The sequence below is a fragment of the Flectobacillus sp. BAB-3569 genome (assembly GCF_002270355.1).
Classification (GTDB): domain Bacteria; phylum Bacteroidota; class Bacteroidia; order Cytophagales; family Spirosomataceae; genus Flectobacillus; species Flectobacillus roseus.
Genome location: NZ_NJFZ01000003.1, coordinates 57672 through 173014, shown reverse-complemented (window position 1 = coordinate 173014; position 115343 = coordinate 57672). Strand labels below are relative to the sequence as shown.

Below are 115343 nucleotides of genomic sequence, written 5' to 3'. Positions count from 1 at the left end.
GACTTGCTATTTGTGCTTCTGGTGTAAGTAATGAGGCTAATGTTGTGAATGCTAGTACAACAGACTATGCTTCTATGGACGTATTGTTAGCTATCGCTCTTGGTTCTTGTAATAGCTATATTGAAGTAACTTCCCCTACAACGGTACCTGCGGGTTCTGAAGCTGGTTTTGTTGTTTCAGATGGAAACTCTTTAATAAATCTAAGTTTGTTAAGCGCCGTTACCATTGAAACTTATAATGGCACTATCAAACAAGAAAGCATTTCTGGTGGTAGTAGCTTAGTGAAACTTGGTCTATTAGGAAATACAAATACGTATGAGTTGGGTTTCAAAACGACAAAAGCATTCAATAAAATCAGAATCGTATCAACCAGCGGTTTAGTTTCTGTATTAGGTTCTTTGAGAGTTCACTATGCTTATTCAAAACTAGATTCAGATAACGACGGTGTATCAGACTGTTTAGATAAATGTGCTGGTGGAAATGACCTTATGGATACAGATGGTGACGGTATTCCTGATAGTTGTGATGCAAACACAATCAATGTAGCTGTTTCAAAAACAAGTAGCAACAATGGAGCTCCAGTGCCACAAGGTACTCAAGTTACTTACACAATCAAAGCAACAAGAGCAAGCGGATCTGCAGCTGCAACTGGCTTGGAAATTACAGATTTACTTCCAACAGGTGTAACTTATGTTTCTCACTCAGCAGAATCAGGAACAACTTATGATCAAACGACTGGTAAATGGTATATTGGTAGTTTACTAGGTGGCGATAAATTGGTAGCTACACTCACTATTACCGTAACAGCAGTTGCAGAGGGTGTTATCTTTAACACAGCAACTATCACAGCAAAAGATGGTAATACCAACAGCGGTAAAGAGTCTGAAACGGTTTGTATCAGTGTACCTGTAAAACTTTGTTCTAATGAATCGTTAACATTAACGGCACCAACTACTCTTACTTCTTATCAATGGAAAAAAGACGGTGTTGTTATCCCTGGAGCTACTACCAATACACTCACTGTGACTGAAGCTGGTAGCTATACCCTAGATGGAACACTTACAGGTAACTGTCCTACAGGAAACTGTTGTCCTATTATTGTAGAACTTCTTCCAATTCCTGTTTTGGCAGTAACGCCACAACCTGCTAATGGAAATTGTACAGGCTCAACGATTACTTTGGGTGTAACAGGTACTAACACTGCTACTTATGCATGGGCTGGTCCAAACGGATTTACTTCGACGTCAGCTAACCCAACTGTAACAACATCTGCAACATCAATCCACGCTGGTGTATATACCATTACAGGTACATCATCATTGGGTTGTACAGCAACAGCTACAGTTCAGGTAAATGTTAACCCTGTTCCAACAGCAACAGCTAACGCTCCACTTCAAGTTTGTTTGAATGGTACAGCTAATCTTTCTGTAAGCAGTAACCCTGCTGGTGCTAGCTACTCATGGTCAGGTCCTGCAGGATTTACCTCTACAGCAGCAAATCCAACAATTGCATCTGTAACAAGTGCAAATATTGGTACATATTCAGTAAACGTAACTGATATTAATGGTTGTACAGCAACAGCTACCACATCTATTAGCCTATACACTGCTCCTGTAATTACCATTACTCCAACAGCATTGGCTGTCTGTGAGCAATCGCCTATTACTTTGACAGCTTCGGGTGCATCGACTTACTCTTGGACAGGTCCGAACGGATTTACCTCTACTTCGGCAAACCCAACTGTAACAGCAAGTGCTTCGATGACACAACATGCAGGTGTCTATACTGTAACAGGTGTTAGTGGAGATAATTGTAGTGCGACAGCTACTGTAAACGTAATGGTGAATCCTAAACCAATGGTTACTGCAACTACAGTTGTAGCGGTTAACTGTTCGGGTGTACCACTTACTTTAAGTGCAACAACAGACGGAACAAGTCCTACCTATTCTTGGACAGGGCCAAACAGCTTTACTTCGACAGCAGCAAGTCCAGTAGTTTCTGCTAATGCAACAGCTGATATGAGCGGAACTTATACAGTAACAGTAACGGATAGTAAAGGTTGTATTGGTACAGCTTCAGTTGCTGTAACAGTTAACCCTGCTCCTACTACAACAATCACAGGTGGTCCAACTATCACAGTATGTTCTGAGACACCAATTGCCTTTACTTTAAGTGGAAAGCAATCAGGCGAAACTTACGCTTGGTCTGGACCAAACAGCTTTACTTCGACAGTAGCAGAACCAACAGTAACTGCTTCAGCAACTGCTGCTAACCAAGGTGTTTATACTGTAGTAGTAACTAATACATTAGGCTGTAGCCAAACAGCAACAGTTAGTGTAACTGTAAATGCAACTCCTGCAGGTGCTACTTCTACAGCAGAGGTTTGTGCAGGTGGTTCAGTAACATTGACTGCAACAGGCGGTTCGACATACTCATGGGATACTGGTGAAACAACAGCTTCAATCTCTGTTTCTCCAATGTTGTCTACTACGTATCGTGTGACTAAGTCATCAGCTCAAGGATGTTCTATTGTAGATGTATTTAACGTAACAGTAAAAGCAGCTCCAACATTGGCAGGTGCAGTATCTATCTGTAGCGACGCAGGTACGCCAGCAACATCAACAGATGATACTTATACGTTCACATTGAACCCATCGGGGGGTAGTGGTACTACTTATACTGTTTCTGGTTCAGGAATTACAACGGCAACGGCTAACTACGGAGCTCCGTCAAGTCCATTCGGTCCATTCTTAATCAGTGGTGGTGCTAAAACTATTACAATTACTGATGCAAATGGATGTTCGTTGAACAACGTGACTATCACGCCTCCAGCGACATGTTCATCTTGTCCTCAGGTTTGTGTGCCGATTACAATTACAAAAGTGAGATAATATAAATCTTATTTTGCGAGATAAATACAAAAGGGAGCCTGCATTGGGCTCCCTTTTTGTTGTTTGAATAGATAGGGAAGTATGAGTGCTGATTTGTGAGTGATGAGTTTTGAGTGTATTTTTTGATTACTAATATTTTATCTCATTAATTACTTCAACTGAATTTTGCACGACTATGTAAAATACTTTACTAGTTCAAGACTTAGTCTTGGACTTATTTTTTATACAGTTTATAAACTGAAGCGAAAGATAGTCCGAGACTAAGTCTCAAACTAGGCAATAACGCACTTATATTTTGTACGATTACTTAGGTGAAAGTAAATTATGCCATAAACAAAAAGTGTAAAAGTACTTATTTTCCAAAGTCCGATCATGCAAAAAACGGTATGAATAGGCATGGAGAAAACACAAAATGACACATCACTCTCAGGTTATCTGATAGCTACAATTTCAATAAAATAATGAATGGGAGCAATACCTTATAAAGAGAACATTAGAGAAGAAATAAAAAGCAAAAGGGAGTCAAGTCTCGAATTGTAGTAAGGTCAAAAAAACATTCAATACCGTGCAATTAAACCGCCTAATTACTGCTTATTAGAATGCGTCATGAGCAAATGACTAATTACCATTAATACTATCAATCCAAGTAACTTCCCTCCCGTGCCTATATAGATACCTAAACTTACGAAAGAAATTACAATTTGGATTCAGCTTAAGTACTAGAATTTATGGTAAAAAGGACACCTTGAGTGCACCTTTAATTGTATTTTCTACGAATACCCGCTATTATTTTCTTTTACACAGAAAAAACCTCAATTATATAATTTTTATATTTTATGCCCAACTAACGGGCATTCTGAAAATCTATTCAGTTTTGACATGAAAATTTTATTATGTTTTTCTCTTGACTTGACTTTGTGGAAAAAAAATCGTTTATTGCGAAAAATGAGTTTTTTACCATTTTTTACCTAAAAAGCCATAAACTTCAAAGACAATCAAATTATGGAAAAGTCTATCAATGTTTCATCGGAAGTAGGAACGCTAAAGAGGTTATTGATTCATAGCCCAGACAGTGGATTAGGGAAGGTTATTCCTTCAAAAGCTCAAGATTGGCTCTTTGAAGACATAGTGCATCTGGATACGATGCGAAAAGATGAATATGATTTCTACGTAAAAATACTACTTTACTTCCTCGACCCAGCCAAAATCAAAGGTCGATTACAAGAAATCGATGCCGATACCTCCCGAGAATTCTTCAAACCAGAAAGTCCTCATTATTTCAAATCAGATAAAGTAATAGAAGTACAAAGACTTTTAGCAGAAGTCTTAGACAACTCTATTATAAGGACGCGACTTGTAGCTGCCGTTTGTGCGGTTGAACATTGTTCGTTTGCCATTCAAAACACGCTATTGAATTACCCTTCTACAGAATTAGCCAAAACGCTTATCTCAGGCATGACGCCAGAAAAAGAAATGCTTTTTGCGCCTATTCCCAACTTTATCTTTACTCGTGATATTGGGATTACCATCAATAATCATTTATTGCTTAATAAACCAGCCAAAATCGCTCGTACACGTGAGGCTTTGTTGATGCAATACGTTTTCTTCAATCACCAAATTTTTGAAGAAATACGCAGCAATATCATCGAAATACCCGACAACGAACATCAGTTCTTAATGCCCGACGATCAAAAGTCTGATACCATCGCTACACTCGAAGGTGGCGACGTCATGATGGTGGCGCCTAACCACTTATTGATCGGTATTTCGGAAAGAACAACCGTGTATGCTGCCAAACAAGTCATTGAAGCTCTTTTTGAAAAAGATATAGTTGAGAAAATCACCTTGGTAAAAATTCCGAAAAAGCGTGATTATATGCACATCGATACGGTATTTACCCAAGTCAAAAGAAATATTTGGGTACTGCTCGGCTCTCTTGGAAAACAAGCCAAACAAGAAAACGAGATATTCGTAAAAGCTGGTCTAATCAAGGCCAAGGTAAAAGATGAATTGCGTATCATTCAATTCCGCAAGGACGCCAAAGAACCTCGAGTAATTGATTATTTGGAAGATTTATTAACAGAAATTTCTGTGAACGATTTAGGATGCATGCCTCTTGATGTACAATTTGTGTATTCAGGAAATAATGAATTTCCGTACGGTGATCGTGAGCAGTGGACAGATTCTTGTAATTTGTTGGCGCTCAAAGAAGGCGTCGTAATCGGATACGATAGAAACGATAAGACGCTCGAAGCTTTTAAAGCATTAGGCTTTGAAGCCATCAAGGCGGCTGATTTGATTCAAGAATTTGAGAGTGGTCGCAAGTCACCAGAAAATATGCAAAATACCTTTATCCTACTCCCATCAGCAGAATTATCTCGTGCTCGTGGTGGCTCACACTGTATGTCGATGCCAATTCTAAGAGAAGGATTTTAGGTTTTGGCTATCAGCAATGAGCAATAAGCTATCGGAGATTGCTAAAGAAGTAGTAGAAACATCTTTCCTGAATGCCGATAGCTCATTGCCGAAAGCCCGATAGATAATCTTTTTTACATGATAACGGCTACACTATTAACAAATAACTATTTTTCAACAAACAAAACGGTTCAAACTATGCGTTCTCAAACAACTTCAAATATCTTGATGATTCGTCCTGTGCGATTTGGCTTTAATGAACAAACAGCAGAGTCGAATGCCTTTCAGGATAAAGCTTTTGGTCAACAAACCCAAGAAACAGCGCAAACTCAAGCCTTGCAAGAATTTGATGAAATGGTGGCTCGCCTCCGCAAACATGGTGTTAATGTCATTGTGGTAGATGATACGCCAGAGCCGCATACTCCCGATTCTATTTTTCCTAACAACTGGATTTCTTTCCATTATAACGGCACAGTTATCGAATATCCTATGCAGGCTCCTAACCGTCGCTTGGAAAGGCGTCAGGATATTATTGGTCTATTAGAAAAAGATTTTTATATCAATCGAAGAATAGACTTATCTACATTTGAGGAAAAAGGTGAGTTTTTGGAGGGTACAGGCTCTATGGTACTCGACCGTAAATTTAAAATTGCGTATGCTTGTATTTCACCACGAACCTACGAAACTGTACTCAATGAGTTCAGTATTCAGATGAATTACGAAATCGTAAAATTCACGGCAGTAGATGGTGCTGGCAAACAAATCTACCATACTAATGTCTTGATGTGCGTGGGAGATATGTTTGCGGTGATTTGTTTGGACGCTATTCCTGATTTGGACGAACGTCTGAAGGTACGTAACTCGCTCGAAAGCAGCGGAAAACAAGTGATAGAAATCACACTCGACCAAATGAATCAATTTGCAGGCAATATGCTTGAAATTCGTAGCGAAAAAGGAGACCGATATTTAGTAATGTCAGATGCTGCGTATTACTCGCTTACTCAAGCACAAACCAAGATTCTTGGGGATTATTGTACTATTTTACACTTCGATTTAAGCATGATTGAGGGTAACGGAGGTGGTTCGGCGCGTTGTATGATGGCCGAGGTTCATTTACCAATGAAATAGATTTTCGGAACTTTTCGATTACTTTTGTAGTTCAAAAGTCATAACAACTTGTTTTTCCTAAAATAGATATAGCATCATGGTAACAGTAACAGATATAGCAGCAGAAAAAATCAAAGAATTACGTGATAAAGAAGGTTTAAGCAACAACTACAATGTACGCGTGGCCGTACAAGGGGGTGGTTGCTCAGGCTTGATGTACGACCTAGACTTTGCTTCTGAACCACAGGCCAATGATATGGTATTTGAGGATAAAGGAGTAAAAATCATGATTGACAAAAAATCAATTCTTTATCTTGCTGGCACAGAATTAGATTTTTCTGACGGTTTGAATGGCAAAGGTTTTCAGTTCAAAAACCCTAACGCAACTCGTACTTGTGGTTGCGGTGAAAGTTTTGCAGTATAATATTTAGTGAATTGTGATTGAGCGAATGAGTGATTATTTTTAGTATAATCTTCATTTGTAGAACACAACACTTTGCATCTAAAGCTGATTTTAGCATCAAAAAGGGTCGAAAATTTATTTTTCGACCCTTTTTTGATGAAGCTATTTCAGCTCTTTCGTAAGGGGTGAATAAATTCACCCGCTAAGTGGAATAGTCAGTCTAGAACTAAATCTTGGTTAAACTTTCATCCTATTCTCTCTGATTACGGTACAAAATTGTAGTTCATAGTTCAAGACTTAGTCTTGGACTTACTTTTTTAACAGTTTTAAACTGTTTTCATAAAATTCAGTGAACTACCTCAAAAACTTGAAGGTCACTTACTCATATTGTCAAGTAATCGGCTATTCTCTGTCACAACAAACACGATGTTCTTGAGAGTATCTATCTGCCTATATCTTTTAGTTCTTCGTTTTTCAGGACAAATGCCACTAAACTAGGGCATCGAAAATCCGACAAAAAATCCTATGATGCTCAACGCAGGTAAAGTAAATACCCACTTGGCTGCTGAATAATGACCATGTTTAAATAACCACCAAGCCGCTATAATTGAAATTAAAGCTAGAATTGGAAAAGCCACAATTGAGAAAAAAGTCACCCAGCGCCCCTTCGTTGCGCCAGCATCAAACAAAAAAGGGCTCATCATAATCGGGAAAAATGACCCTACAATCAATATTCCATAAAGAATACTGAGAATCCAAAGAATGGTTTTAGTGGTATCTGCATTCATGATTTCATAGTTTAGTTAAGATGAATAGGAACAAATACAGGAAACCTATTTTTAGACACAAAACCTTACTTGTTTTTCGGATATCGGATGTTGGATTTCGGAGGTATAACGTACATTTTAAAATCCAAGTTAGGGCTGTACTAAGAATTTCATTTTACTCAAAAGTATTCTTATCATTATCCTGTAGCGGTAACCGCAAGGGTTGCCGCTACAGCAATTTTTATCAACACAAAATAGACCCTTAGGTACATTCCGAAATCAAAAATCCGCAATCGAACTATTGTTTAATCATTTTTAGCACCTGATTGCGTTGTGCATCTTGGATATGAATCAAATACAAGCCTTCTTTTAGATCAGCGATGGATATATCCGTATTGGTATCCTCTATTTTTCCTTGTTTTACCATTTTTCCGTAAAAATCGTACATTTCGTAATGCGTATCTCCTTTTCTGAAAGTTGGAACCGACAAGCGTACCATGTTTGTAGCTGGATTTGGGAATAATTTTACAGCCATAGCCTCCTCTTCGATTCCTGTAATAACTAAAGAAGAAGGTACTTTCCAAGGAACAATATCGGCTTCAGGTTTTGGGAATGGTTTTGTTGAAAAGATATGAAATTCTCCAGGCTCTAGGAACAAAGGCAAATCCAAATCTCCCACATCGATGCTACTCCCCGTAAAATAGTCATACCATTTACCTGTAGATGGGAATAGACGAGTCATACCTTTTGCCTGAATATCAAAATTACCCACTACCAAAACTGTATTATCGCTTGAACGAAGCGTTACTTTTTTCTGCATACCTGTCAAGTCAATACTAAAATCTGTTGTTTTAAATATCGCTTGAGATGTTTTCAATTGTACCATAGCAGCATAGGCTTTGTATAATTTCAAGCGACGGGCATCGGTTAAATACTCCCATTTTAGAGGTTTTTGTCCTGTACGACCGTTAAAATCAATATTTACATCGTATCCTAACTCACCAAATTGCCAAATCATTTTTGGACCTGGAACCGCCATGAATACCGCCACATTTGCTTTTTCACGTTCTAGGGCTGTCGCTAAATCTCTAGTTGAGTAAGAGTTAGCCGTTTTTCCATTCTGTACGGCATCATAAATCAAACGCTCTTCGTCATGGCTTTCCATGTAACTTACCACGCCCGGAGTAGTCATACCTCTCGACTGATAAGAGAGTCTTGTTAAATCAACCGACTCGCCTTTCATCATACCTCTAAAATCATAGTTATGATTTCCCCAAACCATCATTCCCATATTGGTGAAGGTTCTTTCTTCTAAATCCTCAGAAAAAAGCTCTAAAATCACGAAAGCAGAGGCGTCTACTTTACGAATATTATCATAATATCCCTTCCAAATATCTACTCTGGATTGATCATAAAGTCTAAATTGTGCATCGTTGGAGGTCTGCTTTTGGGTAAAACCCTTCGCCAAATCAAATCTAAAACCATCAATTTTATACTCCTGCAACCAAAAAGCATTCGCACGATTCACGTATGCTTTAGTAGCCACACTTTCATGATTAAAGTCAAAAAATACGCCAAATGGATGTCTATCGGTTTGGTTAAACATCGGAGAATCTGCCGAAGGTTTTGAACCATCCCAATACATTTTCACATAAGGAAACTCATAATCTGCTTGATTGAAAACCATATCCATGAGTACCGCAATACCCAATTCATGGCATTTGTCAATGAAGCGCTTCAAATCATCTTTTGTTCCATACGCCTTATCTGGTGCAAAATAGAAAATTGGATTATATCCCCATGAATCATTTCCTGTAAATTCCTGTACAGGCATTAACTCAATGGCATTTACACCAAGTTTTTTGAGATATGATAATGTATCTATAACTGCTTGATAGTTTTTGTTAGCTACAAAATCTCTTACATGTAATTCATACACGACTAAATCTTCTTTAGCGGGACGTTTGAAAGTAGTATTTTTCCAAGCATAAGCCGTTTGTCCTGTTTGAAACACCGAAGCAATGGTTTTTACTGTCGATGGTAAAGTTTTCAAATTAGGATAGGTCGTCGACGGGATATATTGGTCGTTGTTAGGGTCTAGAATTTTTTCAGCGTAAGGGTCTGCCACAGCCAAAGTGCCATTGATCAAATACTGAAAAGCATATTCTTTCCCTTTTTCGATACCATCCAACTGTATCCAATAGCGTTCGGCAGAGGTATTTCTTTTCAACAAATAGTTATTATTGGTTTCCCAACTATTAAAATCTCCTATCACATGAACGAAGTCTTTATTGGGTGCATATAGCACTAAACCAACGCTTGTTTCAGACAAATAGTTGATGCCATCTTTCCATCCCGCAGGAACTTCGGCGGTGGTAATTTGAGGTGGCACCAACACTGCCAATTGTGCGGTTGCAGTACCTAATTTTGCTTTTGCCTGAACTTTCATCGTAATAGTGGAAGATTTATCATTGATTAATTTAGCCAACGAATTATAAGGTATTGTGGTTGCAAAGGTATCGGTACTATCGGTCGAAAAATTAAGAATTGTATTCGTAATTAAGGTCGACCCAACACTGATTTCAGCAGAATAAAGGGCTTTTGCAGAAGATTTCAAACTAATAGCTAAATCTTGTCCTGACTTTAAAACTACCGAACTCTCGGTAGGTGACAAAAATGCGAGGCTAAAAGCGGCATCATACATCGTCACAAAAAAGTCTTCGGTTTGAGCTGTTCCGTTGCCGTTTTTCAACAAAACACCTAATCGCTTGATAGACTTGCTCGTAGGTACATTATAAAATGTTCGAGGGGTTATTTTGATACTCCAAACATCATTGCCTAATGAGGTCATTTTTCCGTTGGTAAACGGTTCGGCAAAGTTACTCTGCCCCGTCGGAACGTACTCAAAGGCATTGCCTGTGGCAGTAGTCCCAGCTCCAGACCAAAGATATACATCGGAGGTTTTTCCTAACAATCCTTTCGTACGAGAATCTTTGGATTGTTTTAGGTCAAAAATAAGGGTTACTTCTTTATCGCCTGTCGGCAGAAGAGGGTCAGTTGTTACAGCCTGACCAATAATAGGATAGCAACTCACCCAAATCAGGGCGAGCAGAAGAGATAATTTTTTCATAAAATGTTTATAAACTTGGTTAATGGAAGTACGAAGATAGAGGCTTTCTTAGTTAAGTACAATAAAATACAAAGCAAAGACAGATTTTCCGTACTAACTCAAGTCTAAGACTTGGGTTAGCTATTTCTCAAGTTTAAACTTGACTATTCAAAAACATAATATTTCGAAATTCTGCTGTTGATATGAAGTCTGAAAACTATATAAAAAAACTGGTTCAAGTCAAAGACTTGAACCAGTTAGGACTATGAACTTGAAAGAGTAAAACTACAATCTTACGCTTTCAATCATATAAGAAATTTCTTCTACAGCTGCTTCGTCCGAACCTTCAAAACCAATCAATTTGTAACGGATGTTTCCTTTTCCATCAATGATAAATTTCGTTGGAATACCTACGATACCAAACTTGTCCACCACCTTGGTATTTTTATCGTCAAGCAATACTGAGAATGTATATTTATTATCCGTAATAAATGCTTGAACTGCTTTTTTAGGCTCAGGAATACGTTCCCAAGTATCTATAAACAAAAAGCGCACGTTTGGATCAGATTTGTACTTGTCTAAAGCTTTTTGCATCGCAGGAAATGACTTTTTGCATGGTCCACACCAAGTAGCCCAGAAATCCAAAATAACCACTTTGCCTTTTAGCTCAGCTAATGACACCTTATTTCCATCCAAATCAACCAATGAAAAGGCTGGAGCTGGTTGAGAAATCAATTCTTTTGCCAATTTTGCTTGAATACTTTTTTTCATGTCGGTATGCAATGAACTCAAGTATTTTTCAAAACCATCACTTTTTCCATTGGTCTGAATATAAGCCTCCTTTATCGCCACAGCCACCTCATTGCTACCTTTACCTGTCTTCACGAGTTCAGCCAACATAGGTAATGCTTCTTTACCTTTGCCTGTTCCCGTCAAAATAAGAGCATAAATCTCGTTGGTTTGGTTTACCTTATTTCCTTCAAGATTGCTACGAAGTTCGTTGATGTATTTCAGTGCTTCATCATACTTTTTGATTTTATAAAGTAGACCTGCATAGTTTTGCAAGTAGTAATAGTAGTCATTTTTAGCATTAGGATTTGGATTGTTTTCCAAAGAAGCCTTAGCGTTCTGTAATCCTTCAAAAGCTAGTTTTTCAGCAGTTACGAAATCGCCTTTTTGCAAAAACATTTGCGAATTAGAAGTCTGAGCAACCCCTCTATAGGATTGTGTTTTTATTTTGGACAACCACAACGCATTATTTACGGCATCGCCTGCTTTGGCATAGGTAGAGGCTATCTCAGAACGTGCATAGTCGTAAACAATATCCGCTTTTTCGGCAGGTTCAGGAAACTTTTTAAGGAATGTTTTATAAGCTTCCAATTTAGCTTTTACTTCTTGTGGCGCCTGAATAACCAAGTTGTATGCCGCGTTTAACGCTGCTTTTCCAGTTGGGAATTTCTGAACAGCCAATTTGTTAATGGAATCAGCTAGAGAACTTTGTTTGATAGAATACGCCACACGAATGGCAAAGGTAAAATCTTTTTCTTCGGAAGATTTTAGTAAACGAGCAATTTCCGTATCTACTTTCTTGAGCTCAATGGCATCGCCAGTATCAGCAATTTTTCGGTAAACTTTGAGGAGACTATCTTCTTTTGAAAGAGGCTTTTGCGTCTGAGCCAAGCCCACAAGGGAGATACTAAGCAAAAAGCTTAGTGCAAATAGTTTTTTGAACATAATAAATGAAATAAGTTTGAGATAAAGAAAAATGGAACTCGTAAAGATAAGGAGATTTTCTCCTCTATATGTGAAGTACACGAAGTATTGATTCACACCTAGTCCTAAAATTCTTTTTTTGAAGATCAGATATTTAGGTTTAGTAAAGGTTTCTCGAATGTATCGAGTGAGTGATTAGGTAAGAAATTATTTTCCATCAGTTGAGACGCAATGATTGCATCTAAAGCCAAGTAAAATCTAGTATGGTAATATCAAAAAAGCGGTCGAACCATATGTTTTCGAYTTCGACCGCTTTTTTGATAAAAATTTGGAGAATAATCATTACCCCAATATTCGAGATGACTTTTCTTTGATGATTACTCAATAAACTTCTATGGTTTGGGCAAATTAAAATTTAAGTTTTGTGTTTTAGGCAACAGGCATAAGGCAAAGAGTGTTAAAATGTTTTTTTATAACCACAGCCATGCTTTTTTACAAGGCCCACCGCCGAAAGCTGATACCTGAAAGCCTAATCTTAAATTTTATTTTACCCACTAACTCATTACTCATTTATTCCCAAATCTAGCTTTTGCCCAAGTTTTTCTTTCTTCTTCTGAAAAATATGTCCAAACCAAAATACGGCTTATTTTCTGACCATGTGACATTTCGATAATGTGATAATTGGTAACATCTGTTTTGTCGAGGGCTTTGTACAAACTTTTTAGATTATCTTTTTTCGAAACTAAAGAAGAAAACCAAAGACAGTTTTTTGCAAAAACTTTACTTTCTTGAATCATTTGCCAAATAAACTTTAGTTCACCACCATCACACCAAAGCTCACGACTTTGTCCACCAAAATTGAGTGAAGCATTTTGCACTTTTTTACCCGTAAGATTCTGTTGTTTACGAATAGAACTCGCAGAAGCCTCTTCAGCAGAGGCATGAAAAGGAGGATTACAAATCACCAAATCGAATAATTCTTGCATACGAATAATACCTTCCAGAATCTGATCGGGGCGATTTTGTAAACGAACATCCACGTTATTTTTGAGATTCTGATTAGTAATAACAATATTTTGAGCCGACTTCATGGCTGTTTTATCGACCTCCGAACCAACAAAACGCCATCCGTACTCAGCATGGCCAATGATAGGATAAACGCAATTAGCTCCTACCCCAACATCAAGAATTTTGATATCCTTACCCATAGGAATTTGACCATTGTTGGCTTCAGCTAATAAATCGGCGGTGTAATGCAAATAGTCTGCACGGCCTGGAATAGGCGGACAAAGATAATGTAAGGGAATATCCCAATAATCAATTTTGTAAAAAGCTTTCAAAATGGCTTTATTCAACAACTTTACCGCAGCAGGATTGGCAAAGTCGATGGTTTGACTCCCATATTGATTGATAAATACAAAAGGTTTTAACTCTGGTGACACCTTCATAAGTGCCTCCATATCATATCTTTCTTGATGTTTATTTCTTGAATGAAGCATGTGTTGTATTTGGTAATTTAATGGCTGAGTGAGTGGTAAATGGCTGAATGATGAATGGTGAATTATATGGCCTTTTCACTCATTACAATTCCTTAAATCACAACTCACAAAATTTCTTGAGGGCATCGTACACGATATGCACAGGTAAACCCATAACAGTAAAATAAGAACCTTCGATGCGAGGAATACCGACCATGCCTACAAAATCTTGTACACCATAGCTTCCAGCCTTGTCGAAAGGTTTGCAATTTTCAATATAATAATCAATTTCAGCGTCCGTTAATTCTCTGAAAAATACCTCTGTCGTGTCGCTGTAACTTTCGATTGAATCTTTTGTCATTACACATACACCTGTAATTACTTGGTGTTTGCGTCCCGAAAGCTTTTGTAACATCCACTTAGCCTCGGCTTTGTCTTGTGGTTTATTCAAAATCAAACCATCGACTACCACAATTGTGTCGGCAGTTAATATAATTTGGTTGTCGATTTCTTGCTGAAATGCCAAAGCTTTCTTTTTTGCCAAAAATACAGGAACTTCAGGCGCAGGCATCGTATCAGGGAAATCCTCATCTGTTGGTTTTACCTTGACACTAAATTCAAAGCCCGCATCTTTAAGCAATTGTTGTCGACGTGGCGAATTTGACGCTAAAACAAGTGGATAATTTAATGTTAGCATTCTGAGAGTTTTCGTATTTTTGTTTAGATATGATATGCAAATTTCTACAAAATAAGCCAATTATACCCACAAAACCTTGTAGGAACATGAGCCTGAGTGAAATTGTCGCACTGGTTTCAATGACCTTTTGGCTATTATTTGCGCCAATATCTGCTCAGGCCCAACAAAAAGATTCTATTCAAGCCTTCATTCCTGAAGATTATCAGGTAAAAAAGAACAAAGAGGATAGTCTACTTTATTCTAATTTGAAAAAAAGATTTTCAAAAAATCGCGTGCTCAACGAAATTTATCATGCGCTCTTCAAGGATGTATACAATCAAAACTCAGCAGGTCAGGAGGTTGTAAAAATTGAGGAAAATCCTTTTCAAGAGTTTGAGGGCAGAGTTGTTCGTAAAATTTATGTCAAAACTCTTCGAGTATTTGGCGAAAGTGTCAATGATACCGCTCGCAAAGCGCAAGGATTTGAAAAGTTTTTTAGCGCACTACACACCAATACTAGAGAAAGTATTATCCGAAAATCCTTCCTATTATTTCATACTGGCGATATCATCGATGCCGACCGACTTCGTGACAACGAGCGTGTAATGCGTAACAGTACCATATTACACGATGCTCGGATTTTGGTAATACCCGATGAGCAATATCCCAACTTGGTCGACTTGTTGGTAATCACACAAGATATTTGGTCATTGATTCCTGATGTCAATTTTGGAGGTTTTGACCGTTATGATTTGAGTATCAATCAAGTAAACTTTCGAGGACTGGGACATTCGTGGCGAAATACTTTTTATATCAACCAAAAAGAATCACCCAAACTCGAATATGCCACCACCTATACCATTCCATATATTGGTCGTTCCTTTATTACAGGACAATTGGATTTGTCTTTTCGCAGACAAACCAATCGCTATGCCTTGCGTTTTTTCAGACCATTTCTAACGCCTGAAATGAAAATGGCAGGAGGTTTTGAAATGAGTCATGACCGAGATTTGCGAGTTACCACGAGAGGATATGATGCTCGAACACTCATGCAAAATGACACCTTACCTTTGTATTTCCCAACGGTAAAGAATTATGTAGATTTTTGGTTAGCTCGTTCTTACAAACTCCCTTTTTTAAGTCCAGAAAATCAAGCTCGTACCCGCTTTATTGTTGGACTAAGATTTACCAGTATCAATTACACCCAACGTCCCATTGTCACAGCAGATACCAACCAGCTTTTTCGCAACCAAGAACAATATTTAGTCGGCATTGGCTTTTCGAATAGACGCTACAAACGGGATTTTTTAATTTATGGTTTCGGGATAACAGAAGACGTACCCTATGGGTATTTAGCGACATTTGTGGCAGGAAAAGAATATTCGGATGCCTTTGGTAATCGCTTTTATTCGGGGATCAAACTGGCAAGAGGACAATATCTCAATAATTCTGGCTATCTATATGCCTTACTCAATGCGGGTGCTTATACCAATGGCACGGCAGGAGTAAGTATCGAATCTAATTATTTTTCAAGATTATATACACTTCCAAAAGCCAAATTACGCCATTTTATCAATCTCAAATATGCGTTTGGTGTGCAGCGCTACACAGGAGAATATCTCAATATCAATGGTGAAAATGGAATTTTGGGCATCAACAGCGATCAACTTTGGGGTAATAAAAAACTTGCTCTGGGTTATCAAGCGGTTTGGTTCTCAAAGGTCAATTTTGTGGGATTTCGCTTAGCGCCATTTTTTCAATTAGATATGGCTTTTGTTACCCCTAGAAATCAATTTTTATTTACCAAATATCCCTACACTGGGATAGGTTTGGGAATAAGACTGCGAAACGAGAACCTAACGTTCAATACTTTTCAACTCAAATTTACCTATTTCCCCAACTTGCCTAACATAGGAGTACTCAATGCTTCTTTTAGTGATACATACAATTATCGCCTCAAAGACTTTGATATTTCGGCACCAGAAATCGTGCCCTTCCGATAATTGAGTATATTTGCAATCAATTAACCACCTCCTTTGAATACTTCTCTTAACTTGATGTAAAGCTCTGGCTTCTTGCAGAAAGATTACCATTTATAATTGTACAAAAATCCACGTTAATGGACATTTTCGGAAGAGTATTCGCTACTCTTGTTAATACTTTGCATCATTATAATCTTCTCAAAGCTAGGTCCGTACACATTAAATTTAAAATTATGTCTATTGAAAAAGATATTAAGCAAAAATCTTTTGCAAATCCTTACCAAAAACTAACCGTAAACATGATGTTTACCAATAACTGGTTAGTGTCGGAATTTAGTCAAATTATAAAACCCTATTCGCTGAGCGAACAACAATATAGCGTTCTAAAAATTTTACAGCTCTCTTATCCTACCCCACTCTGTATCAATACGATTATCGAAAATATGAGAGACCAAATGTCTAATGTTTCGAGATTGGTAGATAAACTTGAGCAGAAAGGTTTTGTCGAAAGAAGAAAATCGCCTACTGACAAACGGGTTGTAGAAGTACTTATTACAGAAGAAGGCTTGGACGTAACCAATGAACTCAATGATCTAATTGAGGTTTGGGAATCACAAAGCATTCAAATGAGTCAAACAGAACTTGAACAATTGGAAACCCTACTTCAAAAACTCCAAGAAGATGCTTCATTGGCAACTAAAAGGTATGTGAGTGGCGAATGAAACTGAGTTACCTTGAATGATTTGGTGCCATTTTTAGGAAAATCTATCACGAAAACCTCTATATTTTATTTAATCAGAAAAAAATACACAAATTAACTTATTGATTTTCAGACTACTAATTAACATTAACAAAAAATTAACATTTTAATGTATTGACATCAAATGTTTTTACATTAAATTTGCACTATCAAATTATGAGTATCGAACAAGACATACAGCAAAAAGCATTCAAATCACCTTATACCAAGGCCGTTGTGAATATTATGTATACCAACAACTGGCTTTGTTCATTACAAAGTGATTTATTGAAACGTTACGATGTAACGTTGCAGCAATATAATGTTTTGAGAATTCTGAGAGGACAGCATCCAAATCCTATTACGGTATGTGGTATCATTGAGCGTATGCTCGATAAAATGTCAAATGCCTCAAGATTAGTTGATAAGCTTATTCTGAAAGATTTAGTAATCCGTAAAGAGTGTCCACATGACCGTCGTCAGGTAGATGTTATCATCACAGACAAAGGTTTGGACTTGTTAGCAGAATTAGACAATCAACAATCTGAATGGGAAGCAGCACTTCATAAGCTAACGCCAGAAGAAGCGCTTACATTAAGTCATCTTTTAGACAAACTCAGAGGCTCAGCTGAATAATCGGTATTTTCTGAATTGTATTAAACTCCTTATTATTAATATTCACTAAAATTATTTTTCAATCAAATGAAAGCAATTAAATTCATCGCAAGTTTATTTGTATCTGCAACGGTATTGAGTACAGCTATCGCTGGTAACGCTCCTAAAAAAGCTGCTGAAGGTTTGGCAGTAGATACTAAAGGTTCTAAAATCCACTGGTTGGCTAAAAAAGTAACTGGTCAGCACGAAGGATTTATCAGCATCAGCAACGGATCTCTTTCTGTAGCTAAAGGTAAAGTAACTGGTGGTACTTTCACAATCGATATGAAATCTATCGTTTGTACTGATATCACTGACGCTGGTTACAATCAAAAATTCATCAGCCACATCACTACAGGTGATTTCTTCGAAGTAGAAAAATTCCCAACTGCTACTTTCAAAATCACTAAAGTTGCTGGTTCAAACATCACTGGTGATTTGACTTTGCACGGTATCACAAAATCTATCACTTTCCCTGCTACAATTACTTCTGCTGCTGGTAAAGTAACTGCAACTGCTAAAATCCCAGTTGACCGTACAGACTTCAACATCAAATATGGTTCTAAGAAATTCTTCGAATCTATCGGTGACAAAGCTATCGACGATGTATTCAACTTGGACGTAACTTTGGTAGCTGGTAAATAATCCACCCAAAGCTCTCCGAATTCTATATAAAAAAGCCCTACAAATGATTGTAGGGCTTTTTTTGTGGTTTTTATTCTTTCTTAATTATTATATTATTCGTTTCTTCTTTGATTCTTTTAACTTTTTCAAAAATTCCTAATTAGTATGCTTGCATAATAATTTTATTTATCCCAAATTGCTTTATAATAGAATTTTACTTTCAAAAAATATAGTAAAATAAAGTCAAGAAGGAGACATAAAATATAGCATAAGGTATTTTAATCACCTGTTTTGCTTTTAAATCTTTAAACTAAAATAGCTATGTTTAACCAACCAATGCTAAGAGACGGAGCCTTACAAGGTAAGACCATTGTAGTGACAGGAGGAGGTACTGGACTAGGAAAATCTATGTCGAAATACTTTCTAGAATTAGGAGCAAATGTAGTTATTGCCTCCCGCAAACTCCCTGTATTGGAAGCCACAGCCAAAGAATTAGAAGAACTTACGGGTGGCAAAATCCTTCCAGTTGCTTGTGATGCGCGTAACTACGACGAGGTAGAAAATGTACTCAAAACAGCAATTGAGCACTTTGGTAGTGTGGAAGGCTTGGTCAATAATGCCGCAGGAAATTTTATTAGTCCAACCGAACGACTTACGCACAAAGCCTTTGATGTGGTAGTAGACATTGTGTTGAAGGGCACTTATAACTTTAGCTTGGCATTTGGTAAATATTGGATAGAAAACAACATTAAAGGAACTGTCATGAGTATTGTGACAACTTATTCTTGGACTGGTTCTGGTTATGTTGTTCCATCAGCGACAGCCAAAGCAGGTGTGTTAGCATTGACACGTTCCTTGGCGGTTGAATGGGGCTACAAATATGGTATCCGATTCAATGCCATCGCTCCAGGTCCGTTTCCAACAGAGGGGGCATGGGAAAGACTATTTCCTGCCGAAGCTATGGGACATGACCTTGCTAAAAAGTTTGACCCAGCAAGCCGTATTCCTCTCAAACGAGTGGGCGATCATCAAGAATTAGCTAATTTGGCGGCATTTCTGATGTCTGATTTCTCGTCATATATCAATGGCGAAGTTATTACGATTGATGGAGGTGAGTGGCTGATGGGCGCAGGTGAATTTTCGGCCTTGAACGAAGTACCAGACGAAAAATGGGATATGATTGCTCGTGCTGTGAGAGGCAAAAAATAAGATTAAAGTAAAAAGAATTATGAGTTAGGACTTTCTAACTATTGCGGATTTGGGATTTCTGATTGCGGAAAAATAGAAGCACATACTTCCAAAATCAGAAATCCCAAATAAATAGTTTTTCTAATCCTTTGTACACTACAAATTCATTACTCAAAAATCCAACCACTTACTTCATTATCAACACTTTGCTAAATATAATTTGATTATTGGGTAATTGTAATTTCAAAAAATAAGCACCATTTTGAAGCGTTTCAGGAAACTCTACCCAATATTCTTCCCCTACTCTATTCGATTTAATATCAATAATTTCTTGTCCATTACTGGAAAATACTTGTAGTTGCTTCACCTCATTTACTCCCTGAATCGTGAGAAAAGTACTGGCAGGATTCGGAAAGATTTTTACCGATACACTAGGGTTCTCGACACCCAAAACTTGTGAATAATCAATCACCAACTTTGTATCAGTGTACACAACCGACCCATCGGCAAGTGTCAGTTTTAATCTGTAATAAGCAAATACTTCTTTCGGTCGAATCACAGACCATTTTCCCTCTAAAGTGCTATTGGCATTTTCGATGTACACATCTGTAAAATTCTGCTGATTATTACTGTATTGAACCGTGATTTTGGTAGGTGCATAAGCTTCGACATACGACCAACTCAAATGCAACGAATCTGTCTTTTCAACCAATGTAAATTGATTTAAAGGAGTCCAGCTACCTGACAAAGTAAACGTATTGGAAAGTGTACTTTGCAAAAAAGGTGCTTCAGAAACAATTCTGAGACGATACACCTCAAGAGGTGACACATTCTGAATATTGATAGTCACAGGGCTATTGGTTCCTTGTCCAACCTGTGCTACAAATTTTCCATCTTTATCCAATAGTTCTACTCGATAGGTCTTATTCTGACTAGTACTTCCCTGAAAATAAACCGCAAAATTTCGTCCGAATGGTAGATGTGTTGGTAATAATCGAGGCACTAAAGTGGCTTGAGGTTGATATGGAACAGCCTTTTTGAAAAAAGTTGTATCCATCGTGCGCATCCATGCTGTAGCAGCTAGTGTTAATCCCTGAATACCATTTTTGATATTTTCTAAATGCCCGTGAGCAATAGGTCTAGGATTTTGAATAGTATCTGTTTCGGGTCCAGCAAAAGTATTAGGTACATTTTTAAGAATTGCATTCTGTCCTTTAATAACCAAATCTGCCCATTCATTACGGCTCGAAACTGTTGAGCGGGCAATTGACCAAGGCATATTATAGCCAAAAGCTTGACGAGATTTTTCAATTACATTCTTTACATTAGATTCATAATTTTGTGCAGAAGTCTGATTATGAGAAGCATCTGATTCACCTTGCATCCACAAAACGGCTCGAAGCCCAGTATGAGAAGCCAAATATTGTAAGGTATTTTTAAAATTAGCATAAGGCTGCTGGTTTGGCCAATTTTTGTTGACATACTGATTAAAAGCCAATTCTCCATTTGCTGACTTACTCCAGTTTTCGGAAGTAGCAGCAGCCCAACCACAGTTTAATAAAAAAACAGGAACTTGATATTTCTGAACGATTTTGTCTGCCAACTCACCCCACAACCATGCCGACTCTCCCGATGGATACATATTGGTATTGGCTAAAGCCCTTTCCATTTTGTGCATCACCATGGGCGTGTTGGGAGCAATTGTGAGGTTATCTTTCTCATCCAAATATTTATTCAAATCGTTAATCACAATTACTTTTTCTGAAGCATCCTTAGAACCCAAACCCTGCACGCCCATAGCGTTAGACTGCCCCGCAATCACGAATACCTCTCCCACTCCGATCTGCTCGATAATCTTTTCGTCGATAATCGTATTATTGACCCAAGCACGTACATACAAGTCATAAAAACCTGCATTTACTTTTACTTTTCCAGAAAATTCATGATTCAAAACATTAGTGGCAAGGATATTCCAGCCTTTGGCAGGCTTACCTATTTCGACTAATTGATACTCGATTTTAGTAGCAGCAGCATTGGTATATCCTGTAATCACCAAATCGGCTTGGTTAGATAAATTCCGTTGTAAAATCAAACGATTGATAGGATGCAAAATAGTCATTTGTCCCCAAACATAACAGGGAAATAGTAACAATAGCAAGAAAATCCACAATCTGGAGGTCTTCATGGAGCAAGGAATTTGTTTAAATACGTGGCCTATAATTCAGAAGATTCAAGGATTTGTTCGAATGAACGATGTGTGGAAGTGAAATACGGCTATGAAATATAAAATAGCTTTAGGCAAAATAGCTAAGATTGCCTAAAGCTTGTAATAGATACTACAATTTGGGTGTCAAACCTAGTTTACGTCCCTCTTCAATAATAAATGGCATTCCTGACTCCATCGTATTTTCGATTTGCCCTTCGATAATAGCTTCTCGAACAGCAATTTTGATAATACCAACTTCTTTTGAAGGGGTTAGCCCGAAAGTTTCCATAATGATTTCGCCAGTAATAACAGGTTGAAAATTACGCAGTCTATCGCTTTCCTCCACCTCTTTGAGTTTCACTTCAACTATGTCAAAATTACGAAGGTAGCGCTTTACTTTTTCTCCATTTTTAGAAGTAATATCTGCGCGACATAAAATCATGAGTCCTTCCAAATTTTCACCTGCTTCAAAAAGTAACCTCCTCAACGCAGAGTCAGTGATGGTTTCTTTGGATAAAGCAATGGGGCGTAAATGCAAACGAACCAAGTTTTTTACATAACGCATTTTCTCGTTGAGAGGCAATCGCATATTCGTAAAAATTGGCTTTACCATTTTGGCGCCCAACTCCTCATGCCCATGAAAAGTCCATCCTTTTTTCTTATCAAAACGCTTGGTGGCAGGCTTGGCAATATCATGCAAAATAGCCGCCCAGCGAGTCCACAAGTCGTCAGATTTTTTGGCAACATTGTCCAGTACTTGTAAGGTATGGTAAAAATTATCTTTATGCCCTTTACCCTCCTCTGTTTCTACTCCTTTTAATAGACAGAACTCAGGGAAGATCAGTTGCAACAAACCGCAAGAATCTAATAATTTAAACCCATAAGAAGGTACTTTCGAAAGAATAATCTTATTCAATTCTTCGGTAATACGTTCTTTCGAAATAATCGAAATACGATCTTTCATCGACAACAAAGCATCGAAAGTATCAGGGTGAATGTCGAAGTTTAATTGCGTTGCAAAACGAACCGCACGCATCATTCTCAAAGGATCATCAGAGAAAGTAATGCCTGGCTCGAGTGGTGTTTTAACAATTTTTCTTCTCAAGTCAGAAACACCATCAAATGGATCTAACAATTGTCCAAAATCACTCTTGTTCAAGGATATAGCCATCGCATTGATGGTAAAATCTCTACGATTTTGATCGTCTTCCAAAGTTCCATCCTCCACAATTGGTTTGCGGGAATCGCTACGATATGACTCTTTTCTTGCTCCTACAAACTCGACTTCCCAATCATCAATACGAATCATTGCCGTTCCAAAATTTTTGAATACAGACAAGTACGTATCTTCACGTCCAGAATTTTTGGCTACTAATTCAGCCAATTCTATTCCCGAACCAACGCACACAATATCAATGTCTTTGGAAGGACGATTTAAAATTAAATCACGAACAAATCCACCAACCACAAAGGCTCGAACATTCAGCTGTTGTGCCGAATCCGCTACTAATTGGAAAATGGGGTTATTATTTAAAGTTTCTGTAAAATTCATACAATTGTTTTGTAAAAGACTCTGAAGCTATAGCTCCCTTCTTTTCATTCTCTGATGACAATTGAACAAAGTATTCGCTTTGAGTCAATGGTCTGTTGGGCTTTAGTCCTGTATAAAGGATTTGAGACTATTGCAGATTTGGGGTTTCTGATCTCGGAAATAAAGTAAAATACCTTTGTTTTTTACAAAATATAGCAACTTACACTTCCGAAATCCAACATCCGATATCAGCAATAAATAGTTTTTATAATCCTTCGTACTCGACTAATTGGGGTTTACCATTTCTTAAACTCAATACAAGTATGGTAAACGGGCAATCGTGAAATATTGCTATTTTCTAATAAACTCAAACTCTCCGTACATCCCAATTTTAACAATCTGAGAAGGTTGGGCGTTTAGGTTTTCACCTTTAGGATTTTTAAGAATATAATCTACATTGTCGATAATTGACTGGTCAATGTCTGAAAACTGTGTTGGACTTGGTTGTCCTGAAATGTTCGCCGAAGTAGAGACAATCGCTCTTTCCATACGATGCACCAAACCTTTACAGAATTCATCCTTTACCAAACGAATAGCAACACTGCCATCTGGACCCATCAAGTTTGGCGCTAAGTTTTTACCTTTAGGATAAATGACTGTTAAGGGTTTTTCAGCAAACTCAACCAAATTCCAAGCAATTTCGGGTACTTCAACTAGATATTCTGAAAGCTGTTCGATTTTTGAAATAAGCACGATAAATGCCTTATTTGCAGGACGATGCTTAATTGACAAAATTTTCTCTACAGCTTTTTCGTTACGTGCATCGCAACCTAATCCCCAGATTGTATCAGATGGGTAAAGCAAAGTATCACCTTTCTTCAAATGTGTCAATGCCTCTCTATATAATTCTACCATTGTTTTAAATATTAGTCTTAGCAAAGAAACTATTGCTATTCGCACAAAGTATTTTCTGGAAAACGGTGTTCCAAAACTTTTGTTTTTTCAATTTTCACGCAAAGATACAACATTCTATCCTTCTTCGAGGATTTTCATAAAAGGATACCCTATATCATTTTTGACTAGTTGGGCTAGATTGTTGTGGCGCATAGGCCATTTTACGAATATAAAGTACTTCCGACCCCATAGCATTGTCACTTCTGGCAGGTACTTGACGTGTTCCCCAAATCAAAAAATACTTATCGTACCAAGCTGCCACTTCGGCCTCTTCGTCGATACGACGGTTTTCAATATCTGACTTTATTTCAAACAATTCTTTGTCTGAAGAACCTTTTCCATTGTGTAGATTTTGAAGATTCAATTTTCCTTTCTCCAAATAGGTCGTTATCCAATCGCCTTTGTACTGAGACACTTGTACTTGCTCCACCAAACCACTCCCTTCAAGAGAACCTAATGAAACGGCATCGTCCCAAAGTACTTTCCCATCCTTTGTAAACTCGCAAACAATGGCGTGCGTATAACGATAACGTCCTGCTCTAGCTCGCATACGTTGAGCTTGGGCAATACTTATGGGAGCATAATTGTACATTCCTAGGGTATTGTTATTGTTTGGAGAATAATAATAGACCTCTGCCAATACCAATGCGCCTTTTTCTGTTTTAATCAAATCATGTACTTGTAACAAATAACTAAAGTTGGTTTCCTTGCCCTCTGTCTTCTTCTTCGCTATTTTTTCTTTTAGTTTTTGCTGACGTTTGGGAGATAAGTATCCAAAAAAATTACTCAACTCAGAAAAATCAATCATGGTCGTTCCTGTTTGCTCGCCATTTTCAAAATGAGTCAGATACAAGCCTCTCGAATAATTACTGCAATTGGTAGAAAAGTTGCCTACCAAAATTGTTTCTTGCTCTGATACAGGGAGGAGCCTTCCGCTGACAAAATTGACATTTTTCTGATCTTCTAAAGGCACATGATTGGTTCTCAGCAAATCACCCATATATGAATAAGATAGTAAAGACATACTGCAAATGCCTTTCCTTCTTTCATTGATGATCACGTTGACTTCGTTACGTATTTCATCAATCTCCAAAGAATTAATCGTTACATTTTTGTCGTATATTCCTGATAAAACTTTTGTAGTAGCGTTAAAAAAAGCAAATGATATAACTACTGGTTTGTCAAAATAAGTACCTGCAAAATAGGCTGAGTTTCCTAAAACTTTAAAATGACTAATGGTTCGCAGGCCTACTAATTTTCCTTTAAATTCATCTATTTCGCCCAAACTCAAGTTGACACGCGTAATGACAAAATCATCGGCCTCTGCCTCGGCAAATAGAAAATACATATAGTCGGCATTTGAATAGGTCAACAGGTTTTCCATTCTTACAGGTGGTATATACTTTGTATTCCACAGCTCTCTGAGCGTAGAATCTATTCTGTAAAACTCCCATTGACTATTTCTACCAAATATTTCAGCATTATCAAGAACCACCAATGCGCCTCTTTCTTTCAGCGGAATTACCGACCAGTCCTTCGTTTTGCCATATTCTTTGATATACTCTACATCATTCACCTTATCCAATTGAGCCCAAACTGAAAAGTTCACCAAACAACAAAGCATACAAAGAAGCCCAAGGCCAATACGCCAGAAATTATTCCTAACAATAGGAAAAACCCGAAAGGAAGAGATGAAGATAGTAAGGTGTTTTTTCATAGTATCGATAAAAGGTTTTTGCTAGAATTAAACGGACAATTAGTTCTGTTTTAATGGAAAACAAACATTATATCAGATTGTTATCTTTCTGTATCTCTTTTACAATTTACACATTTCAAAGGTTCTGAAAAAGAAAAAGCATAGAGGTTTTCTTTTTCAGATATGGTTATCGAAGGGATTTTGGCTAATTTTGCACTTCGGTAGAAGGGACACTTCGTCAAATACGATTTTTTGCCATATTTAATGGTCTTCACTTTCTTCCTTTTAGTAAACACTGGAAAATTTTCCTAGCGCAATGAATATCGAAAAAATACTCCAAGACAGTATTCAAGCTGCCCTTTTGGCCGAGTTTGAAGTTTCCGAACCAACTATAGCCCTTCAGCCTACTCGTAAGGATTTTGAAGGATTTTACACATTTGTGGTTTTTCCCTATGTCAAAGCTCTTCGCAAGTCTCCTGTAGAAATTGGAAATGCCATCGGAAATTACTTGGTCAACAATACTACTGTTGTTAGTACCTTCAATGTAGTACAAGGCTTTTTGAATATTTCTATTGCCGATACTGCTTGGAAGGATACTTTCAATCACCTTAGAAGTGATGCTTCGTTTGGTCAGCTCGCTGCCAAAAACGAAACTGTTATGGTAGAATATTCTTCTCCCAACACCAACAAGCCTCTTCACTTAGGTCACCTTCGTAACAACTTTTTGGGATACTCTGTAGCTCAAATCTTGGATGCCAACGGCTACGATGTAATCAAGGCCAACCTTGTAAACGACCGTGGTATCCATATTTGTAAGTCGATGTTGGCTTACCAAAAATTTGGTCAAAACGAAACACCTGCTTCAGCTAGCCTAAAAGGCGACCACTTGGTGGGTAAATATTATGTAGAGTTTGACAAACACTATAAAGTAGAAGTAGAAGCCCTAAAAGCCGAAGGTATATCGGAAGACGATGCCAAAAAACAAGCGCCATTGATGAAAGAAGCGCAAGAAATGCTTTTGAAATGGGAACAAGGCGACGAAGAAGTAGTAGCTCTTTGGCAAAAAATGAATGATTGGGTTTTTGATGGCTTCAATCAAACATACCTAACCATGGGTGTAAGCTTTGACAAAATCTACAAAGAATCTAATACTTATCTTTTAGGAAAAGAGACCGTTGAGGAAGGTTTAGCTTCAGGAGTTTTCTTCCAGAAAGAAGATGGCTCGGTATGGATTGACCTTGCAGATGAAGGACTTGACCAAAAATTAGTACTTCGTAAAGATGGTACTTCGGTATATATCACCCAAGATATGGGCACAGCCGATTTGAAATACAAAGATTTCGGTATGTCAAAATCACTTTATGTGGTAGGTAACGAGCAAGATTATCACTTTGAGGTATTGTTCAAAATTTTGAAAAAATTAGGTCGTCCTTACGCTGAAGGTTGCTACCACTTGAGTTATGGTATGGTTGACTTACCTTCAGGAAAAATGAAATCAAGAGAAGGCACTGTAGTAGATGCCGACGACTTGATGCAAGAAATGAAGGATACCGCTCGTGAGCGTACCAACGAATTAGGTAAAATCGACGGATTTACTCCTGAAGAAGCAGAAGAACTATACAGTACTTTGGCAATGGGTGCCTTGAAATATTTCTTATTGAAAGTGGACCCAAAGAAACGTATGCTTTTCAATCCAGCCGAATCTATTGACTTCCAAGGAAATACGGGACCATTCATTCAATACACGCACGCACGTATTTGTTCGATTTTGAAAAAAGCAGAAGGTCAAAATATCAATATCGAAGAAGCAAGTGCATACACTAGTTTGCATGAAGTAGAGCGTGAAATCATTTTTGCATTGAGCGAATATCCAAGAAAAGTTGCCGATGCAGGACGTGAATATTCACCAGCCTTAATTGCACAATATGTGTATGACTTGGCAAAATCATATAACCGTCTATTTGCTGAATTGAGCATTTTTAGTGCTGAAAGTCCAGAAGCGATGCAGTTCAGAGTACAGCTTTCAAAAGCAGTTGGCGAAACAATTAAGAAGGCTATGGCGTTATTAGGTATAAAAGTACCAACAAGAATGTAATCCGTTTGTCGAATATTCAGACTTTAACCTGTTTTTCGCTTGATTGGATTGGCAATATTGGATAACTTTCAGCTTTAGTATTTATGAAAAAGCCCTTGTTTATCATCCTTTTAACAATCGTAACTGTCATGATTCTTAAACTTTTGAAAGTAGGAAGCTTGCTAGGAGCATTAGCACTTCCTTTTACCAAAAACTCTATCGAAAACAGACCTGTGATCACTGAATTTGCAGCTAAAAAAACGCTTTATGATTTCAAGATGAAATCATTAGAAGGCAAAGACGTAAATCTTGCAGACTATAAGGGTAAAAAAGTGATTATCCTAAATACTGCTTCAAAATGTGGCTTTACTCCACAATACGCTGACTGGGAAGCTTTTTATCAAGCCAACAAAGCGAAAGTAGTAGTATTAGGTTTTCCAGCGAATGAATTTGGTGGACAAGAGCCTGGTTCAAATAGTGAAATTGCATCTTTCTGTCAAAAAAACTACGGTGTTTCATTCCCAATGTTTGAAAAAGTTGTAGTAAAAGGCGAAGGCAAATGTGATTTGTACAAATGGCTTACTACAAAAGAATTGAATGGTTGGAACGACAAAGAACCAAGTTGGAACTTCTGTAAATATTTGATTAACGAAAAAGGAGAGTTAACAAACTTTTTTGCTTCAGGCGTAAAACCAAATAGCAAAGAATTCCAAGATGCGTTGAACAAGTAATCATGAATCTTTTTTGATAACTTAAAATACGCTTTAGGCAGTAAGCCGTAGGCATTAGGCAAAAATTATATTCATGATTTTGTTAGAAATACTTTTTGCTTACGGCATATAGCTTAATGCCTATTGCAGGTAAAATTAATTTTATTTTACCCGCTAACTTATTTCAAGTAAAAACATCTAAATACCGAATGTACAGGTTATTTTTGTAGCTGTATATTCGGTATTTTTCTTGGATAAAGGTTTGTCGTCTAGCGTGTGGCTAGCGATACTTTTCCACTTCTTTTCGTTTTATTTTATACTTTAAAGGCTTTTATATAACACATGAAAAATTGGATTTTGGCGGCTCGTCCTCGTACATTGCCTTTGGCACTTGCCAGTATTTTAATGGGAAGCTTCTTGGCGGCAGGTCATGATGCTTTTTCTTGGAAAATCTTTTGGTTGGCAGTGCTTACGACCACTTTTTTGCAAGTTCTTTCCAACTTTGCTAATGATTATGGAGATACAGTAAGTGGCGTAGATAGCGTAGAAAGAACAGTAGCAACCCGTGCTGTACAAACGGGGGCTATTACTCGAGAGCAAATGACCAGAGCGATGATTATCATGTCTGTATTGTCCTTGGCATCAGGTTCACTATTGATTTATGAAGGGCTCAAAGACACCGATATGCAAACGATTTTGGGCTTCTTTGGACTTGGTATCTTATCGATTATTGCAGCGATTACCTACACTGTTGGCAAACGACCATACGGATATATGGGCTTAGGAGATATTTCGGTATTGATATTTTTTGGATGGGTTGGCGTATTAGGAACTTACTTTTTATATACTCACAACTTTGATTGGTTAAACTTTCTACCAGCAAGTTCATGTGGCTTATTTGCGGTTGGCGTACTGAATATCAATAATATCCGAGATATAGAATCGGATACGAAAACAGGAAAAAATTCAATCCCAGTGAGATTAGGAAAGGAAAAGGCGGTTATTTATCACTGGTTACTGTTAATTGTAGGATTTTTGTGTGCAGTAATTTATACACTTTTAAATGAATCGGGCAACAACTGGATTCATTGGTTGTTTGTTGTTACACTTCCCTTATTGATTAAAATTGGTCGTGGGATTTCTCAAGGACAAACACCTGCTCAAATCGACCCATTTTTGAAAAGAATGGCTTTGACCACACTTCTATTTGTCCTTACGTTTGGCCTAAGCCAAATCCTATAATAACATTTTGGGGCTAGAGTATAGAGCATTCATACTGTACTCTGGCTTTTTTTAATTGGTACCTGCCACACGCATATCTGTTGAAATTTTGTCGAACAAGCTTTTGTGAGGCATAATAAATACCTCCACACGGCGATTCATGCGTTGTCCGTCTACAATATCATTACTTGCTACAGGATTTCGTTTTCCATACCATAAGGCTTTGAGTCGATTAGGAGCTACACCGCTCAATACCAGCCAATTGGCCACTTGAGCTACTCTTTTCAAAGACAAACGATCATTGTAAGCATCGGTACCATTAGCATCGGTATAGCTTTCCATAATGACCGACGTGTGAGGATACGACAATAACACACGCGAAAGGCTGGCCATATTCATTTTGCCAAACTCAGAAGGGATATCAGAGTTGCCGATAAAATAAGAATCGGTATCAAAGCGTATGTGAATAAGTTTGGTGTCAACACGAGTCACAGGGCTTACCTTGACTTGCTTTCGGAGGTCGACCAATTGCTTATCAAAATACTGAGCCACTCTTTCGTCTGCTGTTAACGAAGGTTCCAATCTATCGCTCACTGCCCGACTACGAGTAGTTGACGACTGTTGGACTGTCTGCCACCTCTCATCGGTATAGATACGATTTTTATTGATTACTCGACAACCATCCAAGCTTACAGTTGTCCCAAGCATAAGCCCAAGCAATATCTTTTTTCTACTCTTTGGAAAGGCAAATTTCATGACAGTTTATCTTTTATCTTTTGGCTGTAAGGTATTTTTTCAGTAATTTGGCTGAAACTTTGGCAATTACAAAGTTATAAAACAAATCTAAAGGTTAATCTATCTATTTACTTCATTTTTGATAGTTAACCTATCACTAAAACTTATTTTTTCAAATTTAACCCTATGAAAAAGAGTTTTTATTCTGCTCTGCTGTCTATATCTCTGCTTAGTTTTACTGGATATTCACAACAAACCCCTGCGCCCACACAAACTTTTCAAGAGTTGATGGACTTAGGTGTAGTTCAGAGTCGTCAGGGCAACTATCCACTAGCTCAAAATTACTTCACACAAGCTATCCAGCTTCAACCAGATAATGCTGTTGCTTATTATAGCCGTGGTGTTACAAAGTCTAACCTTAAGGATAACCGTGGTGCTATCAATGATTTTGACAAAGCTATCGAATTAAATCCAAGATATTCGGATGCTTACATCGGTCGTGGAACTAGTAAAGCAAGACAAGAAGACCATAAAGGCGCTCTACAAGACTACAACCGTGGTATTGACCTGAACCCTGTTGACGCAAATGCTTACTTTAGCCGTGGTTACAGCAAATCAAAATTAGAAAACTACAAAGGTGCGCTTTCTGACTACAACAAATCTTTGGATTTAACTCCAGATAATGCCTTGGGTTATGCTGCACGTGGCGTAGTTAAGCAAAAACTAGAAGATTACAAAGGTAGTTTAGAAGATTTTTCAAAAGCAATTGAATTAAGTCCAAAACGCCCTTCTTCTTATTCTGGTCGTGCTTACAGTAAAATGAAAATGGCTGACTACAAAGGCGCCATTGCCGATTATGGTAAAGCACTAGAAATCAGCCCAGAAGATGCTGAATCTTTGTACTATCGTGGTTATTGCAAAAGCCAAACAGAGGACTTTGCAGGCGCACAAATAGACTTTGACCGTGCCTTAAGCCAAGACCCAGAAAATGCTCCCGCTTATTATGGTCGTGGTTTTGCCAAAAATAAGCTTGGTCGTACCAAAGAAGCTATTGATGATTTCAATAAAGCAATTGCTATTGGCAACATCGAAGCGAAAAAGGTTCTTTACGCAGGTCCTATTACCAAACAAGTTTTGGATGAACTACGTAGTGGTGTAAGCGAGCGATTGAAAATGGCAGAAATGACTGCTGAGCGTTCAGAAGTATATTATAACCGTGGTTTATCAAAAGCAAAAATTGGCGATACCAAATCTGCTATTGAAGACTACAACAAAGCTATCGCTCTTAATCCAACTTTTGCTGAAGCATACTTTACAAGAGGAATGGTAAAATCTCAAATTGGCGACCAGCGTGGTGCTATTCAAGATTGTACAAATGCCCTTAAGTTGAATTCTAAATATGCTGAAGCATACTATGTTCGTGGTATTATTCGTCATGCATTGGGTGATACTGACGGATGTAATGACTTGAGTAAAGCTGGCGAATTGGGCTACACTGCGGCGTATGCGGTAATTCGTGACTATTGTAACTAGTATAAATCTGCTATAGATAAAAAAAACCTGCCTCATCAGCAGGTTTTTTTTATTCCTTATTCAAATCGTAAGTGTTTCACAGATTCACCTGACATAGCAAGTTCTTCGAGAGAATCAATTCCAATTTGAAGATGCTTTTCTACATAATTAGCCGTGATTTTCTTATCACTTTCTTCTGTTTTTACACCGTCTGGTGTCATTGGGTTATCCGAAACCAACAATAATGCCCCATGAGGAATTTTGTTGGCAAAACCTACCGTAAAGATAGTGGCAGTTTCCATGTCGATACCCATCGCACGAATGTCTGTCAAATATTGCTTGAATTGCTCATCATGTTCCCAAACACGGCGGTTAGTTGTATATACCAAGCCAGTCCAATAATCTAGCTCATGTTTTTTAATCATGGAAGAAACAGCTCTTTGCAAACGGAAAGAAGGAAGTGCAGGAACTTCTTTTGGCATGTACTCATCTGAAGTACCTTCTCCTCTTACAGCAGCAATAGGCAAAATCAAATCACCAAGTCCAAGATTCTTTTTCAAACCTCCACATTTTCCTAAAAATAATACTGCTTTAGGAGAGATAGCAGTCAAAATATCCATTACAGTTGCAGCCATTGGCGAACCCATACCAAAATTGATAATGGTAATATTGTTGGCTGTGGCAGTTTGCATAGGTCTGTCGATACCATTAATTGGTACATCAAACTGCTCTGCAAACATCTCTACATAATTTTTGAAGTTTGTCAACAAAATATATTGACCAAAGTCTTCGATGGCTGTGCCAGTATATCGTGGCAACCAGTTTGTCACAATTTCTTCTTTTGTTTTCATACCTGATGAAGTCGTGGTTTTGTTTAAAAGTTAATTTATTTGGAAAAGGGAGACAGGTCTCAGTGATGAGTTGTGAATGTAAAATACTATTGACCCGATAGCTACAATGCTATGAAATTCAACCCATTTTGAATAGTAAATCGTGATAATAAAAAATTTACGCTCAAAATTCACAATTCACCACTCACTATTTATCACTAATATTTATCTATAGCCCTTTTAAATAAGGTGTGCTGAAACATGTACGCTATTTTTAAAAATGCGTAAATTATTAAAACACAAAAACGAATGTTAATTTAACAGGCTAATACTACGATGGTATTTTCCGAGAAACAAGAATAAGCTGAGATTTAAACGAATCTTAAACTTGTTTTAACTAAAAGTGTCTAACCTTTATTGCTATTTTCTGTTAGACCAGAAGTCTTGCCTTTTTGAGGCTAACTGATAGGCTACGAGTCTGTTAGGATTTACTAAATTTTCACAACAAACTGTGCAGTAGAAATAATGGAATTATTAAACCTTCCTACATTTGACTACAAGTTACAAAAAAAGATGGAAAATTATACATTTTCGATCAGCTTCGTAAAAAGTATTTGTTTCTGACTCCTGAAGAGTGGGTCCGACAACACTTTGTCAACTATCTTATTACACACTTGGCTTATCCCAAGAGTCTTATCAAACTCGAATCGGGACTTTCTTACAACAATGTCCAAAAACGTACTGATATTCAAGTATTTGATAGAAGTGGGCAGCTCTTTATGATTATCGAATGTAAGGCGCCCTATGTTGCGCTTACTCAGGCAGTGTTTGAGCAGGTGGCTCAATACAACCATTCATTGCGAAGTCCTTATGTGGTCATTACCAATGGAATGAGCCAATATTGCTGCCAAACCAATTGGGAAACTTTTCAAATTGACTTTTTAGAAAACCTACCCTTATTCCCATAATTTCATAAATTCATAACTACAAAGCCGTACTATCATTGCTCTATGATTATGTATCTTTGTCAAAAAACTACCTTCATTATGAACAAAAAACTCATAACACTGTTTGCTGGACTTTGTGCAGTTGTAACAGATTTATCTGCTCAGTCTCCAATAAAGAGTACCTCTAAAGCCAGTACCGCGGTTGTAAAAACAGCACCAAGTAAACCAAAACTAGTAATTGGTATCGTTGTAGATCAAATGAGATATGACTACTTGTATCGTTATAGCAATAAATATACAGCTGGAGGCTTCAAACGCTTGATGGGTGAAGGTTTTAATTGCCGCAATCATCATTATGACTACGTGCCAACTGTTACAGCCGCTGGACACGCAGCCATCTTTACTGGCTCAGTACCGGCTGTAGATGGTATTATTGGAAACGAATGGTTCGATAGTAAATCGGGGCGTACTGTATATTGTGTAGAAGACTCAACGGTAAAAACGATAGGTTCTGCTACCTCAGCAGGCTTGATGTCGCCAAAGAATCTATTGGTGTCTACTATTACCGACCAAGTAAAAATTGCCCAAAATCATCAAAGTAAAACAATTGGTATTGCGTTGAAAGACCGTGGTGCTATTTTACCAGCTGGTCATACTGCCAATGCAGCTTATTGGTTTGATTCAAAAGATGGTTTCTGGATTTCATCTTCATTTTACATGAATGAATTACCAAGCTGGGTTAAAGAATTTAATGCTCAGAAAAACCCTCAAAAATATGTAGCAAAAGGCTGGAATACCTTATTACCAATTGAGCAATACACTGAAAGTACTCCAGATGATCAACCTTTCGAAGGGAAATTGAGTGGTGAACAAAAACCTGTATTTCCTCATGAACTTGCCGCACAAGCAGGTGTAAACCTTTTGGAAGTGATTCGTTCGACACCGTATGGTAACTCTTTAACTAAAGACTTTGCGGTTACGGCTATTCAAAATGAACAACTAGGAAAAGGAGCAAGCACGGATTTCTTAACAGTAAGTTTTTCATCGACGGATTATGTAGGTCATGCGTTTGGACCAAACTCTATTGAAGCAGAAGATACTTATATTCGCTTGGATAGAGACATTGCTTCATTATTGAGCTTCTTAGATACTTATTTGGGGAAAGAAAATGTACTGGTATTCTTAAGCGCCGACCACGGTGTAGCAGATGTGCCAGGTTATTGGCAATCTAAAAAACTTCCTGCAGGAACAACCGACGGACTTGTACTTACCAATACAGTTAAAGATGCCTTAAAAGCGTCTTTTGGTGAAGGTGATTATGTAAGAGCTGATGAAAACAATCAAATTTACTTGAATCATGAGACCTTAAAAACTAGAAATCTTTCGCGTGCACAAGTGTTTGAAGTTGTTCAAACTGCCCTTTTGAAAAGACCAGAAGTGGCCAATGTTATCGACCTTCAAAATCTTGCCAATGCTACGGTACCAGAATATCAAATCGGTTATATCAAAAATGGTTATAATGTGAAACGTAGTGGAGATTTTCTTTATTTCCTAAACCCAGGATGGTTTACAGGACGTAAAACTGGTACTACACATGGTTCGGTATATCGTTATGATACTCACATCCCATTGTTGTGGTATGGATGGAAAATCAAACATGGAGAAACCTCAAAACGCACTAACATCTCTGACATTGCTCCTACGGTAGCAGATTTATTGGATGTCTTAGAGCCTAATGGAACTGTTGGTAATATCATTACTGATGTAGTAAAATAATGCAAACACTTGTTCCTTTTACTAAAAGAGACCTAATTAACATTAGGTCTCTTTTACTTTTCTAAAGAAAATAACTTATTTTTGAAGAATAACTAGTTTGGTATGATTCATGCAGGAAATAGGGCAAATTCAAATAGAATTTTTAACGCTTAACCCGCATTTTATATTTTCCCAACTTTAATCGAAATTATCGTCTGAATTTATGAAAATCGCTGTAATTGGAACTGGCTACGTGGGTCTTGTAACAGGGACTTGCTTCGCCGAGACAGGAAACCAAGTAACCTGTGTGGATATCGACGAAAAGAAAGTCGAAAAAATGAAGAATGGCATCATCCCTATCTATGAGCCAGGATTGGACGTATTGTTCAATCGTAACACTGCTGAAGGGAGATTGAAATTCACGACCAATTTGGCGGAAGGTATCAAAGATGCAAAAGTAATCTTCTTGGCTTTGCCAACCCCTCCAGGCGAAGATGGCTCAGCAGATTTAAAATATATTTTGAAAGTTGCTGATGATTTAGGTCCTATCCTTGATCAATATGTGGTAGTGATTGATAAAAGTACTGTACCAGTAGGTACGGCAGAAAAAGTACATGCTGCGATTGCTAAAAATGCTTCTGAAGAACTTTTTGATGTGGTATCAAACCCAGAGTTTTTGCGTGAAGGTGTAGCGGTAGAAGACTTTATGAAGCCTGACCGTGTAGTAATTGGTACTCGTTCGGATAAAGCAAAAGCTGTAATGAACAAGCTGTATGCTCCATTGGTACGTCAAGGTAACCCTGTTATCTTCATGGATGAGCGTTCGGCTGAAATGACCAAATATGCTGCAAATGCGTTCTTGGCAACTAAAATCACGTTTATGAACGAGATTGCTAACCTTTGCGAAAAAGTAGGTGCTAATGTAGACGATATTCGTCGTGGTATTGGTACAGACTCACGTATCGGAAAGCGTTTCTTATTTGCTGGTATTGGCTATGGTGGTAGTTGTTTTCCAAAAGATGTTCAGGCTTTAGCAAAAACGTCTTCTGATAACGAATACGAATTCCAGATTTTGAAGGCTGTGATGAACGTAAATGAAGGTCAAAAGACGAAGTTAATCCCAACGATCAAAGAACACTTCGGTGGTGATTTGAAAGGCAAAGTATTTGCGATGTGGGGTTTGGCCTTCAAACCATATACAGATGATATTCGTGAGGCACCAGCTTTGTACAATATCGAAGAATTATTGGCAGAAGGGGTAACTATTAAAGCATTTGACCCAGAAGCAATGGAAAATGTGAAGGGAGTTATCGGCGATAAAATTACCTATACAAAAGGTCCTTACGAAGCAATCAAAGATGCAGATGCAGTATTGATTATGACCGAATGGCCACAATTCCGTACACCAGAGTTTGAGGTGATGGATGTCTTGTTGAAAAACAAGGTAATTTTCGATGGTCGTAACTTGTACGAACTTGACCAAATGAAAGAACTAGGCTATACTTACTATTCAGTAGGTAGAGATGCAGTTAAATAATGGTGAATTGTGAATTAGTGAATGAGTCTTTTTATAAAAACACTCATTCACTAATTCACTAAATCTAAACAATATGAAACGAGTATTAATCACAGGTGGAGCAGGCTTTTTAGGCTCTCACCTTTGCGATAGATTTATCAAAGAAGGTTATCATGTTATTGCAATGGATAACCTTATTACAGGTGACTTAAAAAACATTGAGCACTTGTTCAAATTACCTAACTTCGAGTTTTATCATCACGATGTATCGAAGTTTATCCACGTTCCAGGCGAGTTAGATTATATTCTTCACTTTGCTTCGCCAGCTTCACCAATTGACTATTTGAAAATTCCAATTCAGACCCTTAAAGTAGGTTCATTGGGTATTCACAATTGTTTGGGATTGGCTCGTGTAAAGAATGCTAGAGTATTGATTGCTTCTACTTCGGAAGTTTATGGTGACCCAACTGTACACCCACAAACAGAGGAATATTGGGGTAACGTAAACCCAGTGGGTCCACGTGGTGTATATGACGAGGCAAAACGTTTCCAAGAAGCTATGACAATGGCATACCATACGTATCATGGCTTGGAGACTCGTATCGTTCGTATCTTCAATACTTACGGTCCTAGAATGCGATTGAACGACGGACGTGTATTGCCAGCATTTATTGGTCAAGCGTTGCGTGGTGAGGATTTAACGATGTTTGGAGACGGTTCTCAAACGCGTTCATTCTGTTTCGTAGATGACTTAGTGGAAGGTATCTACCGTTTGTTGTTGAGCGACTATCCTTATCCAGTAAACATTGGTAATCCAGATGAAATCACGATTAAAGAATTTGGTGAAGAAATCATCAAATTGACAGGTACAAACCAAAAGTTGATTTCATTACCATTACCAAAAGACGATCCAAAACAACGCCAACCAAACATCACAAAAGCGAAGGAGCTTTTAGGTTGGGAACCAAAAGTAAATCGTGCAGAAGGTCTAAAAATCACTTACGAATACTTCAAGTCATTACCAAACGATGAACTGTACAAAATGGCAGATCACAGAGGTTTTGAAGATTACGAGAGAAAATAAAATAAAAACCCCAAGCGAAATGCTTGGGGTTTTTATTTTGCTAAAAGAGAATTGTCTTTAGATAGCCTAAAGACAATTTTGTTCAATTTCATGTAGATATTTAACCTCATTGCAAATAAAAATCCCGCCCTTGTGAGGCGGGATTTTTTTGTATGTTTTATGTCCGCGATTCGATTATTCGAAAATATAACGAATACCGAATTGTGCTTGCCATACGTTGTTTACGTTGATACTCTTAACAAATGAGTCACGTAACAAAATAGTTTGGTTAGCACCAGCAGCATCTTGTACAACTTGAGTACCCAATGTATAAGTTACAGAACCATCTGTAGCTACAGTTGCTCTCAATGGGTTCAAGTTAGTTGCAACCCAACCTACACCGAACTTGTTGTTTATTAAGTTACCTACGTTCAAGATATCTGCACGTAAACGGATGATATTCTTCTTATTTTTACCAGCTTTCACATAGAAATCTTGCTCAACAGTAAAGTCAAAACGAGTCAACCAAGGAGAGTATCCACCGTTACGTTCAGCATACTGACCACGACGAGTTTTCAAGTAGTCGTTACCTTCGATGAATGCATCAAATGCAGCTGCTTGCTCAGCACCAGTATAAACACGACCACTGATTGTTTGGTTAACAAAGTTCAAGTCCGAACCTTTGTTTGGAACAAAGATCAAATCATTGATTTGACCATCGTTGTTGAAGTCGTTACCAAATGTATAAGATTGTCTAAATCCACTGTTAGATACCATACCTAAAGTAAACATTGTAGAACCACCCATTTTACCACCATAGTTCAAACGGTAGTTACATAACCTACAATACGGTGACGCAAGTCGTTATCAGAGAAAGCAGTTGTCAAGTAGTTTTGACCAGCAACAGTTGGAATGTTAGCTTGAACAGTTGAACCTACAGATTGAAGGTCTTTTGCTAAAGCATAAGTATAACCTAACATACCTCCAAAACCATCTGTAGTTGGTTTTTCTAACTTAGCAGTAAATGAGTAAGACTCACCTTTGTTAGTGTTTGAAAGCACAAATACGTTTGTTGTTGCACTATTCATGAATCTTGTACCTGTAAATCTATCACGAGTATCAACACCAGTGAATTTAGTAGTAGGAGCATTCAAGTTGGCATCGATATAACGCAATGCGTTGATATTCTTGTTATAGATAGCTTCAACTGTACCAATCAAACCTAATGGTAATTTCTGATCAATCGCGATGTTTGACTTCCAAATCATTGGGTTTTCCAAATCTTCTTTAGAAGCATTCACAACGTAAGCAGGCAATCTTGTAATATCTGTAGTAGTTGGCTTATACACACTTGGATCCAATGTGAATGGGTATCTCAATCTATCAGCAGCAGTTGTAGGGCTAATCAAAGCAGTGTTTACACCGTTGTTACCCAATTGGTTTGATACCAATACTTGAGGAATACGAGAAACGAAAATACCAGTACCACCACGAATCTGAGTAGTTTTATCTCCTTTAACATCATAGTTAAATCCGATACGTGGAGAAACTAACAATTTTGCACTTGGGAATGCTCCAGTATTTACTTTCAAGTTAGCACCATTCTCATCTTTGTAAGTCAAACCAGCAACAACAGGGTTGTAGAATGAAGCAGAAGTTGAGTTGTCATAGCTAAAGATATCAAAACGAACACCACCTGTCACTTTCAAACGATCATTTACTTGGAATTCATCTTGTAAGTAAGCAGAGTATGTAGAAATCTTCAAAGTTTGAAGAGGCTCTTCTCCGTTAGGCAACAATGAATATCTGTAGTTGAAACGAGCGATAGGAACAGGAGATGTAGTCAAGTTTGGATTAGCCTTGTAAGCTAAAGCTGCAGTTTTGAAATCATCAATTGAGTTATAAACCCAAACACCGTTTGAAGACGGGAAGAATACGTTATTCGATGTGAAGTATTCGTAAGCAAGACCTAATGTCAATGTGTGGTTACCCGCATAATAAGACAAGTTGTTTGTTAAATTCAAAGTAGAATAGTTCAACTTGTTATTTGGCGTAAATGGATCCATACCTAAAGAAGTATAAGTAGAACCATCTTTCAAAATATCAATTGTTGGGAACAAATTCTGTTGAACGCGGTCTTCAGTTTGTTTGTTATAAGTTGCAATAAAGTTGTTAGCAAACTTACTATTGAATGTCGAGTTCAATTCAGCAACAATAGAACGAGTATTATCTTGAATCACATAACCTGTATTTTGCATTGATAATGCTAGCGCAGAGTTAGTTCTGTTACCATTACCAGCAGTGTTACTTGAGTTAGAGTTACTGATGATAGAACCAGATTGTGAATCGTGGTGAGAGTAACGAACTGACAATTTGTGATTGTTGTTGATGTTATAATCCAAACGAATCAACGCTTTTGAAGAAGTTACATCGTTATTGAAGTTATCGATGGCTCCTCCATCCCAACCGAAGTTGGTTTTCATAAAGCTACTCAAATCTTCTAAATCAGCCGCTGTAACACGTGATACGTTACCAGTAGCTCCAGCACGGTTTGCTGACCAGTTCAACGCTGGCGTTGAACTTTTGAAGTTTTCGTAGTTAGCGAAGAAGAACAATTTATCCTTAATGATAGGACCACCAACTCTGAAGCCTGTAGTTTTCTCATTAATATTTACAGTCGGTAAATCTCTACCATCTGCTTTTTTACCTACAAGATTGCTACCTCTAAAAATATGGTATGCAGAACCAGTAAATTCGTTAGTACCTGAGCGAGTTACTGCGTTGATACCAGCACCAGCAAAACCAGATTGACGAACGTCAAATGGAGCGATGTTTACTTGTACTTGCTCGATAGCATCTAAAGATACAGCAGTTGTACCTGTACGACCACCCGCTTGAGCTGAGCTACCTAAACCAAATCCGTTGTTGAATACAGAACCGTCAATTGTAAAGTTATTGAAGCGGCTATCTTGACCACCAAAAGAACGACCATTACTGTAAGCATTGTATTTAGTAATATCATCGATTGTACGACCAATTGTAGGCAAACTGTTAATAGCGCCAGTACCAAAAGTTGCAGCAGCACCTGTACGACCAGAACTAAATACATCTGAACGAGAAGTTTTTACAACTACTTCATCCAATTGCTTTCCACCATCTTCATCCATTGAGAAGCTAGCGTTAGTTGCAGTACCGAGAGTTGTAAATAAGTTTTCTCTTACTTGTTCTTTGTAACCTACAAATGTTACTTTAATTGTAAAAGGACCGCCAACACGTACCCCTGGAAGAGTATAGCGACCTGATGCGTTTGTAGATACACCATAACGTGTACCTGATGGAGTGTGTACAGCAATTACACTTGCGCCAGGAAGTGCTTCACCTTTCTTATCAGTAACAATACCAGAAATTGATGAAGATGTAACCTGTGCAAAAACCTGTACACTTGAAATAGTAGCAGCAACTGCAAAAAGCAATGTCAAAACTACGTTAGTGGTAAAGATTCTTTTCAACATAGTGAATTTGGAATTTAGTTAGAAACTGAATGGATGATTTGGCTACAAAATAACAACAAAAATTTAGTAACAACAAAATTCGAAAATTAACTGAATGTAAATTTCCTTACTGTAAGGTACTGATTTATAAGTTTTGGCCATCAGACCTCTTAAAATAATGCTAATTTTTATACAAACAGTTTAACTAAAAGAATTTAAAAGCAAGTAGATTTTGTTAATCTATTAGATTAGTATTTTTTAAAGATTCTTTTAAATTGATGTATATACCTATATTTCATGATAAAGGTTTTAAATTTGCTACATGTCAAGTCAATTCCAACGATGATATTATCTAAATTTTATTTTGCTTTCTACAGCTCCATCAATCTTTTCAACAAACACTTTTAAAAATCTTTTGAGGAATGAATACTGCTCGAAATTTTATTTTCCTGATTACTTCTATTGTATTACTATTTAGTAGTCTAAAAAGTTTTACACAAAATCTCAAAATCTGTGGGCATCGTGGTGGATTTTATCAAAATTTTCCTGAAAATAGCGCCCCACTTTTTGACTATACCTACCAAAATGCCAACTCCTCTCCCATTATTCTGGAGTTAGATATTAGAGAAAATTTCAATGGTAACCTCTTTGTATTGCATGATACTAGTCTTGAGAGAACTACAACTGCAACAGGACTCATCAAAACATCCAATGATTCATTACTTTCAAAAACTTTTTTGAAAAATAGTCTAGGAAATATTTCAAAAACACCGCTTCCTACTTTCAATGAAATGTTGGTTTGGCTCAAAAAACATCCAAGGGCTTGGTTGATGCTTGATGTTAAAGGAAATTCTTGGAGAAAAGTGTACGAAGCGGTACACCAATACCAACTCGATTCGAGAGTGCTTTTTCTCACTTTCAAACCTGAAAATACCAAAGAGGTTTTTCAACTTTCGACGACTACAAATATTTCTGCGCTAATAAGAAATGAAGAAGATTGGAAAAATATTCTTGCATTTCAGCCTGATTTCAAACAGCTTGTTGCCTATGTCAACCCTCAAACGCCTGTGTCTGTCATTGCTGAATTAAAAGCAAAAGGTGTTCGTCTCATGGCAGATTGTAGCGAAAACGCTAAAAATCATCCTAAGCCTTTTGAGTCATCTTTTTATCAGGATTTAGCACAAAGTCTACAATTAGATATAATGATTACTGATTACCCTGTCGAGGTAAGTCGTATCTTTGCAGAAAAAAACAAATAATCTTCCTTCCTAGATTTTAGCAGATAAGCGTATTTCACTCGGAATGTATATTTCGTTGAACGCTCACATATTCGAAAATGAAACTATATTTTAGAAAAGCTGGCGAAACTGGCCAAGCGATTATTATTCTTCATGGTATTTTTGGTTCGTCGGACAACTGGCTTACCATCGGAAAAGTTTTGGCCGACACTTATCAGGTGTATATGGTCGACCAGCGTAATCATGGACAATCGCCAAGAAGTGATGAGTTCAATTACGAAGTGATGTCTGCCGACTTAAAAGAATTTATCGACGATCACCAAATCGAAAATCCTATTATCATCGGTCACTCCATGGGTGGCAAAACAGTCATGCAATTTGCACTCAATTATCCAGATTCATTTTCAAAAATGATGGTGGTTGATATTGCACCCAAATTCTATCCTGTGCATCACCACATGATTTTGCAAGGACTAGCGGCTGTCGATCTTCCTAATCTTAGTAGTCGTACCGAGGCCAACGAAATTTTAAAACGCTTTGAGGAAAAAGAAGGGGTACGTCAGTTTTTGATTAAAAACCTTTGGAGAAACCCAGAAAAAGACAATCAATTTGATTGGAGAATCAACGTACCTGTAATCTCTAAGAATATTGATGTAGTTGGTCACGAATTAGACAACGAACATGTGGTAGACCAACCTGTACTATTTGTCCGTGGCTCCGAATCGCACTATATCCAGCCAGAAGACGAACGTCGTATTTGGGAAATTTTCCCTAACTACGAATTAGTCACTGTCGAGGGCGCAGGCCACTGGGTACAGGCAGACAACCCACAAGAATTTATTAGAATCACACGAGAATTTGTACAATAGTCCCCTCCATGAAGACTTTATATCTTATCCCAACCACAATGGCGCCCAATACGGCACATCAGGTATTGGCACCACAAATATTGGAGGTAGTCAAACAAACAAATTATTATTTTGTAGAAAATATTCGAACGGCTCGTCGTTGTATCAGCGAACTCAAATTGGGCAAGATTATTGACGAATTAGTATTTTTTGAATTGGATAAAGATACTACCGCTGATAAGGTTCGTTCCTATTTTAAACAAATTCCTGCCGATGCATCTATCGGCGTCATGTCAGAGGCAGGCTGCCCTGGTGTAGCAGACCCGGGGGCTGTTGCTGTACAAATAGCCCATGAAATGGGTATTAGGGTATGTCCGCTTGTTGGGCCATCCTCTATCCTTCTGGGTTTGATGGCTTCGGGTTTTTCTGGTCAATCTTTTATTTTCCATGGCTATTTACCGATTGATAAAATTGAAAGGCAGAAATCTTTAAAGAATTTAGAAAAAAGCGCTCAAAAACTCCAAACGCAGATATTTATGGAAACGCCATTTCGTAATAATCAGTTTTTGGAAGATATTTTGCAAACTTGTCAAGGCAATATCAAACTTTGTATTGCCAGTAATGTAAGTGCAGAAGATGAGTTTATCCAAACCAAAACTATTTCGGAATGGAAAAAACAAAAGCCTGATTTGCACAAAAAACCAACGATGTTTTTGATGAGCGCCTAACAAATGGGTAATTAAAGCTATTTGTTTAGGCACTAGGCAACAGGCACAAGGCACAGAGTGTTAAAATGCTCTTTATTAACCACAGCCATGCTTTTTAAAAAGCCCACTGCCGAAAGCCGATACCTGAAAGCCCAAAGCACAATCTTAAATTCTATTTTGCCCACTAACTTAGGTATTCATTCAAATCACTGATATACTGTTAACGAATAACTTCGCTTTACTTAATTTTTATAACTTTGTCAGTATAGACTTATTCTTACAAGAAAATGATTCAGATAGAAATATTTACATTTAATCCTTTCCAAGAAAATACCTACATTCTATGGGACGAAACTTTAGAATGTGTCATCATCGATCCGGGTTGTCACGTGTATGAGGAACGTAAGGCATTGACAGATTTTATTTCGGAGAAAAAACTAAAACCTGTTAAATTGCTCAATACACACGCTCATATAGATCATATTTTGGGTAATGCGTTCATCAAAAGAAACTATAACATTAGCTACTTTTTACACGAAAAAGACATTCCAGTGTTAAATTCAGCACCTGATAGAGCCGCATTTTGGGGATTTCCTGCCTATGAGCATGCTTCAGTGGATGAGTATTTGGAGGAAGGGAAAGATATAAGTTTTGGCAATAGCACTTTACAGGTTTTCTTTACGCCAGGACACGCTCCTGGGCACGTAGTGTTTTATGCCCAAAAACAAAATTTTGTAATTGGTGGCGATGTATTGTTCAAAGGAAGTGTAGGACGTACCGACTTACCTCTATGTAGCTTCGCCGATTTAGAAAAAAGTATTAAAACAAAATTATACACACTTCCCGACGAAACCGTAGTTTACCCTGGTCATGGATCAAGTACGACAATTGGTTTTGAGAAAAAGAATAATCCATTTGTCAGACTTTAAGCACAACACAGCATGTTTTCAATCAAAAATCATATCCCTAATGCTCTCACATGTGGAAATTTACTTTGTGGGATTTTTGGGTTAAATATTGTTCTTTCCACGCCAGATTTTATCAACCAGCCCGATAAATTAATTTTGCCTTCAATCCTCATTGGTGTGGCATTAGTCTGCGACTGGCTCGACGGCTTTATTGCTCGCTTGGTCAATGCGCAATCTCCCATCGGTAAAGAATTGGATTCCTTAGCAGACATGGTAACTTTTGGTGTTTTGCCAGCCTTTATCATGCTAAAGCTTATCGAAGGAAGTTGTACAACGGGAACTTGTACTGTAGGATTATTTGGTTTTTATAAACCTTATATTGCTTTTGTACTAGCCGTATTTTCGGCATTAAGATTAGCAAAATTCAATGTAGATACCCGCCAAAGTCATTCGTTCATTGGAGTGCCTACGCCAGCCAATGGCATGGTAGTGGCGTCGTTGCCGTTGATTTTGGTGTATCATCCCGAATACCGTGATTATGTGCTCAATTACAATGTTTTGATTATTTATTCAATTGTAATGTCTTATTTGTTGGTAGCAGAACTACCGCTTTTTGCTTTGAAATTCAAGAACTTTGATTGGAAATCTAATCAAGTCAAATATATCTTCTTAATACTTTCATTAGCATTAATTTTGGTCTTCAAATTCGTTGCTATTCCAGTGATTATCTTTATCTATATCCTGATTTCGATTGCTGATAATTTGATGGGGGAGAAAAAGTAACTATTTCCAAAATCATGAAAAGAGCTTCTTTTAAACAAAAGTTTGAAAGAAGCTCTTTATATTTTAGGTAAGATGGATTTCTAATTACTTTTTGTTTAGCTACGAATCAACACCGAAAAAGATAATTTTTTCCTACTTTTACACAAATATTTAAGTAAAACAGTAAGGGGGAAATTTTCAAAAGAAAAATACACTTTTGTTATTTTTCTTTAATATCAACAACAAACTAATTCACTTGGCAAAAATATGTATTATTCAAAAATTGTGGGACTAGGACATTACGTTCCTGAAAATGTAATTTCTAATCAATACCTCGAAAGCATTATGGATACCAACGACGCTTGGATTACCGAGCGAACAGGTATTAAAGAACGTCGATATTTTACTTACGGCAAGGACACGAATGCCTCAATGGCTACCGAAGCCGCTAAAATTGCCATCGAACGTGCTGGGCTAACGCCTCAGGAAATTGATTTTATTGTTTACGCTACGATTACGCCCGACTACTATTTCCCAGGGCCAGGCTTTGTATTACAACGCAATTTGGGCATGCAAAACGTCGGTGTCCTAGATATTCGTGACCAATGCTCTGGATTTGTATATGCGCTCTCAACAGCAGACCAATTTATTCGTTCGGGAATGTATAAAAACATTTTGGTCATTGGTGCTGAAATACAATCTACCTTTCTTAATCATACCACCGAAGGAAGAGGTGTAGCGGTTATTTTCGGCGATGGTGCAGGTGCAGCAGTCGTACAAGCAACTACCGACCCCTCGCATCGAATTCTTTCGACGCACTTACACGCCGATGGTACGTATGCCGAAGACTTGTACGTAAAAGACCCTGGAAGTAGCCGTCCAAAGCGTTTTTATGATGATTTGTTCGAAGATAAAAATACTGGAGAGGTGATTATGAATGGGAATATGGTGTTCAAACACGCCGTAGTTCGTTTTCCAGAAGTAATTAAAGAAGCTTTGGATAAAAACAATTTATCTCCAGAAGATATTGACCTATTGGTGCCACATCAAGCCAACCTTCGTATTTCGGAGTATGTGCGCCAGCAAATGGGCTTGCCAGAAGAAAAAGTAATGAATAATATCCAAAAATATGGCAATACCACCGCAGCATCCATCCCAATTGCCTTAAGTGAAGCTTGGGAAATGGGGAAAATTAAAGATGGACATTTGGTATGTCTGGCGGCTTTCGGAAGTGGTTTCACATGGGGTTCTGCTTTGATTAGGTGGTAGTTATTTAATTTGAAAATGTGCTGATTTGAAGACTAATCAATTTGAAGATTTGTCAATTTGAAGATTTGAAAATGTTTCGTAGATAGAGAATAAGGTCGATAAATAGAGCTAAACAACCTCATATTTTTTATCAATCCTTTCAATTAAATAGGAAAACGTTATTAGTTAACAGTCTAATTACTGGACAAAAAGAGAAAAGGTATTTAGACTTTTTCACTGAATTTTGTAAAAACAGTTTTAAACTGTTAAAAAAATGAGTCCAAGACTAAGTCTTGAACTAGTACATTCAATTTTGTCCAGTAATCAGGCCTCAGATATACTTTTAATTTAATATTTCCTACTTCTTATCTTCAAATTAACAAATCAGCACATTTTCAAATCTTCAAATTTACAAATTTTCAAATTTTCAAATTAATACTGTCCTGTCGAGAGTAATACCAAGGTACAGGCTTCTTCCACCGCTATTCCCTTACTTTGTGCCAAAGTCTCAAACTCAGGATTTTCGGTGCCTGGGTTAAATACGATACGTTTTGGGTTCAGTTCAAGTATGTAGTCATAATACGCTGGCTGATGCTGTGGACCGATGTACATAGTAACGGTATCTATATTTTCCAATTTAGGAAAACCATTTTGAATAAGAATAGAAGCGACTTCTCCTTTTTTTATTCCCAAAAGCTCTACTTCGTGCCCGTGATTTAAGAGCATATTGGTTGCGATGTAGGCATATCTTGCAGAATTGGTCGTTGCGCCAATCACCAATGTTTTTTTGCCATAAGTATTTATATATCATTCCCTTACTCTATTACTCGAAGTAATATCAAAGGCAAAAAATATGTAATTTTCAAGAATTTGTTTACTTTTAAAACAAATTTAAGAGAACTAATAGTTTCAGTATTACTGACATTTGTTACGTTCCATTATCCATTTTTATATTAATCTATGAATATCCCAAATACACATGATGATTTTTGCCAGCTATGGGCAAACAATCAGCAGCACTTAATTGCGCCCTATCTCAATGGGCAAAGTCAATTTATACCGCATCTTTTGCCCGAATTGGCCGTTAAGATTCCAACCGCCCAAATAGCTTATTTACTAGAGCGAAAGTTGGGACAAGCCACTTTCTATCAAGCCATTAACCCCAACAATACCGTAGATAGTCCTGTAAAGTCATTGACTGATGGACAATGGCTCAAAACGGTAAATATGGTTGGTATCAATGTTCGAACGATTCAGAGCTTTTGGAATGTAGTAAAGTACTCTCTCACGTTGCCTGCTTCACAATCTTCAATTCACCTATTGCCTATTTGGGAATGTGGTGTAGTCGCAAGTTTGTATGGTATGGCTGGTTGGAACATCAATCCTGAGTTCTATGATGCTGAATTAGCAAGCTACTATCCTCATTTGGATACTGTCGAAAAGCAATTGAAAGTGGTAGTCAATATCTTACATGCTTTAGGCAAAACTGTGGGCATGGACGTAATTCCACATACTGATCGTTATTCGGAAATCGCCCTTGCCAATCCTCAGTATTTTGAATGGTTACAACGAAAAGAATTCGAGATTTTAAACCATGAAGAAAATTTACATCTAAAAGTTCAGGAACGTATTTTTGAGTTCTTACAAAAAGTAGGTGCTTCGGTCAATATCCCTTACCCAGACAATGTTCAGGCATTTTTTGACAATACTCAAATCAGTGAATCAGATCGAATATTAGTATTATTTGGTCAGAAAAAAGACCTTTGGGGACGAAATGGACGCCGTAATCAGTTTATCAGCTATTTGTTTGAAGAAGGTTATGAGCCTGTACCTGCCACTATGGCGCCACCATATCGCGGTTTGGCAGTAGACCCACACGACGAGGCAAAAACAGTTGATGAAGACGGAAGAGTATGGCGCGACTATGTTATTGCTAAGCCACAAGCGATGTCTCGTGTTTTTGGGCCTTTGGGTAGATTTAAGCTTCATGAAGCTAAAAATAATAATGCAGATTGGGAAATTGACTTTGAAAAACCTCGTGTAGAAGTTTGGGAGTATGTAGCTAATCGTTACCTATCTTTTGCGCTCGATTTCAATTTTGATTTTATGCGTGGCGATATGTCACACGTGCAGATGCGCCCAGAAGGCACGCCTGAAAATCCTGATTTGTATTACGATATTCATAAATACATCAAACATTTTATTCGACAACACAAGCCTTCGTTTGGATATTTTGCAGAAAGCTTCTTGGCTCCTCCGAACGAAATGGCGTATGGAGTTGAAGAAGAACATTTGGAAGGTTCAGATACAGATTCTACCCTTGGTGACTTACAGTCGATGGTAGTGGGCTCGCCAAGATTTATAGCAGAATTTGCTCGTTATCATGAATTGGCACAAACGCGTAGTTTTGCGCCTAACTTTACGATCATGACCGCTGATAAGGACGACCCTCGTTTTGATGAATTTTATCTAAAAGGAAACGAATTGCGTCTTTTCATGGCATTATTTCTAACGGATATGCCCTCGTACATGAGTCTGGGTTACGAACAGCGCGACCCACATCCTGTACCTGCACCAAACGAAAATTATACAAAATTATATGTTTTTCAGCTCGACGAAGGACCCAAAGCTACCCACGGACCGTATATATGGGGAAAAAATGGAACGTTATTCCATAATTTAGAGCAAATAAAGGTAATTTCAGACCAGCTGATGCCTAAGATTATTCATCAAAAAATACATTGGTTGATTAGTCCATCAGCAGAAAACCAACATAAAGTAATTGCTTGGAAAATTGAAGGACTTGGCAACTACGTATTTCTTGCAAACCTAGATATTGAGCAAGATATTACGGCTATTGAGCTAAAAGGAGCATTAATCGGTACAGAACTCAAAAATATTTTTTCAACTTTTGCATCGCCATTACAAAATGTTACGCAATCAAACGGTGTATTTATCGTTAATAGCTTGTTAGCAGGAGAGTGTAAAATTTTTGAATTATAAGCAATTTTTAATTCTAATTTTGATATATTTACTCAAGCAGTTCGTTATATTTATGACGAATTGCTTGAAACAAAATCACTAGATGTTGAGTTATCATAGAGTGTTATATTTTGATTAGACCTAACCCAATAAAACGACAAACTCTCGTAATCTTATAGTTAGATTGCTCGCTACAATAAATCAATTATCTTTGACCATGTTTGATTTATAGTTACTAAATGAGGTCTATTAAGTATTGTGTTCACAAGTTTTAGGCTACAAGCCCTAGGCATTAGGTAAAATGTATTCATAATTTCGGAAGAAATTCTTTGACTCTTTTTGTTTAAAGCATAAAGCCTAAGACGGGTAAAATTTCTTAAATTTTGCTTATTTACTTAATGATGCTAGATGAGTAGCATACGGTCGAAACCTCAAGAAGTTAGCCTATGAATCATGTTAATTACGTTACTTACTTTACAAAATTTAATTGATTAGAAACAAACCAATTGTATAATAGGTTTAGTTGTTGTTATTTGTATAATCCTTAATCTTTACACCCATGACAGAAAAGAAAACAGCGTTGAAAATCAACAAAATCAGTAGTTTCTGGAACGAGAAATGGGTGGATATTCCGTTCACTGAAGTAGAAAATCCTCCTCGTTATCAGGTATCCAACTATGGAAGACTTAAAAGTTTCCAAAATGACCCTGTAAATGGCGAAATTATTGCTGGCTCAAAAATTCAAGGATATAAATCATTGAATATCAGAGCAAGAGGCAATAAGTCCTTGAATCGCTATGTACATAAACTTGTGGCTGAGTTTTTCTTGAAAAAAGACTCGGATGAGAAGAAATTTGTCATCCACCTCGACCACGACAAGCTTAACAACCACTGGGAAAATTTGAAATGGGTTACACGTGATGAAATGACCATTCATAACCGTGATAATCCAGCTGTGAGAGACAAAGTTATTCCAAGAAGAACCAAAAACTACAAACTCACAGAAAGTAAGGTTTTGATGATTAAAAAGATGCTTCGCTCAGACAAAAACCGTCTGAAAATGATTGCAAAGCAATTTGGCATCACTCATACACAACTTAACCGTATTCGTTCTGGTGAAAACTGGGGCCACGTTAAATTGGATGATGAGAAATAAAAAGAGGTCGGAGCTTAGCTCCGACCTCTTTTTATTTTTGTGGATATTACCCACCGAGTTTATTGATTCAAAGGTAAGGTAAAATAGAAGGTCGAACCTGTGCTAGTTTGTGTATCAAACCAAATGCTACCTTTGGCATTATCAACAACCCATTTTGCCAGTGCAAGTCCAACACCAGAACCTTGTTCTTTGGTGCTAAAATCAAGCATAAAAATTTTACTGCGGTCTTCTTCTGGGATACCTATACCGTTATCGGTTACACTAAACGTTATGGCCTCGATTCCTCTAATGAGGCGTACCGTAATAATAGGACTTCGGTGTGAAGGCACTGATTGAATGGCATTTACAATCAGGTTTTTAATAATATTTCCTGTAAGATGTCTATCTCCAACCACATAAATCGAATTTGCAGGAATATCCTTAATCAAACGAATGGTTTTGTCCTCCAAAAATAGATTAATCACCATGGTAGCTTCTGCGACAATGTCAAAAACCTCTTGCTTAGGAATTGGCATTCGAGCAAAATCTGAGAAAGAGTTAGCAATGTAAGACAAGTTATCTATCTGACCCGTAAGCGAATCTATCTGGTCTTTTATTTGAACGGCATCAATCGTTACCCCACGCGAAAGCTTATGTTGCAACAACTGCAAGGATAACTTCATTGGTGTCAAAGGATTTTTGATTTCATGTGCTACCTGTTTTGCCATTTGTTGCCAAGCTGACTGCTTATTGGAGTCTGACAAAGCAATTTTAGATTCCTCTAACTTGACTAGCATTTGGTTATAGGCTTTTATCAAAACGCCTATTTCATCGTCAGAGCGCCAGCTTAATGCCTCATTGGTTTTACTCAAATCTATTTTTCGTAATTTATTGGTAATAATCCGTAAAGGAACCGTAAGCGCATTAGAGGCAAAAATGATAAGAGTAATAGTATCACGAAAATCGTGGTAAAGGCATTTAATAATGACCCAATTACAGCACTTACTTCTTTCTCATACCACACTTTCGCATCATAAAAAGGGATACTAATAATTCCTAAAAGGCGCCCCTCGTTCGAACGTATTCCGAGGAAGGAGGTCGTAAATGTCAAATTACCTAGTTGTTCGCTCAAACTTACTTTTAGCTCCTTCTCTTCCATCAACTTGATATAGGCCAGTGGATTCAAGAATTTTGAAACCATATTGGTTCTATAAATCAGGTTTTTGTTTGTTGCTAGTAACTTCCCTGTTGTATCAAAAATGCTTACAAACTTTTTACTATTCGAAACAATTTTTGTTAAAGTGTCCGACAAAAACTCTTCGCTCATTTTGCCCTGAGCATATTTATCCACCGCTGGCCATACACTGATACTAACATTTTCGGTCTGACTCAGATAGGACTGAGATTGACTTTCTGCCAATTTTGTTCCGATAATACTTAAGGTAATCCCCACCACTAAAATCAAAGGGAGTAGAAAGGCTACGTTCAAATAAATCTGAATCTTAGTTGCCAAACTTACATTCATACGAGTAAAACCATATCGAACCGAATACAGCAACATCACACAAATAATGGTAACTACTAATACTAAAAACAAGAATGAAAAATTGGAGTATAGCCCCGAAGGCGTCATTTCCTCTGACGAAACGATAATTTTTCGATTATTTTTACCAGTTACACCCAAGTGTTTGAATCCGCTGTAAGTAATACCTTCAGAAAATAAAAAAGGATTATTTAAGACAGATAAAGGCATTTTTCTTTCATAATTATACCCTTTCCCACCTGAATTCACAATGCGTCCGTTTTCATAAACGGCAAAACTAAAATTCCCTAATTCCAGCTGGGAGCCATCAGACATCGTCAAATCAGAAAAAGCATCTTTTGTTATACCATCACGCTCACGCAAATCTAGCACGATATATCCTACTTTTTCATCAAAATTGGTCTCTAATGGAACAAACTCGACATATTGTTTTACAAACCCATTGCGAGGTTCATTAATGAAAAATAAGTCAGGGTAATTGGTTTTATATTTGGGCTTGTTATACTCCTTTTCGTACGCTGCATAATTAGAAGATCCTTCTACATTTGTAAGCGAATTACCAGCTGGGTCAAATACCGATATTTCTACATCATAATAATCAAAGTAGTTATCTAACAATGATTTTTTGACATAATTCTGTACTTGTTCTCTTGGTAAAAGCGCTTTTCGAGCAATTTTCATCAGAGTTGTATCTTCCTTAATTTGAGTGACAAGTTTGCTCAGTAGAAACTCCCCTATCTCATCATTTTCGGCTAAGTACTTTTTCCCTAATTGTTGTTTCATTACCAAATCTCTCCGACTGGCTTGTTTATAAACCACATTGGTGGCCATAGCCGCACAAATAATTGACGCCGAAAAGAAATAGATTGTCGTTTGGTATCGAAAAGTATAGAGATATCGTGGAAACTGCATCCAACAAATCAGGCCTATGTACAAGCCATGTAAGCTCAACACCCCTATTCCAATATCTAATAACAAAGCCCAAAACGCCATGGAAAGCAAAGACGTCACAAGCAACAAGCCCATATAAACCATTGGCTTTGTCAAACGTAAAAGCTTGATAAATAAGTTTATAAGCACATGCGTCGCTAGGAAATACACTAAGCTTACCAACAAAAATATACCAATACAGGAGGTTTTGAGAGGTCTGTCCCAAAAGTCAATACTGAGAGACAGATCTAGTCGGTATTGCGAGAAGATATAAATGTTGACTAGTACAAAATAGAGGCTTTTGTAAATGTAAAAACTCAGGAAGACAAAAATGCTGGCAATGGTTATTTTTAGACTTTGAGAAACGTGCATCACCCACAAATAGAATTTCATTTTGTAGTAATAATTCACCAAGTACAACAACAAGAAAAATATTACTATCAAATTGAGTATTAAATCACCCAAAGAAGGTACAATAGCCGATGAAGCATAAAACTTGGGATTAAACAAGTTGCTTTCGTAGAAAATAAAAGGCAAGGAATAAAACAGCATTACACCCCTCAATCCCACTAAAAAAACAACTAAAAGCAAAAAAGCCTTCTCATATTGGTGCTCATGATTAAATACCCAAATCAGACTCAATACGAATATGGTCAATAAAAATAACCCCAATACACCAAGCACAATGACATTGACAGGAATTGATTGATTTTTTAAGCTATCGGCCTTGGGTGGGGTAACCACAAATAAAAATATCTGATCTTCGGTATGAATGTTTAGGTGAGGATTCGTAGATTTCTCGACACTTAAATTTTGTGGGTCTATCGAAAAAATCGCAGGATTATAGGTAGATTTCAGATGGTTGGTTTCTGACTCGTATAATCGAAACAGTTCTATCAGCGAAAATATTTCATACTCACCTGTTTGCGCATGATTTACCACAAATTTATTCCTGTCGATTTCAAATGAACGAACCGTATAAGTACCTCTTACTTTTTCATATTCAGGAACAAATTTTGAATCTGACCAATAAATCAGAGCGTGATTCTTAAAAATAAAATACGGATGTGTCGCCTGAACAGCAAATTGAGAAAACTGAGGCTTAGGACCTAGTGTTTGTAGCGTAGCGATTATTTTACGTAAATCTTCCTGCGAAACATTTACTTCTTCCTGTACCTTCTGCTGAACGTCATACAGATACTTATCTTCGGTAGCACTTACGGGTCCTTTTTCACTTAAAAAATAGACCAAAAAAGCCATACTAAAAGTTAGCAAAGCCAGTCCAAGAAATATTTTTCTCTTTTGTACTATAAATCGTATAAAGGATTGTAAATGTATTACCATGTATGACAACTATCTCTTAAATGAGTTTGTAATTAATTTGGACTCTATTGTCTCAAAAATAATCAAGTAACTTGGATTCTTTGAGTAATTCATGATGAAACTGTTTAAATGGTTTTGAAAACAGCTTTCCGCTAATGAATTGACCCTAAAAAAAGAGGCAGACTCCAAGAAGCCTACCTTTCCCTTAGTTTTTATTTACTATTTTTAAAAAATAGCTTGAGCAATTTTTTGCGTACTTTCTGATTTTGACATCGTGTAAAAATGTAAAATTGGCGCACCAAAATCCATCAACTCTTTACACTGTTGGATACACCATTCGATACCCACTTGCTTGACATCTTTATCCGATTTGCAAGCATTTACAGCATTGACCAAATCTATTGGAATATCCAAGTGAAATATTCTTGGCAATACAGTCAATTGTTTACGAGTTGCCAAAGGTTTAAGTCCTGGGATAATTGGGACATTGATTCCTTCTTCACGGCATTTTTTCACAAAATCAAAATACTTTTGATTGTCAAAAAACATTTGAGTGACGATATAATCAGCTCCTAATGCAACTTTTCTTCTCAAATACTCAAAGTCGACTTGGAAATTGGGAGCTTCAAAATGCTTTTCGGGATAGCCTGCCACACCGATACAAAAATTCGTCGGGGTGCTTTCGGTTTCTTCATGCAAGAGCTTTCCTTGATTCATACTTACCACTTGTTCTAGTAGCTCACTAGCATAAGCATGGCCTCCCTTCTCTGGCACAAAAGCAGCATTACCTTTCACAGGGTCACCACGTAGCACCAATACATTATCGATACCAATGTAATGTAAATCAAACAAAAAATCTTCGGTTTCCTCTTGTGTAAAACCTCCACAAATCACGTGGGGTACCGCGTCTACCTTGAATCGGTTCATAATCGAAGCACAGATTCCGACCGTTCCAGGGCGCTTACGAGTAGGTATTTTCTCGATTCTTCCATTGATGACCTTCTCAATAAATTCTTCTCGGTGATAGGTAACTTCAATAAAAGGAGGCTGAAACTCCATCAAAGGCTCAATATTATTCATCAATGTTTGAATACTTTCACCTTTCACAGGAGGAATAATCTCAATTGAAAAGAGTGTTTTCCCTTTGGCTTCTTCTATATATTGGGTAATTTTCGTCATTTGTAAGTCGTAATTAAAAAATTAAATCTATCGTTGTAGTTCAACCACCAAGTTTTCCCATTCTTTTTCTAATGAATAGGATGGCATTTTGGACTTGGCACGTGAGTACCAATAATTGGCATTCCAGTTGTCGCCTTCCTTGCGATGCAGATAGGCATGCAAGCGATCATAGGGTTGACTTCCTTCGTTTGATTGAGCTATTTCATGAGCGGATTCCCAATCGCCTTTCGCATCATACCAAAGTGCTTTCAGAAATATATTACAATCTTGTGGGGGAAATTCTTCCGACAAGGTACTTTTCAAATAAGAGGCTGTAATCATTGTTGTGTATTGGATTCCATTTTGAAGCTGGAAAGTTACGCTATATGGTCAATTCAATAAAATATTTTTGAGAAAATCTGATGTCAACTATTAAATTTGGCATTTAAGGAATTCTGACTCTTCCTTGACTTTTGCACACTTTTTTGTACCTTGTTTGTGAGACTTTCACACATAAACACGTCATAAGCTTACTAATTGACTTTTAAATTTATTTGAACCTTTAATATTCAATCCGAACCATGAAACACATTTTCCTAGCCTTTATTACACTTTTAGGCTTTGGAGGTTTTGCTCAGACAAATCCTTCTTTTTACACAAAACAATTACAGTTCCCGCGTGTACGCGAAGCTGTCAAACTCAAAGGAAAGGCTGTGGAGGATTTATTAAAATCAAAAGGTATCAATACGCAAAAGTATGATATGTATATCAGGGCGTTCAAGAAAGAAAGAGTTCTTGAAGTTTGGGTCAAAAACCAAGAAAGCGCACAATATACTTTGGCAAAAACCTATGATTTTTGTGCCACTACAGGTGTCTTAGGCCCTAAACGCCGCTCTGGTGACAGACAAATGCCCGAAGGTTTTTACACCGTAAATGCTTTCAATCCTCAAAGTGAATACATCCTTTCGTTTAGAGTAGGTTATCCTAATGCTTCTGACCTTAAATTTGCTGACCCTGTCAACCCAGGCGACAATATCTTTATCCACGGTTCTTGTTTGACCATTGGCTGTATCCCTGTTGGTGACGAACTTATCAACGAATTGTATCTTTTCGCAATCAAAGCAAAAAATAGTGGAAATGATATTCCTGTTCATATTTTCCCGACAAAATTGAGTGATGACAATTACAATGCCTTAAAACAAGAATTTAGCGCCAATAATGACTTAATTGAATTTTGGTCTTGGCTAAAACCAGGGTATCAATACTTCGAAACTACCCATAAACTTCCTAAAGTGACTATTGCATCAGATGGGAAATATGTCGTAAACTAGGCTAGTAGAACAGTAAAGTAGCATATTTATAAACAATAAGAGACATCCTGAATTTTAAAAATTCGAGATGTCTCTTGTTGTTTATAAGTGATATATCTCGTAATATTCGAAACTAATACCTACAATCATGCTCTGAATCAAATCATTTTATGAAAAAAATTATATCTATTGACGCTATCAAAAAATTTGGATTTGAGTTTTTATCTATCTTCATTGGTGTTTTTGCAGCCTTCGCACTCGACAGCTGGAATGAAACTCGAAAAGATAAATATGTAGAAATCAAGATTTTATCAGAAATCAATAATGGACTCAAACAAGACGTCAAAGATATTATGCTCAATATGGAAGGGCATCAGCAGGGAATTCAAGCAGCCAGTTATTTCCAAAAAGTGATACTGAATCAGCCAGTATCCAGCGACTCTATCAGGCAATATCACTTTAGATTGTTCAGAAATTTTATTTCTATTCAAAATTCTTCTGGATACCAAACACTCAAATCAAAGGGCTTAGAAATTATTGAGAATGATTCTCTACGATTACAGATTCTCTCACTTTATGAAAATGACTTCAACTCTATCCGAAAGCTAGAAGAGGACTATTCAGAGCTACAGTTTCATCAAGTATATTACAACAAATTCAATGATTATTTCTCGAGTAATTTGATTTTAGATGCCGAGGGCAAGCTTTCAGGAATTAGGTATCCTATTATTTTAGGACAAAAAGAAAAAAACATTCTACTTCTTGATTTATGGAGAATCAAAAGAAATAGAATGTTTATTATTTCAACATGTGAAGACGTGATTAAAAAAATCAAAGCACTTCAAAAAAACATTGAAGAGGAATTACAATGAAATTATTCCTCAATTATTTTAGAACGTATATCTGAAAGATAAAGCAAACTCATCGCCCCAAAATCCAGAATAATTGATAATGTTGACGGTCGGTTTCCAGTCTAAACTTATCGCCAAAGGAATTGTTCTTACTTTACCTTCCAACCCCAAAATACCATCTAGTCCCAACACGGTACGTTTGTCGCCAGTCAACCAACTTGGTCTGTCGTCACCCCATGTGTAAACGTGACCACCACCACCAATAAACCAGTTAAAATCTCTAGAATTAAAGGCTCTTCCATGCACCTCGTACAAGCCAGTAAGGCCAAATCCACGATAACGGAAAGTACCAATTGCCTCAAATGCTGCATTTTTGTTTACAAAAGTCTTGAAAGTGATCCCATTGGCAGCACCCAAACGCAGACCCAGCGCCGACTTGTATAATTGGGCATTCGAGCGGTAACTAACTGTAGATACTAAAGCAAATACGAGCGCAATAAATAAGAATTTAGTTTTCATAAAAGTAAGATATTTAAGCAATAAAATTAAAAATGTACAAAAGCTGAGAGCGTGGAGTGATGTTTAAATAAGGATTTCAACAACTCCACTTCTATAAAGGATAAGTAGTAAAGATTAGTATATAAAATTGAGTATTCGGACAAAACTAACGCTGTAAAAGCTGTTGATATTCCTTTTCTGAAACAGTCAATAATCCTACTTTGGGTAGTCTCTTGGTCATTTCCAGCCAGTTAGTATCTTTTGCGTAAATCTTTTTCAACATGGCAGTTGCTTTCGCAATTTGATGGCTATTCGCCAAAGCAATTGCTGTCCAATATTGCATTTCTAAGTTATTTGGAAACATTTTCATAGCGGCGCCATATTCCTCCATCGCTTTTTTCATATCGTTTTTTTCCACTGCCAAATCTCCCTCATTCATATGCTCGTAGGCTCGTTGTACTTTCAATAATCGAGCTAATTCTACTAGTGGCAAAGCGTGGTCATCAACCCTCAAATCGACCTTATGATTATCATCCCAAGGTTTTCCTGTGTCAGTAGCATTTACGACCAATAAGGCAGCAGATTGTTTTCCACGAATATCACCTCCTACTGCCTGAGCCGCTTCCATTGCTTTTAAAACTCTTTCGGCAAGCGGTAAATTAGCACTTGCCTCAAAAGCTTTTGCCATGGAAGCAGGTACTTTATCTGTAAGCATCATATTACTTTGTACTGAAAACTGAGTCCCCTTTACATGACCTGCAAAATCTACACAATTCTTGCCAGTATGTACAGCCACATTTCCGTTTTTATCGACAATTCCAACCTGACGAACTTCTTTTCCAGCATCGTCAGATAAAAGAATATCAAGTGTTTCTTGAGCTGTTTTACCAGATTTCAACAAAGTTAAACCTCTTATTCCGAAAGACTTATTAACAAAACTTTGTGTTGCAATAGCTCCAACACCTGCTTCGGCCCACGACACCGTTGTTCCTACACTAAACCAATGGCTTTGAACGCCAACCGCCATATCACCCGTTTGAGGGTCTCGGGCTACTATCGAAAATGTATGTGCAAACGCTTCGTTGTTTTGTGTTTTTTGAGCTATACCAGCCCAGCTCGTAAGGCAAAAGGTAATTAGGTAAAATAGTTTTTTCATTGTTGTCTGTTATTTGAAGTTAATCTAAAATTTGCTTTGCGAAATGAATTGTCACAAGACACCACCTGATAGATGGAGAACATTGGAGCATAAAAAAGGTTATCAAAACATTATTGATAACCTGAAGTAAATTATTTCTTAAGTCTTTCCACTGCCTCTTTTAAATCCGCAGGTACATCTATTCCAAAACTATCGTATGGGGTAATGGCAACCTTTATTTTGTATCCATGTGCTAGCCATCTCAATTGCTCCAACGATTCTGCTTTTTCGAGAACAGCCATCGGAAGTGAGGTAATTTTGCCTAAAATATCACTTCGGTACGCATAAATTCCGATATGCTTGTAGAAATCATGAACATTGAGCCATTCACTTGGCTCTATTCCACGCAAATGCGGAATCGTTTGGCGTGAAAAGTAAATAGCCTCATCCAATTCATTGAAAATCACTTTGGGTGTATTGATATTAAATAAAGTTACTTGATCTTCAATTTTTTTAATCAAAGTTGCCAACTCTGTATTTCCATCCAAACAACCAGCTAAAATTTCAATTTGCTTAGGTTGAATAAAAGGTTCATCACCTTGTATATTAATCACATAATCAAACACTTCTTCAAACTCTGCTTCTACCTTTTGCAAGGCTTCAAAACAACGGTCTGTACCACTAGGATGCTCCGTTGAGGTCATTACTACTGCCCCACCAAACGCCTGAACGTGCTCAAAAATACGCTCATCGTCTGTAGCCACTACCACTTTTGACAATACCTCTGCTGAACTTGCTTGCTCATATACACGTTGAATCATTGATTTCCCTCCAATATCTACCAAGGGTTTGGCAGGAAATCGAGTAGAAGCATATCGTGCAGGAATTATTCCAAGAATTTTCATATCATTAGTTTTCAATAAAATGATCTTAATTTTACATTTCTCTCCGTAATTAAACAAGAGTTTGCCTTATTTGTTGTTACTTAAAAAGTCCTTCTCGACTTACAAAAGTATTATTTAAAACAAGATTTATTCAAAGGTAATCATCATATACGTTTTTGGCATCAGAATTGATTATTAGCTGATATTCTAGATGTTTAAAATCGTTTTTCAATCAGGGCTTTAAATTTAAGGAAAGGGTATTGATAAATAAAGTACTTTATCGCTAAAGTCTTAATTTTGTCGGCAGATGGTCGTATTTCAAATCTTGAGTATTTGTCAAAAAAGCCAATACAGACACTGTCTCGCCAAAAATTAGAGGTATATTATTTATACCTAAAACCTTTTTTCTTCGTTAATCAATTACTTGTTTGTGAAAAAACTATTTGCATTTACATTTCAAGAAAAAATCTGGAATATCCAACTTAGTGAGCACCATTTAGTTGCAGAGCTAAGAAATGAAACACTTCGAAAAGTGGAGCTCATCTGCATAGATTTAGTCAATGCAGCATTGATTTGGAAGCAATCCAGCCCGATCAATACATGGTGGCAAAGTCTTGGAAAACTAAACGATGACCTAGTAGAAATCATTGAGTTTTCGGAGGAGACCAAACCTCAAGTTACCCAGAAACATTATTTAAACATACAAACCGGCGAACTATCAGGGCATATACCCCAAGTATCAGATAATTTTTCCAGCCATCCCTATCGTTATTTGCAACCAGTCCATTATACTGAGCAAAACGAGTATTTTCCAGCAATTCATCGATTCCTTTACCGTTTATTAAATGTTGATATTCAAAAAGGGGTAGATTATTTAGAATATAAAGACAAGATTATTATTTCTTACTATCTTTACCAAGAAAATAGACTCTGGAATTACCTTCTAGTGGTGAACAATCGTAAAGAAGTATTGCTCAACGAATTACTTACTGAATCAGAGGGATTAGGTCTCGGCACCTTCACTGTTAAACCAGAAATTTTACTATATGTTAAGAACAAAAGCCAATTACACGGTTATGAGCTCAATTAAAAAATCCTTAAGTGAATTAACATTTACCTGCTTGGTTTTGACAGGTTCAACTGTTGTTGCCGAAGCCAAAGAGGTAGTAAAAGATTCTTTGGGATTGATTAGAGAAGGAGACAAAACTTTTGTTAAATACAAAGTGGACCCTAAGCAAACTTTGTTCTCAATCGTAAAAAGATTTGGTAGCAATGTGCCAGAATATAAGGCTGCAAACCCTGGTGCACCAGACGGTATTAAAGTAGGGGACATTCTAAAAATCCCATACAACAGAACTCTACGTAACCTTGGAGGTTCTCCTGCTGCATCAGTACCCCCTCGTAAGGTTGATCCAGCACCGCAATATCCAACAACGCCACCACAACAAACCAGCCCAAGTAATACTGGCGGTCCTAAAATGGTTACACACCTTGTGGAGCCAGGCCAAAGTCTCTATGGAATTGCATCAAAATATCACATCGCTGTAGCAGATGTTCGTAAGTGGAATAGCCTTTCTTCTGATAATTTGGAAGTGGGTCAAGTACTCATTATCGACCCCACAGAAGCTAGCAAAAGAAACAATACAGAAGCACGAAATTTTATTCAAAAAGTAGACGTTCAGCCCAATTATCCAACTTCTCCGACTAACCCTCAACCGACGACGCCAGTAAGTACCTCTGAATCAGACGTGAAACTCTCATCTGAAGTAAGTCGCTCGCAATCAGGATATAAGAAAACTATTGAAACAGGCTTGGCTGAGCTTATTGATGTAGAAGACAAATCAGGAAAATATCTAGCTTTGCATCGTACAGCTCCAGTGGGAACTTTAGTCAACGTAAAAAACGTTGCTAATGGACAAAGTATTTGGGTAAAAGTTATTGGCCGACTACCAGACCTTGGTACCGACAAAGTGGTGATCAAATTATCGCCTCGGGCTTTTGAAAAACTCAATCCCGTTGACAAACGAATCAAAGCAGAAATTAATTATATGACTCCTTAATTCGAGCAAGGGATATTTACGGAAGTAACTATCCCTTGTTTGTTTTTATATTATGCCAAGACAAAAAAGACCACTGACAACTGGAGGAATCATTTTTAATATCCTCTATACATTAGCTTTCCCAGCTATTGCTACTTTTGCTTTTTTATATACTGTACTGGTTTGGATTTTCTCCATCCCATCAAAATTCATTGCTTTTATAGCATCAAAAATCAAAAAATAGCAAGCGCTTAAGTATTAATGTAAAACAAAATTGCATTAATACGCTATAGGCTGTAAGCTTTAGGCATTAAGCCCCAAAGCTGAATTTTATTTTGCCTACTAACTTAAGTAATCGTGCAGAATTAGATTTGAGGTATGTGTTTAGGCAACAGGCACAAGGCAAAGAGTGTAAAATGGTTTTTAATAACCACATCCATACTTTTTACTAAGTTTTACTAAGCCCTCCGCCGAAAGCTGAAAGCTGATAACTGAAAGCCCAAAGAACAATCTTAAATTCTATTTTGCCCACTAACTTAATTACTATTTCCTCAGAATGAACTCATTTGTGATAGAACTCTTGGAAGAAAAATTCCAAGAGTTTAACCAACCCAATTTTATACCCAACGATCCTATCTGTATTCCTCACGCTTTTAGTCTAAAACAAGATATTGAAATTATGGGATTTTGGGCCTCCATTCTTGCTTGGGGACAACGAAAAACCATCATCAATAAATGTAATGAACTGATTACTTTGATGGACGGAGCACCACATCAATTTATCACCCAACATCAATCTTCTGACCTAAAACGTTTCCTCAATTTCAAGCATCGAACCTTCAATTCTACCGACACTCTCTATTTTATCGAATGGTTTAAAGAATATTATGCAAAATATGACTCTCTTGAAGATGCTTTTGCACGATTTTTGCACGAGAATGACCAAACAACAGAAAATGCACTGATTGGCTTTCATCAGCTATTTTTTAGTTTGGAAGACTATCCGCAAAGAACCCAGAAACACATTGCAACGCCATTACGAAAATCTACTTGTAAAAGAATTAATATGTTTTTGAGATGGATGGTTCGCCAAGATGATAATGGTGTTGACTTTGGTATTTGGAATCGTATCCAACCTGCCCAACTTATCTGTCCATGCGATGTGCATGTCGACCGCGTGGCACGAAAATTAGGCTTGATACAGCGCCAAAGTACAGATTGGCTGACGGCATTAGAGCTTACCGAAAACTTAAGAATGCTCGACAAAAATGACCCTGTCAAGTACGATTTTGCTTTGTTTGGACTAGGCGTAGAAAAAGAAATGTAGATTTCCGCCACATAATCTACCCTAATTTTATTTAAGTAGTGAGACGTTATTAAGTTAGTAGGCAAAATAAAGTTTAAGATTGTGCTTTAAGCTTTCAGGTATCGGCTTTTGGCGATGGGCTATGGCAAAAATGCATGTCCGTGGTCGTTAAAAATATTTTAACACTCTTTGCCTTGTGCCTGTTGCCTTGTCCCTAAAACACAAAACTTAAATCTTATTTTGCACGATTACTTAATAATATATTCTTAATAAAAAGCTGTGTTAGCTTCAAAAAAGTCAGATTTTTCAAAACTAAGTCAGTTAGGTAACCCGCACGAAGCAATATGCACGCAAAAGTATTTCTAAGAAAAGCATGAATACATTTTTTGCCTAATACCCACTGCTTACAGCCTAAAGGATAACAATGCTATCGAAATTGACTTCCTATTTAAAAGTAGTTTAACCATTAATTTTTATGACAGTAAATCCGAGCTTATTAACTCCTCTGCTACTCTATTTTGACACAAAAGTGATGTATTTAGGCACATAGCGCCTTTCCATATTGATTAAAATAGCTTTAACCACACTTGTAGCATCTAACTTTAATACATGAAACTTATTACAGCCTTATTACTGTTTGGTTCGATGTATGCCAGTGCCCAAAGTATCCAACATGTTGATTATAAGATCGATAATGACCAAGTAGTTGTAGATTATGATCTTGTAGATGGTGGGGCACAAAATATATCTCTCCAGTACAGTATCAATAACTCCCTATGGAAAAGTGTACCATTGCATGCATGTAATGGCGATCTCGGAGTTGTAGAAACAGGTAAAGGCAAACGTATTGTTTGGCTACCACTTACTCACCTAGAAAACCTTTCGGGTCAATTAAAAGTAAGGGTCTACGGTACCAACCTTCCTCAAAGTATCAATACCTCCATGTTGCTAGTCAAAGGAGGCTTATTTCCCATGGGTAATCTTCAAGGTAAAGAAGATGAGAAACCTATTCGGTACGTAAAAATCAACAACTTTTATATTAGCAAATTTGAAGTAACCGTTAGCGACTTTCGCGCATTTGTAAATGCGACTGGTTATAAAACCGATGCTGAAAAAAAGGGCGGTAGCTACATATTTAATGGTGAAAGATGGGAAACCAAAAAAGGCGTCAATTGGAGATTTGACCCATCAGGAAGTCCTCGGTCTGACATGGAAGACAATCACCCAGTAGTACATGTAAGCTGGAACGATGCTCAAGCATATTGTAATTGGCTGAAGAATGCTACTGGAAAAACATACCGACTACCAACCGAAGCTGAGTGGGAATATGTGGCAGGAAACGCCGATAAACACACAAAATTTAGCTGGGGAAATTATCAGCCCTTTAATATCCGAGTGAGCAACCTTGCAGACGAAAACACTGCATCAGTATTGAAATGGACAAAAAGTAGCGATAGGATTTTTTGGGGTTACCAAGATGGATTTGTATTTACCGCACCTGTTGGTTCTTATACGCCTAATGATTTGGGAGTACATGACCTCACAGGCAATGTAGCAGAATGGTGCTCAGATTGGTATTTGACAAATTACTACAATCAGAACCAAAAAGACAACCCTCTGGGACCAGCAAAAGGACATAGTAAAATAGTGAGAGGAGGAAGTTGGGAGTCGTCACCCAAAGAAACATTGACCTCAAGCCGCGACTATCATACACCCGATTTTAGGTCATGTTTTATTGGATTTCGTATTTGTTATACCGAACACTAAATTTACCTATCAGCCATAGGAAAACAGAAATAGGATACCGTATTTATCTGATAACAGATGTGAGCTATATTTACTCATTTTGATGTCGTCGCCTATTAAACATTACCTTACTTCCAGTTTATTTTTAGCATTATTCTAAATCATCCTTATCTCATGAGAATACTGATTTGTTTACAAGTTTTATTCCTGCTCATGCTAGGAAAATATGACTCAGAGGCACAAAATATCTCGATTCAGGGCATTAGTCCTGTTCATGCAGTTAATATTACCAAAAAAACCACTAGCAATAAACAAACTACACCTGCAAGCGCGATGCCAGTAACGCCACTGCCTGTTGTAACAAACCAAGTGATGAGTTCTAATTCCTATCTTACCAACACGCCTATGCCTACTAAAGGACGACGTATTGCTTTATTGATTGGAAATGGCACCTACAATTATGGCGGTAGTTTGGGAGAAAACCCTAAAAATGATGTTCAGGATTTGGGTAAAGCATTGACAGCTTTGGGTTTTGAGGTAAAGATTTTGGTTGACGCAAATTTGCAAAATGTCAAACAAGCTATTAAAGTTTTTCAAGAAAAAATTACTGGCGCTGAAATGGCCACTTTTTTCTACGCAGGTCACGGAATGGAAATTGCTGGCAAAAAATATATTATTCCTGTAGATGCACAACTTAAGCGCCCTGAAGATTTAGATGATTTTGCTTACAATATTGATTTTTTGTTTAGAAGACTAAAAACAGGTGGCGCCAAACATAATCTAATCGTATTAGACGCCTGTAGAAATGACCCATTTCAGATTCAAGCTAGAGCCAATATTGAAACCGAAAGAGCGTGGAAGGATGCCAATGTCTTTAGCCCTATTCAACTCAACAGATTTAATGCGGGTAACGTATATCTCGCTATGGCAACCGACTGGGGAAACAAAGCTAAAAATGGATACGGTCGCAATGGGGTTTACACGACACAATTATTGAAATTTCTAAAATCAGGAGAACGCCTTGAAAGAGTTTTTGACTTGACAGGTATTCAGGTAAAAAGAGAAACGCAAATGGAACAAAATCCTCAATTTTTCAAGGAGGTATCCATTGCTGATGAGTTTATTTTTTAGATTTCCCCATAATTGAGTGATTTTTGATTGAGTGCATGAGTGATTCTTTAAACCTTGTATTCTAGCCGTAGAGACTTAATGCTTTGCAACTTAAACCAAGTCAGACATAACATAATAGCATCAAAAAAGCGGTCGAAAAATATTTTCCGACCGCTTTTTTGATGTACAGGTAGATCATAAGCATACTTTTAAAATTCAAAATAAGAAAAGTTTTTTCATTGCTAAATTTTGAATTTACTCAAAATATTCTTCCTTTTTGATTCCCTGTTGCATGAGTTTTAGGTCTACATTTGTGCATAACGTTTGCTTTTATAATGCTCAAAATCAATGCATTTAGCTGCATCGTTATTGCATTTTTCTGTTTCTATAAATTCTAAATCTCATGACTCAACATACACATACGTCACATAGTCATACCTGTTGCCATGACGACGAACACGATACACATAAGCATCAACATCACGAGCATGAGCATGACCATGCGGGTCACTCGCATGATGGAGACGTTTCTTTTCTACCCGCCATTATTTCCTTCGTTCTATTAGCCATTGGGTTAGTGCTTGACCATTGGATTCAACCAACTTGGTTTACGGGTTGGGTACGTATGACTTTATACTTCGTAGCCTATATTCCAGTGGGCTTACCAGTTATTAAAGAAGCGTGGGAAAGTATGTTAAAAAAAGACATTTTCTCTGAATTTCTCTTGATGAGTATTGCTACAATCGGTGCTTTTGGCATTGGCGAATACCCTGAAGGAGTGGCAGTAATGCTGTTTTATGCTGTTGGCGAAAGTTTTCAGTCTATAGCAGTAAAAAGAGCTAAATCCAACATCAAAAGCCTCCTCGACCAGCGTCCCGACACGGTGACCATTTTGGTAGATAATCAGCCTATTGTCAAACAAGCCATTACTGTTTCAGTAGGAGAAATCATCCAATTAAAAGCAGGCGAAAAATTAGCCCTAGATGGCGAGCTAATCTCTGAAACTGCCACTTTCAACACCTCTGCATTAACGGGCGAAAGCAAACCCGATACCAAGAGAAAAGGTGAACTCGTATTGGCTGGAATGCTCAATCTAAACTCGATTGCTTTGGTAAAAGTTACTACAGCATATCAGGATAGTAAATTGAGTAAAATTTTGGATTTAGTTCAAAATGCTACCAAACAAAAAGCGCCTACAGAACTTTTTATTAGAAAATTCGCTAATATTTATACTCCAATTGTAGTTGGTTTAGCAGTAGCGATTACGCTTCTACCCTATCTATTGGTGTCTGAATATCATTTTCAAGAATGGCTATATCGAGCATTGATTTTCTTGGTTATTTCTTGTCCTTGTGCTTTGGTCATATCTATTCCACTAGGGTATTTTGGTGGTATTGGGGCTGCCTCAAAAATGGTATTTTGTTTAAAGGAAGTAATTTCTTGGATGTAATAGCCACTATTCAACATGTTGTAATGGACAAAACGGGCACGCTCACCGAAGGAGTTTTCAAAGTGCAGGAAGTCATTATAAAAGATAACTTTGATAAAAATCAACTTTTACAAATAGTAAATGCTTTGGAAAGTAAAAGTACGCATCCTGTAGCCACAGCAATCCATGAATATGTTGGCCCAATTGATTATAGTATCGATATCCAAAATATAGAAGAAATTGCAGGGTACGGTCTCAGCGCAACAATAGAAGGGGAAGAAATTCTTATTGGCAATTTTAAATTATTAGAAAAAAAGGGAATTACTTATGATATTGACCCATCTCAAATAGTTTATACCGTACTCGCAATTGCCTATGCTGGTCAGTTTGTAGGCTATATTACTATTGCAGATAGCATCAAATCTGATGCTTCTATGGCAATACAACAACTCCATAAGTTGGGCGTAAAAACAACCATGTTGAGTGGCGACAAAAATACAGTGGTACAATATGTTGCCCAACAAATCGGTATTTCGAAGGCATTTGGAGACTTGTTACCAGAAGATAAAGTCAATCAGGTAAAAGCCATAAAGACACAGCATGAAAGGGTGGCATTTGTCGGAGATGGTGTAAACGATGCTCCCGTAATTGCCCTAAGCGATGCAGGAATTGCGATGGGTGGCTTGGGCAGCGATGCTACTATCGAAACCGCAGATATTGTGATTCAAGATGATAAACCTTCCAAAATAGCTACTGCTATTATCATCGGAAAAGAAACCAAACGTATTGTATGGCAAAATATCACGATGGCCTTTGTGGTAAAAGCCTTTGTACTTATATTGGGTGCAGGAGGACTTGCCACGATGTGGGAAGCGGTTTTTGCGGATGTAGGTGTGGCGTTGTTGGCTATTTTGAACGCTATTAGGATTCAGCGCATGAAATTCCAATAGATTTGGTGCTTTAAAGTGACTCTCTTAAATTTGCTTTCTGGTATTGTCCTAGACCAGAAAGCATCCTTTTTACTTACCTTAAAGTAGGAACAGTATTCTTGAAGGATATAATCCATCAACCCTGCTTACTAACTATTTCAAAAACTCTCATGAAAATCACCCAAAGTACCTTTGGACTATTCAATGAATATGTTCTTCAAAACCCTTCTACCAACGAAGCTGTACATATCTTACCAGAATTAGGAGGCATTATTCATCAATTAGTCTTAAAAACAGAGACTGGTTTGCACAAAATCATCAACTGTGGCAATACCCCTGAAGAACTACTTTCTAGCTTATTATCCTATCCTTCTACTCATTTGTTTCCTTGGGGAAATCGGGTAAAAAGTGGTCGGTATGAATTTGAAGGTACTAGTTATCAATTGCCCCTCAATGAAGTGGGTTTGAAAAATGCGCTTCATGGATTTGTGTACACTTCTCCTTTCAAAGTGTATGAAACTACCGAATCAGAAACTGAAGCTGTTTTAACCTTAGAATATCTTTATAAAGGCGGTTATGTAGGTTATCCATTTCCATTTCAATTATTAATCAAGCATACTTTAAATGCAAAAGGGTTAACCCTCAGTTATACCATCAATAATATTGGTACAGGAAATCTCCCAGTTAGCTTGGGTTGGCATCCATACTTTAGTATTGAAGGCGAAACCAAAAATGATTGGACTGTAAGTTTCCCATCTACACACCAATACCTACTCGACGACCAAATGTGTCCAGTAGATAGAACGCCTAAGCATTATGCCGAAGGTTTTAATTTGGATGGGCAGGTTTTAGATGCAGTTTTTGCGGTAGAAAAACAAGAAATCGTAGAGGTTGTTCTTCAATCTAACAAACAAGATTTGTCGATAAAAGTATGGCAACAAGCAGGAGAACAACAATTTAACTATAGCGTCGTATACACACCACCAACAGGCGACCGCATTGCGATAGAGCCAATGACAGCCCCAACCAACGCACTTAACTCAAAAGAAAATTTGTTGATCATCAGTGCAGGAGAATCTTACACGGTTGAATGTGGAGTAACGGTGTTTTAAATAATTGTGAGTTATGAATTGTGAATTGTGAATTGTGAGTGATTCACAATTCACAATTCATAACTCACAACTCTCTTATTTGTCTCTCTTTCTATTCTGGATTTTTTCGTAGACCATCTGGATAATTCCATCTTTGAGGCCTAAATCTGGAACGATTATGCTTTTAGCCCCAGCCCATTTCATGGCATTCAGATAAATTTCGGCAGCTGGCACAATTACATCGGCACGGTCAGCATTTAATCGAAGTTTATTGATACGCTCTTCATACGTAAAGCCAGATACGTATTCTTTTATCTTAGTCAATTCTTTCAAACTCATAGATGTTTCAGAATCATGATTTGAAGAGATATTGAATAACTTGTTAATATTTCCGCCAGTACCCACAGCTGTAACTTGTGATTCGGTAGGGTCAACGTGCATTTCAATCCACTTACGCATTTTTTCCCAATCACCTTCACGCTCTTTGTGCTCAAGTAAGCGTACAGAGCCAATTTTGAATGAACGAGACGCTACTTTCTGACGATTCATATAGATATTCAACTCTGTAGAGCCACCACCTACATCGATATGCAAATAATTGCTATCATCCAATGCCTGAACCACCACATCATTAATCAATTCAGCTTCTTTCGAACCATCGATGATATTAATTTTCATATCCAAAATTTTATGGATACGCGTGATAATAGCCTCAGCATTTCCAGCTTCACGCATGGCAGAAGTAGCACAAATCATGTAATCTTTTACTTCGTGCAAGTCCATTAATAACTTGTAGGCATTCAATAATTTGAAAATACGCACCTCAGATTCGGGGCTAATTTCGCCTTCATTAAATACATCATGTCCAAGACGAAGCGCAAAACGAACATATTCTACCTTCTTAAAACTAATTTTTCCGTCATTCTCTAATACCTTCGAGATTTGCATTCGGGCGGCATTAGAGCCTATGTCAATCGCTGCAATTTTCATGCTTTCTTCTTTCTATGCAGTAGCTTTTTGCTTATTTATTAAACGTAAATCCATTTCCATCCTCCTCAAAATCAAGCTCTACGCCGATTAAGTACATAAGATGATGTTTGTTGATAATGAGTTGAATACCATCTATTTCGTATAACTCATCGTGATCCTCTTTTTTATCAAATCCAATCAGATAACTTGCACTACAGGCGCTTCCTCTTAAACCTACTCTCAAGTAATAATCCTCAGGAATTCCTTTGATGGTAAGTGCTTTTAGAATTTCTTGTTGAGCAATTTCAGTAATCGTAATTGGAATTATTGTTGGACTATTCATTATTTGTGTCTAAAAACAATTCGGTTGATATGACTGACTTTGTACACAATTTGCTTCTTCTCAAACGAAGCTATACAGTTCAGGGCGAAAATACTTATTTTTGAAAGATTTTCCACAAAACAACGTTAATAACCCTACATTACAAAATGTATTTAATCATTTGTAAAACTGATGAAGCTCTTGGCAGAAAGTATTACAGATAAACCCCAACTTTATGGAAATAGTTGCCGATTTAATTAAAGTATTAGTACCTGCTAGTTTAGTCCTTTGGGCTATGTACTTGACATTGAGTTCTTTTTTGAGAAAAGAATTTGCACAAAAAATCTTGAACAGCGTTTTGAGGCTCAAAAAACAGTATTACCCATTCGCTTAGAGGCTTATGAGCGCATTTGTTTATTGCTCGAACGTATGTTGCCCAACAATCTACTCATTCGTTTGTCTAATCCTGAGTTTAATGTTGTAAGCTTTCAGCAAGTATTAATTGCCGAAATTCGTGCAGAGTTAGCACATAATTTTTCACAACAATTATACATCAGCGACGACGCGTGGTTGAGTGTAAAAAATGCCTTGAACGAAACCATTTCTATGATTAACCTTTCGGCTCAGGAACTGGACCCGAATGCCCCATCAATTGAATTATCTAAAAAAGTAATCGAAAAGGTCTTACAAAATCAACATTTTAGCACTGAGTCGGCTTTAAATTTTGTCAAAGACGAAGCTCGAAAATTATTTTAGCATATTGTGCATCCATTCTTCCTTTGTAACTAGCAAAGGAATTGCTAAATTAATGTATTGTAAAGAGTAGTATTCAAGCCGAGTTTCTCTTTATGAAGAACAACATATAATCAAGTCCCTAAACTATGCAACAAAATCTTTCTCAGAAAACCAACTTACAGCATCTTTTTAGTATCCCTGTGATTGTAGCCGCCTTGGGCTACTTTGTCGATATTTATGACCTATTGCTTTTTGGCATTGTACGTGTACCAAGCCTTCAAGATATGGGGCTTAGTAAAGAAGAAATCGGTGTTATTGGCAAAAATATTCTTAACTGGCAAATGGGTGGTCTATTATTAGGAGGTATCTTATGGGGTATCTTAGGTGATAAAAAAGGTCGTTTGTCAGTATTATTTGGTTCAATTCTTACTTACTCTTTGGCCAATATTGGTTGTGGTTTTGTCAAGGATCCTACCACTTATGCCCTATTACGCTTTGTAGCAGGTATTGGCTTGGCTGGAGAGCTTGGTGCAGGTATCACTTTGGTGTCTGAAGTATTACCGAAAGAACTTCGTGCTATTGGTACCTCTATCGTTGCTGGCGTAGGTTTGTTTGGCGCCGTGGCAGGATATTTTACTGTTGAGTTGTTTGGTGGCTGGCGTACTGCTTACTTTGTTGGTGGTGGATTAGGGGTAGTTTTACTATTACTTCGTATTAGTGTTTTCGAATCGGGCATGTTCGAAAATATTAAGCATCAAACGGGTGTAAAAAAAGGGAATTTCTTTGCGCTTTTCACCAATGCCGATCGCTTATCTCGTTACCTCAAATGTATTGCGATTGGGATGCCAACATGGTTTGTGATTGGCATTTTGGCAACATTTGCGAATGAGTTTGGTGAAAAATTAGGCATTGCTGAAGAAATCAAACCTGGGAAGGCTATTATGTTTTGCTATATAGGTTTGGCGATTGGCGACTTGGCCAGTGGGTTTATTTCTCAGTTTTTAAGCTCTCGTAAAAAAGCCGTTTCTTTACTACTTGTACTTACCTTGATTTGCAGTGTTTATTATCTCTACGCTGGGATGAACTCGGCACAAGAATTATACACAGTTTGTGTGTTTGCAGGCTTTTCTGTCGGTTACTGGGCCATGTTTGTGACGATCGGAGCCGAACAATTCGGCACCAACCTCAGAGCCACAGCGGCTACAACTGTACCTAATATGGTTCGTGGAACGGTGATTGGGATGACTTCGCTTTACTCAGGACTAAAACCAAGTTTGGATGTATTCAACGCAGCAGCTATTGTGGGCACTATTTGTTTTGTACTAGCCTTCTATTCTATCCTAACTATTCCAGAAACACATAACAAAGATTTGGACTATTTGGAAGAGTAAAATGAGTTCTGAGTTTTGAGTTTTGAATGCGGAGTGATTAATGATACTCCTCATTCAAAACTCAGCACTCATTAGATTTCTAAGGCTGTTTTAGATTTTATTTCACTCATCACAAAAGTACTATGTGTACTGCCAATATTATCGAGAGAGGCAAGTCGATTCATCAAAAAGCTCTGATATTCACGCATATCTTTTACGACAATTTTCAGCATAAAATCGTATTCACCTGAGATATTGTAACATTCCATAACCTCCTCTAATTGAACCACATCACGCACAAATCTAGCACCAGCCTCTTGGGCATGTTCTTTTAAACGAATATTACAAAATACCATTAGGTCTTTCTCTACTTTTTCTCTGTCTACCAGCGCCACATATCCTTTAATAACTCCCTCCTTTTCAAGTCTTCTTACCCTTTCATACACAGGTGTAGGCGACAAGTTGAGTCGATTCGAAAGTTCTTTGGTGGTAAGATGAGCATCTTCTTGTAGATTTCTAAGAATCGCTTTGTCAATTGAATCGAGTTTCATAGCCGTTATTTTTTCATTTTTACAATAAAAATACTTCAATATTTAGATAAACTCTCTAAAATATTTTCATTTAAAGATAATACATCTAATTTAAAAGAAGCAATAAACAAATATTATCTTTTGATGTAACTTTGTAGAAGTAGATTCGAGTTGTAGGCTTTTAGCTAGAAAAATAAAGTAATACAAGGAACCTATTTCAGGAAAGTATATTCTAAAATAGTCATTCTTTTAGCTAGGAGTTTATTTGAAAACACATTACCGATAAAATTATAATTAACCAGAAAACTGATGCGTCCGAACATCCGTGAAATCTTAAAAGATAGAATCCTTGTACTAGATGGTGCAATGGGTTCTTTGATCCAACAATATAAATTGACTGATGCTGATTACCGTGGTGAAAAATTCAAAGATTTTCCTCACGAAGTAAAAGGCAACAACGATATGCTTTCGATTACTCGTCCTGATGTAATCAAAGAAATTCATGCCATGTATTTTGAGGCTGGTGCTGATATTGCTGAAACCAACACGTTTTCGGCAACGTCTATTGCTATGGCTGATTATCACATGGAAGAATATGTGTACGAACTTAATTACTGCTCAGCCAAAATTGCTCGTGAAGTAGCAGATGAATTTACGGCAAAAATCCTGCTAAACCTCGTTTCGTAACAGGTTCTATCGGGCCTACTAACCGTACTTTGTCTCTTTCTCCAGATGTAAATGACCCTGGTTTTCGCGCAGTAACATTTGATGAATTAGTAGAGGCCTATACCGAGCAAATTCGTGGTTTGGTGGATGGTGGCGCAGATGCATTATTGGTTGAAACAATTTTCGATACCTTAAATGCTAAAGCTGCCCTATTTGCGATTGATTTATTCTTCAAAAATCATCCAGAAAAAGAATATCTTCCAGTAATGGTTTCAGGAACGATTACGGATGCTTCGGGTCGTACGTTGTCGGGACAAACAACAGAAGCATTTTTGACCTCTGTTTCGCACATGCCATTGTTATCTATTGGCTTAAACTGTGCTCTCGGTGCCGATTTGATGCGTCCTTATGTTCAAACACTTGCTGTAAATGCGCCTTTCATGGTTTCGGCTCACCCAAATGCAGGTTTGCCAAACGAAATGGGAGAATACGACCAGTCGCCTGAGCAAATGAGTGAGATTGTGGAAGACTTCTTACAACATAGCTTTATTAATATTATCGGAGGTTGTTGCGGAACAACTCCAGCGCATATTAAAGCTATTGCGGAAGTTGCGGCAAAATATCCTCCTCGTCAGCTTCCAGCACTTGAGCCTGTTCAAAAACTATCAGGATTGGAGCCTTTGAAAATTACCAAAGAGACCAATTTTGTGAACGTTGGAGAGCGCTGTAATGTAACTGGTTCGAAAAAGTTTGCACGTTTAATCCGTGACAATAAATACGATGAAGCGATTGCCGTTGCACGTGAGCAAGTAGACGGAGGCGCTCAAGTAATAGATGTGAACATGGATGAAGGGATGATCGATGGTGTACAAGCTATGACCAAGTTCATGAATCTCTTGATGGCAGAACCAGATATTGCTCGTTTGCCCATTATGATTGACTCTTCGAAATGGGAAGTGATTGAAGCTGGTTTGAAATGCGTGCAAGGAAAGTCTATTGTAAACTCGATTTCATTAAAAGAAGGCGTTGAAAAATTCATAGAATCAGCCGAAAAAGTAAAACGTTATGGAGCCGCTGCGGTAGTTATGGCATTTGACGAACAAGGTCAAGCTGACTCTTACGAGCGTCGTATCGAAATCTGCGAACGTGCCTATCGTATCTTGGTAGATGAAGTACATTTCCCTCCAGAAGACATTATTTTTGACCCTAATATCTTGACTGTTGCAACAGGTATCGACGACCACAACAATTATGCGGTAGACTTTATTAATGCAACACGTTGGATTAAAGAAAACCTTCCTTATGCTAAGGTATCAGGAGGTGTTTCGAATATCTCATTCTCTTTCAGAGGAAATGAACCTGTAAGAGAGGCAATGCATACGGTATTTTTATACTATGCCATCAAAGCAGGTATGGATATGGGTATTGTAAACGCTGGTCAATTAGGCGTTTATGATGATATCCCTAAAGATATGTTGGAGCTTTGCGAGGATGTATTATTAAACCGTCGTCCAGACTCAACAGAGCGTTTGGTAACATTTGCTGAAACAGTAAAATCAAAAGGTAAAGAGCAAGTTATAGACAATAGCTGGCGCCAATTGCCAGTAGGCAAACGCTTGGAACACGCTCTTATCAAAGGACTTACCGAATTTATCGACCAAGATGTAGAAGAAGCTCGTCAGCAAGTAGAAAGACCTTTACAAGTAATTGAAGGCCCATTGATGGACGGTATGAACGTTGTGGGTGACTTGTTTGGGGAAGGAAAAATGTTCCTACCACAAGTAGTAAAATCGGCACGTGTAATGAAAAAAGCGGTGGCTTATCTCCTTCCATTTATTGAAGAAGAAAAAGCAGGTGGCGAGAGTACGAGTGCAGGTAAAATTTTGTTAGCAACGGTAAAAGGTGATGTTCACGATATTGGTAAAAATATCGTTTCGGTAGTATTGGGTTGTAACAACTACGAAGTTATCGACTTGGGCGTAATGGTGCCGACAGATAAAATCTTGGCAGCAGCTAAAGAACATAATGTGGATATCATTGGGTTATCAGGATTGATTACTCCTTCATTAGACGAAATGGTTGGAGTTGCCAAAGAAATGGAACGTCAAGGTTTCACTATGCCATTGTTGATTGGTGGTGCTACTACGTCACGTATCCATACGGCGGTAAAAATTGACCCACATTATCATGGTCCAGTAATTCACGTATTGGATGCTTCTCGTTCGGTTCCTGTGGCGGGTCGTTTGATGCAAAATGAAAAAACGCACCAAGAAATTTACGACGAAATTAAGACAGAATATGCTCGTCTTCGTGACGAACATGCGGGTCGTAAACGTGATAAAAATTATATTTCTATTGATGCCGCTCGTGAAAATAAAACAGCGATCGATTGGAGTAATTTCCAAGGTACAAAACCTAAATTCTTAGGAACAAAAGTATTTGAAGATTATGATATTGCCGAAATCGCTAAATATATCGACTGGACACCATTCTTCTCGACTTGGCAATTATCAGGAAAATATCCTAAAATATTTGAAAACGAAGTAGTAGGTGCAGAAGCCAAGAAACTTTATAATGATGCACAACAAATGCTTCAGAAGGTAATTTCAGAAAAGAGCCTCAAAGCACGTGCAGTTATTGGTTTTTATCCTGCCAACTCTATCGAAGATGATATCATTTTGCATCCTTTTGAGGAATATGAGTATGATGCCGCTGGACAAGGTGCATTAAAAGCTAAAGGATACAGAGTGTTGAGTAATACCGCTGTAAATAGCGAAGGAGAATTGGTATCCCCACAAGCACAAACGGTATTACATCATTTGCGCCAACAAGGACAAAAAGCTTCTAAGTTGCCAAATATCTGTTTGTCTGACTTTATTGCTCCTGAATCTAGTGGTAAAGAAGACTATATTGGAGCGTTTGCTGTTACGGCAGGTTTGGGTATCGAAACTTTGTTGGAGCAATACGAAAAAGACCATGACGACTACAACTCGATCATGCTTAAAGCCATTGCCGACCGTTTGGCAGAAGCATTTGCCGAATTGATGCATGAAAGAGTTCGTAAAGAGTTTTGGGGATATGCCAACGAAGAAACCCTCTCGAATGAAGAGTTAATTTCGGAAGAATATCAAGGTATTCGCCCTGCGCCAGGCTATCCAGCTTGTCCAGACCATACCGAAAAACGAGCATTATTTGACTTGTTACAAGCAGAAAGAATTGGCATCACGCTAACAGAAAGTTTTGCTATGTATCCTGCTAGTTCAGTTTCAGGATGGTATTTTTCACATCCTGATGCCAAATATTTTGGTTTAGGTAAAATCGCCAAAGACCAAGTAGAAGACTATGCCAAACGTAAAGGAATGGATTTGGAAACAGCCGAAAAATGGCTAGCTCCAGTGCTGAATTATGAATAGATAGAATTATTGAGTGAATGGCGATTGAGTGAATGAGTGATTATTCCTTACATCCACATTTCATTGGTCTAACGACATGTTACCATCCAAAGCGGTCGGAAAGTAATTTCTGACCGCTTTTTTATGTTACGGGACGATGCCTGACTTGGCTTAAGACGTAATATATTACGTCTCTACGGCTAGAATAATCACTAGATAAAATTGAAATTCCTAGTTCAAGACTTAGTCTTGGACTTACGTTTTTTCAGTTTAAAACTGTTAAAATAAAATTGACTAACGAAATCAAAACTACTGAATGCTTTTAGTCGTTTTGTCCAGTAATCTCAACGACGACACACTTTCCTTCTGATTATGTGTCAATACAAATAAATGAAATACTGTTAGCGAATAATTTTTTCACTCGAAAAAATAAAATGAATTTTTATTCATTATTCTTGAACTCAAATTACCTTTATTTTGTCTGTACTTAAGCGAAGTAATAATTCGTCGATAGCAATGCTTAAAATCAAGTAGTTAAAACTTTTATTACTGAGATTTCGAACTCTTTCTCTATGTTACAAAAACTTAAAAAAATGATTATTTACGTATTGGTATTTCTAGTTGTTGTTGCGCTAGGAATTTATGTATTTATGCAACAAGCACAATTTGGACAAGAACCACAAGGAAAAAGACTTGAACGTATTCAACAATCACCGTATTACAAAGATGGTGCTTTTCAAAATCTGAGCCCCACTCCTGCTTTAGCTGAGGGAGTTTCTTACTGGGATATCATCAAAGCTCAGCTCCAAACTATCCCCAATAAAGAACCGCTACAAACTATTCCGTCTGTAAAAACTGATCTTAAAAACCTATCGAACGATAGCACACAAATTATTTGGTTTGGTCATTCTTCTTACTTGATTCATACCAATGGAAAAAATATTTTGGTCGACCCAGTATTTAGTGGTAATGCTTCTCCTGTTTCATTTTTTGGTAAAAACTACGATGGAAGTAATGGGTACAGTGTAGACGACATGCCCGAAATTGATATATTGTTGATTACGCATGACCACTACGATCATTTGGATTATCCAACTGTGACAGCTTTGAAATCAAAGGTAAAAAAGGTCGTAACGTCTTTAGGTACTGGTCAGCACTTTGAATATTGGGGTTTTAATCCTGACAATATTATCGAACTAGAATGGTGGCAAAATACACAGCCTTTGGAAGGTTTCGAAATCACGTCTACACCTGCCAGACATTTCTCTGGACGTAAGTTTACGCGTAATTTGGCCTTATGGTCATCCTATGTTTTAAAGACGCCAACAGAGCAATTATATTTGGGTGGTGATTCAGGATATGACTCGCACTTCAAACAAATTGGCGAAAAATTCGGCAGTTTTGATTTAGCAATCTTAGAATGTGGCCAATATAATTATTATTGGAAATACATCCACATGATGCCAGAAGAAGTAACTCAGGCGGCAAAAGATTTGAATACCCAAGTCCTCATGCCTGTGCACTGGAGTAAATTTACTTTGGCATTACACCCTTGGAAAGAACCTATCGAGCGTGTAACCAAATCAGCAAAAGAACTTGGATTACCATTTACCAATCCAAGAATTGGCGAACCAGTCATTATAAACGGTTCATTATTACAAAATCCTTGGTGGAAAGAGGTAGAGTAAACCATTGAGTGATTTAGTGTTTGAGTGAATGTGTGATTATTTTTAATATGAATTCTACTAGTAGAGACGCAATGCTTTGCGTCTAAAGAGGTGTCATTTTGGAATATAGCATCAAAAAAGGCGTTCGAAAACCATTTCGAACGCCTTTTTTGATGAAAGCTTTTCTGCCTAATGTCTAGGGCTGACAGCCTAAAGCTTACCCAACATACTTTTCAGCAAAAATACTACATACGTACCTGTACAAATCCAAAGACCACAAGCCTCACGTGCTAATTCTTGGTTCATGGTTTTCATCGAAATCCCCTCCCCTTCTGAGAAAAAGCCTTCCCAAGCTGTCATCTGCAACCAAGTATTGAGTCCTGCCACAAAAGACATAATCGTTAGCACTACCAACAACTCTGTATTATATTTTCCTCTAAAGGCTTGTACACATACATACACAGGTACCAAATACACAGGAATCCACAGTATGGGATCAGGATCATTATATTGCCAACCAGCGAATAGCAAAAAAATCAAGGCAAAAAGCAACGCTAAATATTTCATTGTTTTAAGTAAAGGGATATTTGTGAAAATCAGATAGTTTACAATTACACCACATTCATCGACACTTATTGTTAATGATTGTTAAGGACTTTAAAATTAAAAAGATTCCCCTCATATTTCCGAAGAAAAACGAACACAATTTCGTTATAAGAGTAAATTATCATTTTTTAGAATGACACAGCCCATGGAAGTTCAATCTCAATCAGCAACTTTAGCTTTATCTATAGAAAAACCAAACTATGGATATTATCGCTTTATACTTTCGGCTTTACTGATTTTAGTAACGAAAACACTCATTTTTTCACAGAATAATCAACTCGAAACTGACAAAGGGCTTTTGCAATCGATTGCTCCTTACAGCTCTGAGGTACGTCAGTCGATATTGATGGCTAGTCAAAATCAAAATGTTTTAGACAGAGCACAACAAATCCGTACTCGTAGCCAAAAATCTTTTCAAGATTTAATCAAAGGTTTTGGTCAAAAAGAACAAGGATATTTCTATGAAGTAACTCGCTATCCAAACGTTTTGAACACTTTTGCCACAAACACTAGTCTTCGCCGTACTGATGTTGAAGATTTGGTGTCAAATACTAGCTCAATTCTCAAGGATAATGCTTGGTCATTATATCGTAGCAACCGTGATGTGATTGTTCAAATTTACCAGCTCAATCAAAATGCTGACCAAGAGTATCAGCAAATGATTCAAAGTCTCGACCCTAGTACACAATCGGCTTTTCGTCAATTGGCTAATTATCCTGACGTAATGACATTAATGTCTGATAACAGAGACTTAACTGCGCGTTTGGGACAACGTTATACGAACGACCGTGAAGGTTTGAATAAGGAATTAGCCGAATTACATGACTCTATGGTGGCACAACGTCAGTACGATGTAGCCGAATACAAGAAAAAGCTCAATGACAATCCAGATGCAGCCAAAGAACTAGACCAAGCTGCTGAGGAATATGCACAAAGTAATAATTACGTTTTGCCCAATCGTGATCAAGACGTTTATATTACGAATAACTATTACAACACCAATCCTAGTCGTGTATATTATTCAAATCCTTACTCATACTGGTGCGGTTATCCTTACTGGTACACAACCCCACTTTGGTACCCAAGCTCTTACTGGTATGATTTCAGATTTTCATTTGGCATAGGAAGCGTTGGGCTTTATGGATATGCCTCTTATGGCTTTGCTGACTGGTTCTATTATGGTGGCTATTATCGTCGTTACCCTGTTCTTTATGGCTCGTTTGGTAATTATTATCGCAATTACGTAAACTATTATTATGGACGCCCTAGTCGTTATTACTATGCTGGTCGCCCAATTCCTTACCGTAATTATGACCGTGATAGATATTACGGCAATAACGGTCGCTCAAACAACGGTTATTATCGCAATTCAAACCCAAATTATGGAGGGGGCAACCGTGGCAATGATTACAATTATGGCAATCGAGGTAACTACGGCAACAGTAGTCGCTCAAACGGAGATTATAACAATGGCAGAGGGGGAGGATACAGCCCACGCAGCGGAAACGCCGAACGTCCTTCTGATGGTAATGTAAATAGCTGGAGAGACTACAGCAATAATGGAGGCAATCGCGGAGGAAACAACTCTGATAGAGGTGGAAGTTACGGAGGTAACAATAGTGCCAATAATGGAGTTTACAATGGTAATGGAGGAGGTAGCCCTTATGGAGGGAATAGTGGAGGACGCTCGGGCGCTGAAGCTGGCCGAAACGGTGGTTCATACAATGGTGGTGGTTCGTTTGGCGGTGGAAACTCGGGTGGCGGGCGCTCAGGCACTGAAGCTGGCCGAAGCGGTGGTTCATACAACGGCAGTGGTTCGTTTGGTGGTGGAAACTCGGGTGGTGGGCGTAGCATCGGTGGCTCAGGAAATGGCGGTGGCCAAAGCTCGAATGGCGGCGGAGGTGGTCGCTCACGAGGACCAAGATAGATAACTGATTAATTTTGAAAAGGCATAGAGGTTCAAGGGTGAAGCATTATTTCTTACTTCAAAAATGAATTTCTATGCCTTTTATTTTTCTCATTTTCATACGTTAGTGTGCAAAATAAAATTTAAGATTATGCTTAGGGCTTTCAGTTATCGGCTTTCGGCGGTGGGTTTTGGAAAAAAGCATGGCTGTGGGCAATAAAAAACATTTGAACACTCTGTGCCTTGTGCCTGTTGCCTTATGCCTAAAACACAAAAGTCAAATCAATTCTGCACTATTACTTATTCTACAATAAACCTCTGATTGATAACCTTTATATTTACTCTAAACTCTTTTAATAGTTCGATATTACAATTTAACAACCTAATAACTGATGAAAACTCCTATTCTACAAACGCTTTCGAAAATGCGTAAAATCGCCATTTTCTCCGTTATTTTATCGCTCATTTCTACCTGTCAAAATTGGTCTATTGCTCAAAATGACACAACTTCTGTCGTACTGAGACCAGAGAAAATCTTATTCCAGCTTAACAAAAATACCTACATTGCTGGAGAGGACATACAACTGGAAGCAACGATTTTTGATGCGGAATCTCTTCAAGCCTCCTCGCTAAGTGTTCCTTTGTATATTGATTTGGTTTATCCCAAAACTGGAACTGTGGTAGACCGATGGATATTCAAAATTAAAGATGGTCAAGTAAAGCACACACTTAAAACAGATGCTAAATTAGCCTCAGGTATTTACACGGTTAGAGTGTATACCAATTGGGCCAGAAACTTTTTCATCCCACAGCAAAACCTAACCATATTGAATATCAACTACGAAAAGGATATTTCTACGACCAAGATAGATACCAATATTCGCTTTTTCGACCAGCCCATTGCCCAAACATGGAACAGAATCGCATTTGAGGTAAAAGATAACTTTGGCAATCCCATCGAAGAAAAGGTATGGCTTATGAGCAATCAAAAAGATACTCTAATAGCTATCCAGACCAATAAACAAGGCATTGGCACAATGGAATTTCAGCCATCACTTCAAGATATTTACCAACTTAAATTGGGTAATAAAGTCCTGCCATTACCTTCAACCCTTGCTAGTGGCAATACCATCTTAGTTGATAAAATACCTGAAAGTGACTTGCTTAAAATCAGAGTACAAAATGTAAAGCCTGTTAGAGACAATCTACTTTTACTCATTCACCAGCAAGGGAAAATAATCAATCAACTTTCTGTATTTTCTCCAAAAAACTCTACAAGAATAGATTTCAATACCAAAGACATAGCGCCAGGTATTATCAACTTCTCCCTTGTTGATGCCAACATGGAAGTACTGTGTCAGAAAATGTATTACCTAGAGCAACCTAGCATTGATTCCACAAAGAAAAAATGGTTACTAGATACAGAAACTGGTAGTAAGTTGAGCCATTTATCCAGTGACGATATCAATCTTCAACTCCTCACGCTTGAAAATAAACTATACAAACTAGAAAAAAACAAACATTATCAATATTTCCCTCAAGATAATATCGAAGTAAAAGGGAAGTTACTATCAAATCCTAAAGTCAACCCCAAAAAGCTTAGTGTAACCATGCTTTTGGAAAGTAATGACATACCTGCGTCCTTTACTTCAGGGATTCATTTTGCAGAAATGGAAGAAAGCGGTTTATTTACGTTTCACCATTTAGACTTTTATAATCAGGCGACTGCTACCATATCTGTGCAAAATCAAAAAGAATCGTTTCCCTTTAAAATTGATGAAGACTATATTGCTCCAATCCAGATTGATGCTCTAGAAATTGATTGGCGCTTATTCAAAGCTCCCAAAATCCAAGAAGAACTGAAGATTGCACAGAAGGAGACTTTTGAGAAGCTTCAAAAAGTAGATATAGAAAAATCTACGGAGTTAAAAGAGGTAATAGTTAAGGGAAAATCCAATACTAAAAAATATGACATGAACCTCTTTTCGAGAGAACCTACACAATCTATTGATATTCAAAAACGCTTTTTGGGACAGAGCTTTATGGGTAATTACTACAAACAATTCATAGGCCCAAGAGCCGTAAAATATATGCCTACTTTGATTATCAAGTACTTTCTTGATGGATTCGAAATAAGCCCTGATATGCTCGACCAAACTACACTTCCAATGGGGCATATCTCACGGATGGATATTTATGATGGCTATGAAGCCTCCATTTATGGTGCAAATATAGTCGTAGCGTTCAAATCAAGAGATGGTTCTCAACCTGTAGCCACAACTTCATTTTCAGAAAAGAATAAACAAAATAAGTTTACTGTGCAAGGTTATACAAAGTCCGCGGAAATAAGGTAAATAGGCATAATCTTTTCTTTTATTCGTAAAAAACAAACAGGCACAAAGCATCAGCTATAAAACCACCAATACCTTGTGCCTGTCCTCTCTTTGACTAATTATTATTTACAATAAGTCTCCAACGCTGTCTTCGCATCAGGATAACCCAAGCGATTTGCTTGTTTGAGATTCATACAACTTGCGTCAGAGTTTCCCAATTTTTGGTAGGCTAAGCCCAAGCCATAATAAGCTTTTGCAAATTGAGCATCAATTTTTACAGCTTCTGTAAAATCCTTAATGGCATCTTCTAATTCAGCACTTTGAAATTTGATGTTCCCTCTGTTATACAAAGCATTGGTATCTTTAGGGTCTATTTCAAGTGCCTTATCAAAGTCATGAATTGCTTCGTCTGCTTTTTGTAAAGCCGCTTCGATGATACCTCTTTTTACGTACAACTCTGCTTCTTTAGGTGCAAGCTCTATTGCCTTAGTACAATCTTCATAAGCACCTTGCCAGTTAGATTGCTCCATTTTAATTGAGGCACGGTTAAAAAATGGTTTGTAATTGCTAGCATCTAATTTGATAGCTTGCTCGTAATCCAAAAGAGCATTGGTGTAATCTTTCAATTCGAAATATGCAGCACCACGCATATTGAAAGCAGCAGCGCTTTGGGCATCCTTATCAATAGCTTGATTGAGGTATTCGATAGCTTCTTTAGCTTTTCCTTTTTGTAATTCTCCCTTTGCTTTTTCTAAAAAAGCCTCCGCCGAACCTGTACAAGCAGTCATCCAACCCATCAAAACAGGAAAAATCATCGACAAAGCGATTTTTTTTATTACTTTTTTTCTCATTGTAATATGTTATTTAAAAAACTGGTAATCAAACCGTAATAGAATATTTAACTGTTTTTACTCAATTTTTGATAGAAATTTTTTAACAAATTTGCTACCTAGGTTTTGAAAAAACAACAAAACCTGCCATATTTGCACTGGCAAATTACCAGCTCCCTCCGAATCCCCCAGGTCTTGATCGAAGCAAGGGTAGGTTGGTTGAGCGGTGAATTTGCCATTTTTTTTTGCCCTTTCTTAAAGTAATCTCCACAACTGTTCTATACTGTTATAGATAAATCAAAATATTCCTTCTTTTCTTGCCAGCTTTTTATAATTTTGTACTCGGAAAGCTTTATCCCTTACTCTCATGCCAGAGGGTAGCCAAAAATCATAATCAAAAACAGCTATGAAGTTTTTTATTGACACAGCCAATCTCAAAGAAATCCAAGAAGCACAGGATTTAGGCGTATTAGACGGTGTAACTACCAACCCTTCATTGATGGCCAAAGAAGGTATCAGTGGTAAAAACAACGTGTTGAAGCACTACAAAGCTATCTGCGAAATCGTAGACGGTGATGTTTCAGCAGAAGTTATTGCGACAGATTTCGAAGGTATGATTCGTGAAGGCGAAGAATTAGCTGAATTGGATGATAAAATCGTTGTGAAAATCCCAATGATTAAAGATGGTGTGAAAGCACTTCGTTATTTTTCAGAAAAAGGTATCAAAACGAACTGTACTTTGATTTTCTCAGCAGGTCAAGCGTTGTTAGCTGCTAAAGCTGGAGCGTCTTATGTATCTCCATTTATCGGTCGTTTGGATGACATTTCTTTCGATGGTATTGAGCTTATCGAACAAATCCGTACAATCTATGATAACTACGGTTTCGATACTGAAATCCTTGCGGCATCAGTACGTCACCCTATTCATATCATCAAATGTGCTGAAATCGGTGCTGATGTAATGACTGGTCCTTTGTCTGCTATCACAGCGTTGTTGAAACACCCATTGACAGACATCGGTTTGGAGAAATTCTTGTCAGACCATGCTAAAACAAATGCTTAATATTTGAAAGCATTTTGATTTGATACTTTCAAAAAGGATAGGCTACGGTCTATCCTTTTTGTTTTATCTGACCATATACCAGATAAGCCTACACAAATAAACCAACCAAAAAGGCTTTTTTGTATATTTGAAAAACAAACCAAATCAACTCGATATGTTCAACGCAGAACCTGTAGTATCCTTACAGAATGCTTTTATCTATCAGAACGACAGAATCGTTTTGAACGATGTGAATTTTACAATCAATAAAGGTGAATTTGTCTTTTTAATCGGTCGCACAGGAAGTGGCAAAAGCTCCCTTCTCAAAACCTTATATGCCGATTTGTGGCTACAACAAGGCACAGCCAAAGTTGCGGGATACCAAATCGAAACTATGAAACTATCTGAACGCCCCTTCTTGCGCCGTAAAATTGGCGTAGTGTTTCAGGACTTTCAGTTGTTTATGGACAGAAATGTAAATGAAAATTTAATGTGGGTATTGGAAGCTACTGGCTGGACAGACCGTGCCAAAATGAAAACCCGTATTGCGGAGGTTCTCATGCAAGTAGGCTTGGCTTCTGCTAAAGATAAAATGCCGCATCAACTCTCGGGTGGAGAACAACAGAGGGTTGTAATTGCCAGAGCCTTATTAAACGAACCCCAAATTTTGTTTGCCGACGAACCTACAGGTAATCTCGACCCTGAAGTTTCGGCTCAGATTTTGCAACTTTTCAAGGATATTAACAAAGCAGGTACTGCTATATTGATGGCTACACACGACTTTGACATGATTCGTCAGTTTCCAGCTCGTATTTTGAAATGTGATAACGGATATGTTAAGTCAGATGATTTATAGTCATCCATTATTTAGTGAATTGAGATTGAGTGAATGAGTGATTATTTTAAAAATTTACGTTTCACTTTGCCTCGTTCTTGACCAACGATTCCAATTAGCGGGTGAATTTATTCACCCATGACAAAAAGTTTCAACATATCCATCAAAAAAGCGGTCGAGAATTACTTCTCGACCGCTTTTTTGATAAATAGTTTAACCCATAAATTAGGAATGACTCATAACTATTTTGCTGTCAAATACACAAACGGAATAATACATTCCTCCAACGAAACTCCTCCATGCTGGAAGGTATTACGATAATGGCTCACATAATGATTATAATTGTTTGGATACGCAAAGAAATAATCTTCCATAGTGAACACATACGTTGTTGAAACGTTGATTTTAGGCAAGAAAAATCTTTCTGGTTTACGACAAATCAATACATGGTCATCTGAATCCCAGTTCAAGTTTCGGCCTTGCTTATATCTCAAGTTGGTATTTACAGAACGGTCACCAACAATTTTGACAGGGTTTTGCACACGAATCATGCCATGGTCAGTAGTAATGATCAAACGACCCTTTTTCTCCGAAATCTTTTTCACTAAATCAAACAAAGGCGAGTGTGTAAACCAGCTTGCAGTGATACTACGATACCCCGACTCATCTGGTGCCAATTCCTTGATCATGGCCATGTCGGTACGTGCGTGCGAAAGCATATCCACGAAGTTATACACAATTACATTCAAGTTATTTTGCATCAAACGATTGAAGTTATCGACCAATGACTTTCCTTGGTTATTGTGAATAATTTTGTTGTAAGATGTTTTGTAACTAAGACGGCTTTTGCGAATTTGTTCTTGCAAGAAAAACTCCTCATGTTGGTTAAAACCTTCTTCGTCTTCATTATCGCCAAGATCTTGTACCCAATGCTTTGGATATTGCTTTTCGATTTCGGAAGGCATCATACCAGCAAAAATAGCATTACGAGCATACGCTGTTGTAGTAGGAAGAATAGAATAGTACGAGCTCTCCTCTTCTACGGTGAAGTAATCCTGAATTGATCCTTCCAAGATTTTCCATTGGTCATAACGTAAGTTGTCAATCAACAAGAAAAACAAAGGTGAACTTTCATTTACTAATGGAAATACCTTTTGCGCATCAATTGGTGCGACATCAAAGGTTTGTCAGCACGCGGGTCGTTCAACCAATCTTCGTAGTTTTCTTCAATAAATCTTGAAAAGTTTGAATTAGCTTCAGACTTCTGCATATTCAACACCTCTGCCATTGATTTATTCTCAGTACGGTCGATTTCTAATTCCCAGAATAGCAATTTCTTATAAATTTCTGCCCATTCTTCGTGGTTGATTCGATCTTGGTACTGCATAGCCAATTGGCGGAATTCTTGTTGATAAGAAATATTGGTTTTTTCTTCTTCCAAACGTTTTTTATCAAGAATCTTTTTTACCGAAAGTAAAATCTGATTCGGATTAAGAGGCTTAATCAGGTAATCGGCAATTTTTGAACCAATAGCCTCTTCCATAATATGCTCCTCTTCAGATTTGGTAATCATGATTACGGGCAAATTGGGCTTCATCTGCTTGATTTGAGGTAAAACCTCCAAACCAGTCATTCCAGGCATATTTTCATCAAGAAAAACTACATCAAATTTTCCTTTCTCTACCTCTTCTAGTGCATCGGCACCTGAGTTCACAGGTGTAACATCATAACCTTTGCTCTGTAAAAACATGATGTAGGGCTTCAACAAGTCGATTTCATCGTCTGCCCAAAGTATTTGGTATTGCATATTTCTCGTCTCTAGGATTGTTTCTATAAAGATAGTAACGGCAAGCAAAAGTTTATTGTTGCCTTATCTTAATTGTATAAAAGGTTTTTAACTTTTTTTAACGTATAACCTGAAAGTATTCATGACGATAGGCTAGTATTGGAATAGAACTTCAAACTATTCCAATATTCAACATCAGAAATCCGAAATTGATAACTTTTCATATCTTTCGAACACCATTACATCACATTTTCAAATCTTCAAATTACTAAAATACCCACCTTATTTGTGCTTTTACATCACTCCTATGTGGAACGGGTATCTCGTCAAGACCGCTTCCCACGGTTTCTTGGTTAATATAGTCAGTTCTTGACCATCTTAGCCAAAATGTTAAGTTTTTATTTATATCATAAGACAAAACACTGTAATAGCGCCAGCCTCGCCCATAATAAGCAGGAAAGGAAAAAGCATATTGTACGTCTTGCTCATAGGTATATTGTCGATTATCGTAATCCTGTGTCGAAAAATAGGCTATTCGCATGGCAAATGACCAAGCTCCCTTGTTCCACTTAGCATCCTGCGATACAGCCCAACCATAGGTTGCATTCTGTTTTTGAAACTTAAAAGCACTTCCCGAAATCCTAGATTGAATCGAGATATTACTGGTCAACTTATTGGAGTAATAGCTGTTAAAAGTCCAACGATATCGAGGGGTTACTTCAGTAATGGTTCGAGTTTTAGTTTTGTTATTTTCGATATAGCTTTCTTTCCAACTAAAATTTTCTTCTTTATGTTCCAATCTTAATTGCCCTGAAATTCTTGATAATTTAGAAGGTTGATAACTCAGTTTGAGTAATGTTTCAAAGCCTTGTGTACGAGGTTTATCGACTAGATATTTGTACCAAGGAAAATAAAAATAATCAACATAGGCTGTCCATTGCCAACGACGACTAGGCATAAATTTTATGCCCCAATAAATGCCCGTTTCATTGATATTCCGTGTATTTTCAGAAAAAGCATTACCGTAAAAAGAATGAAAATCAGGTGTAAACTTTCGAAATAGCAGTGACATATCCCAACGACGATTAAGGCTACCAATCGCACCTAATATTGCACCGTATCCTCCACTACTTGAGCGAGTTATCTCACCAAAAACTTGAGCAAATGACAAGGTGTAATTGTAGTAAAAACTCAGCAAAATATTTTGAAAACCTGCGAACTCATATTGATTATACGTTTTATTTGCTTTCAGTAATGATTTATCAAAATAGGTGTAATGAAGCATCATTCCCACTCGTGAAAACTCAGATTGATAGCTAAATCCACCTCCTAAGTTTGTTTCGAGTAAGGCATTTTTATCGGCTATTTCTGAAGTAGTTCTATGAAAACCAGAGGTTTGAAGCGAAGAGACATTCACTACGCCAAGTGAGTCAGGCTCTAATTGATTAGCATCTCTCGATACACGTGATATAAAGCCTAGACCTTGCCATTTTCGCCATTGAAAATTAGTGAGTACTCCTCTGAAAAAGCCTGATTCAAGCGTGGATGTATACGGGCGACCTCCCAAAGTAGGCTTACGGGTAAATAATATTGTTTCGGCACTTTTTCCTAAACTAAACCCTCCTCCTGTGGCTAGTCCTTGCCCCATTTGAAGTTGATAATCCCCTACAATAAGATTTCTCAGGATACCTTTATTTTGTATTTGTACATGAAATGATGTAAAATCAGTCCAATTGTTTTCTCCTTCATCTTTTTCAATGGTAAAACCAATACTTAAATTCTTGGGGTTGGCGTATTTGTATCGGAGTAAACTTTTAACTGGACTATCCGCATAGCGAACGATAGAAGTCTTAGTGGGTGGGCTAAAGCCTTTCTTTTCTTCCAATGTTTGACTAATACGGAGTAAAAGCCAACTTTTAGCCAGTCTTAAATCACGCCCGATTGAATTAATTTCCTGACTGCAAGTAATCAAAGGAGCTAGTTTTTTCAGCACTTCGAGGCTCAATTCTGGAATAGATTGTAATTCATAAATAGAAACAAAAGGGCCGAAGGATTTTCGGTAATCAAAAAATGCCTTTAATTGGATAGTTGATAAGATACCAAGCTCCGACAGAGACTCATAATCCACGCGATTAATATCAATTGGATTGGACTGGATTTGAAGCCAATTTTCAAAGGTTTCCTCAGAAACGCCTTCGGCTGAAGTACCCAAAATATCCTCATTGGATACCTGTGCTTGTAACTTAGGCGCAATAATGCCTAAAATGAGCAATAATATTACTTGTTTCATGGTGTAGACTCAGTTTTTAGAGTCCCAAAGGACTCATTTAGGAGTAGTTTTCTGAAACAAATATACTATTTTACTCAAAAAAAAAGCGAGAATTATCTCGCTTTTATAAACCTTGGAACTTACGCCCCACTATTTCTAAAAAGTCATTCGCTTCTTCAGCAGCCATTACCCAATTAAATTTAGGTGCTAAGACTTTATTCATTATATTTTTAGCCTCTAAATAACTAGTGCATCTATCCAAATCCTCAACTGCTCGAGTATAAGCATTAACATCTCCTTCAAACAACTTACCAATAAAGATAAACTTCTGATTTAAGCTAATAGCGTCTGCAATGCTTTTAATTTGACGATTAAAAGCCAAATCTGACAGCGGTGTGCCTTGGCTAATGACCTCTTTTCTTAGCAAATCATTGACAGTCGGTAATTCATCAGTAAAGGCATCATTTAATTTTGAAGGAATACGAATATCAGCAGGCGTACCTTCTTTGTCAATCTGTGCTTGGATGGCTGCTACAGTTGGTAGCGGCTCATGTTCTTCCTCTTCGTTTACAGTTGATACTTCTGTTTTAGCATCATCCTCGTCTTCATGTTCAACATCAAAAAATGACTGTGTCAATCGAGGACTAGCTGCACTTGGTGCCGTCACTGTGGCTGATTTCTTGTAAAAATCATCACGCTTAAATGCTAAGGTTGCATTTAGCATTTCCAAGTATTTATCTGGATTTTCAAAATCGTGATGATTGGCTAAATCATTCAACCAACCCAGTGCTGTCGTTACATACACGTGGTTTTCATCAGCTATTTTATCTTTCAATCCTTTAGCAAAAACACTGTTAATTTTAGTGTACTTTGCCAAGGTTATTATACGGTCTTTTGTTAGGGTAAATTCGGGAGACTCACGAACAAAGTCATCAAAATATTTACTTGGATCTAGTAATAGACCGATAGTATTTTTTACAGCATTGACCAACAAGGGCTCAAAATGTTCTCTATCCACCGAAATATGATGAGATACAGTATTCATATAAGCTTGTAGGGCTGCCTTTACCTCTTCATTCTCAAAATTAAAATAAGGGCTTTTGAAAGATTCTGTGTTAGATTTCCAAGTTTCGTACAAATCTCCAATCACAAATGTATTCACCTGAGCAACGTTGCTCAGTTTCATAATTTGTTGGCCTGAAATTGTATTATTTCTATTAAAAAAGTCGTCACAAACTTTGGCAGCATACTGTTTAGCGTATCGTTCTATTGCCTGAAAGTCTAACTTCATATTTTTATGGTTTGGGTTGAAACTTCTAGTTATGAATGTACGAAAGTAAAAGGATAAAAAAGAAATCTTCCCGTGAAAAGTATTTTAACTACCACTAAGAACGCAAATATTACACCAAAGATTATTCTGATGAATGAATAAAAAAATAAATCGATGTGATTCTCCTTGAAACTTTTCAATTTGCGGTTTTCCAAGATTCTCATCGAGCAAGATGATCAGAAATTGTATTCTTCGAATATTGACTAATCAAATGATAGGCCTCAAAATTATCAAAAAAATAGATGAAGTATGCTATGACAAAAACGGCCTAAGCAGGAATATCGTGCTTAGGCCGTTTTTGGGAACCCTTGGGTTTATTAACTAATTTCTAGTTTTTCACAAGCCTTCATCGCGGCAGTTTGTTCTGCCTTTTTCTTTGAATATCCCTGACCTACCGCAAAAGAATCGTCGTCAACATAAATGGTGGCGGTAAATTCTTTATTATGCTTGGCACCTTCTTCAGAAATGTCAAAGCGAATTTGTTTACCTTCACGTTGTGCCCACTCAATCACAAGAGATTTGAAATTAGGGTTATTTGACACAACTGTATCGATATCAAAATGCTGTGTAAGAATAGATTTAACAATAAATTTTCGAGTAAATTGAAAACCTTTGTCGAGATAAATAGCACCAATTAAAGCCTCTAGTGCATCGCCATACATCGATGTACGAGCCAAAACAGTGCGACGATTTCCATCGTATTCAACGAGCTTATCCAAACCAATCTTACGAGCTACTCCATTTAAGGACTCTCGGCTAACCATTCTAGAACGAATTTCTGTCAAAAATCCCTCATCTTTAAAAGGGAATTTTTTGAAAAGATATTCTGCTGTTATCATCCCTAGAACCGAGTCTCCCAAAAATTCGAGGCGTTCATTAGATTCTTTGTATCCCTTTGCTACCGTTTCCTTCGACACTGAGGAGTGCATAAATGCCAATCTGTACAGCATAATATTGGAAGGCTTCTGACCAATGATATGTTCTACAGCTTTCTTCAGCTTTTTGTCTTTCGGGTCGCTGGAAAAGAATTCTAAAATGGGTGACAACATATATTCGAAACAAAATCAAACATGCAAACTTTCGTTGTATTATTAAGCAAGAACCTCACAACGAAAGTTTGCAATATTATTCAGATTAGATTTTTCTAAAAATAACTGTGGCATTATGTCCACCGAATCCAAAGCCATTACTCAAAACGACATCAATCTTACGCGACTGAGCTTGATTTAAAGTAAGGTTCAAACGATTATCAACCGTTGGGTCTTCTGTAACGTGGTTGATTGTCGGAGGAACTAGTTGATGTTGCATAGCCAAAATAGACGCTACTGCTTCAACTGCACCTGCACCACCCAACAAGTGACCAGTCATCGATTTGGTTGAGCTAATGTTCAATTTATAAGCGTGTTCGCCAAATAATTCAACAATCGCTTTCAATTCTTGAGGGTCGCCAAGTGGAGTTGATGTACCGTGCGTATTGATGTAGTCAACTTCTTCTGGCTTGATATTAGCATCATCCAAAGCATCTTGCATTGACAACAAAGCACCATAACCTTCTGGGTGTGGAGCTGTGATATGGTAAGCATCAGAAGAGAAACCACCACCAATCATTTCAGCATAAATTTTGGCTCCACGAGCAACAGCGTGCTCATATTCTTCCAAAATCAATGCTCCAGAGCCTTCACCTACTACAAAACCATCACGGTCTTTATCATAAGGACGAGAAGCCGTTTTTGGATCATCGTTACGCTCAGACATAGCACGTAAAGCAGTAAAACCACCTACTGATGCAATTGTTACTGGCGCTTCTGAACCACCTGTTACACAAGCTTTCAAACGACCCAAACGGATATAGTTGAAAGCATCGATAATAGCATTGTTTGCTGACGAACAAGCCGAAACAGTTACGTAGTTTACACCACGGAAACCATGACGAATAGAGATAACTCCTGAAGCAGAGTCAGCAATCATTTTAGGGATGAAGAATGGGTTAAACTTTGGCGTACCGTCACCTTTCGCAAAATTGAAGCATTCATCCTCAAAAGTGCGAAGACCACCAATACCAGAGCCCCAAATAACTCCAATTTTATTTTTATCAACTTTTTCTAAGTCTAAGCCCGAATCTTTGATAGCTTCATCAGATGCAACAATTGCATACTGAGCAAAAGCATCCATTTTACGTGCTTCTTGACGTGGAATAAAGTTGTTAACATCAAAATTTTTAATCTCGCAAGCAAAGCGAGTACGAAACTTCTCAGCATCAAATTTAGTGATATAATCACTACCACTAACCCCATTTTTGAGACCTTCCCAATACTCTGGTGCTGTGTTTCCAATAGGAGTCAATGCTCCTATGCCAGTAACTACTACTCGTTTAAAGCTCATGTGGCGAAGTTGAGTTTCAAGTTCTATTAAAAGTGAAGATATTGTTAGGCGCTATTGGTGCAAAATCACCCTGAAAAAAGCATCTTGAGAGAGATAAATTTCCAGTGGCCTTGTTCACTCGAATTTCAAATATAGATGATTTTATAAATCAAACGAAGAAATATATGAATTAAGTTATAAAATCTCGCAGACGACTTGTTGATAAAAGGTTTGGAGATGGCACTTAATTACGCCTTTCAAATAAAAATGTGCTAATCTGAACAATGATTTGAGGTAAAACCATCAAATCACTCTCAAATTAGCACATACTGAAAAGTCAATTACTTAGCATGTTCTTCAAGATATGCAATAGCGTGACCAACTGTTTGGATGTTTTCAGCTTGGTCATCTGGAATTGTTACGTTGAATTCTTTTTCGAATTCCATAATCAATTCTACTGTATCCAAAGAGTCAGCACCCAAATCGTTTGTGAATGAAGCTTCTGGAGTTACTTCTGCTGCGTCAACGCCTAATTTCTCGACGATAATGCCTTTTACTTTTTCTGCAATTTCTGCCATTTTTAGAACGATTTTTGGTTAGAAAAACGGTGCAAAGATGATGATTAAAAATTAGATTGTCAAAAAATATTTCTAACAGATATTCCTAATCCTAGAATCTTTTATACTTTTTCTAGAAAGAATAAAATAATTCTTTTACTTGCTCGTTTTCCAAACCCATTTTTAAGGGAATTTTATATTTAGCCCACAAATTTAGACGTTTTTTGCCATTCTTCGAGGCTTGCTTATAGTTAATTTTTTGTACTAGAAGCACAATGAAGCTGCTCCTAACAAACCTGCGTCGTTACCCAAGGTAGCGCGCTTGATTGTTAAATCGCTTGCATGGTACTTTGTCAACCACTGATTTAGCTTGCGTTTCATGCTTGGCAGGATGTAGTCAAACGATGCTGAAAGACCACCTCCAATCAAAATCAAATTGATGTCAAGAATAGCTACTAAGTGACAAAGGTTTTCGCCTAACAACTCTCCTACTCTTTCAAATACTTGTAGCGCAAGTTTGTCATTTGCAGCAGCGGCAGCCACTAATCCCGTTGTTGAGATAGAACCATCATCTGGCAATTGTGTTTCGCCAGTGTATTCTTTTCTCATATTGTTAGCCAAATCCAACAACTCGTTTTTACCAATGTTACGTTCTAAAACTTTACCATTAGCAGATGGTGTATGCCCTGGCTCCATAGCATTACCACGACCACCTGTAAAAACTTTTTTACCGATGATAGCAGCGCCACCAACACCCGTTCCTAAAGTGATAAAAATATAGCTTTCGTCGATACGTTCTTCACCAAAATAAAACTCACCTAATGCTGCTGCATTGGCATCGTTTTCAAGATAGAAATTTACTCCTACAAATTTCTTCTCAAGCAAGTCTACCAATGGTACACGGTCAAGCTCAGGAATAGCCGTAATCTCGATTGGAGTACGACGAGTAGAGTCAATCATACCTGGCAAACCAATACCTACCTTCTTGATATGCTTGTGATCAAGTAATTGAAGGGCAATAGCCTCGGCAAGGCGGTCTTCGAAATGACCTGATTTGCGCCAGCTAACAGTATCATGACTGTAAAAATTTGAAATTTGACCAGTTTCAGAGTTAACGATACCCATTTTTACGTTCGTTCCTCCAATGTCAATACCTAAATACTCTGCTGCAGCCATCTAGTAAAATTGTAAGTTTTAAAGTTATATGTATGATTAGTAATTGGGATTACAGTATATTAAAATTTTTTCAAAATTACAGAAAAGTTTGTTTTTTCTATGTTATAACGAAATATTATATAGGTTTCTAGCATGTATTTAATACTAAATCAGTCATTTATTACATAACGGCTAATATCTTGCTTATAGAATATGTATTTTATTACCTTATGCCCTAAAACGACAATTCTTCTGAATACAGATACTAGATTTTAAGAAACCTTACACTTACACGATTTTGAGATTTTTCAATTGTTCTACAATTTCAAATACGGCAGGACATACCTTCGTATTTTCGAGCGTCAACTTCATAATGCCTGACATATTTTTACGGTCGGTATGTGGATATTCTCTACAGGCTCTGGGTCTTACTTCATAAATCGAACAATAATTATCTGCTCCCAAAAATGTGCATGGCGAACTATTCAGCACATAGTCTTGGTCTTTATCCAAATGCAAATACTTATCGATTAACTGTGCAGGACGCATACGCAAGTGTTTGGCAATTCTTTCAATATCTATATCTGTAAAAATTGGACTTGTCGTTTTACAACAATTGGCACAAGCCAAACAGTCAACTTCCTCAAAAATCTCTTCATGACGAGGATGAAACAATTCGTCAAGGTTTTTTACTTTTTTGGTTTTTAATCTTTCAAAAAACTTTTTGTTTTCAGGATACTTATTCAATGAAGCATCTCTAAACTCGGTGATGGTATCTTGATTGTATAGCATATTCTACAATTTTATCTGACAACGGCTATTTTGCCCATCAGAGCCTGATTGCCTTCGTCGGTACTTGTCATTACATAATATATTCCTGTCGGAACTTTGCCTCCTGTTGGATATTGTCCATTCCACACTGCCCTTGAGCCATTTGATTTGGTTTCATAAATCAAGCGACCCGCTACGTCTGTTATTTTTACTACTACATTTTCATATAATCCATCTATGGTAATCAAACCTTCATATTCTGGTCGAACAGGGTTGGGATAAATCAAGGCTTTTCCTGAAATATTGTCACCTGCTTCCATGGCTGTTCCTTGATAAGAAACCATTCCTTGGGAAGTTCGAATATATACTTCTCCTGTAGAAGGCTCTATGCCTATGTACGAAATTTGATTGCTCGGAAGTGGCGAATTTTTGACCGTAAAATTATTCACTAATTCGGTGCCATCTTCGGAAAATAAAAATACCCCATTATTGGTTCCCATCCATTTTCGATTACCTCCGTCGATGGCAATGGTCGTGACAGTTTCGTTGGCTAATAGTCTTCTTTTTTCAAAAATTGGTGTATAAGCATCCAAATTACGTCCTGAAACTACACTTGCAGGGTCGTCAAAAACGGCTACACCTGCGGTAGTTCCCACCCATATTTGTCCATATTTGTCCAAAGTCATACTGGCAACCGATGCACTTGGAAGGTTACCTTGCCCCTTACCAGTGTATAGATAGGTTCGCTTTTGGGCAGGAGTCTCTACCATGATACCTTGATAGGCGCCCAATCTTGTCCAACGATTTTTGTCAGAGTCCAGAATAATAGAATCTTTACGGTATTGAAAAAGTGTATCTTGACTCGTTGGACTATAGGATTTGTATGTGCCAGAAATGTTACTCACTAAACCATTCGCATAATCAGCTATCCAAAACTTTTGTTGACTATCCCAAAAACCATCTTGCAATTGTAAAGCCAAAGGCTCTGTCAGGCGAGAAACTGATTCGTCGGAGGTTTGGTAAACTCTCAGTACTGAGGCATTTTTAATCAGTAAATGTTGTGTATCTAAAGTAATAAGTTTGTCGATGCCAGTGGCAAATTTTAGCGTAGAAAGTAACTGTCCGTTTGTATATTTCCATAAATCACCCTCAATACTTCCTATCCACAACTGAGTACCTGTAACGCAAAGGGCACCTTTTAAGGCTGTTCCACTCGGAGATTTTAGGGTAGTCCAATTACCAAAATACTGCAAATTGACTTCATTACTGAGCGTTGCCTGACGTATTCCGATGGGTGTGGAGATATACAGAATACTTCCGACCACCACACTTTGAGATACTCCTAAAGCATTACCATTTTCACCCAGATACAAATAGGTTTCTTTCACTTCCTTTTTATCCAAATCCAATACCACTAAGCCAAAATCATAAGACATGAAGGCTGTGTTTTGGTAAAAGCTAATATCTGAAACTTTTTTTGAGCTAAGGATAGCAGTATTTTCTTCGATAAATTTGAGCGTTATAATCTGAGAAGTAGGTTCAAACTGACTATCTAGCTGTACCAAATCTAAGGCTCCTGAAGTGTATCCAATGATTAGTAATTTGAGAGAAGTATGAATCTTAATTTGGGCGATTTGGTTATTGCTCAAACCATCTAGTTTGGTCAATATATTAGCCTCATTGGCAGATTTGTCATAATAAAAAAGTCCTTGCTCGGTGGCACAATAAATCAGATTACCTGCTTGTGCCAGCGCTTTTGCTTTTTTATAATTAAAATGCGTCCTCCAAGTGCCAACTGGAGTGGAGAGCTGTGCCATTGCGTTGGTTACAGTCATCTGAACCACGCAAAGTAGCATGAGAAGTTGGAATAAAGCCTGAGAAGCTGTCATTCCAACTTCGTTAGTTTTTTTATGTATGAAAACATTTGCGACATCTTGCTTCATAACTATCGGTTTCGCCCAATAGCACTTGATTTTGTGCAGGAATTTTACGGTAGGAATAATTGGCAACATCACCACAAACAACACATACCGCATGCACTTTGGTTATATACTCAGCAATGGACATAAGGCTTGGCATTGGCCCAAAAGGCTTACCTTGAAAGTCCATATCTAAACCTGCTACAATGACTCTTTTGCCAGCATCTGCCAATTGATTGGCTACATCCACGACTGATTCCTGAAAAAACTGAGCTTCATCAATACCAACCACATCGCAGTTTCCCGCCAATGAAAGCATTTCTGCTGGATCTTTTAAGGGTATCGAAGAAATAGAAGAGGCATTATGCGAAACGATATCTTCGTTATGATAACGAGTATCTACCGCGGGTTTGAAAATTTTAACGTCTTGCTTGGCGATTCTGGCGCGGTTGAGGCGACGTATCAATTCTTCTGTTTTTCCAGAAAACATTGACCCACAAATTACCTCTACCCATCCAGTCCGCTGACCTGTTTGTTGTTGATTATGATAAGGTTCGATGAACACGATTAAAAAATTTAGTCTAAAAATTGAATAAATATTAATGCAAAATAAAATTGCATTAATACGCTTTAGGCTACAAGCCGTAGGCATTAGGTAAAAAAGATTTTTTTGCCCACTAACTTAAGTACTTGAGTAAAACTAACATCATTTTACCCGCAATAGGTACTGAGCTCGTAAACTGAAAGTATAAAAGTGTTTCTAGTTTTTTGCCTAATGCCTACTGCTTACAGCCTAAAGCCTCCTATTAAGACTGCGAAGATACGACATTTTAGGCTTTCTTGTAGTTTTGAATTTTGTCCATAATGTCAGGGGTAAAACAAATTAGGAACTTGGTGTATTTTCATTTGTAAAGAAGAAATTTGCAATATGACCAGCGACTTTTTTACTTTTTTTATTATATTCGTAAAAAATCACTATAAGCTTTTGATAATTAGGTGATTTTAGTCTTTCCGCTCTAAATGTTAGTACCGACTTTTATCGAGTTTTCATCGACAATATTTTTATACTCGGATAGTACGGTTACAATCAGTCATTTATCATAAAACAATCTTCTTAATCTTTTGAATTATTCACTCCTTTGGAGCGACACCTCATTGTTAAGTCATTTTGATTAAACAACATACTCTCATGTTTCTACCCTTTGAATAGTACCATTTTAGTACTAGACAATATTTAAGAAACAAAACCCAAACCATAATTAACTAAGATTGTATCATTTATTCCTAAAATCACTAACACGTTATGAAGACAATTTATCAATGGTTATCAGAGTATGGCGAAAGTCACCAAAACGCCACTAACAAAGCTGTACACTCCATCTGTGTTCCACTCATCTTTTTTAGTATTGTTGGTTTTTCTACAGTATAAAACTACCCTTTTTCAATGTGCTGGGGGTTGAGGGAAATCTGGCTATGTTGATGCTAACTTTTACCACGTTTTATTACTTTGTATTATCCAAATCTCTATCCATTGGGATGTTTGTCTTTTCTCTTATCTGTTTACTTCTCTGTTTAGCTATTGAATCTTCTGGCATTGCACCACTTTGGCAATTTTGTTCTACCATTTTCATTTTTGCTTGGATTGGTCAGTTTTGGGGGCATAAAGTAGAAGGGCGCAAACCTTCCTTTTTCAAAGACTTACAATTTTTAATGATTGGACCAGCTTGGTTGTTAAGTTTTATTTATCAACGTTTTGGCATTACGTTTTAATATCATATAAGTTTTAGACACTCTGGCATTCGCTAATGCCATTCATCATATTCGTGAACAATACAGCACCAAATACGCTTATTTGGTGCTGTATTATTTTATAAACCAATCACTTAAATTTAAAAAACATGATACTGATGATTTTGGGGTTAATGTTGTTCATCGCAGGATATATGTTCAACAGTCCCAATGCTAACCTCCAACGTATAGCTCGTCCACTTTCCATTGCTGGTGTTATCTTTTTTCTTATTGGATTTTCAACCTCTGTGATTCGAAAGGTTGGTACAGGTGAAGTAGGAGTTCCTTCGCTTTTTGGTGAAGTGCAAAACAAGACCTTAGAAAGCGGTTTAAATTTTGTTAATCCACTAGATGAGGTGACAATGTTTGATATTAAAACGCAAAATTATACCATGTCTGCTTCGCATGATGAGGGAGATAAAGAAGGAGACGACGCCATTAGGGTATTGACAGCCGATGGCTTAGAAGTGATTATTGACTTAACGGTACTTTATCGGATAAGTCCTGCACAAGCACCTACTATTTTGAAACAAATTGGCGCTGATTACAAAGACAAAATCATTCGCCCGATTACCCGTACTAAAATTCGTGACAATGCGGTCTATTATGATGCTGTAGCGCTGTATTCGACCAAAAGAGATGAATTTCAAAATCGTATTTTCAAAGCTATTGACATCGATTTGAAGAATCGAGGGATTGTCTTGGAGCAACTTTTGATTCGAAACATAAATTTACCAGCTTCGGTAAAACAAACAATAGAATCAAAAATCAATGCTGAACAGGAAGCACAAAAAATGCAATTTGTCTTACAAAAAGAAAAACAAGAAGCTGAACGTAAGAGAGTTGAGGCACAAGGGATTGCTGATTATCAGAAGATTATTTCGACAGGCTTAAGTGATAAGCAATTGCAGTATGAAGCTATCAAAGCACAAAGAGATTTGTCGTTATCGCCCAATGCCAAAGTGATTATTATGGGAGCCAAAGGAAATACCCCAATTATCTTAAATTAATTTGAAAATAGGCTAATTTGAAGATTTGAAAATGAGTTTTTGATACACTGAAAACAAATTTTCAAATCTTCAAATTGACAAATCTTCAAATTAAGAACACTATCCTTTCAAAATATTATGTCCCATTTTGTCACGCTTGGTTTGCAAATAGCGCTCATTATGTGGGTTTGGTGCAATTTCGATTGCAACAGTTTCTACGATTTCGAGACCATAACCAAAAAGAGCCGCTCGTTTTTTAGGGTTATTCGAAATCAATTTGATTTTGCCAACGCCCAAATCACGTAAAATTTGTGCGCCTACACCATAATCTCTTTCATCCATTTTAAAGCCTAATTCCAAATTAGCCTCCACGGTATCACGACCTTGCTCTTGAAGTTTGTAAGCTTTGAGTTTGTTAATCAAACCAATGCCCCTACCCTCTTGGAACATGTACAGGACTACTCCTTTCCCAGCTTTTTCGACCATTTCCATCGCATTATGAAGCTGTGCACCACAATCACAACGGCATGAGCCAAAGATATCACCTGTTACACATGAGCTATGAACACGCACCAATACGGGTTCGTCTTTTTCCCAAGTACCTTTTACCAAAGCAAGATGACTTTCGCCTGTGTTTAATTGTTTAAAAGCAATTAAGTCAAAATGTCCATGTTCTGTAGGCATATCAACTCCGATTTCACGCTTAATCAAAGATTCTGTTTTTAGGCGATATTCAACCAAATCCTTGATCGTCACAAGTTTCAAATTGAACTTATCTGCCATGCGTCTCAAGTCTGGAAGACGTGCCATGGTACCATCTTCATTCAACACTTCAATTAGTACACCTGAAGGCTTAAAACCAGCCAATTTGGCAAAATCCATTGCAGCTTCTGTGTGCCCAGTACGACGCAAAACACCTTCTTTACGAGCCTTCAACGGAAAAATATGTCCCGGACGACCTAGCTCTTCAGGACGGATATTTTCGTCAACTAATGCCTGAATCGTTTTGGCACGGTCAGGAGCCGAAATACCCGTAGTACAACCATGACCCAATAAGTCTACCGAAACGGTAAATGGCGTCTCGTGCGAGGCTGTATTATTACCAACCATCATTTCGAGACCCAGTTCATTACAACGTTCTTCGGTGAGGGATACACACATTAAACCACGACCTTCACGAATCATAAAATTGACCATTTCGGGAGTGATTGCCTCAGAGGCACAAATCATATCTCCTTCATTTTCACGGTCTTCATCATCAGCAACAATGATTATTTCACCATTTCTGATTGCTTCTATAGCCTCCTCAATACTATCTAATTTAATAGCTGACATCTTATTATTTTTTGGGGCCGAAACAAAAGCATTAGCAGAGTTTCACGTAGTCATAAACAAGTCTTGTTTTTCAAGTAACCTATTTAGAGCTTTATCATTTGAGAATGTTCTTGCCAACACTTTCGTGTCGAATCAATATCATAAATTTGTATTTCATTTAAAACTCCAAAGTTATACTATTTTGTTCCGAGTCAGTGCAGGCTTACTCACAAAGGTGATATTTTTTGTATATTTATCATAAAATCGCACCTCATTCGTTGATAGATTATCTTCCTCTTCTCTCCTATCTATTTACGCTTATATACATAATTAGCATAGTTATTGCTACTACCTTTATTTAATCTTATCCTAAGTTGATTTTTGAAGATATTAACCATTATGATTCATTCATTTACTACATACTTTACTCGAAATATTTTTTTTCTTTTTCTACTGGTAACTTTTAATGAAGTTGCTTTAGGACAATGCCCCAATGCGCCTTTGAGTGATGACAGAGGTGTTTTTTCTATCAATAATATTGATACTGACCCTGTAAACTCGGATGGCGATAACAACCCCATAGCAGTCAATAATATACCCTTGAAAGTATGCCCGCAACAAACACTTACCTTAAAAGATTTAGTAAGTGGTGGGCAATCACGTTCTTTTGAAATTACTCAAAACGCAACCGTCCTTTCTACCTCTAATGCAATTGCGGTACCAAGTACTAGCAACTCTATCACAACTACAGCGCCAGCCACGCCAGGCATATATTTTATCAAAAGTTTTGGTAGTAACAACGGGACAGGCTATTATGCATGTCAGGTTATTCAGGTCGTAGACTTGGAGAAACCCAAATACACCGTAAAAATGTGTGATGTTGCTGGTACATCACAAAAAGAAGTTACGATTGTTTTGCTCGATGAACCATCAAATAAGTTGATTGATTCTTATACTTATTCTGTTACTCCGCTGGGAAGTGTACCAAGAGGTACTACACGTTCTGGTATAAACAGTTACCCCTACTCAATCCCACTAACTATAAGTAGCGGCTTTCAATCTTATGATTTAGAAATATCTGGAACAAATAAAGTGGGCGGTTGTGTAAAATCAGACTCAAGAACCCTCACCACCGTCTCAACACCACTTCCACCTCTGTTGGGTGAAATTATACTTGGAAGTACAACAAACGCTTCAGAGGTTACATTAAATACATTTGCCACAGCGGATATTGAACATAAAATTTGGATGCGTGACCCTGCTGTTCAATCTACTTACAATACTTCAGGAACACCCGCTTTAACGTATACTCCAACTGCTACAGCTTTTGCAATCAAGAACTTAACCGTTCCTGACCCTACCAAGCAATATTGCTTTAAAGTAAATGCCTTTGACGTATGCAATGAAAAGACTGTTGAAAGTACCAACGAAATTTGTACCACACCACTCAGGGGCGATACCAAGCAAGGAGGTAACACCATTATTTGGTCAGTAGCACAAGGTAACCTACTTGGCAACACTTTTCGTTCATACGATGTATTCAAAGTAGATGCATCTGGCACTGAATCACTTGTAAAGAACATTACGAGTATTGGTAGTAATTTGTATGATGATACAGATGTTATTTGTGGAGAAGAATACACCTATAAGGTCGTAACTAATTACCAATTCAAATCCATTTCCAATTTACTAAAACTAAAAAACACTTCCGTTCCTCCAACGCCTCTAGGTAAATTAGGTAGTACCGTCATTGGTGGACAATCGATTCGAATAACGTCTTTGGAAAAAGAAGGAAATGATTTACCAACATTCACGGCTTTTAACTACTACCGTGCCAACAGCATCAATGGCAATTATACTAAAGTACATTCGGGTACGAGTGCTTTTTGGGATGACACTTCGGTCAATCCAAGTGCTCAGCAGTATTGTTTCTATATGACATGGACAGGTGGCTGTGGCGAGTCTCAGCCGTCCTCTAAGATTTGCCCCATTTTTGCTCAAATGCAAGGCTCTTCATTGATTTGGTCTCCCGAAAGCTCTTTTACAGATCCTATCACAGAATATAAAGTTTTCAGAGTAAACCCCAGTACAGGGCTTCCTATTAATACCTCAGGGTCTGGTTTGCCTTATACAAGCACAAGAAATTCACTCAACCTTTCTACTTTAAACATTCCTGAAGCAGAGGGACAAACCATTTATTTAGCGATTGAGGGCTATCCGACTAGCTATCCTCCTACTACACTTTCTAACTATATAGAATATCAACGTCCTTCGTTGGCGCTTTCAGCACAGGCATTTACGCCTAATGGCGATGGGCTCAATGATACCTTCTATATTCAAGGTCGATTTATAAAGGCTACAAAAATGTCTATTTTTGACCGTTGGGGTAATTTGATTTCATTTATAGAAAACACCAACTATCAAAGTAATTCACAGTTAGGTTGGGACGGAACAAGTTCAAATGGCAATAAAGTACCAGCAGGAAGTTATGTCTTTCAGATTCAAGTCGAAGACCTTTCTGGCAATATCATCACTAAAGAAGGAAGTATTGTGGTAGTTTACTAAGTGGTTTCATTTAGTAACGTTTTTGGTGACTTGAGGGAAGAATTGTAACTTGCAAGTCCAAATGAGCATGGGCTCATGAACCAATTTTTGATTATCCAAAACAAAGCAAATAAGTTATGTTCGACATGATGGGAATGCTTGGAAAGGTCAAAGACCTTCAAGCAAAAATGAAAGAAGCACAAGAAACATTGGGAACAATCGTTGAAACTGGTGAAGCTGGTGGTGGTATGGTAAAGGTAACCATCAACGGGAAAAAGCAATTGCTAAATGTTGAAATCGATGAAGATTTATTAAAACCTTCTGACCGTGAAGTGGTACAAGATTTGATTGTAGCAGCTACTAACATTGCCATGGGTAATATCGAAGGCAAAATCAAAGAGCACCTACAACAAGCCACTAATGGACTTCTTCCAAATATCCCAGGCTTGGATTTAGGAGGAATGTTTTCATAAAACATGCAATAAATGAGTGGTTGATTAGTATGTAGAATCAAGATCTGTACTAGTCATTTTACCTAAATTTTTTGTGAATAAATTCACAAAAACACTCATCAATCATTCAACAATACGCTAGAATGTCTATCAAAATTCAAAATCTTACCAAAATTTACGGGCAGCAAAAAGCTGTTGACAATATTTCTTTTGAGGTTAATCAAGGTGAAATTGTTGGTTTTCTCGGACCTAATGGTGCAGGAAAATCCACTACCATGAAAATCGCGACTTGTTATATACCTGCCACTGAAGGTTCTGTAGAAGTATGTGGTTATGATGTACAAAAGTCGTCAAAAGAAGTGCGTAGAAATATTGGTTACCTCCCTGAGCACAATCCACTTTATTTGGATATGTATGTCAAGGAATTTTTGAGTTTTATTGGGGGCATTTACCAAATCAAAGGCCATCAACTGACGCGCAGAATTGAAGAGGTGATTGAGTTGGTGGGTTTACAAATTGAGCAAAAGAAAAAAATTGGTCAGCTTTCAAAAGGCTACCGTCAGCGTGTAGGGTTAGCCCAAGCCTTGATCCATGACCCAAAAGTTTTGATTTTAGATGAGCCTACAACAGGTCTCGATCCCAATCAGCTCGTTGAGATTCGTCAGGTTATCAAAAATATTGGAAAAGAAAAAACAGTGGTATTCTCTACACACATTATGCAAGAGGTAGAGGCTATCTGTGACAGAGTCGTGATTATCAACAAGGGTAAAATCGTAGAGAACCAAGCACTATCGACATTGGTACAAAACGGACAATCGTTAGAGGATACTTTCCGTAAATTAACGGTTTAGGAAGGTTAAAACCTTCAGGGTAGCCTAATTTAGTAATTGAGTGATTTAGTGATTATGTTCAATCACTAAATCACTCAAATAAAGATGATACATCTTTATTTTAATCAAATATTTCAAACTTGTCAGCATCCAAATAGGCTGGAAATTGCGTTCTAAATGCATTCAAATCATCTTTTGGAAGTATAATCGTTACAACAGCTTCTTCATTACTTTTTTCAAAAAGATATTCTCCTTTAAAATTAAGCACCGCCGAATCTCCCGAAAAAGCATAATCATTTCCATCTTTCCCCACTCGATTTACCCCAACTACATAGCTTTGATTTTCGATGGCACGAGCTACAAGCAAAGATTTCCAAGGATAAGCCCTCGCAGCAGGCCAATTGGCAACATATATCAGCACATCATATTCCTGAGCAACATTGCGCGACCATACAGGAAAACGTAAATCGTAGCAAATCAAAGGACAAATCTTCCAGCCTTTTAGCGTGGCTACTAATCGTTTGTTACCTCCTTCATAGTGGTTATGTTCGTTGCCCATTCTAAACAAATGACGCTTATCATAGGTCTGAAATTGTCCGTCAGGTTGCATCCAAATCATACGATTAAAGACCTTCTCGCCCTCCCGAATCATCACGCTACCCAAAATCACAGCTTTTGTTTGAGCAGCTTGTTGTTTCATCCACTTGAAGGTGGTCAAATTCATGGGTTCTGCAAGCGTTGTATTCATCGAAAAAGCTGTGCTAAACATTTCTGGCAATACAATCAAATCGGTTTCCTCCTCTATTTGTGCTATCTTTTCTTCTAGCATAGCCAAATTCGCTATGGGATTTTCCCAATATAGTTCTGTTTGTATAAGCGTAACTTTAAGGTCTTGCATTTTCTTCTTAGATTTGGAATGGAAACTCTCTTGTTCTTTTTTCCGTTGTATTTTCATTTAAAAAGCCCTCAAATTTACAGGAAGTAAACTTTTGTGATGACAATATTGCGGAATACTTTTATGGTAAATGAGTAAAAATATCTATTTTTTGGTTTTATTAAATAGCAGATTTTAATATCCATACGTCAGTTTTAGGGCATAAAAGCGACTTTTCTGAAAATAAGTGTTTTCAAAAACTAACAAATATCAGCTATTTGAGGTTTCTTGAATAATGTTACTGGCTTAGTTGCTAAACCCGCTTGTCTGTTCCAATATTCTTGCCTAATTTTACAGACGGTTTTTTAATATAACAAGAATCTAATTTTTAACGCATAGCGTCCTAAATATCCTAGAATTATCTTAAACAAATGAGAGAAATACAATTCAGAGAGGCTCTTCGTGAAGCCATGAACGAAGAAATGCGTCGTGACCAATCAGTTTTTTTACTGGGAGAAGAAGTAGCCGAATACAATGGTGCTTATAAAGTTTCGCAAGGAATGTTGGATGAATTCGGTCCAGACCGAGTAATTGACACGCCAATTGCCGAGCTAGGTTTTGCAGGGATCGCTGTAGGTGCTGCCGCTAATGGTTTGCGTCCTATCGTTGAATTCATGACATTCAACTTCTCATTGGTAGCTATTGACCAAATTATCAACTCTGCTGCCAAAATGATGTCAATGTCAGGTGGTCAGTATTCTTGTCCAATGGTTTTCCGTGGACCTACAGGTAATGCTGGTCAGTTGTCTTCACAACACTCTTCAAACTTCGAAAACTGGTTTGCTAACACGCCAGGTTTGAAAGTAGTTGTGCCTTCTAACCCTGCTGATGCAAAAGGACTTTTGAAAGCTTCTATTCGTGATAATGACCCTGTTATTTTCATGGAGTCTGAATTGATGTACGGTGACAAAGGACTTGTTCCAGATGGCGAATATCTTATTCCTATCGGAAAAGCAAACATTGTGAAAGAAGGTACTGATGTTACAATTGTAACTTTCGGTAAAATGTTGCCACGTGTAGTTATGCCAGCAGTTGCTGAATTAACTAAAATGGGTATCAATGCTGAAGTAATCGACTTGAGAACTGTTCGTCCTATCGATTATGAAACAGTTCTTGCTTCTGTGAAGAGAACCAACCGTTGTGTAGTAGTTGAAGAAGCTAACCCTATTGCTGCTCTTTCTTCTGAGATTGCTTACAATATTCAACGTTGGGCATTTGATTATATGGATGCTCCAGTAATCCGTGTAAACTCAAAAGACTTACCTCTTCCATATGCACCAACGCTTATCGATGAGATTTTGCCAAGCGTTCAACGTACAGTTGATGCAGTAAAGGCAGTACTTTATAGAAACTAATTCCTAAGGATAAAATTAAGTTCGGTAATTAATTTCATTAGCTGAATTTTTATTCATAGAATTTTCAAAAAAAATCTTAGTCTTCTCAGGCTAAGATTTTTTTTGTTTTAGTGCTATTATAATTATATGTAACAACAGATACCGTTCTGCACCTATAACTAATTTTCATTCACTCATAATTATTTAATACTCTCATACAAAACTACTTTATCATGTTCAACAGACTCTCTATCAATAAAGTGCAAATTTTAAAATATGATTTATATCAATCATAACCATTTTTGAGCACTAATGTATTTGGAATAGTGATTTCCAATGTCTATTTTAGAGTTACAAAGCCCATAAAATTTTATACTCATGAAAAATCACTATCTATTTATTATTCTGCTATCCTCCGTCTTTTTGTTTACACAATGTAGCGAAGACCTATCGATGGAGCCATCGAGCCCTGAACACAATGGTCTCAAAATTGACCTAAGCTCAATATACAGAGGTGTGTATCTCGACAGTTTGAAGTATATTGTCGGCGATCAAGGTAAAGAAAACGCTTTACTCCAATGGTGTCAATACAACAATTTTACCACGGTTACTTGCTATGATTTGTACACCTTATTAGCAACATCTGCGGGGTACCCTAAAGTGGCGGCATTCATTCGTAAAGCACGTACACAATATGGCATTACTACCGTTACCGCCTGCATGGGCTCAGCAAATGCCTTTGCAACTATCATCAGTAATTATAATACGAATCGTACGGATACCCTTGAAAAATTTGATTATGCCAACTTAGAACTTGAATGGTGGAATAAAGCTGCAACCTTTAAAAACTACCTTAAAGAATTACAAGGAATTAATGCTTGGGGAGATGCTCAAACAAAGCCAATACCTACAGAAACATACATAGGTTGGTTTCAAAATCCTACGGGTCAGGAGTTGACGCAGGCAACAGGGATAGTTTCAAATACAGACCGAATATTGGTACACGATTACCAAACAACTCCTACATTTAGCTATATGAAAAGCCGTTTACAATGGTTAGGGAGAGCGGCTAAAGCGCAAAATAAGATACAGAAAATTATATTCTTGTTTAGTGCTGAACCAACATTCTCATTCAACTATTTTGTCAATAACAGCTTTGATAACACCTACTTAAAAGTACTAAGTGAATATCAAGCTGCTTCGTTCACAGGAAAAGAAAATCTTGAGATTATTGGTTATCAAATTTTTGCTCAGTCAGAAGGACGTGCCGCACGACCAATGATGATTCAGTAGAATTTGAGTATCAATGCTGAATGGTGAGTGGTGAATTGTGAATATAAATTTTTAATTATCAATATTTCACATTTAGGGCAATTTCAACTCTTAAGATAAGATACTGATAAATAACACTTTACATTCATAATTCACCATTCACAATTCACAATTCAAAACTCACAACTATCTAGGTAAATATAAGCTTCAAACAAGCAATCACTAGCCCTAGTGCCAACATATAACGTAGCGTTGGTATGTTGAAGCGATGACTTCCATAATACGCCCCAATCGTCCCTCCTACGACAGTTGCCATCACTGCATAAATCAAATCAGGCTGAATTACCAACGTTCCTTTTGAGATAGCTCCAATTAGCCCAGAAACGGAGTTGACAAAGATAAATAATGCCGACACAGCAGCCGTCTGCTTGAGTGTTGCCCAGCCCATTACCAGCATTACTGGACTGAGGATAATGCCTCCGCCAATACCAATCATTCCAGATAAAAGTCCAATAGCTGCACCAGTCAACAAGGCGCCAAACAATGGGATTTCCTTTACCTCATGCTCAGATTTTTCGAATTTCACTAGCATTCTTACAATTGAGATAAGAATACATACGGCTAAGATTTTTTTATAGATACTATCAGGAAGTGTATAAGTTGCCCCTAAAAATGACATTGGGATACTGGCAACAGCGAAAGGCCAAAAAAGCTTAATTTTGAAATGACCCGCACGATAGAAACCAATAAAAGAAAACAATGACACTGCCAAATTCATAATCAGTGCAGAGGATTTCATCAATGCTGGAGCAAAACCCAACAATGCCATCACAGCAAGATACCCACTCGCCCCACCATGCCCTACCGAAGCATATAAAAAAGCCACTGTTGCCAGCATCGCCAGCATTAAGATCATTTGGGAAATATCCATGAGTTAAATTAAGTTAGTGGGCAAAATAAAAATTAATTTTTGTGCCTATGGCTTTCAGGTATCAGCTTTCGGCGATGAGCTTTGGAAAAAAGCATGGCTCTGGGTAATAAAAAACATTTTTACACTCTTTGCCTTGTGCCTGTTGCCTTATGCCTTCAACAAAAAACTTAAATCTTTTTCTGCACGATTACTTAAGTGTTGTAAATGCTTTATATCCTCGCCAAAAATAGGTAGCCCTGAGTTTTGTAGAAATATTTTATAAATTCTTTAGAGATACCTTTTCGTTATTTTTGTAAAAATATAGCGTACGAATTGAAAAGACAATACATAGCGAAGCATAAAAGAAAAATGAGATTATTTAAACGATTCCCAAGGTGTGAGTTTTTTGATTAAAAGCTTTAGATTCTTGTTCCAAAAACTCAATAAACCTTGCTTGCAAGTCTTTGTATTCAGCAATGGCTTTTATGCCTTCTTCTGTGACTACTGCCCCTCCGCCTCTTTTTCCTCCAACTTGAGTAATCACAAATGGCTTTGCAGACTGAACATTCATCGAATTAATCAATTCCCATGCTCTTTTGTAAGACATATTCATGGCTTTTGCTGCTTGTGAAATGGAGCCATGTTCGATGATCAATTCCATCAACTGGATTCTTCCTTTTCCTAAAAATCGGTCGGTACCATCAGATTTTTCAATCCAAACAGCCCCCACAACCTGATAAGATTTTGTATCTAAACTCATATATTGAGATAAATGAAATTTATATAAAAGTAATAGAGATAGGTAGCAAAGTATCTATCTCTGTACAATAGGTATCAAAATAATGGGCAGAAATAGGCACAAGTCTTTAGACGTACCACACAAGACATCAATTAATAATCAAAACAAAGGTCTATTCCACGTCATTTATTACCCATACTTATCCATAAATGTATGGGTATTTTCCGATAAAAATATCTTTTAAAAACACCAAATTATCTTTACAAACTATTATAAAAATGAAAAAAATTACAACTGCTTTACTGTGTTGTTTTCTAGCAGCGACATCCATTTTTGCACAAAAATATGTGCCTACTCCCGAAAATCTCAAAGCTCGCCAAGCATTTGATGAAGCCCGCTTTGGAATGTTCATCCACTGGGGCTCATCAAGTGTTTTGGGCGATGGTGAATGGGTTATGAACAACAAAAATATCAAAATAAAAGATTATCAAAGACTTCAAAGAGCTTTTAATCCAGTTGATTTTGATGCAAAAACATGGGTCGGTATCGCCAAAAACGCTGGTATGAAATATATTACCCTCATTACTCGCCACCATGATGGCTTTAGTAATTTTCATACGCAATATTCTGACTGGGGCATTGCAAACACCCCTTTTAAAAGAGATATTGTAAAAGAAATCGCTGACGAATGCCATAAGCAGGGCATCAAAATATGTTTTTATTATTCGCTATTAGATTGGTATCGCACCGATTATCCTTACGAAACTGGTAAAACAGGCAAAGGCACAGGACGTACCGAAAAAAGTAACTATGTCAGCTATTTGCAGTTTATGAAAAATCAACTAACTGAATTACTTACCAAGTATGGAGAGGTATCGACCATCTGGTTTGATGGACACTGGGACCAATTAGACAACGATCATGATAAAACTTTACAATCTAAAATAGACTGGAAATACGATGAAATTTATTCACTGATACACAAACTTCAACCACAATGTTTGATTGGCAACAACCACCATTTGTTACCAATTGATGGTGAAGATTTCCAGATGTTTGAGCGTGATCTTCCTGGCGAAAACAAATCGGGTTTATCGGGACAAGAAATTGGTAAATTACCTCTCGAAACCTGCGAAACACTCAATGGCTCATGGGGATATAATATCAAAGATAACAGTTACAAAACGCCAAAAGAATTAGTTGATTACTTGGTAAGAGCAGCAGGCTATGGTGCCAACTTTTTGTTGAATGTTGGACCAATGCCAAATGGCGAAATACAACCAGAATTTGTCGAAAGATTAGCCAAGGTAGGTGATTTCATGAAAGTATATGGCTCGACGATTTATGGCACACAAGGTGGCTTTGTTCGTCCGCAAGATTGGGGAGCTGTAACCGAAAAAGGCAATAAAATTTATCTTCATTTATTAAAACAAAAAGAAGATAAATGGATGATTAAAATACCTGTAGCATTCAAAACGGCTAAATATTTTAAGTCTGGTACACCAGTGAAGCTCCAAAAATTAGATAACAACTTCGTTGTTTTTGATATTAATCCAGCTCAAAGAGATGAATTAGACACGGTGATTGAGTTGGAAAAATAAAATTACCTTATCACATTTAAGCGTTTGATTTTATAGGGAATGGTGTTTTACACACCATTCCCTATTTTTTAACACAATTAGAGAAAGTATTGCAAAAAGTAGAGCATTTTGATAGATTTTTTTATTTTTACTACAAACTTTTAGTTCTTAATCTATCAAACACCTCATTATGATGCAAGAAGCCTTTT

Annotated in this window: 90 protein-coding genes and 3 pseudogenes (2 of these 93 cut by a window edge); 53 read left to right on the top strand and 40 right to left on the bottom strand. The window is 37.4% G+C overall.

Features of this window, described 5'->3' with window-relative positions:
• The 4 genes from BWI92_RS01510 to BWI92_RS01495 all read left to right on the top strand — a co-directional run.
• Positions 1-2891: the 3' portion of a DUF11 domain-containing protein gene (locus BWI92_RS01510; protein ID WP_176464332.1), read on the top strand. It extends 655 nt beyond the left edge of the window; 2891 of the gene's 3546 nt are visible here — the last part of the coding sequence; its start codon lies off the left edge, out of view; the stop codon is at positions 2889-2891.
• 1002 nt (positions 2892-3893) lie between these two features.
• Positions 3894-5327, top strand: coding sequence for an arginine deiminase family protein (locus BWI92_RS01505; RefSeq protein WP_095160354.1), 1434 nt, complete (start codon positions 3894-3896; stop codon positions 5325-5327).
• Between the two features lie 177 nt (positions 5328-5504).
• Positions 5505-6434 (top strand): citrulline utilization hydrolase CtlX, encoded by a 930-nt coding sequence (gene ctlX, locus BWI92_RS01500; protein WP_095160353.1) that lies wholly within the window; start codon positions 5505-5507, stop codon positions 6432-6434.
• Between the two features lie 76 nt (positions 6435-6510).
• Positions 6511-6837, top strand: coding sequence for an iron-sulfur cluster assembly accessory protein (locus BWI92_RS01495; RefSeq protein ID WP_095160352.1), 327 nt, complete (start codon positions 6511-6513; stop codon positions 6835-6837).
• Between the two features lie 473 nt (positions 6838-7310).
• Here the strand turns inward: BWI92_RS01495 and BWI92_RS01490 are convergent, their stop codons facing one another.
• The 5 genes from BWI92_RS01490 to BWI92_RS01470 form a co-directional block, all read right to left on the bottom strand.
• Complete coding sequence (locus BWI92_RS01490) at positions 7311-7604, bottom strand: hypothetical protein (RefSeq protein WP_095160351.1); 294 nt, start codon at positions 7602-7604, stop codon at positions 7311-7313.
• A 277-nt stretch (positions 7605-7881) separates the two neighbouring features.
• Positions 7882-10713 carry an alpha-amylase family glycosyl hydrolase gene (locus tag BWI92_RS01485; protein ID WP_095160350.1) on the bottom strand — a complete coding sequence of 944 codons (2832 nt, stop codon included), beginning with the start codon at positions 10711-10713 and terminating at the stop codon, positions 7882-7884.
• 264 nt (positions 10714-10977) lie between these two features.
• Positions 10978-12426, bottom strand: a complete 1449-nt coding sequence (locus BWI92_RS01480) for a TlpA disulfide reductase family protein (protein WP_095160349.1) — start codon at positions 12424-12426, stop codon at positions 10978-10980.
• A gap of 545 nt (positions 12427-12971) precedes the next feature.
• Positions 12972-13904, bottom strand: a complete 933-nt coding sequence (rlmF, locus tag BWI92_RS01475; RefSeq protein ID WP_095160348.1) for a 23S rRNA (adenine(1618)-N(6))-methyltransferase RlmF — start codon at positions 13902-13904, stop codon at positions 12972-12974.
• A 97-nt stretch (positions 13905-14001) separates the two neighbouring features.
• Positions 14002-14580: a Maf family nucleotide pyrophosphatase gene (locus tag BWI92_RS01470; RefSeq protein ID WP_095160347.1), complete on the bottom strand. Its 579-nt coding sequence runs from the start codon at positions 14578-14580 to the stop codon at positions 14002-14004.
• Between the two features lie 86 nt (positions 14581-14666).
• Between BWI92_RS01470 and BWI92_RS01465 the strand changes: the two genes are divergently transcribed.
• The 5 genes from BWI92_RS01465 to BWI92_RS01445 all read left to right on the top strand — a co-directional run bounded on the left by BWI92_RS01465 (position 14667) and on the right by BWI92_RS01445 (position 19767).
• Positions 14667-16562 (top strand): hypothetical protein, encoded by a 1896-nt coding sequence (locus BWI92_RS01465; RefSeq protein ID WP_095160346.1) that lies wholly within the window; start codon positions 14667-14669, stop codon positions 16560-16562.
• 212 nt (positions 16563-16774) lie between these two features.
• Positions 16775-17263 carry a MarR family winged helix-turn-helix transcriptional regulator gene (locus BWI92_RS01460; RefSeq protein ID WP_176464331.1) on the top strand — a complete coding sequence of 163 codons (489 nt, stop codon included), beginning with the start codon at positions 16775-16777 and terminating at the stop codon, positions 17261-17263.
• A gap of 194 nt (positions 17264-17457) precedes the next feature.
• Positions 17458-17916 carry a MarR family winged helix-turn-helix transcriptional regulator gene (locus BWI92_RS01455; RefSeq protein ID WP_095160344.1) on the top strand — a complete coding sequence of 153 codons (459 nt, stop codon included), beginning with the start codon at positions 17458-17460 and terminating at the stop codon, positions 17914-17916.
• Between the two features lie 66 nt (positions 17917-17982).
• Positions 17983-18579, top strand: a complete 597-nt coding sequence (locus BWI92_RS01450) for a YceI family protein (protein ID WP_095160343.1) — start codon at positions 17983-17985, stop codon at positions 18577-18579.
• Between the two features lie 300 nt (positions 18580-18879).
• Positions 18880-19767, top strand: coding sequence for an SDR family oxidoreductase (locus BWI92_RS01445; protein WP_229242205.1), 888 nt, complete (start codon positions 18880-18882; stop codon positions 19765-19767).
• Positions 19768-19933: 166 nt separating this feature from the next.
• Here the strand turns inward: BWI92_RS01445 and BWI92_RS01440 are convergent, their stop codons facing one another.
• The 4 genes from BWI92_RS01440 to BWI92_RS01425 form a co-directional block, all read right to left on the bottom strand.
• Entirely contained in the window at positions 19934-21931 is a 1998-nt protein-coding gene (locus BWI92_RS01440; protein ID WP_095160342.1) for a sialate O-acetylesterase, read from the bottom strand.
• 151 nt (positions 21932-22082) lie between these two features.
• The gene (locus BWI92_RS01435; protein ID WP_095160341.1) at positions 22083-23504 is read right to left on the bottom strand and encodes a CCA tRNA nucleotidyltransferase; all 1422 of its coding nucleotides are present in this window, start codon (positions 23502-23504) and stop codon (positions 22083-22085) included.
• A 330-nt stretch (positions 23505-23834) separates the two neighbouring features.
• On the bottom strand, positions 23835-24398 hold the full coding sequence (locus tag BWI92_RS01430; protein WP_095160340.1) for an L-threonylcarbamoyladenylate synthase: 564 nt from the start codon (positions 24396-24398) through the stop codon (positions 23835-23837).
• Between the two features lie 154 nt (positions 24399-24552).
• On the bottom strand, positions 24553-26154 hold the full coding sequence (locus BWI92_RS01425) for a hypothetical protein (protein ID WP_095160339.1): 1602 nt from the start codon (positions 26152-26154) through the stop codon (positions 24553-24555).
• A gap of 295 nt (positions 26155-26449) precedes the next feature.
• On the opposite strand from BWI92_RS01425, the gene argS reads away from it, so the two are divergent.
• The 3 genes from argS (at position 26450) to BWI92_RS01410 (ending at position 30159) form a co-directional block, all read left to right on the top strand.
• Positions 26450-28228 carry an arginine--tRNA ligase gene (gene argS / locus BWI92_RS01420; RefSeq protein ID WP_095160338.1) on the top strand — a complete coding sequence of 593 codons (1779 nt, stop codon included), beginning with the start codon at positions 26450-26452 and terminating at the stop codon, positions 28226-28228.
• Positions 28229-28311: 83 nt separating this feature from the next.
• Positions 28312-28938, top strand: a complete 627-nt coding sequence (locus tag BWI92_RS01415) for a glutathione peroxidase (protein ID WP_095160337.1) — start codon at positions 28312-28314, stop codon at positions 28936-28938.
• 321 nt (positions 28939-29259) lie between these two features.
• Positions 29260-30159 carry a 1,4-dihydroxy-2-naphthoate polyprenyltransferase gene (locus BWI92_RS01410; RefSeq protein WP_095160336.1) on the top strand — a complete coding sequence of 300 codons (900 nt, stop codon included), beginning with the start codon at positions 29260-29262 and terminating at the stop codon, positions 30157-30159.
• A gap of 51 nt (positions 30160-30210) precedes the next feature.
• Here BWI92_RS01410 and BWI92_RS01405 read toward each other — a convergent pair whose 3' ends face one another.
• Entirely contained in the window at positions 30211-30894 is a 684-nt protein-coding gene (locus tag BWI92_RS01405; RefSeq protein WP_095160335.1) for an OmpA family protein, read from the bottom strand.
• 165 nt (positions 30895-31059) lie between these two features.
• Between BWI92_RS01405 and BWI92_RS01400 the strand changes: the two genes are divergently transcribed.
• Positions 31060-32406, top strand: coding sequence for a tetratricopeptide repeat protein (locus BWI92_RS01400; RefSeq protein WP_229242203.1), 1347 nt, complete (start codon positions 31060-31062; stop codon positions 32404-32406).
• Between the two features lie 56 nt (positions 32407-32462).
• On the opposite strand, the gene BWI92_RS01395 is transcribed toward BWI92_RS01400, so the two are convergent.
• Positions 32463-33236, bottom strand: a complete 774-nt coding sequence (locus tag BWI92_RS01395; RefSeq protein WP_095160334.1) for an AMP nucleosidase — start codon at positions 33234-33236, stop codon at positions 32463-32465.
• Between the two features lie 653 nt (positions 33237-33889).
• On the opposite strand from BWI92_RS01395, the gene BWI92_RS01390 reads away from it, so the two are divergent.
• The 4 genes from BWI92_RS01390 to BWI92_RS01375 all read left to right on the top strand — a co-directional run bounded on the left by BWI92_RS01390 (position 33890) and on the right by BWI92_RS01375 (position 38517).
• On the top strand, positions 33890-34183 hold the full coding sequence (locus BWI92_RS01390) for a type I restriction enzyme HsdR N-terminal domain-containing protein (RefSeq protein WP_310588849.1): 294 nt from the start codon (positions 33890-33892) through the stop codon (positions 34181-34183).
• 78 nt (positions 34184-34261) lie between these two features.
• Positions 34262-35938: an alkaline phosphatase PafA gene (gene pafA, locus BWI92_RS01385; protein WP_095160333.1), complete on the top strand. Its 1677-nt coding sequence runs from the start codon at positions 34262-34264 to the stop codon at positions 35936-35938.
• Positions 35939-36140: 202 nt separating this feature from the next.
• Entirely contained in the window at positions 36141-37454 is a 1314-nt protein-coding gene (locus BWI92_RS01380) for a UDP-glucose/GDP-mannose dehydrogenase family protein (protein ID WP_095160332.1), read from the top strand.
• Between the two features lie 73 nt (positions 37455-37527).
• Positions 37528-38517, top strand: coding sequence for a UDP-glucuronic acid decarboxylase family protein (locus tag BWI92_RS01375; protein ID WP_095160331.1), 990 nt, complete (start codon positions 37528-37530; stop codon positions 38515-38517).
• Between the two features lie 174 nt (positions 38518-38691).
• Here the strand turns inward: BWI92_RS01375 and BWI92_RS28585 are convergent, their stop codons facing one another.
• On the bottom strand, positions 38692-39303 hold the full coding sequence (locus tag BWI92_RS28585) for a hypothetical protein (protein ID WP_310588848.1): 612 nt from the start codon (positions 39301-39303) through the stop codon (positions 38692-38694).
• 14 nt (positions 39304-39317) lie between these two features.
• Positions 39318-42008, bottom strand: a complete 2691-nt coding sequence (locus BWI92_RS01370) for a TonB-dependent receptor domain-containing protein (protein ID WP_310588847.1) — start codon at positions 42006-42008, stop codon at positions 39318-39320.
• A gap of 401 nt (positions 42009-42409) precedes the next feature.
• Between BWI92_RS01370 and BWI92_RS01365 the strand changes: the two genes are divergently transcribed.
• From BWI92_RS01365 to BWI92_RS01340, 6 genes are all read left to right on the top strand, one after another.
• Entirely contained in the window at positions 42410-43246 is an 837-nt protein-coding gene (locus BWI92_RS01365; protein ID WP_095160330.1) for a glycerophosphodiester phosphodiesterase family protein, read from the top strand.
• Between the two features lie 77 nt (positions 43247-43323).
• Positions 43324-44094, top strand: a complete 771-nt coding sequence (locus tag BWI92_RS01360) for an alpha/beta fold hydrolase (protein WP_095160329.1) — start codon at positions 43324-43326, stop codon at positions 44092-44094.
• Between the two features lie 8 nt (positions 44095-44102).
• Positions 44103-44801, top strand: a complete 699-nt coding sequence (locus BWI92_RS01355) for an SAM-dependent methyltransferase (protein ID WP_095160328.1) — start codon at positions 44103-44105, stop codon at positions 44799-44801.
• 266 nt (positions 44802-45067) lie between these two features.
• Positions 45068-45709: an MBL fold metallo-hydrolase gene (locus tag BWI92_RS01350; protein WP_095160327.1), complete on the top strand. Its 642-nt coding sequence runs from the start codon at positions 45068-45070 to the stop codon at positions 45707-45709.
• Positions 45710-45721: 12 nt separating this feature from the next.
• Positions 45722-46471 (top strand): phosphatidylcholine/phosphatidylserine synthase, encoded by a 750-nt coding sequence (locus BWI92_RS01345; protein WP_095160326.1) that lies wholly within the window; start codon positions 45722-45724, stop codon positions 46469-46471.
• 246 nt (positions 46472-46717) lie between these two features.
• Positions 46718-47719, top strand: a complete 1002-nt coding sequence (locus BWI92_RS01340) for a beta-ketoacyl-ACP synthase III (protein ID WP_095160325.1) — start codon at positions 46718-46720, stop codon at positions 47717-47719.
• Positions 47720-48130: 411 nt separating this feature from the next.
• On the opposite strand, the gene BWI92_RS01335 is transcribed toward BWI92_RS01340, so the two are convergent.
• A complete protein-coding gene (locus BWI92_RS01335; protein ID WP_310588850.1) occupies positions 48131-48475 on the bottom strand; it encodes a CoA-binding protein in 345 nt (114 codons plus the stop codon).
• A gap of 183 nt (positions 48476-48658) precedes the next feature.
• Here BWI92_RS01335 and BWI92_RS01330 point away from each other — a divergent pair, with 183 nt between their 5' ends.
• Positions 48659-50701: a hypothetical protein gene (locus BWI92_RS01330; protein WP_095160323.1), complete on the top strand. Its 2043-nt coding sequence runs from the start codon at positions 48659-48661 to the stop codon at positions 50699-50701.
• 538 nt (positions 50702-51239) lie between these two features.
• Positions 51240-51836, top strand: coding sequence for an NUMOD4 domain-containing protein (locus tag BWI92_RS01325; RefSeq protein WP_095160322.1), 597 nt, complete (start codon positions 51240-51242; stop codon positions 51834-51836).
• Between the two features lie 59 nt (positions 51837-51895).
• On the opposite strand, the gene BWI92_RS01320 is transcribed toward BWI92_RS01325, so the two are convergent.
• The 4 genes from BWI92_RS01320 to BWI92_RS01305 form a co-directional block, all read right to left on the bottom strand.
• Complete coding sequence (locus BWI92_RS01320) at positions 51896-52687, bottom strand: PAS domain-containing sensor histidine kinase (RefSeq protein ID WP_095160321.1); 792 nt, start codon at positions 52685-52687, stop codon at positions 51896-51898.
• Between the two features lie 2 nt (positions 52688-52689).
• Entirely contained in the window at positions 52690-55548 is a 2859-nt protein-coding gene (locus BWI92_RS01315) for a hypothetical protein (RefSeq protein ID WP_095160320.1), read from the bottom strand.
• Between the two features lie 288 nt (positions 55549-55836).
• Positions 55837-56790, bottom strand: coding sequence for a methylenetetrahydrofolate reductase [NAD(P)H] (gene metF, locus BWI92_RS01310; RefSeq protein WP_095160319.1), 954 nt, complete (start codon positions 56788-56790; stop codon positions 55837-55839).
• Between the two features lie 27 nt (positions 56791-56817).
• Positions 56818-57108 carry a hypothetical protein gene (locus tag BWI92_RS01305; RefSeq protein WP_374760869.1) on the bottom strand — a complete coding sequence of 97 codons (291 nt, stop codon included), beginning with the start codon at positions 57106-57108 and terminating at the stop codon, positions 56818-56820.
• Positions 57109-57350: 242 nt separating this feature from the next.
• Between BWI92_RS01305 and BWI92_RS01300 the strand changes: the two genes are divergently transcribed.
• Together BWI92_RS01300 and BWI92_RS01295 are read left to right on the top strand one after the other, a co-directional pair.
• Entirely contained in the window at positions 57351-58100 is a 750-nt protein-coding gene (locus BWI92_RS01300) for a murein L,D-transpeptidase family protein (protein WP_095160317.1), read from the top strand.
• Between the two features lie 149 nt (positions 58101-58249).
• Entirely contained in the window at positions 58250-58951 is a 702-nt protein-coding gene (locus BWI92_RS01295; protein ID WP_095160316.1) for a hypothetical protein, read from the top strand.
• Positions 58952-58969: 18 nt separating this feature from the next.
• Here the strand turns inward: BWI92_RS01295 and BWI92_RS01290 are convergent, their stop codons facing one another.
• From BWI92_RS01290 to kdsB, 3 genes are all read right to left on the bottom strand, one after another.
• Positions 58970-59449 carry a hypothetical protein gene (locus BWI92_RS01290; protein ID WP_205749673.1) on the bottom strand — a complete coding sequence of 160 codons (480 nt, stop codon included), beginning with the start codon at positions 59447-59449 and terminating at the stop codon, positions 58970-58972.
• Positions 59450-59594: 145 nt separating this feature from the next.
• Positions 59595-60584, bottom strand: a complete 990-nt coding sequence (locus BWI92_RS01285) for a DUF1028 domain-containing protein (protein ID WP_095160315.1) — start codon at positions 60582-60584, stop codon at positions 59595-59597.
• 131 nt (positions 60585-60715) lie between these two features.
• Positions 60716-61468, bottom strand: coding sequence for a 3-deoxy-manno-octulosonate cytidylyltransferase (kdsB, locus tag BWI92_RS01280; protein ID WP_095160314.1), 753 nt, complete (start codon positions 61466-61468; stop codon positions 60716-60718).
• A 409-nt stretch (positions 61469-61877) separates the two neighbouring features.
• On the opposite strand from kdsB, the gene BWI92_RS01275 reads away from it, so the two are divergent.
• The 7 genes and pseudogenes from BWI92_RS01275 to BWI92_RS01245 all read left to right on the top strand — a co-directional run bounded on the left by BWI92_RS01275 (position 61878) and on the right by BWI92_RS01245 (position 71118).
• Positions 61878-62537: a DUF4905 domain-containing protein gene (locus BWI92_RS01275; RefSeq protein WP_166579346.1), complete on the top strand. Its 660-nt coding sequence runs from the start codon at positions 61878-61880 to the stop codon at positions 62535-62537.
• The gene (locus BWI92_RS01270; protein WP_095160312.1) at positions 62494-63507 is read left to right on the top strand and encodes a LysM peptidoglycan-binding domain-containing protein; all 1014 of its coding nucleotides are present in this window, start codon (positions 62494-62496) and stop codon (positions 63505-63507) included. Before BWI92_RS01275 ends, BWI92_RS01270 begins: the two co-directional genes overlap by 44 nt.
• Before the next feature lie 535 nt (positions 63508-64042).
• On the top strand, positions 64043-64813 hold the full coding sequence (locus BWI92_RS01265) for a TIGR02757 family protein (RefSeq protein WP_095160311.1): 771 nt from the start codon (positions 64043-64045) through the stop codon (positions 64811-64813).
• A gap of 588 nt (positions 64814-65401) precedes the next feature.
• On the top strand, positions 65402-66559 hold the full coding sequence (locus BWI92_RS01260; RefSeq protein WP_095160310.1) for a formylglycine-generating enzyme family protein: 1158 nt from the start codon (positions 65402-65404) through the stop codon (positions 66557-66559).
• 153 nt (positions 66560-66712) lie between these two features.
• Complete coding sequence (locus BWI92_RS01255) at positions 66713-67669, top strand: caspase family protein (protein WP_095160309.1); 957 nt, start codon at positions 66713-66715, stop codon at positions 67667-67669.
• 382 nt (positions 67670-68051) lie between these two features.
• Positions 68052-70027 (top strand): annotated as a pseudogene (locus tag BWI92_RS01250) (heavy metal translocating P-type ATPase).
• A gap of 149 nt (positions 70028-70176) precedes the next feature.
• Complete coding sequence (locus tag BWI92_RS01245; protein ID WP_095160308.1) at positions 70177-71118, top strand: aldose 1-epimerase; 942 nt, start codon at positions 70177-70179, stop codon at positions 71116-71118.
• A 75-nt stretch (positions 71119-71193) separates the two neighbouring features.
• On the opposite strand, the gene BWI92_RS01240 is transcribed toward BWI92_RS01245, so the two are convergent.
• A complete protein-coding gene (locus tag BWI92_RS01240) occupies positions 71194-72087 on the bottom strand; it encodes a Ppx/GppA phosphatase family protein (RefSeq protein WP_095160307.1) in 894 nt (297 codons plus the stop codon).
• A gap of 31 nt (positions 72088-72118) precedes the next feature.
• Entirely contained in the window at positions 72119-72409 is a 291-nt protein-coding gene (locus tag BWI92_RS01235) for an iron-sulfur cluster assembly accessory protein (RefSeq protein WP_095160306.1), read from the bottom strand.
• Positions 72410-72676: 267 nt separating this feature from the next.
• On the opposite strand from BWI92_RS01235, the gene BWI92_RS01230 reads away from it, so the two are divergent.
• Together BWI92_RS01230 and BWI92_RS01225 are read left to right on the top strand one after the other, a co-directional pair.
• Positions 72677-73144, top strand: coding sequence for a hypothetical protein (locus BWI92_RS01230; protein WP_095160305.1), 468 nt, complete (start codon positions 72677-72679; stop codon positions 73142-73144).
• Positions 73145-73269: 125 nt separating this feature from the next.
• Complete coding sequence (locus BWI92_RS01225) at positions 73270-74514, top strand: MFS transporter (RefSeq protein ID WP_095160304.1); 1245 nt, start codon at positions 73270-73272, stop codon at positions 74512-74514.
• Positions 74515-74585: 71 nt separating this feature from the next.
• Here the strand turns inward: BWI92_RS01225 and BWI92_RS01220 are convergent, their stop codons facing one another.
• Complete coding sequence (locus tag BWI92_RS01220; RefSeq protein WP_095160303.1) at positions 74586-75044, bottom strand: Lrp/AsnC family transcriptional regulator; 459 nt, start codon at positions 75042-75044, stop codon at positions 74586-74588.
• Positions 75045-75332: 288 nt separating this feature from the next.
• Here BWI92_RS01220 and BWI92_RS28800 point away from each other — a divergent pair, with 288 nt between their 5' ends.
• From BWI92_RS28800 to BWI92_RS01210, 3 genes are all read left to right on the top strand, one after another.
• Entirely contained in the window at positions 75333-75710 is a 378-nt protein-coding gene (locus tag BWI92_RS28800) for a homocysteine S-methyltransferase family protein (RefSeq protein WP_409024741.1), read from the top strand.
• Positions 75674-79102, top strand: coding sequence for a methionine synthase (gene metH / locus BWI92_RS01215; RefSeq protein WP_409024742.1), 3429 nt, complete (start codon positions 75674-75676; stop codon positions 79100-79102). The genes BWI92_RS28800 and metH overlap by 37 nt, the downstream gene beginning before the upstream one ends.
• A gap of 572 nt (positions 79103-79674) precedes the next feature.
• Complete coding sequence (locus BWI92_RS01210) at positions 79675-80769, top strand: MBL fold metallo-hydrolase (protein ID WP_095160609.1); 1095 nt, start codon at positions 79675-79677, stop codon at positions 80767-80769.
• Between the two features lie 189 nt (positions 80770-80958).
• Here the strand turns inward: BWI92_RS01210 and BWI92_RS01205 are convergent, their stop codons facing one another.
• Positions 80959-81315 (bottom strand): transmembrane 220 family protein, encoded by a 357-nt coding sequence (locus BWI92_RS01205; RefSeq protein ID WP_095160302.1) that lies wholly within the window; start codon positions 81313-81315, stop codon positions 80959-80961.
• 184 nt (positions 81316-81499) lie between these two features.
• Here BWI92_RS01205 and BWI92_RS01200 point away from each other — a divergent pair, with 184 nt between their 5' ends.
• Both BWI92_RS01200 and BWI92_RS01195 read left to right on the top strand, forming a co-directional pair.
• Positions 81500-83281, top strand: a complete 1782-nt coding sequence (locus BWI92_RS01200; protein WP_141234665.1) for a hypothetical protein — start codon at positions 81500-81502, stop codon at positions 83279-83281.
• Between the two features lie 371 nt (positions 83282-83652).
• Positions 83653-85614, top strand: coding sequence for a hypothetical protein (locus BWI92_RS01195; protein WP_095160300.1), 1962 nt, complete (start codon positions 83653-83655; stop codon positions 85612-85614).
• Between the two features lie 101 nt (positions 85615-85715).
• Here BWI92_RS01195 and BWI92_RS01190 read toward each other — a convergent pair whose 3' ends face one another.
• On the bottom strand, positions 85716-86444 hold the full coding sequence (locus tag BWI92_RS01190; protein ID WP_095160299.1) for a tetratricopeptide repeat protein: 729 nt from the start codon (positions 86442-86444) through the stop codon (positions 85716-85718).
• Positions 86445-86829: 385 nt separating this feature from the next.
• Between BWI92_RS01190 and fsa the strand changes: the two genes are divergently transcribed.
• Together fsa and BWI92_RS01180 are read left to right on the top strand one after the other, a co-directional pair.
• Complete coding sequence (fsa, locus tag BWI92_RS01185; RefSeq protein WP_095160298.1) at positions 86830-87486, top strand: fructose-6-phosphate aldolase; 657 nt, start codon at positions 86830-86832, stop codon at positions 87484-87486.
• A 154-nt stretch (positions 87487-87640) separates the two neighbouring features.
• On the top strand, positions 87641-88321 hold the full coding sequence (locus BWI92_RS01180; protein WP_095160608.1) for a cell division ATP-binding protein FtsE: 681 nt from the start codon (positions 87641-87643) through the stop codon (positions 88319-88321).
• Positions 88322-88542: 221 nt separating this feature from the next.
• Here the strand turns inward: BWI92_RS01180 and BWI92_RS01175 are convergent.
• From BWI92_RS01175 to BWI92_RS01130, 10 genes and pseudogenes are all read right to left on the bottom strand, one after another.
• A pseudogene (locus tag BWI92_RS01175) lies at positions 88543-90107 on the bottom strand (response regulator).
• 247 nt (positions 90108-90354) lie between these two features.
• Positions 90355-92376, bottom strand: a complete 2022-nt coding sequence (locus BWI92_RS01170) for a helix-hairpin-helix domain-containing protein (protein ID WP_095160297.1) — start codon at positions 92374-92376, stop codon at positions 90355-90357.
• 103 nt (positions 92377-92479) lie between these two features.
• A complete protein-coding gene (locus BWI92_RS01165; protein WP_095160296.1) occupies positions 92480-93646 on the bottom strand; it encodes a hypothetical protein in 1167 nt (388 codons plus the stop codon).
• A 356-nt stretch (positions 93647-94002) separates the two neighbouring features.
• Entirely contained in the window at positions 94003-94734 is a 732-nt protein-coding gene (gene rnc, locus BWI92_RS01160; protein WP_095160295.1) for a ribonuclease III, read from the bottom strand.
• An 85-nt stretch (positions 94735-94819) separates the two neighbouring features.
• Positions 94820-96067 (bottom strand): beta-ketoacyl-ACP synthase II, encoded by a 1248-nt coding sequence (fabF, locus tag BWI92_RS01155; RefSeq protein ID WP_095160294.1) that lies wholly within the window; start codon positions 96065-96067, stop codon positions 94820-94822.
• 320 nt (positions 96068-96387) lie between these two features.
• Positions 96388-96624 (bottom strand): acyl carrier protein, encoded by a 237-nt coding sequence (locus BWI92_RS01150; RefSeq protein ID WP_095160293.1) that lies wholly within the window; start codon positions 96622-96624, stop codon positions 96388-96390.
• A gap of 243 nt (positions 96625-96867) precedes the next feature.
• On the bottom strand, positions 96868-97779 hold the full coding sequence (locus BWI92_RS01145; RefSeq protein WP_095160292.1) for an ROK family protein: 912 nt from the start codon (positions 97777-97779) through the stop codon (positions 96868-96870).
• Positions 97780-98046: 267 nt separating this feature from the next.
• Entirely contained in the window at positions 98047-98550 is a 504-nt protein-coding gene (locus BWI92_RS01140) for a YkgJ family cysteine cluster protein (protein ID WP_095160291.1), read from the bottom strand.
• Between the two features lie 11 nt (positions 98551-98561).
• Positions 98562-100418, bottom strand: a complete 1857-nt coding sequence (locus BWI92_RS01135) for a T9SS type A sorting domain-containing protein (protein ID WP_176464330.1) — start codon at positions 100416-100418, stop codon at positions 98562-98564.
• Positions 100419-100437: 19 nt separating this feature from the next.
• Complete coding sequence (locus tag BWI92_RS01130) at positions 100438-101013, bottom strand: thymidine kinase (RefSeq protein WP_095160607.1); 576 nt, start codon at positions 101011-101013, stop codon at positions 100438-100440.
• 738 nt (positions 101014-101751) lie between these two features.
• Here BWI92_RS01130 and BWI92_RS28795 point away from each other — a divergent pair.
• The 3 genes from BWI92_RS28795 to BWI92_RS01120 all read left to right on the top strand — a co-directional run bounded on the left by BWI92_RS28795 (position 101752) and on the right by BWI92_RS01120 (position 103246).
• Positions 101752-101877: an Mpo1-like protein gene (locus BWI92_RS28795; RefSeq protein ID WP_409024740.1), complete on the top strand. Its 126-nt coding sequence runs from the start codon at positions 101752-101754 to the stop codon at positions 101875-101877.
• Positions 101878-101927: 50 nt separating this feature from the next.
• The gene (locus BWI92_RS28580) at positions 101928-102218 is read left to right on the top strand and encodes an Mpo1-like protein (protein ID WP_310588846.1); all 291 of its coding nucleotides are present in this window, start codon (positions 101928-101930) and stop codon (positions 102216-102218) included.
• Positions 102219-102346: 128 nt separating this feature from the next.
• Positions 102347-103246 (top strand): prohibitin family protein, encoded by a 900-nt coding sequence (locus BWI92_RS01120; protein WP_095160289.1) that lies wholly within the window; start codon positions 102347-102349, stop codon positions 103244-103246.
• Positions 103247-103345: 99 nt separating this feature from the next.
• On the opposite strand, the gene BWI92_RS01115 is transcribed toward BWI92_RS01120, so the two are convergent.
• Complete coding sequence (locus tag BWI92_RS01115) at positions 103346-104560, bottom strand: bifunctional 3,4-dihydroxy-2-butanone-4-phosphate synthase/GTP cyclohydrolase II (protein ID WP_095160288.1); 1215 nt, start codon at positions 104558-104560, stop codon at positions 103346-103348.
• A 378-nt stretch (positions 104561-104938) separates the two neighbouring features.
• On the opposite strand from BWI92_RS01115, the gene BWI92_RS01110 reads away from it, so the two are divergent.
• The 3 genes and pseudogenes from BWI92_RS01110 to gldA form a co-directional block, all read left to right on the top strand.
• Positions 104939-107104 carry a gliding motility-associated C-terminal domain-containing protein gene (locus BWI92_RS01110; protein ID WP_095160287.1) on the top strand — a complete coding sequence of 722 codons (2166 nt, stop codon included), beginning with the start codon at positions 104939-104941 and terminating at the stop codon, positions 107102-107104.
• A gap of 116 nt (positions 107105-107220) precedes the next feature.
• A complete protein-coding gene (locus BWI92_RS01105) occupies positions 107221-107556 on the top strand; it encodes a YbaB/EbfC family nucleoid-associated protein (RefSeq protein WP_095160286.1) in 336 nt (111 codons plus the stop codon).
• 122 nt (positions 107557-107678) lie between these two features.
• Positions 107679-108335: pseudogene (gene gldA, locus BWI92_RS01100) on the top strand (gliding motility-associated ABC transporter ATP-binding subunit GldA); the annotation flags it as partial.
• A 151-nt stretch (positions 108336-108486) separates the two neighbouring features.
• Here gldA and BWI92_RS01095 read toward each other — a convergent pair.
• On the bottom strand, positions 108487-109263 hold the full coding sequence (locus BWI92_RS01095; protein WP_095160284.1) for an amidohydrolase: 777 nt from the start codon (positions 109261-109263) through the stop codon (positions 108487-108489).
• A gap of 407 nt (positions 109264-109670) precedes the next feature.
• Here BWI92_RS01095 and BWI92_RS01090 point away from each other — a divergent pair, with 407 nt between their 5' ends.
• Both BWI92_RS01090 and BWI92_RS01085 read left to right on the top strand, forming a co-directional pair.
• On the top strand, positions 109671-110654 hold the full coding sequence (locus BWI92_RS01090) for a pyruvate dehydrogenase complex E1 component subunit beta (protein ID WP_095160283.1): 984 nt from the start codon (positions 109671-109673) through the stop codon (positions 110652-110654).
• 357 nt (positions 110655-111011) lie between these two features.
• Positions 111012-111926: a hypothetical protein gene (locus BWI92_RS01085; protein WP_141234663.1), complete on the top strand. Its 915-nt coding sequence runs from the start codon at positions 111012-111014 to the stop codon at positions 111924-111926.
• Between the two features lie 169 nt (positions 111927-112095).
• Here the strand turns inward: BWI92_RS01085 and BWI92_RS01080 are convergent, their stop codons facing one another.
• Entirely contained in the window at positions 112096-112836 is a 741-nt protein-coding gene (locus tag BWI92_RS01080; RefSeq protein ID WP_095160281.1) for a sulfite exporter TauE/SafE family protein, read from the bottom strand.
• A gap of 358 nt (positions 112837-113194) precedes the next feature.
• Positions 113195-113575 carry a winged helix-turn-helix domain-containing protein gene (locus BWI92_RS01075; RefSeq protein WP_095160280.1) on the bottom strand — a complete coding sequence of 127 codons (381 nt, stop codon included), beginning with the start codon at positions 113573-113575 and terminating at the stop codon, positions 113195-113197.
• Positions 113576-113832: 257 nt separating this feature from the next.
• Between BWI92_RS01075 and BWI92_RS01070 the strand changes: the two genes are divergently transcribed.
• A complete protein-coding gene (locus BWI92_RS01070) occupies positions 113833-115155 on the top strand; it encodes an alpha-L-fucosidase (RefSeq protein WP_095160279.1) in 1323 nt (440 codons plus the stop codon).
• Between the two features lie 169 nt (positions 115156-115324).
• On the top strand, positions 115325-115343 hold the start of the coding sequence (locus BWI92_RS01065; RefSeq protein ID WP_095160278.1) for a DUF2851 family protein. The gene runs 1259 nt beyond the window's last position; 19 of the gene's 1278 nt are visible here — the first part of the coding sequence; the start codon lies at positions 115325-115327; the stop codon falls past the right edge of the window.

Coding starts and splice junctions, on each gene's coding strand:
- BWI92_RS01330 (WP_095160323.1), top strand. CDS start 48,659: ATGAATATCCCAAATACACATGATGATTTTTGCCAGCTATGGGCAAAC.
- BWI92_RS01405 (WP_095160335.1), bottom strand. CDS start 30,894: ATGAAATTTGCCTTTCCAAAGAGTAGAAAAAAGATATTGCTTGGGCTT.
- fabF (WP_095160294.1), bottom strand. CDS start 96,067: ATGAGCTTTAAACGAGTAGTAGTTACTGGCATAGGAGCATTGACTCCT.
- BWI92_RS01205 (WP_095160302.1), bottom strand. CDS start 81,315: ATGAAATATTTAGCGTTGCTTTTTGCCTTGATTTTTTTGCTATTCGCT.
- BWI92_RS01410 (WP_095160336.1), top strand. CDS start 29,260: ATGAAAAATTGGATTTTGGCGGCTCGTCCTCGTACATTGCCTTTGGCA.
- metF (WP_095160319.1), bottom strand. CDS start 56,790: ATGACGAAAATTACCCAATATATAGAAGAAGCCAAAGGGAAAACACTC.
- BWI92_RS01200 (WP_141234665.1), top strand. CDS start 81,500: ATGGAAGTTCAATCTCAATCAGCAACTTTAGCTTTATCTATAGAAAAA.
- BWI92_RS01370 (WP_310588847.1), bottom strand. CDS start 42,008: ATGTTGAAAAGAATCTTTACCACTAACGTAGTTTTGACATTGCTTTTT.
- BWI92_RS01180 (WP_095160608.1), top strand. CDS start 87,641: ATGTTCAACGCAGAACCTGTAGTATCCTTACAGAATGCTTTTATCTAT.
- BWI92_RS01135 (WP_176464330.1), bottom strand. CDS start 100,418: ATGACAGCTTCTCAGGCTTTATTCCAACTTCTCATGCTACTTTGCGTG.
- BWI92_RS01115 (WP_095160288.1), bottom strand. CDS start 104,560: ATGTCAGCTATTAAATTAGATAGTATTGAGGAGGCTATAGAAGCAATC.
- BWI92_RS01225 (WP_095160304.1), top strand. CDS start 73,270: ATGCAACAAAATCTTTCTCAGAAAACCAACTTACAGCATCTTTTTAGT.
- BWI92_RS01170 (WP_095160297.1), bottom strand. CDS start 92,376: ATGAAACAAGTAATATTATTGCTCATTTTAGGCATTATTGCGCCTAAG.
- BWI92_RS01260 (WP_095160310.1), top strand. CDS start 65,402: ATGAAACTTATTACAGCCTTATTACTGTTTGGTTCGATGTATGCCAGT.
- BWI92_RS01105 (WP_095160286.1), top strand. CDS start 107,221: ATGTTCGACATGATGGGAATGCTTGGAAAGGTCAAAGACCTTCAAGCA.
- BWI92_RS28580 (WP_310588846.1), top strand. CDS start 101,928: ATGCTAACTTTTACCACGTTTTATTACTTTGTATTATCCAAATCTCTA.
- BWI92_RS01195 (WP_095160300.1), top strand. CDS start 83,653: ATGAAAACTCCTATTCTACAAACGCTTTCGAAAATGCGTAAAATCGCC.
- argS (WP_095160338.1), top strand. CDS start 26,450: ATGAATATCGAAAAAATACTCCAAGACAGTATTCAAGCTGCCCTTTTG.
- BWI92_RS01255 (WP_095160309.1), top strand. CDS start 66,713: ATGAGAATACTGATTTGTTTACAAGTTTTATTCCTGCTCATGCTAGGA.
- BWI92_RS01340 (WP_095160325.1), top strand. CDS start 46,718: ATGTATTATTCAAAAATTGTGGGACTAGGACATTACGTTCCTGAAAAT.
- BWI92_RS01265 (WP_095160311.1), top strand. CDS start 64,043: ATGAACTCATTTGTGATAGAACTCTTGGAAGAAAAATTCCAAGAGTTT.
- BWI92_RS01090 (WP_095160283.1), top strand. CDS start 109,671: ATGAGAGAAATACAATTCAGAGAGGCTCTTCGTGAAGCCATGAACGAA.
- BWI92_RS01355 (WP_095160328.1), top strand. CDS start 44,103: ATGAAGACTTTATATCTTATCCCAACCACAATGGCGCCCAATACGGCA.
- BWI92_RS01490 (WP_095160351.1), bottom strand. CDS start 7,604: ATGAATGCAGATACCACTAAAACCATTCTTTGGATTCTCAGTATTCTT.
- BWI92_RS01190 (WP_095160299.1), bottom strand. CDS start 86,444: ATGAGAAAAAAAGTAATAAAAAAAATCGCTTTGTCGATGATTTTTCCT.
- BWI92_RS01295 (WP_095160316.1), top strand. CDS start 58,250: ATGAAAAAAATTATATCTATTGACGCTATCAAAAAATTTGGATTTGAG.
- BWI92_RS01345 (WP_095160326.1), top strand. CDS start 45,722: ATGTTTTCAATCAAAAATCATATCCCTAATGCTCTCACATGTGGAAAT.
- BWI92_RS01070 (WP_095160279.1), top strand. CDS start 113,833: ATGAAAAAAATTACAACTGCTTTACTGTGTTGTTTTCTAGCAGCGACA.
- BWI92_RS01495 (WP_095160352.1), top strand. CDS start 6,511: ATGGTAACAGTAACAGATATAGCAGCAGAAAAAATCAAAGAATTACGT.
- BWI92_RS01210 (WP_095160609.1), top strand. CDS start 79,675: ATGATTATTTACGTATTGGTATTTCTAGTTGTTGTTGCGCTAGGAATT.
- BWI92_RS01285 (WP_095160315.1), bottom strand. CDS start 60,584: ATGAAAAAACTATTTTACCTAATTACCTTTTGCCTTACGAGCTGGGCT.
- BWI92_RS01465 (WP_095160346.1), top strand. CDS start 14,667: ATGAGCCTGAGTGAAATTGTCGCACTGGTTTCAATGACCTTTTGGCTA.
- BWI92_RS01220 (WP_095160303.1), bottom strand. CDS start 75,044: ATGAAACTCGATTCAATTGACAAAGCGATTCTTAGAAATCTACAAGAA.
- BWI92_RS01380 (WP_095160332.1), top strand. CDS start 36,141: ATGAAAATCGCTGTAATTGGAACTGGCTACGTGGGTCTTGTAACAGGG.
- BWI92_RS01430 (WP_095160340.1), bottom strand. CDS start 24,398: ATGGTAGAATTATATAGAGAGGCATTGACACATTTGAAGAAAGGTGAT.
- BWI92_RS01140 (WP_095160291.1), bottom strand. CDS start 98,550: ATGCTATACAATCAAGATACCATCACCGAGTTTAGAGATGCTTCATTG.
- BWI92_RS01395 (WP_095160334.1), bottom strand. CDS start 33,236: ATGAAAACAAAAGAAGAAATTGTGACAAACTGGTTGCCACGATATACT.
- BWI92_RS01110 (WP_095160287.1), top strand. CDS start 104,939: ATGATTCATTCATTTACTACATACTTTACTCGAAATATTTTTTTTCTT.
- BWI92_RS01150 (WP_095160293.1), bottom strand. CDS start 96,624: ATGGCAGAAATTGCAGAAAAAGTAAAAGGCATTATCGTCGAGAAATTA.
- BWI92_RS01365 (WP_095160330.1), top strand. CDS start 42,410: ATGAATACTGCTCGAAATTTTATTTTCCTGATTACTTCTATTGTATTA.
- BWI92_RS01445 (WP_229242205.1), top strand. CDS start 18,880: ATGTTTAACCAACCAATGCTAAGAGACGGAGCCTTACAAGGTAAGACC.
- BWI92_RS01425 (WP_095160339.1), bottom strand. CDS start 26,154: ATGAAAAAACACCTTACTATCTTCATCTCTTCCTTTCGGGTTTTTCCT.
- rlmF (WP_095160348.1), bottom strand. CDS start 13,904: ATGCTTCATTCAAGAAATAAACATCAAGAAAGATATGATATGGAGGCA.
- BWI92_RS01460 (WP_176464331.1), top strand. CDS start 16,775: ATGTCTATTGAAAAAGATATTAAGCAAAAATCTTTTGCAAATCCTTAC.
- BWI92_RS01440 (WP_095160342.1), bottom strand. CDS start 21,931: ATGAAGACCTCCAGATTGTGGATTTTCTTGCTATTGTTACTATTTCCC.
- BWI92_RS01165 (WP_095160296.1), bottom strand. CDS start 93,646: ATGAAGTTAGACTTTCAGGCAATAGAACGATACGCTAAACAGTATGCT.
- BWI92_RS01505 (WP_095160354.1), top strand. CDS start 3,894: ATGGAAAAGTCTATCAATGTTTCATCGGAAGTAGGAACGCTAAAGAGG.
- BWI92_RS01360 (WP_095160329.1), top strand. CDS start 43,324: ATGAAACTATATTTTAGAAAAGCTGGCGAAACTGGCCAAGCGATTATT.
- BWI92_RS01095 (WP_095160284.1), bottom strand. CDS start 109,263: ATGCAAGACCTTAAAGTTACGCTTATACAAACAGAACTATATTGGGAA.
- BWI92_RS01455 (WP_095160344.1), top strand. CDS start 17,458: ATGAGTATCGAACAAGACATACAGCAAAAAGCATTCAAATCACCTTAT.
- BWI92_RS01270 (WP_095160312.1), top strand. CDS start 62,494: ATGTTAAGAACAAAAGCCAATTACACGGTTATGAGCTCAATTAAAAAA.
- fsa (WP_095160298.1), top strand. CDS start 86,830: ATGAAGTTTTTTATTGACACAGCCAATCTCAAAGAAATCCAAGAAGCA.
- pafA (WP_095160333.1), top strand. CDS start 34,262: ATGAACAAAAAACTCATAACACTGTTTGCTGGACTTTGTGCAGTTGTA.
- BWI92_RS01120 (WP_095160289.1), top strand. CDS start 102,347: ATGATACTGATGATTTTGGGGTTAATGTTGTTCATCGCAGGATATATG.
- BWI92_RS01290 (WP_205749673.1), bottom strand. CDS start 59,449: ATGAAAACTAAATTCTTATTTATTGCGCTCGTATTTGCTTTAGTATCT.
- BWI92_RS28585 (WP_310588848.1), bottom strand. CDS start 39,303: ATGGGTGGTTCTACAATGTTTACTTTAGGTATGGTATCTAACAGTGGA.
- BWI92_RS01325 (WP_095160322.1), top strand. CDS start 51,240: ATGACAGAAAAGAAAACAGCGTTGAAAATCAACAAAATCAGTAGTTTC.
- BWI92_RS01235 (WP_095160306.1), bottom strand. CDS start 72,409: ATGAATAGTCCAACAATAATTCCAATTACGATTACTGAAATTGCTCAA.
- BWI92_RS01315 (WP_095160320.1), bottom strand. CDS start 55,548: ATGGCTTTTTTGGTCTATTTTTTAAGTGAAAAAGGACCCGTAAGTGCT.
- BWI92_RS28800 (WP_409024741.1), top strand. CDS start 75,333: ATGCGTCCGAACATCCGTGAAATCTTAAAAGATAGAATCCTTGTACTA.
- BWI92_RS01300 (WP_095160317.1), top strand. CDS start 57,351: ATGAAACACATTTTCCTAGCCTTTATTACACTTTTAGGCTTTGGAGGT.
- rnc (WP_095160295.1), bottom strand. CDS start 94,734: ATGTTGTCACCCATTTTAGAATTCTTTTCCAGCGACCCGAAAGACAAA.
- ctlX (WP_095160353.1), top strand. CDS start 5,505: ATGCGTTCTCAAACAACTTCAAATATCTTGATGATTCGTCCTGTGCGA.
- BWI92_RS01400 (WP_229242203.1), top strand. CDS start 31,060: ATGAAAAAGAGTTTTTATTCTGCTCTGCTGTCTATATCTCTGCTTAGT.
- BWI92_RS01240 (WP_095160307.1), bottom strand. CDS start 72,087: ATGAAAATTGCAGCGATTGACATAGGCTCTAATGCCGCCCGAATGCAA.
- BWI92_RS01415 (WP_095160337.1), top strand. CDS start 28,312: ATGAAAAAGCCCTTGTTTATCATCCTTTTAACAATCGTAACTGTCATG.
- BWI92_RS01375 (WP_095160331.1), top strand. CDS start 37,528: ATGAAACGAGTATTAATCACAGGTGGAGCAGGCTTTTTAGGCTCTCAC.
- BWI92_RS01080 (WP_095160281.1), bottom strand. CDS start 112,836: ATGGATATTTCCCAAATGATCTTAATGCTGGCGATGCTGGCAACAGTG.
- BWI92_RS01145 (WP_095160292.1), bottom strand. CDS start 97,779: ATGGCTGCAGCAGAGTATTTAGGTATTGACATTGGAGGAACGAACGTA.
- BWI92_RS01450 (WP_095160343.1), top strand. CDS start 17,983: ATGAAAGCAATTAAATTCATCGCAAGTTTATTTGTATCTGCAACGGTA.
- BWI92_RS01485 (WP_095160350.1), bottom strand. CDS start 10,713: ATGAAAAAATTATCTCTTCTGCTCGCCCTGATTTGGGTGAGTTGCTAT.
- BWI92_RS01075 (WP_095160280.1), bottom strand. CDS start 113,575: ATGAGTTTAGATACAAAATCTTATCAGGTTGTGGGGGCTGTTTGGATT.
- BWI92_RS01085 (WP_141234663.1), top strand. CDS start 111,012: ATGAAAAATCACTATCTATTTATTATTCTGCTATCCTCCGTCTTTTTG.
- BWI92_RS01350 (WP_095160327.1), top strand. CDS start 45,068: ATGATTCAGATAGAAATATTTACATTTAATCCTTTCCAAGAAAATACC.
- kdsB (WP_095160314.1), bottom strand. CDS start 61,468: ATGAAAATTCTTGGAATAATTCCTGCACGATATGCTTCTACTCGATTT.
- BWI92_RS01435 (WP_095160341.1), bottom strand. CDS start 23,504: ATGAATTTTACAGAAACTTTAAATAATAACCCCATTTTCCAATTAGTA.
- BWI92_RS01470 (WP_095160347.1), bottom strand. CDS start 14,580: ATGCTAACATTAAATTATCCACTTGTTTTAGCGTCAAATTCGCCACGT.
- BWI92_RS01480 (WP_095160349.1), bottom strand. CDS start 12,426: ATGTTCAAAAAACTATTTGCACTAAGCTTTTTGCTTAGTATCTCCCTT.
- BWI92_RS28795 (WP_409024740.1), top strand. CDS start 101,752: ATGAAGACAATTTATCAATGGTTATCAGAGTATGGCGAAAGTCACCAA.
- BWI92_RS01245 (WP_095160308.1), top strand. CDS start 70,177: ATGAAAATCACCCAAAGTACCTTTGGACTATTCAATGAATATGTTCTT.